The organism is Endobacter medicaginis (assembly GCF_014192375.1).
In the GTDB taxonomy this organism is placed as follows: Bacteria; Pseudomonadota; Alphaproteobacteria; order Acetobacterales; family Acetobacteraceae; genus Endobacter; species Endobacter medicaginis.
Genome location: NZ_JACHXV010000003.1, coordinates 110787 through 222382 on the forward strand (window position 1 = coordinate 110787; position 111596 = coordinate 222382).

The 111596-nt window shown below is 70.3% G+C and carries 103 protein-coding genes, 1 tRNA gene, 1 other RNA gene and 1 pseudogene (2 of these 106 cut by a window edge); 51 read left to right on the top strand and 55 right to left on the bottom strand.

The features are described 5' to 3' along the window. Positions 1-208 carry the end of a glucose/galactose MFS transporter gene (gluP, locus tag FHR90_RS04430; protein WP_183274824.1) on the top strand. The gene continues 1073 nt to the left of window position 1, outside the view, so the window shows 208 of its 1281 coding nt (coding positions 1074-1281); the start codon falls outside the window, past its left edge; its stop codon occupies positions 206-208. On the opposite strand, the gene FHR90_RS04435 is transcribed toward gluP, so the two are convergent. Genes FHR90_RS04435 through msrB form a run of 4 tightly spaced genes read right to left on the bottom strand, consistent with a single transcriptional unit; the run spans position 192 to position 2651 of the window. Then, positions 192-860: an NrsF family protein gene (locus FHR90_RS04435; RefSeq protein WP_183274825.1), complete on the bottom strand. Its 669-nt coding sequence runs from the start codon at positions 858-860 to the stop codon at positions 192-194. The two genes, gluP and FHR90_RS04435, sit on opposite strands and share 17 nt — an antisense overlap. Next, a complete protein-coding gene (locus FHR90_RS04440) occupies positions 850-1380 on the bottom strand; it encodes a sigma-70 family RNA polymerase sigma factor (RefSeq protein ID WP_218062182.1) in 531 nt (176 codons plus the stop codon). The genes FHR90_RS04435 and FHR90_RS04440 overlap by 11 nt, the downstream gene beginning before the upstream one ends. Before the next feature lie 18 nt (positions 1381-1398). Next, positions 1399-2133 (bottom strand): peptide-methionine (S)-S-oxide reductase MsrA, encoded by a 735-nt coding sequence (gene msrA / locus FHR90_RS04445; RefSeq protein WP_183274826.1) that lies wholly within the window; start codon positions 2131-2133, stop codon positions 1399-1401. 23 nt (positions 2134-2156) lie between these two features. Further along, positions 2157-2651, bottom strand: a complete 495-nt coding sequence (gene msrB, locus FHR90_RS04450) for a peptide-methionine (R)-S-oxide reductase MsrB (RefSeq protein WP_176625878.1) — start codon at positions 2649-2651, stop codon at positions 2157-2159. A 172-nt stretch (positions 2652-2823) separates the two neighbouring features. On the opposite strand from msrB, the gene FHR90_RS04455 reads away from it, so the two are divergent. Beyond that, the gene (locus FHR90_RS04455) at positions 2824-3216 is read left to right on the top strand and encodes a hypothetical protein (RefSeq protein WP_176625880.1); all 393 of its coding nucleotides are present in this window, start codon (positions 2824-2826) and stop codon (positions 3214-3216) included. A 71-nt stretch (positions 3217-3287) separates the two neighbouring features. Here the strand turns inward: FHR90_RS04455 and FHR90_RS04460 are convergent, their stop codons facing one another. Then, positions 3288-3959 (bottom strand): alpha/beta hydrolase, encoded by a 672-nt coding sequence (locus FHR90_RS04460; protein WP_176625882.1) that lies wholly within the window; start codon positions 3957-3959, stop codon positions 3288-3290. A 112-nt stretch (positions 3960-4071) separates the two neighbouring features. Beyond that, on the bottom strand, positions 4072-4194 hold the full coding sequence (locus FHR90_RS17600; RefSeq protein ID WP_256124393.1) for a hypothetical protein: 123 nt from the start codon (positions 4192-4194) through the stop codon (positions 4072-4074). Between the two features lie 217 nt (positions 4195-4411). On the opposite strand from FHR90_RS17600, the gene FHR90_RS04465 reads away from it, so the two are divergent. The 5 genes from FHR90_RS04465 (at position 4412) to mnmA (ending at position 9631) form a co-directional block, all read left to right on the top strand. Continuing rightward, positions 4412-5557: an aminotransferase class V-fold PLP-dependent enzyme gene (locus tag FHR90_RS04465; protein ID WP_266152661.1), complete on the top strand. Its 1146-nt coding sequence runs from the start codon at positions 4412-4414 to the stop codon at positions 5555-5557. A 3-nt stretch (positions 5558-5560) separates the two neighbouring features. Next, positions 5561-6766 carry a cysteine desulfurase family protein gene (locus FHR90_RS04470; RefSeq protein ID WP_183274827.1) on the top strand — a complete coding sequence of 402 codons (1206 nt, stop codon included), beginning with the start codon at positions 5561-5563 and terminating at the stop codon, positions 6764-6766. Between the two features lie 62 nt (positions 6767-6828). Further along, positions 6829-8064 (top strand): hypothetical protein, encoded by a 1236-nt coding sequence (locus FHR90_RS04475; protein WP_176625745.1) that lies wholly within the window; start codon positions 6829-6831, stop codon positions 8062-8064. A 143-nt stretch (positions 8065-8207) separates the two neighbouring features. After that, positions 8208-8522 (top strand): ferredoxin family 2Fe-2S iron-sulfur cluster binding protein, encoded by a 315-nt coding sequence (locus FHR90_RS04480; RefSeq protein WP_176625747.1) that lies wholly within the window; start codon positions 8208-8210, stop codon positions 8520-8522. A gap of 5 nt (positions 8523-8527) precedes the next feature. Then, the gene (gene mnmA, locus FHR90_RS04485; protein WP_183274828.1) at positions 8528-9631 is read left to right on the top strand and encodes a tRNA 2-thiouridine(34) synthase MnmA; all 1104 of its coding nucleotides are present in this window, start codon (positions 8528-8530) and stop codon (positions 9629-9631) included. Here mnmA and FHR90_RS04490 read toward each other — a convergent pair. Next, the gene (locus FHR90_RS04490) at positions 9553-10566 is read right to left on the bottom strand and encodes a glycosyltransferase family 2 protein (protein WP_218062155.1); all 1014 of its coding nucleotides are present in this window, start codon (positions 10564-10566) and stop codon (positions 9553-9555) included. The two genes, mnmA and FHR90_RS04490, sit on opposite strands and share 79 nt — an antisense overlap. Continuing rightward, the gene (locus FHR90_RS04495) at positions 10496-11320 is read right to left on the bottom strand and encodes a hypothetical protein (protein ID WP_176626032.1); all 825 of its coding nucleotides are present in this window, start codon (positions 11318-11320) and stop codon (positions 10496-10498) included. The genes FHR90_RS04490 and FHR90_RS04495 overlap by 71 nt, the downstream gene beginning before the upstream one ends. 117 nt (positions 11321-11437) lie before the next feature. Here FHR90_RS04495 and FHR90_RS04500 point away from each other — a divergent pair, with 117 nt between their 5' ends. From FHR90_RS04500 to FHR90_RS04520, 5 genes are read left to right on the top strand one after another with little or no spacing between them, the layout of a single operon-like run. After that, on the top strand, positions 11438-12097 hold the full coding sequence (locus FHR90_RS04500) for a glutathione S-transferase (protein WP_183274829.1): 660 nt from the start codon (positions 11438-11440) through the stop codon (positions 12095-12097). Positions 12098-12105: 8 nt separating this feature from the next. Then, complete coding sequence (locus FHR90_RS04505) at positions 12106-13245, top strand: glycosyltransferase (protein ID WP_266152660.1); 1140 nt, start codon at positions 12106-12108, stop codon at positions 13243-13245. 58 nt (positions 13246-13303) lie between these two features. Next, positions 13304-14701 (top strand): O-antigen ligase family protein, encoded by a 1398-nt coding sequence (locus tag FHR90_RS04510; protein ID WP_176625657.1) that lies wholly within the window; start codon positions 13304-13306, stop codon positions 14699-14701. Further along, positions 14701-15711 carry a CobW family GTP-binding protein gene (locus tag FHR90_RS04515; RefSeq protein WP_176625659.1) on the top strand — a complete coding sequence of 337 codons (1011 nt, stop codon included), beginning with the start codon at positions 14701-14703 and terminating at the stop codon, positions 15709-15711. Before FHR90_RS04510 ends, FHR90_RS04515 begins: the two co-directional genes overlap by 1 nt. Then, entirely contained in the window at positions 15708-16799 is a 1092-nt protein-coding gene (locus FHR90_RS04520; RefSeq protein ID WP_183274832.1) for a WD40 repeat domain-containing protein, read from the top strand. Before FHR90_RS04515 ends, FHR90_RS04520 begins: the two co-directional genes overlap by 4 nt. A 122-nt stretch (positions 16800-16921) precedes the next feature. Here FHR90_RS04520 and FHR90_RS04525 read toward each other — a convergent pair whose 3' ends face one another. Continuing rightward, positions 16922-18253: a DUF2252 domain-containing protein gene (locus FHR90_RS04525; protein ID WP_183274833.1), complete on the bottom strand. Its 1332-nt coding sequence runs from the start codon at positions 18251-18253 to the stop codon at positions 16922-16924. Positions 18254-18391: 138 nt separating this feature from the next. Here FHR90_RS04525 and FHR90_RS04530 point away from each other — a divergent pair, with 138 nt between their 5' ends. Beyond that, a complete protein-coding gene (locus FHR90_RS04530) occupies positions 18392-19381 on the top strand; it encodes an aspartyl protease family protein (RefSeq protein ID WP_183274834.1) in 990 nt (329 codons plus the stop codon). Here FHR90_RS04530 and FHR90_RS04535 read toward each other — a convergent pair. Next, positions 19299-20723, bottom strand: a complete 1425-nt coding sequence (locus FHR90_RS04535) for a chloride channel protein (protein WP_183274835.1) — start codon at positions 20721-20723, stop codon at positions 19299-19301. The genes FHR90_RS04530 and FHR90_RS04535 overlap by 83 nt on opposite strands. Before the next feature lie 181 nt (positions 20724-20904). Between FHR90_RS04535 and FHR90_RS04540 the strand changes: the two genes are divergently transcribed. The 4 genes from FHR90_RS04540 (at position 20905) to FHR90_RS04555 (ending at position 24254) form a co-directional block, all read left to right on the top strand. After that, entirely contained in the window at positions 20905-22008 is a 1104-nt protein-coding gene (locus tag FHR90_RS04540) for a PA0069 family radical SAM protein (RefSeq protein ID WP_183274899.1), read from the top strand. Between the two features lie 241 nt (positions 22009-22249). Beyond that, positions 22250-23641 carry an NAD-dependent succinate-semialdehyde dehydrogenase gene (locus FHR90_RS04545; protein ID WP_176625904.1) on the top strand — a complete coding sequence of 464 codons (1392 nt, stop codon included), beginning with the start codon at positions 22250-22252 and terminating at the stop codon, positions 23639-23641. Beyond that, a complete protein-coding gene (locus FHR90_RS04550) occupies positions 23628-23801 on the top strand; it encodes a hypothetical protein (RefSeq protein ID WP_176625906.1) in 174 nt (57 codons plus the stop codon). The genes FHR90_RS04545 and FHR90_RS04550 overlap by 14 nt, the downstream gene beginning before the upstream one ends. A 48-nt stretch (positions 23802-23849) precedes the next feature. Then, on the top strand, positions 23850-24254 hold the full coding sequence (locus FHR90_RS04555; RefSeq protein WP_176625908.1) for an MAPEG family protein: 405 nt from the start codon (positions 23850-23852) through the stop codon (positions 24252-24254). A gap of 6 nt (positions 24255-24260) precedes the next feature. Here FHR90_RS04555 and FHR90_RS04560 read toward each other — a convergent pair whose 3' ends face one another. From FHR90_RS04560 to FHR90_RS04585, 6 genes are read right to left on the bottom strand one after another with little or no spacing between them, the layout of a single operon-like run. After that, positions 24261-24833, bottom strand: a complete 573-nt coding sequence (locus tag FHR90_RS04560) for a DJ-1/PfpI family protein (protein ID WP_183274836.1) — start codon at positions 24831-24833, stop codon at positions 24261-24263. 15 nt (positions 24834-24848) lie between these two features. Further along, on the bottom strand, positions 24849-26297 hold the full coding sequence (locus FHR90_RS04565) for an efflux transporter outer membrane subunit (RefSeq protein ID WP_183274837.1): 1449 nt from the start codon (positions 26295-26297) through the stop codon (positions 24849-24851). After that, positions 26297-27433 (bottom strand): HlyD family secretion protein, encoded by a 1137-nt coding sequence (locus tag FHR90_RS04570; protein WP_183274838.1) that lies wholly within the window; start codon positions 27431-27433, stop codon positions 26297-26299. The genes FHR90_RS04565 and FHR90_RS04570 overlap by 1 nt, the downstream gene beginning before the upstream one ends. Before the next feature lie 12 nt (positions 27434-27445). Beyond that, the gene (locus FHR90_RS04575; RefSeq protein WP_266152657.1) at positions 27446-29005 is read right to left on the bottom strand and encodes an MFS transporter; all 1560 of its coding nucleotides are present in this window, start codon (positions 29003-29005) and stop codon (positions 27446-27448) included. Positions 29006-29064: 59 nt separating this feature from the next. After that, positions 29065-29970, bottom strand: a complete 906-nt coding sequence (locus FHR90_RS04580; protein WP_183274839.1) for a cation diffusion facilitator family transporter — start codon at positions 29968-29970, stop codon at positions 29065-29067. Continuing rightward, positions 29963-31030 (bottom strand): cation diffusion facilitator family transporter, encoded by a 1068-nt coding sequence (locus FHR90_RS04585; RefSeq protein ID WP_183274840.1) that lies wholly within the window; start codon positions 31028-31030, stop codon positions 29963-29965. Before FHR90_RS04585 ends, FHR90_RS04580 begins: the two co-directional genes overlap by 8 nt. A 111-nt stretch (positions 31031-31141) precedes the next feature. Between FHR90_RS04585 and FHR90_RS04590 the strand changes: the two genes are divergently transcribed. Next, on the top strand, positions 31142-32782 hold the full coding sequence (locus FHR90_RS04590; RefSeq protein WP_183274841.1) for an NAD(P)/FAD-dependent oxidoreductase: 1641 nt from the start codon (positions 31142-31144) through the stop codon (positions 32780-32782). A gap of 4 nt (positions 32783-32786) precedes the next feature. Here the strand turns inward: FHR90_RS04590 and FHR90_RS04595 are convergent, their stop codons facing one another. Together FHR90_RS04595 and FHR90_RS04600 are read right to left on the bottom strand one after the other, a co-directional pair. Next, the gene (locus FHR90_RS04595) at positions 32787-32936 is read right to left on the bottom strand and encodes a hypothetical protein (RefSeq protein WP_176626572.1); all 150 of its coding nucleotides are present in this window, start codon (positions 32934-32936) and stop codon (positions 32787-32789) included. 188 nt (positions 32937-33124) lie between these two features. Next, a complete protein-coding gene (locus tag FHR90_RS04600; RefSeq protein WP_176626574.1) occupies positions 33125-33337 on the bottom strand; it encodes a hypothetical protein in 213 nt (70 codons plus the stop codon). A 315-nt stretch (positions 33338-33652) separates the two neighbouring features. Between FHR90_RS04600 and FHR90_RS04605 the strand changes: the two genes are divergently transcribed. From FHR90_RS04605 to FHR90_RS04625, 5 genes are all read left to right on the top strand, one after another. Further along, complete coding sequence (locus FHR90_RS04605; RefSeq protein WP_183274842.1) at positions 33653-34840, top strand: efflux RND transporter periplasmic adaptor subunit; 1188 nt, start codon at positions 33653-33655, stop codon at positions 34838-34840. Next, entirely contained in the window at positions 34833-37928 is a 3096-nt protein-coding gene (locus tag FHR90_RS04610; RefSeq protein WP_183274843.1) for a CusA/CzcA family heavy metal efflux RND transporter, read from the top strand. Before FHR90_RS04605 ends, FHR90_RS04610 begins: the two co-directional genes overlap by 8 nt. Then, positions 37925-39418, top strand: a complete 1494-nt coding sequence (locus FHR90_RS04615; RefSeq protein ID WP_176626162.1) for an efflux transporter outer membrane subunit — start codon at positions 37925-37927, stop codon at positions 39416-39418. Before FHR90_RS04610 ends, FHR90_RS04615 begins: the two co-directional genes overlap by 4 nt. Positions 39419-39668: 250 nt before the next feature. Beyond that, positions 39669-40253 carry a hypothetical protein gene (locus FHR90_RS04620; protein ID WP_221188220.1) on the top strand — a complete coding sequence of 195 codons (585 nt, stop codon included), beginning with the start codon at positions 39669-39671 and terminating at the stop codon, positions 40251-40253. A 105-nt stretch (positions 40254-40358) separates the two neighbouring features. Next, the gene (locus tag FHR90_RS04625) at positions 40359-40571 is read left to right on the top strand and encodes a DUF3072 domain-containing protein (RefSeq protein WP_176626992.1); all 213 of its coding nucleotides are present in this window, start codon (positions 40359-40361) and stop codon (positions 40569-40571) included. Here the strand turns inward: FHR90_RS04625 and FHR90_RS04630 are convergent. Genes FHR90_RS04630 through FHR90_RS04640 form a run of 3 tightly spaced genes read right to left on the bottom strand, consistent with a single transcriptional unit; the run spans position 40549 to position 43923 of the window. After that, a complete protein-coding gene (locus tag FHR90_RS04630; RefSeq protein ID WP_183274845.1) occupies positions 40549-41805 on the bottom strand; it encodes a class I SAM-dependent methyltransferase in 1257 nt (418 codons plus the stop codon). The genes FHR90_RS04625 and FHR90_RS04630 overlap by 23 nt on opposite strands. A gap of 14 nt (positions 41806-41819) precedes the next feature. Then, the gene (purF, locus tag FHR90_RS04635) at positions 41820-43319 is read right to left on the bottom strand and encodes an amidophosphoribosyltransferase (RefSeq protein ID WP_176625772.1); all 1500 of its coding nucleotides are present in this window, start codon (positions 43317-43319) and stop codon (positions 41820-41822) included. Between the two features lie 46 nt (positions 43320-43365). Beyond that, positions 43366-43923 carry a CvpA family protein gene (locus tag FHR90_RS04640; RefSeq protein WP_183274846.1) on the bottom strand — a complete coding sequence of 186 codons (558 nt, stop codon included), beginning with the start codon at positions 43921-43923 and terminating at the stop codon, positions 43366-43368. A gap of 332 nt (positions 43924-44255) precedes the next feature. On the opposite strand from FHR90_RS04640, the gene FHR90_RS04645 reads away from it, so the two are divergent. The 6 genes from FHR90_RS04645 (at position 44256) to FHR90_RS04670 (ending at position 55572) form a co-directional block, all read left to right on the top strand. Next, positions 44256-46403 carry a peptidase domain-containing ABC transporter gene (locus tag FHR90_RS04645; RefSeq protein ID WP_246330052.1) on the top strand — a complete coding sequence of 716 codons (2148 nt, stop codon included), beginning with the start codon at positions 44256-44258 and terminating at the stop codon, positions 46401-46403. Continuing rightward, a complete protein-coding gene (locus FHR90_RS04650) occupies positions 46403-47824 on the top strand; it encodes an HlyD family type I secretion periplasmic adaptor subunit (RefSeq protein WP_176624827.1) in 1422 nt (473 codons plus the stop codon). The genes FHR90_RS04645 and FHR90_RS04650 overlap by 1 nt, the downstream gene beginning before the upstream one ends. A 29-nt stretch (positions 47825-47853) precedes the next feature. Beyond that, positions 47854-49794 (top strand): tetratricopeptide repeat protein, encoded by a 1941-nt coding sequence (locus FHR90_RS04655; protein WP_183274847.1) that lies wholly within the window; start codon positions 47854-47856, stop codon positions 49792-49794. A gap of 9 nt (positions 49795-49803) precedes the next feature. Next, complete coding sequence (locus tag FHR90_RS04660) at positions 49804-53139, top strand: glycosyltransferase (RefSeq protein ID WP_183274848.1); 3336 nt, start codon at positions 49804-49806, stop codon at positions 53137-53139. After that, on the top strand, positions 53139-54218 hold the full coding sequence (locus FHR90_RS04665; RefSeq protein WP_183274849.1) for a hypothetical protein: 1080 nt from the start codon (positions 53139-53141) through the stop codon (positions 54216-54218). The genes FHR90_RS04660 and FHR90_RS04665 overlap by 1 nt, the downstream gene beginning before the upstream one ends. A 61-nt stretch (positions 54219-54279) precedes the next feature. Continuing rightward, on the top strand, positions 54280-55572 hold the full coding sequence (locus tag FHR90_RS04670; RefSeq protein ID WP_183274850.1) for a glycosyltransferase: 1293 nt from the start codon (positions 54280-54282) through the stop codon (positions 55570-55572). 4 nt (positions 55573-55576) lie between these two features. Here the strand turns inward: FHR90_RS04670 and ppa are convergent, their stop codons facing one another. Next, positions 55577-56101, bottom strand: a complete 525-nt coding sequence (gene ppa / locus FHR90_RS04675; protein ID WP_176625607.1) for an inorganic diphosphatase — start codon at positions 56099-56101, stop codon at positions 55577-55579. A gap of 121 nt (positions 56102-56222) precedes the next feature. Between ppa and FHR90_RS04680 the strand changes: the two genes are divergently transcribed. The 3 genes from FHR90_RS04680 (at position 56223) to FHR90_RS04690 (ending at position 58653) form a co-directional block, all read left to right on the top strand. Beyond that, positions 56223-56296 (top strand) — tRNA-Ile (locus FHR90_RS04680). 44 nt (positions 56297-56340) lie between these two features. Beyond that, a complete protein-coding gene (gene ettA / locus FHR90_RS04685) occupies positions 56341-58020 on the top strand; it encodes an energy-dependent translational throttle protein EttA (RefSeq protein WP_176625609.1) in 1680 nt (559 codons plus the stop codon). 102 nt (positions 58021-58122) lie between these two features. Beyond that, positions 58123-58653 (top strand): GNAT family N-acetyltransferase, encoded by a 531-nt coding sequence (locus tag FHR90_RS04690; RefSeq protein WP_183274851.1) that lies wholly within the window; start codon positions 58123-58125, stop codon positions 58651-58653. Positions 58654-58717: 64 nt separating this feature from the next. Here the strand turns inward: FHR90_RS04690 and FHR90_RS04695 are convergent, their stop codons facing one another. Then, the gene (locus tag FHR90_RS04695; protein WP_221188208.1) at positions 58718-59509 is read right to left on the bottom strand and encodes a LytTR family DNA-binding domain-containing protein; all 792 of its coding nucleotides are present in this window, start codon (positions 59507-59509) and stop codon (positions 58718-58720) included. A 97-nt stretch (positions 59510-59606) separates the two neighbouring features. Between FHR90_RS04695 and FHR90_RS04700 the strand changes: the two genes are divergently transcribed. Then, on the top strand, positions 59607-60608 hold the full coding sequence (locus tag FHR90_RS04700) for an alpha/beta hydrolase family protein (RefSeq protein WP_218062134.1): 1002 nt from the start codon (positions 59607-59609) through the stop codon (positions 60606-60608). A gap of 137 nt (positions 60609-60745) precedes the next feature. Then, positions 60746-62269 (top strand): GGDEF domain-containing protein, encoded by a 1524-nt coding sequence (locus tag FHR90_RS04705; RefSeq protein WP_183274852.1) that lies wholly within the window; start codon positions 60746-60748, stop codon positions 62267-62269. Here FHR90_RS04705 and FHR90_RS17360 read toward each other — a convergent pair. After that, positions 62259-63674, bottom strand: a pseudogene (locus FHR90_RS17360) (SulP family inorganic anion transporter). The gene FHR90_RS04705 and the pseudogene FHR90_RS17360 overlap by 11 nt on opposite strands. Beyond that, complete coding sequence (locus FHR90_RS04720; protein ID WP_408871424.1) at positions 63671-63952, bottom strand: helix-turn-helix domain-containing protein; 282 nt, start codon at positions 63950-63952, stop codon at positions 63671-63673. The pseudogene FHR90_RS17360 and the gene FHR90_RS04720 overlap by 4 nt, the downstream one beginning before the upstream one ends. Positions 63953-64090: 138 nt before the next feature. Between FHR90_RS04720 and argS the strand changes: the two genes are divergently transcribed. The 3 genes from argS (at position 64091) to panC (ending at position 67559) form a co-directional block, all read left to right on the top strand. Then, positions 64091-65854 (top strand): arginine--tRNA ligase, encoded by a 1764-nt coding sequence (gene argS / locus FHR90_RS04725; RefSeq protein ID WP_183274853.1) that lies wholly within the window; start codon positions 64091-64093, stop codon positions 65852-65854. A gap of 107 nt (positions 65855-65961) precedes the next feature. Beyond that, positions 65962-66681: a 3-methyl-2-oxobutanoate hydroxymethyltransferase gene (gene panB, locus FHR90_RS04730; protein WP_246330053.1), complete on the top strand. Its 720-nt coding sequence runs from the start codon at positions 65962-65964 to the stop codon at positions 66679-66681. 8 nt (positions 66682-66689) lie between these two features. Next, positions 66690-67559, top strand: a complete 870-nt coding sequence (gene panC / locus FHR90_RS04735; protein WP_183274854.1) for a pantoate--beta-alanine ligase — start codon at positions 66690-66692, stop codon at positions 67557-67559. 132 nt (positions 67560-67691) lie between these two features. Here the strand turns inward: panC and FHR90_RS04740 are convergent, their stop codons facing one another. After that, on the bottom strand, positions 67692-67931 hold the full coding sequence (locus FHR90_RS04740; protein ID WP_176626156.1) for an antitoxin MazE-like protein: 240 nt from the start codon (positions 67929-67931) through the stop codon (positions 67692-67694). Between the two features lie 94 nt (positions 67932-68025). Further along, the gene (locus tag FHR90_RS04745; protein ID WP_176626158.1) at positions 68026-69090 is read right to left on the bottom strand and encodes a hypothetical protein; all 1065 of its coding nucleotides are present in this window, start codon (positions 69088-69090) and stop codon (positions 68026-68028) included. 97 nt (positions 69091-69187) lie between these two features. On the opposite strand from FHR90_RS04745, the gene FHR90_RS04750 reads away from it, so the two are divergent. Both FHR90_RS04750 and FHR90_RS17720 read left to right on the top strand, forming a co-directional pair. After that, positions 69188-71539 (top strand): penicillin acylase family protein, encoded by a 2352-nt coding sequence (locus FHR90_RS04750; RefSeq protein ID WP_183274855.1) that lies wholly within the window; start codon positions 69188-69190, stop codon positions 71537-71539. Positions 71540-71652: 113 nt separating this feature from the next. After that, entirely contained in the window at positions 71653-71985 is a 333-nt protein-coding gene (locus tag FHR90_RS17720; RefSeq protein ID WP_176626520.1) for a YegP family protein, read from the top strand. 22 nt (positions 71986-72007) lie between these two features. Here the strand turns inward: FHR90_RS17720 and FHR90_RS04760 are convergent, their stop codons facing one another. Further along, positions 72008-72643 (bottom strand): MlaC/ttg2D family ABC transporter substrate-binding protein, encoded by a 636-nt coding sequence (locus tag FHR90_RS04760; protein ID WP_183274856.1) that lies wholly within the window; start codon positions 72641-72643, stop codon positions 72008-72010. A gap of 36 nt (positions 72644-72679) precedes the next feature. Then, complete coding sequence (locus FHR90_RS04765) at positions 72680-73567, bottom strand: MlaA family lipoprotein (RefSeq protein ID WP_246330035.1); 888 nt, start codon at positions 73565-73567, stop codon at positions 72680-72682. A 238-nt stretch (positions 73568-73805) separates the two neighbouring features. Between FHR90_RS04765 and metF the strand changes: the two genes are divergently transcribed. The 4 genes from metF (at position 73806) to FHR90_RS04785 (ending at position 78758) form a co-directional block, all read left to right on the top strand. After that, on the top strand, positions 73806-74750 hold the full coding sequence (gene metF, locus FHR90_RS04770) for a methylenetetrahydrofolate reductase [NAD(P)H] (RefSeq protein WP_183274857.1): 945 nt from the start codon (positions 73806-73808) through the stop codon (positions 74748-74750). A gap of 62 nt (positions 74751-74812) precedes the next feature. Continuing rightward, complete coding sequence (locus tag FHR90_RS04775; protein ID WP_246330036.1) at positions 74813-75946, top strand: aromatic ring-hydroxylating oxygenase subunit alpha; 1134 nt, start codon at positions 74813-74815, stop codon at positions 75944-75946. Between the two features lie 20 nt (positions 75947-75966). Next, the gene (gene arfB, locus FHR90_RS04780) at positions 75967-76398 is read left to right on the top strand and encodes an alternative ribosome rescue aminoacyl-tRNA hydrolase ArfB (RefSeq protein WP_183274858.1); all 432 of its coding nucleotides are present in this window, start codon (positions 75967-75969) and stop codon (positions 76396-76398) included. A gap of 137 nt (positions 76399-76535) precedes the next feature. Continuing rightward, positions 76536-78758: a putative bifunctional diguanylate cyclase/phosphodiesterase gene (locus FHR90_RS04785; protein WP_176624011.1), complete on the top strand. Its 2223-nt coding sequence runs from the start codon at positions 76536-76538 to the stop codon at positions 78756-78758. Here the strand turns inward: FHR90_RS04785 and FHR90_RS04790 are convergent. The 17 genes from FHR90_RS04790 to ssrA form a co-directional block, all read right to left on the bottom strand. Continuing rightward, positions 78743-79579 carry an aldo/keto reductase gene (locus FHR90_RS04790; RefSeq protein ID WP_176624013.1) on the bottom strand — a complete coding sequence of 279 codons (837 nt, stop codon included), beginning with the start codon at positions 79577-79579 and terminating at the stop codon, positions 78743-78745. The two genes, FHR90_RS04785 and FHR90_RS04790, sit on opposite strands and share 16 nt — an antisense overlap. 34 nt (positions 79580-79613) lie before the next feature. Next, complete coding sequence (gene pqqE, locus FHR90_RS04795; RefSeq protein ID WP_176624015.1) at positions 79614-80729, bottom strand: pyrroloquinoline quinone biosynthesis protein PqqE; 1116 nt, start codon at positions 80727-80729, stop codon at positions 79614-79616. Further along, the gene (gene pqqD, locus FHR90_RS04800; RefSeq protein WP_176624017.1) at positions 80726-80992 is read right to left on the bottom strand and encodes a pyrroloquinoline quinone biosynthesis peptide chaperone PqqD; all 267 of its coding nucleotides are present in this window, start codon (positions 80990-80992) and stop codon (positions 80726-80728) included. Before pqqD ends, pqqE begins: the two co-directional genes overlap by 4 nt. Continuing rightward, the gene (gene pqqC / locus FHR90_RS04805; protein WP_176624019.1) at positions 80989-81717 is read right to left on the bottom strand and encodes a pyrroloquinoline-quinone synthase PqqC; all 729 of its coding nucleotides are present in this window, start codon (positions 81715-81717) and stop codon (positions 80989-80991) included. Before pqqC ends, pqqD begins: the two co-directional genes overlap by 4 nt. After that, positions 81714-82607 (bottom strand): pyrroloquinoline quinone biosynthesis protein PqqB, encoded by an 894-nt coding sequence (gene pqqB, locus FHR90_RS04810; RefSeq protein WP_183274859.1) that lies wholly within the window; start codon positions 82605-82607, stop codon positions 81714-81716. Before pqqB ends, pqqC begins: the two co-directional genes overlap by 4 nt. A 90-nt stretch (positions 82608-82697) precedes the next feature. Next, positions 82698-82808 (bottom strand): pyrroloquinoline quinone precursor peptide PqqA, encoded by a 111-nt coding sequence (gene pqqA / locus FHR90_RS04815; protein WP_218062117.1) that lies wholly within the window; start codon positions 82806-82808, stop codon positions 82698-82700. A 56-nt stretch (positions 82809-82864) separates the two neighbouring features. After that, positions 82865-85498, bottom strand: a complete 2634-nt coding sequence (locus FHR90_RS04820; protein ID WP_176625379.1) for an MGH1-like glycoside hydrolase domain-containing protein — start codon at positions 85496-85498, stop codon at positions 82865-82867. Between the two features lie 2 nt (positions 85499-85500). Further along, positions 85501-86319, bottom strand: a complete 819-nt coding sequence (locus FHR90_RS04825) for a TerB family tellurite resistance protein (protein ID WP_183274860.1) — start codon at positions 86317-86319, stop codon at positions 85501-85503. Positions 86320-86523: 204 nt separating this feature from the next. After that, a complete protein-coding gene (locus tag FHR90_RS04830) occupies positions 86524-86694 on the bottom strand; it encodes a hypothetical protein (RefSeq protein ID WP_176627291.1) in 171 nt (56 codons plus the stop codon). 114 nt (positions 86695-86808) lie between these two features. Beyond that, the gene (locus tag FHR90_RS04835) at positions 86809-87024 is read right to left on the bottom strand and encodes a hypothetical protein (RefSeq protein ID WP_176627293.1); all 216 of its coding nucleotides are present in this window, start codon (positions 87022-87024) and stop codon (positions 86809-86811) included. Further along, complete coding sequence (locus FHR90_RS04840) at positions 87021-87302, bottom strand: ribbon-helix-helix domain-containing protein (protein ID WP_338082145.1); 282 nt, start codon at positions 87300-87302, stop codon at positions 87021-87023. Before FHR90_RS04840 ends, FHR90_RS04835 begins: the two co-directional genes overlap by 4 nt. Beyond that, a complete protein-coding gene (tgt, locus tag FHR90_RS04845; protein ID WP_176623625.1) occupies positions 87266-88399 on the bottom strand; it encodes a tRNA guanosine(34) transglycosylase Tgt in 1134 nt (377 codons plus the stop codon). Before tgt ends, FHR90_RS04840 begins: the two co-directional genes overlap by 37 nt. Next, positions 88396-89442, bottom strand: coding sequence for a tRNA preQ1(34) S-adenosylmethionine ribosyltransferase-isomerase QueA (gene queA / locus FHR90_RS04850; protein ID WP_176623623.1), 1047 nt, complete (start codon positions 89440-89442; stop codon positions 88396-88398). The genes tgt and queA overlap by 4 nt, the downstream gene beginning before the upstream one ends. Positions 89443-89907: 465 nt before the next feature. Next, positions 89908-90300: a VOC family protein gene (locus FHR90_RS04855; protein WP_176623621.1), complete on the bottom strand. Its 393-nt coding sequence runs from the start codon at positions 90298-90300 to the stop codon at positions 89908-89910. A gap of 16 nt (positions 90301-90316) precedes the next feature. After that, positions 90317-91990, bottom strand: a complete 1674-nt coding sequence (locus FHR90_RS04860) for a fumarate hydratase (protein WP_176623619.1) — start codon at positions 91988-91990, stop codon at positions 90317-90319. A gap of 14 nt (positions 91991-92004) precedes the next feature. After that, positions 92005-92541, bottom strand: coding sequence for an SspB family protein (locus tag FHR90_RS04865; protein ID WP_176623617.1), 537 nt, complete (start codon positions 92539-92541; stop codon positions 92005-92007). A gap of 88 nt (positions 92542-92629) precedes the next feature. Further along, positions 92630-92950: a transfer-messenger RNA gene (gene ssrA, locus FHR90_RS04870) on the bottom strand. 23 nt (positions 92951-92973) lie between these two features. Here ssrA and thyX point away from each other — a divergent pair. From thyX to FHR90_RS04885, 3 genes are read left to right on the top strand one after another with little or no spacing between them, the layout of a single operon-like run. Next, positions 92974-93900: an FAD-dependent thymidylate synthase gene (thyX, locus tag FHR90_RS04875; RefSeq protein WP_176623615.1), complete on the top strand. Its 927-nt coding sequence runs from the start codon at positions 92974-92976 to the stop codon at positions 93898-93900. A gap of 2 nt (positions 93901-93902) precedes the next feature. Further along, positions 93903-94514 carry a flavin reductase gene (locus FHR90_RS04880; protein ID WP_266152838.1) on the top strand — a complete coding sequence of 204 codons (612 nt, stop codon included), beginning with the start codon at positions 93903-93905 and terminating at the stop codon, positions 94512-94514. Continuing rightward, a complete protein-coding gene (locus FHR90_RS04885; RefSeq protein WP_176626066.1) occupies positions 94511-94672 on the top strand; it encodes a hypothetical protein in 162 nt (53 codons plus the stop codon). Before FHR90_RS04880 ends, FHR90_RS04885 begins: the two co-directional genes overlap by 4 nt. Before the next feature lie 156 nt (positions 94673-94828). On the opposite strand, the gene FHR90_RS04890 is transcribed toward FHR90_RS04885, so the two are convergent. From FHR90_RS04890 to FHR90_RS04910, 5 genes are all read right to left on the bottom strand, one after another. Further along, positions 94829-96430 carry an alginate export family protein gene (locus FHR90_RS04890; protein ID WP_176626064.1) on the bottom strand — a complete coding sequence of 534 codons (1602 nt, stop codon included), beginning with the start codon at positions 96428-96430 and terminating at the stop codon, positions 94829-94831. Between the two features lie 85 nt (positions 96431-96515). Next, positions 96516-97955 carry an amidohydrolase family protein gene (locus tag FHR90_RS04895; RefSeq protein ID WP_183274862.1) on the bottom strand — a complete coding sequence of 480 codons (1440 nt, stop codon included), beginning with the start codon at positions 97953-97955 and terminating at the stop codon, positions 96516-96518. An 86-nt stretch (positions 97956-98041) separates the two neighbouring features. Further along, the gene (locus tag FHR90_RS04900; protein ID WP_176622501.1) at positions 98042-99502 is read right to left on the bottom strand and encodes a SulP family inorganic anion transporter; all 1461 of its coding nucleotides are present in this window, start codon (positions 99500-99502) and stop codon (positions 98042-98044) included. A gap of 179 nt (positions 99503-99681) precedes the next feature. Then, a complete protein-coding gene (locus FHR90_RS04905; RefSeq protein WP_176622497.1) occupies positions 99682-101622 on the bottom strand; it encodes a S53 family peptidase in 1941 nt (646 codons plus the stop codon). A gap of 106 nt (positions 101623-101728) precedes the next feature. Further along, complete coding sequence (locus tag FHR90_RS04910; RefSeq protein ID WP_176622495.1) at positions 101729-102274, bottom strand: lytic transglycosylase domain-containing protein; 546 nt, start codon at positions 102272-102274, stop codon at positions 101729-101731. 107 nt (positions 102275-102381) lie between these two features. Between FHR90_RS04910 and gspG the strand changes: the two genes are divergently transcribed. Both gspG and FHR90_RS04920 read left to right on the top strand, forming a co-directional pair. After that, a complete protein-coding gene (gene gspG, locus FHR90_RS04915) occupies positions 102382-102852 on the top strand; it encodes a type II secretion system major pseudopilin GspG (protein ID WP_176622493.1) in 471 nt (156 codons plus the stop codon). 163 nt (positions 102853-103015) lie between these two features. Next, positions 103016-105076: an NAD(+) synthase gene (locus FHR90_RS04920; RefSeq protein ID WP_176622491.1), complete on the top strand. Its 2061-nt coding sequence runs from the start codon at positions 103016-103018 to the stop codon at positions 105074-105076. Between the two features lie 108 nt (positions 105077-105184). Here FHR90_RS04920 and FHR90_RS04925 read toward each other — a convergent pair whose 3' ends face one another. Then, a complete protein-coding gene (locus FHR90_RS04925) occupies positions 105185-106210 on the bottom strand; it encodes an aspartate-semialdehyde dehydrogenase (protein WP_176622489.1) in 1026 nt (341 codons plus the stop codon). A 149-nt stretch (positions 106211-106359) separates the two neighbouring features. Between FHR90_RS04925 and zwf the strand changes: the two genes are divergently transcribed. After that, the gene (gene zwf / locus FHR90_RS04930; protein ID WP_183274863.1) at positions 106360-107949 is read left to right on the top strand and encodes a glucose-6-phosphate dehydrogenase; all 1590 of its coding nucleotides are present in this window, start codon (positions 106360-106362) and stop codon (positions 107947-107949) included. Positions 107950-107952: 3 nt separating this feature from the next. Here the strand turns inward: zwf and FHR90_RS04935 are convergent, their stop codons facing one another. Further along, a complete protein-coding gene (locus FHR90_RS04935; protein ID WP_176625677.1) occupies positions 107953-108381 on the bottom strand; it encodes a winged helix-turn-helix transcriptional regulator in 429 nt (142 codons plus the stop codon). Between the two features lie 110 nt (positions 108382-108491). On the opposite strand from FHR90_RS04935, the gene FHR90_RS04940 reads away from it, so the two are divergent. Then, entirely contained in the window at positions 108492-109247 is a 756-nt protein-coding gene (locus FHR90_RS04940) for an SDR family oxidoreductase (RefSeq protein WP_176625678.1), read from the top strand. Positions 109248-109249: 2 nt separating this feature from the next. Here FHR90_RS04940 and FHR90_RS04945 read toward each other — a convergent pair whose 3' ends face one another. Together FHR90_RS04945 and FHR90_RS04950 are read right to left on the bottom strand one after the other, a co-directional pair. Next, positions 109250-109885: a 2OG-Fe(II) oxygenase gene (locus FHR90_RS04945; RefSeq protein ID WP_176625679.1), complete on the bottom strand. Its 636-nt coding sequence runs from the start codon at positions 109883-109885 to the stop codon at positions 109250-109252. Between the two features lie 170 nt (positions 109886-110055). Continuing rightward, entirely contained in the window at positions 110056-110394 is a 339-nt protein-coding gene (locus FHR90_RS04950; RefSeq protein WP_183274864.1) for a hypothetical protein, read from the bottom strand. A 154-nt stretch (positions 110395-110548) separates the two neighbouring features. On the opposite strand from FHR90_RS04950, the gene zapE reads away from it, so the two are divergent. Next, positions 110549-111596, top strand: partial view of a cell division protein ZapE gene (gene zapE / locus FHR90_RS04955; RefSeq protein ID WP_183274865.1) — the 5' portion only. It continues 107 nt past the right edge of the window; only the first 1048 of its 1155 coding nucleotides appear in the window; its start codon is at positions 110549-110551; the stop codon falls past the right edge of the window.

The window sequence follows — 111596 nt, forward strand, 5'->3', positions numbered from 1 at the left end:
CATCAGCGGGCTCGGCGCGGCCACGGCGCGCGGGTCGGCGATCCTGGTGATGGGCATCTGCGGCGGCGCAATCATTCCGCAGGCCTTCGCCTGGGCGAAACAGACCCACGACATGCAGGTGGTGTTCGCCGCCCTGATGGTCCCGAGCTACCTCGTCATCCTCGCCTTCGCCCTGTTCGCCTCCCGGCGCCTCACCAGCGCAAGATGAGCGGCAGCAGCAGCCGGCTGCCGATTGTGACGATCCCGAACGCGACACCATACCAGACCGCCAGATAGAGCGGGTCGTCGAACGGGCAGGCGAAGGCGAAGGCGAGCGCCCCCCAGCCGGAGGCCGAGATCCCGGCCGCCCAGGCGCTGCCGGCCAGGTCCACGCTCGCGCCGCGGCGCATCAGCACCCCGAGCGCGATCGCCACCGGCACCGCCAGCTCGACGATGGTGCGCGTACAGCGCAGCCCGCTCTGCGGTGCCAGCCGCCGCCACAGCGTCTCGCCGCCCGTCAGCCACGCGGTCTGCGCCGCATCCACCCCCCAGCCGGCGACCAGTACCGCCAGCACCGTGAGCACGATCACCCGCAGCCCGAGCCGCGGCGAGCGCGTCGGGTCGAGCGACAGCAGCGCGGTCGTCGAGCTGATCGCGATGATCGCCGTCAGCCCGGCCAGCTTCCACCAGAAGCTCGGCATGCCCATCGCATGCGGCATGTCGATCCGCATGTGGCCGGCACCGAGCAGCAGCGCGAGCTCGACACCGAACAAGGCGCCCAGCACCGCCATCTCCAGCCACGGGCGGCGACGTCGCACCGGCCGCAGACTGCCGGCCAGACGTTCGATCAGGAGGTCGTCCGGCCGGATTTCACTCGACATCGGCCTGCTCCCTCACCATCCGTCCCAACCGGGCGAGGCCCCGGTGGATGTTCACCTTCACCAGCGATTCGCTCTGCCCGGTCCGCATCGCCGCCTCCTCGATGCTGAACCCCTGCAGCTTGACCAGGCGGATCGCCTCCGCCTGCGCCGGACGCAGATGCGCCAGCAGACGTTCGAGCGCGTGCGCCGAGGTGACCTGTTCCTCGTGCCCCTCGACCGCGACATCGTCGTCGAGGAGCTCGGTCGGCGCGCTGCGCAGATGGCGCAGCCGGTCGATCCACTTGTAGCGCGCGATCGCCGCCAGCCACGGCCCGAACGGCCGTTCGGGCGCATAGGTGTGGCGCTTGAGATGCACGGCGAGCAGCGTGTCCTGAACCGCGTCGTCGATCATCCCGGGCGGCAGGCGGCGGGCAAAGTAGCGCCGCAGCCAGGCCGACGCCTCCGACAGCACGCGCCGGTAGGCCTGCGCGTCGCCGGCCTGCGCGGCGGCCATCCAGATGCTCCAGTCGGCCTCGGTCATGCGGGCGGGTGCGGGCGTTCAGCCCCCCATCTGCTGCGCGAGCACCGGCCGCTCCCGGTAGAGCTGCGGATAGATCGTCCGCAGGGCGGCGAGGCGCGGGGCGTCATAGGTCTCGATATAGGCGTTGCCGGGGTGCAGGGCAGCGAAATTCTGGTGGTAGCCCTCGGCGGCGTAGAAGCCGTGATCGGGCGCGATCTGCGTCGCGATCGGCCGGGCGAAGACATGGGCGGCGTCGAGCTGGGCGATATAGGCCCGCGCCGTCTGCGCCTGGGCCGGGTCGCGGGTGAACAGTATCGAGCGATACTGCGATCCCTCGTCGGGAAACTGGCCGTCGGTCTGGGTCGGGTCGAGGGCCACCGAGAAGAACACCTGCAGCAGGCGCCCATAGCCGATCCTCGTCGGATCATAGACCACCTCGACCGATTCCGCGTGGCCGGTGGTGCCGGAGCCGACGGTCTCGTACTGCGCATCGGCCCGCGTGCCGCCATCGTAGCCGGCCGTGGTGGCGATCACCCCGTCGAGATGCTGGAAGATGCTCTGCACGCCCCAGAAGCACCCCCCCGCGAACACCGCCGAGGCGCGGTGCGTGCCGGTGGCCGCCGGCTCCATCAGCGCGGGGGCGGGCAGGTGCAGCGGATGGCCCGATGACTCGGACAGCGTCTCGGCGCGCACCACGGCGGCGGTTCCGGCGAGCAGGGCGAGCGCGATGGCGGTGCCGCGAGCAGCGCGCAGCAGGGGAGAGCGGTCGGTCATGGCGATGGCTCCGAAAAAGGGGTTCAGGCCGGGGTGAAACCGAGGGCGGCGCCGTTCATGCAGTAACGAAGCCCGGTGGGTCGGGGGCCGTCATCGAACAGATGGCCGAGATGACCGCCGCAATGCGCGCAGTGGATCTCGGTGCGCTGCATGCCGAACGTAGGGTCGTCGGCCTGCTGCACGGCCTGCGGCAGGGCCTCGAAGAAGCTCGGCCAGCCGGTGCCGCTGTCGTATTTTGCGTGGCTGTCGAACAGCGCCTGCGTGCAGCCGGCACAGGTGAAGCGGCCGCTGCGATGCTCGTCGAGCAGCGGCGAGGAGAACGGTGCCTCGGTGGCCGCGTCACGCAGCACCGCATATTGGCGCGGGGTCAGCCGGCGATGCCATTCGGCATCGCTCAGCGTCAGCGCGAAGGCCGGGGTCGCGGCGCGGGGCGTGTGCGGCAGGACACGGGCGACGAGGGCCGCTGCGGCGGCAACGAGGCCGGACCGGCAGAGCGTCCGGCGGGTGGCGGTGTGCATGGAGTTCGTCTCCGGCGGGCCTCATCGCCCGCTCTGGACAGTCATTCGCGCCGGGCGGAGCGGCGGTTACAGCCGCGCAGAACTTCCCGCCCCCGGGCGACGTTCGCCGTGTAACCCGCAAGGCAGGCGGGTCGAAGATCGTGATGTCAGCAACACGTGACGGAGAGATGAGATGTCCATTCGCAAGATGATGACGGCCGGGCTGTGTACCGCGCTGGTCGCCGCCGGTTCCGGCACCGCGCTCGCCCAGCAGGCGACGCCGACCCAGCCCGGCACCCCGTCGACGATGGCGCCCTCGACCATGGCACCCTCGACCATGGCACCGTCGACGACCACCCCCTCGACCATGGCGCCGACGAAGATGGCGCCCGGCACCTCAGGCACGATGGCGCCGCCCGCCACCGGCGATTCGATGTCGAAGGGCACGATGACGCCCGACAGCATGGGCAGCATGTCGAAGCATTCCGGCATGGGCATGAAACATCACGGCAAGATGAAGGGCAGCATGGCCAAGCCCGACACCACCATGTCGCCGTCCGGCACTGCGGCCTCGCCGCAGCAGTAAGCCGCGCCGGCAACAAAAAGCCCCGGTCGCTCGCGCGGCCGGGGCTTTTTTCGTCGGATGAAGTCTGCCGGTCAGTCGGCGGCGAGTGCGAGGGCGGCGGATTTCGCCGCCATCTTCTTGGTGACGTGGTCTTCGAGCGCCTCGGACACCGAATCGGCGTGATTGGCGAAGATGTGGTCCGCACCGGCGAACACCCGGTAGTCGACGGTGACGTTCTTCTGGGTGTTGAGCTTCTCGACCAGCTTGCGGATGGCGGGCTCGGCGGCCAGCTCGTCATTGTCGCCGGCCACCATCAGCCCACCGCACGGGCAGGGAGCGAGGAAGCCGAAGTCAAAATACCCGGCCGGCGGGGCGACCGAGATCCAGCCCGAGATCTCCGGCCGGCGCATCAGCAGCTGCATGCCGACGAAGGCGCCGAACGAATAGCCGGCGATCCACAGCCCGGAGCTGTTCGGATTGACCATCTGCATCCAGTCCAGCGCGCCGGCCGCGTCCGCGATCTCGCCGATGCCGCCGTCATACTTGCCCTGGCTGCGCCCCACCCCGCGGAAATTGAAGCGCATCACCGAGAAGCCGAGCTTCTCGAAGCTGCGATACATCGCATAGGTGATGCGGTTGTTCATCGTCCCGCCATGCAGCGGGTGCGGATGCAGGACCAGGGCGAGGGGAGCGTTGCTCTGCTTGGAGTGGTGATAACGACCTTCGAGCCGGCCATCGGGACCGGCGAACATCACCTCGGGCATGACTGGGAATTCTTTCGTTGTAGATTATTGCTGGGCCTGGATCACGACATGATCGGTGATCGGGCGGGGAGGGGCGATCCGGTAGCGGTGACCGGCGCGGTCGTGGCCGCCCTCAGGCGGTCGGCAGGCGGGTGACGAACAGCGCGCCGGCCTGCGGCACGAAAAGAGCCCTCGCCTGCGGCATGAAGAAGCCGGCAGCCCTGCCTCGAAGGCGATGCGCGCTGTAAATGAACATCGGTCGAACGATCTCCCGTCTCCCGCAGCAAACCGGGACTGTCGGGGCCGCTGATAGCCTGCGAGCCGGGACCGATCCACGCTGCGTCAGGGTTTTATAGGGATCGGCCTTCGGAATTTCCATTATATTCTCCCTCATCCGGCTCGGAACCGGGCCCTCGCGCCCCATATGCCGGTCATCGGAGCGGTGTCGAGGATGTCCGGGGGGCGAGAGGCGGGTGGTTGAGCGCGAGATCTATCTGGACGCCAATGCCACCGAGCCGCTGCGGCCGCAGGCGCGCGCCGCCCTGCTCGACACTCTCGATCTCGGGGTGGCGAATCCGGCCTCGGTACATGCAGCGGGACGGCGCGCGCGGGCCATGCTGGAGGCGGCGCGGGCGCGGGTCGCGGCCCGCTTCGGACTCGCGCTGGGCCGCGGCGGCGGGCAGGTGGTGTTCACCTCCGGCGGCACCGAGGCCGATACGCTCGCCCTGTCGGCGCGTCGCACGGGGATGGCGCCGCCGGCCCGCATCATCCTCGGCGCCACGGAGCATCCGGCGCTGCGGGCGGCCGCACCCAGGGCGGAGCTGTGCCCGGTCGGCAGGGACGGCCGCGCCGACCCGGAGGTGCTGGAGCGGATGCTGTCGGCAGGGCCGCCCGGCACCGCGCTGGTCGCGCTGATGGTGGCCAACAACGAGACCGGGGTGCTGCACCCGCTCGACGCGCTGTCGGCGGTGGCGCGTGCGCATGGCGCGCTGCTGCATCTTGATGCGGTGCAGGCGGCGGGCCGGCTGCCGCTCGATCACGTCTTCGGGCGATGGGGGGCCGCGAGCCTCGCCCTGTCGTCGCACAAGCTCGGCGCGCCGGCGGGGGCGGGTGCGCTGCTGCTCGGTCCGGGTGTCGACATCGTCCCGATGCAGCCCGGCGGCGGCCAGGAAGGCGGCCTGCGCGGCGGCACCCAGCCGCTGGCGTCGATCCTGGCGATGGATGCGGCCCTGGCGGCCTGCGATCCGGACCGCGCCGCCGCTCTCGGCGTGCTGCGCGACCGCATCGAGCAGGCGGCGCGTGCGGCGGGGGCGGTGATCTGCGGCGCCGGTGCGCCCCGCCTGTCCAACACCACCTGCATCGCCCTGCCGGGCCGGCCGGCGCAGACCCAGCTCATCGCTCTCGACATGGCCGGTTTCCGCGTCTCCGCCGGTGCCGCGTGCAGCTCCGGCAAGCTCGGCCCGAGTCCGGTGCTCGCCGCGATGGGGCTCGGCGCGCTCGCCTCCGAGGCGATCCGGGTCTCGCTGCCGTGGACTGTCACCGAAGCCGAGGTGGCGGCGTTCATTGACGCCTGGCAGGCGATGGCCGCGCGCCGGCCCGCACCGGTGCGGGCGGCCTGAACGATGCGCATCGGCGAGCTCATCTATCTCGACCACCAGGCGACCACGCCGTGCGATCCGCGGGTGGCCGAGGCGATGGCGCCGCTCTGGGGCGCGGACTTCGCCAATCCGCACAGCGCCGACCACGCGCCGGGCCGCGCCGCCGCCGCGCGGGTGGAGCAGGCGCGTGCCGAGATCGCGGCCCTGGTCGGCGCGCAGCCGCGCGAGATCGTGTTCACCTCCGGCGCCACCGAGGCCAACAACCTGGCCATCAAGGGGGTGGCGCGCCACGCCCTGCGCACCGGCGATCCGCGTCGGCGCATCATCACCTTCGCCACCGAGCATGCCTGCGTGCGCGAGAGCGTGCGCGATCTCGCGGCCGAGGGGTTCGAGCCGGTGATCCTCGGCGTCGGCGCCGACGGGCTGCCCGATCCCGAGGCGCTGCACTCTGCACTGGCGGTGCCGACGCTGCTGGTCAGCGTGATGGCGGTCAACAACGAGACCGGTGTGGTCGCCGACATCCCCGCTTTGGCCGCGCTGGCGGCACGGGCGGGGGCGGTGCTGCACTGCGACGCCGCACAGGCCGCCGGCCGGGTGGCGATCGACCTGAACGGCGCCTTCTCCGAGGTCGGGCTGCTGTCGCTGTCGGCGCACAAGATCCACGGCCCCAAGGGCATCGGCGCGCTGTTCGTGCGCCACCGGCCACGCGTGCGGCTCGCGCCGCTGCTGTCGGGCGGCGGCCAGGAGCGCCTGCTGCGCTCAGGCACGCTGCCGACGCCGCTGGTGGTGGGGTTCGGCGTGGCGGCAGCACTGGCACGCGCGGAAGGGGCGGCGGACGATGCGCGTGCCGGCGCGCTGTGCGCACGGCTGCTCGAAAGGCTGTCGGCACGGGTCGGGCCGGTGATCGTCAACGGCAGCCGCCACGCGCGGATCGGCGCCAATCTCAACATCAGGCTGCCCGGCCTGCCGGCGCGCGCGCTGCTGGCCGCGGCACCGGGGCTGTGCGCCTCGCGCGGTTCCGCCTGCGGCAGCGGCGAGGCGGGCGACGAGGCGGGCTCGCCGGTCCTCGCCGCGATGGGGCTCGACCGGCGCGCGCGCGCCGAGAGCCTGCGCCTGTCGCCGGGCCGGTTCACCACCGTCGAGGACATCGATGCCGCCGCGTCGTTGCTGGAAGCGGCCTGTACCCATAACGATCACGTCGCCGTGAGCACAGACCGGCCGCCTCGTTAACATTTCGTTCAGTTCGGGCGGCCTTTGCTCATCGCCGGTAACGTCCGGTGGGAGCGTGCGAGATGGTGGGATTCATGTCGGTCGGATCGGTGGCGATCACCGATCTGACCAAGGCGATGGTGACGGCGGCCGCGGAGCCCGCACCGGGTGTGGCGACCTTCGAGGCGGCGATCGCCTCGGTCAACGATCCGATCCACCCCCAGGCGGGCCTGCGCCTGCTGACGGATGCGTCGGGTCACGCACTCACCATCGCCACCGCCTCCGGGGTGACAGCCGCGGCCTTCATCGACGGCCACGACAACCTCATCGTCACCTACCAGGGCACCACTTCCGACGCGCAGATGGCGCTCGACGAGCAGATCGCCGCCGGCAACGGCAATGCCGCGGGACTGGCCGATGCGGTCAGCTTCTACAGACGCGCGGTGTCCGCGGCGCATGCGGCCGGGTTGTCCACCTTTCACGCCGCCTATGTCACCGGCCACTCGCTCGGCGGCTCTCTCGCCTCCTATGTCGCGGCCCAGACCGGGGCGGGCGGCATGGCCTTCGCCTCCACCGGGGTGATCGGCTACCATGCCGGCAGCACGCCGGCGGCCAATTTCACCACCTGGCTCGAGCGTGGTGACCCCTGGGCGCAGTTCGGCACCGACACCGCCGAGGCATCGGTGGTGGCGCGCAACGGTGTCGCGATGGACCATTACGGCACGGTGATCGAACTCGGCAGCACGGCCGACCAGTCGGGCATCAATGCCATCGTCTCTGCCGCCGGCTCGCTCTCGCCGGCGCAGATCCTCGGTGCGCTGGCGGGCGGCGGCACCGCCGCGCAGCAGGCCCAGGCCCAGGCGCTGATGAGCCGGTTCGACGACGCGCTCGGCCGGTACCACCCCCTCGGCGGCTATGAGGGAGCGATCGCGGCCCTGCCCGCCGCGACCGGCGCGTTCGCCGCCACCAGCCTGTCCGCGATCGCCACCTCCGCATTGTCCGCCCTGCCCAGGCTGGTAAACGAGCTGCCGGGGCTGCTGCATGCCGGCAGCGTCGCCTCGGCGGAAACCATGTTCGCCAGGGACTTCCCCGATCTCGCCGGCGAACTCGTGCGCCTCACCCATGCCGCCAGCCTCGGCGCGGCGGTCGATCTGATGGGCGCGCTGGTCTCCGCTCCGCTGCCCTATGCCGGCGCCGGAGCCAAGGTCGCCTATGTGGTGGAACAGATGGTGCAGGCCGGCCTGTCGGTCCACAGCGTGCCCACGGCGACCGCCAGCCTCGCCACCCAGCATATGATGGCCGCGCTGGTGCATGGCTGAAGATGGCGGGAAAACTTGCGCCCGCCGACGGGAGGCATTACCTGACGCGCCATCCAGCGAGACGCAAACCGATCCGTTGACCGGCATCTGGCGTGCCTGTCTCGTCACCGCCACCCCCAGCAGGACGGACAGCGATTTCCATTATGCCGAAGATGACCTTCATCGAGCGTGACGGCACCCCCCGCGAGGTCGACGCGCCTCTCGGCCTGTCGGTCCTGGAGATCGCGCATCGCAACGACATCGATCTCGAGGGCGCCTGCGAGGGCTCGCTCGCCTGCGCCACCTGCCATGTGGTGGTCGATCCCGCCTGGGCGCCGAAGCTCGCCGAGCCGACCGAGGACGAGGAAGACATGCTCGACCTCGCCTTCGGTCTGGAGAAGACCTCGCGCCTGGGTTGCCAGATCGTCATCACCGAGGCGCTCGATGGCCTGACCGTGCGCCTGCCGAAGGGCGGCTGAGCACCATGCGTGTCCTGGTCGCGATGTCGGGCGGGGTCGATTCGTCGGTCGTCGCCGGGCTGATGGCGCGGGCCGGGCACGAGGTCATCGGTGCCACGCTCCAGCTCTACGACCAGGGCCGCAGCCTTGCCCGTGGCCGCACCTGCTGTGCCGGCAGCGACATCGACGATGCCCGCCGCGCCGCCGCCACGCTCGGCATCGCGCATTACGTCATCGACGCCGAGGCGCGCTTCGCCGAGACGGTGATCGGCCGCTTCGCCGATGCCTATGCGCAGGGCGAGACCCCGGTCCCCTGCATCGCCTGCAACCAGGGGGTCAAGTTCACCGACCTGCTCGGCATGGCGCGCGAGCTCGGCTGCGATGCGATGGCCACCGGACATTACGTCCGCCGCGTCGACGGTCCTGGCGGCGCCGAGCTGCACCGCCCGCGCGATGCGGCGCGCGACCAGAGCTGGTTCCTCGCCGCCACCACCCGCGACCAGCTCGACTATCTGCGGTTTCCGCTCGGCGATTACCCCGACAAGGCGACGGTGCGCGCCGAGGCGGCCGGCCTCGGGCTCGACATTGCCGACAAGCCCGACAGCCAGGACATCTGCTTCGTCCCCGATGGGGACTATGCCGCCCTGGTCGGCCGCCATCGCCCCGAGGCGCTCGAGGGTGGCGAGATCGTCGATCGCGAGGGCCGCGTGCTCGGCCATCACGAGGGCATCGCCCGCTACACGATCGGCCAGGGCCGCCGGCTGGGGCCTGCGGCGATGGTGGCCGGCGAGCGTCAGGCGGTGATCGAGGTCGATGCGCCCCGCCGGCGCATCGTGGTCGGCCCGCGCGGACATGCCGGGCGCGACCGGCTCGCCCTGCGCGCGATGAACTGGCTGATCCCCGTACCGCCCGCGACCGGTCTGGAGGCGGAGGTGCAGTTGCGCGCCAACGAGACGCCACGCCCGGCGCGGATCGTGCCCGGCGATGGCGGCGCGGCGGAGGTCGAGCTCGCCGAGCCCGCCCTCGCCGCACCCGGCCAGGCCTGCGTGATCTATGCGGGCGGCAGGGTTCTGGGTGGCGGGTTCATCGCCGCCGCCCCGCCGGCCGGGCTGACCCGCTCGACCACATAGAGCGGCCGGCGCTTGGCCTCGTTGAAGATGCGGCCGAGATACTCGCCGATCACGCCCAGCGTGATGAGCTGCACCCCGCCGAGGAACAGCACCACGGCCATGATCGACGGATAGCCCGGCACCGGGTTGCCGTAGAGCAGGGTGCGCGCGATGAGCTGGCCGCCGAACAGCATCGCGAACAGCGCCACCGCGAGGCCGAGATAGGTGGCGAGCTTGAGCGGTGCCACGGAGAATCCGGTCACCCCCTCGAGAGCGAAGTTCCACAGCTTCCAGTAGTTGAAGCTGCTGGTGCCGCCGGCGCGCGGCGCGCGGTCATACAGCACCTCGCGGGTGGAAAAACCGACCCAGGCGAACAGCCCCTTCATGAACCGGTGATGCTCGCGCAGCGGCAGCAGCGCATCGAGCGCGCGCCGGCTGATGATACGGAAATCGCCGCTGTCGACGGGGATCTGCACCTTGTCAGTGAGTCGCGCCATCACCCGGTAGAAGGCCGCGGCGGTGGCGCGCTTGGCGAAGGATTCGCCCTGCCGCACCCGTCGGCGCGCATAGGCCATGTCCACACCGTCGCGCCAGGCCGCGACCAGCTCGGCGATCAGCTCCGGCGGGTCCTGGAGATCGGCATCGATGACGATCGCCGCCCCGCTGGCGCGCACCTGGTCGAGCCCGGCGGTGAGCGCGATCTCCTTGCCGAAATTGCGGCTGAGATTGACGTAGCCGACATGGGAATCGGCCGCTGCCAGCGCCTCGATCACGCCGAGTGTTGCGTCACGCGAGCCGTCATTGACGTAGATCACCTCCCAGGGCGCGCCGATCCGCGCCATCACCGCCGCGAGCCGGGCATGGAAGGCGTCCAGCACCGCGCTTTCATTGAAACACGGCACCACCACGCTGAGTTCGGGCCGCGCATCGGCAGCGATCGAGTCGGAGGCGGGCAAGCAGGTCGGTATCCGGTCGAAAGGGTGGGGTTGCGATAGCAGAGTCCGCCCTCGGGCGACAGAGCCTCAGCGCGCGCGCCCACAAGCAGGCGGCGAGACCCACGGCCAGCAGCAGCGGTATGAGGCTGAACAGGCCGATGATGACATGGCCGAGCGTGACGAGGGCCAGGATCGGGCCGATCCAGACCGACCAGCGTCCACGCACGATCAGCCGCAGGCACCAGGCGAACAGCCACGGCGTGAGTGACAGGGCGGCGAATTCGGAGACGGCGCTGCGGACGAGCCAGTCGGTCGTCGCGTAGTTGCAGGATACGACGAGCGCGCCCGCGGTGATCCCTGCCAGGAGATCCCGCTGTCCGGTGACTTCCCGCACGGCCCGATCGGCCCCGAGAAACGCGACGATCATGAACACGGCCAGGGCGGCACACATGGCTGCCTTGAGGCTGCCGGTCAGGGCCAGTCCCGCGGCGGCGACATAGTAGAACGACTTGTTGTAGAGGGCGGGGGCGGGCGAGCCGAATCCCCACTGCTCCGCCGTCGACCATGAGACCAGCGGATGGCCGAGCCGCCACTGGCCGAGAAAGGCCGGAATACGGGTGAAATCAAGCAGCCCGTTATGGTTGGACGGCCAGCCCGGGTGGATCGCGACGGGTGCCAGCAGAACGGCCGCACAGGTCACGGATGCGAGTGCCATCCACAGGTGATCGGTGCCTCTGCGGCGCGAGGCAGGGTGCGGCGTGGGGGGCAGGGTCATGCGGCGCGCACTATCTCCATCAGGCGGGGGGTGCTTTATCATCCCGCCACGCCATTGTCGCGGATCCGGCCGGCCTGCCGGGTTGATCTGGCCGTCCGCGGGGGGAGAAGAAGCACCATGAACAGGCTGGTGATCGGAACGCAGCGCTATTCCTCGTGGTCGCTGCGCGGCTGGCTGCCGGTGATGATGGCCGGGCTCGAGGTCGAGGTGCAGGTGATCCGGCTGGAGGCCGGGCCGAGTGCCGCGATCGCGCAGGAGACGCCATCGGGCACGGTGCCCTATCTCGAACATGATGGCGCGACGGTGTGGGACAGCCTCGCCATCGCCGAATACTGCGCCGAGCTCGCCCCCGGCCTGTGGCCCGAGGACCGCATCGCGCGCGCGGCGGCGCGCTCGGCGGCGGCCGAGATGCATGCCGGCTTCCGCGCCCTGCGCATCGCCCTGCCGATGAACACCGGCCGCGCCGAGGGGCCGCGCACCCCGATCGATGCGGCGGTGAGGGCCGATATCGGCCGTCTCGGCGCGCTCTGGGCCGGCTTGCGCGCGCGGTTCGTCGGCGCGGCGGCGGCCGGCCCCTACCTGTTCGGCGAATTCTCCCTCGCCGACGCAGCCTTCGCGCCGGTGGCCCTGCGCCTCGACCGCTACCAGGTCGCACTCGACGCCGATGCGGGCGCCTATGTCGCGGCGGTGCTGGCGCATCCGCTGATGCAGCGCTGGTGCGCCGAGGCGGCGGCCGAGCCGGAGAGCTGGCGGCTGGAGAAATACGAATCGATGTGAACGGCGCCGTGCCGGACACCATCGCGGCCATCGTGCTGCCGCAGCGCGAGCGCTACGAGAGCGCGGCGGCGGGCGCGATCGCGCTCCAGGTCAGCCGGCTGGCCGGCCCGCAGGACTGGGTGCTCGGCACGAAGGTCGACGGCGAGGCGCTGCCCGGCGGACGCTTCGTGCCGGTCACCCTGCGCGGCTTCGGGCTGACCCCGGCCGCGCGCTATGCGCATGCGGTGGCACGCACGCTGCGCCGGCTGCCGCGCCCACCGGCCTGCATCGAGGTGCACAACCGGCCCGAGATCGCGCTGCATCTCGCCCGCCTGCTGGGGCGGCAGTTCCCGGGCCGCCTGGCGCTGTTCCTGCACAACGACCCGCAATCGATGCGCCGGGCCGACACGCCGCGTGCGCGCGCGGCCCTGCTGCGGCGCATGGCGGTGGTGTGCGTGTCGGACTGGCTGCGCGGGCGCTTCGTCGAGGGGCTGGCGGCGGATGCGCCGGTCGCGGTGCTGCATAACGGGCTCGATCCCGCCGCCCTGCCCGCCTCGCTGCCGGTCGATGCGCGCGACCCCGTGCTGCTGTTCGTCGGGCGCACGGTGGCCGACAAGGGCGCGGACGTGTTCGTCGAGGCCTGCGCGCGCGCGCTGCCGGAGCTGCCGGGCTGGCGCGCGGCGATGCTGGGCGCCGACGGGTTCGGGGCCGGGGCGAAACAGACACCTTTCATGGCCTGGCTGCGCGACGCCGCCCCGCGCGCCGGCGTGGAACTGCTCGGCTACCGTCCGCACGACGCGACCCTGGCCGAGATCGCCCGTGCCGCGGTGGTGGCGGTGCCGAGCCGCTGGCCGGAACCGTTCGGACTGACCGCGCTCGAAGCACTGGCCTGCGGGGCGCCGCTGGTGGCGAGTGCCACCGGCGGCATGGCGGAGATCGTCGGCGGCGGCGAGGTGGACGGCGCGCTGCTGGTCGCGCCGGGCGATGCGGCCGCCCTCGCGGCTGCCCTGCTGCGGCTGGCCCGCGATCCGGATCTGCGCGCCCGGCTGCAGGTCGCAGGGCTGGCCCGCGCGCAACACTTCCACATCCGCCGCCACCGTGCGGCGCTGGTCAGGCTGCGCGACAGCCTGTATGGCTCGGCCAGATCCTGGTCGGTAGGAACATATTGAAATTGAAACAGAACCCGCACCGGCCCCGGTGGGGTTGCGTGGTGCGGCGGTGAACACCATGCCGATGGTCGGCGCAGCACGGTCTTTCCTGCCCAGGGTCGCCACACAGGCGCCGGGCCGTCTGGCGCGCCGGATCGCCCGCGGGCTGGACGCGATCAGCCTGCTCGCGCTGCTGGCGGTACCGCTGTTCCTGACCCATTTCCGCGGCATCGCCGAGGCGCTGATCGACGTGGTCGCGGTGGGGCTGCTGCTGCGCTCGGCGCTGCGGCGCGACTTCGCCTGGGCCGCCAGCACGACCTTCGCGCTGACGCTGCTGTGGTGGGCGTGGCTGGTGGTGTGCTCGATCCCTGTCGCCGGGCTTGGCCAGGGCGGCGGACATTCCTTCGTCCAGGCGCTGATGACGATTCGCTTCCCGGTCTTCGCCTTCGCCCTCCCGGGGCTGCTGCGCACGCGCCGGCGGCGGGCGTGGCTGGCCGGGATCGTCGCGGGATGCTGCCTGTACATGCTCGCGCAATGCGCGTTGCAGATGGTGACGGGCCACAACCTGTTCGGCACGGCGCGGTATCCGGATGGCTCGCTGACCGGACCCTACCGGCAGCCGCGGGTCGGGCCGGTGCTGTCGCGGCTGATCTTCCCGGTCATGCTGCCGGCGTCGGTGTGGCTGCTGGTGACGGCCGGGCGACGGCGGGGCGTCGCACGGGTGGGGTTGTCGGTGCTGGCGGCGGCATCGGTCGTGCTGCCGGTGCTGATGATGGTAATGGTCGGCCAGCGCATGCCTCTGCTGCTGACGGTGCTGGGGCTGCTGGTGGCCGGGCTGATGATCGCGCGGCTGCGGCTGGTGGTGCTGCTGGGCTGCCTGCTCGCCCCGGTGGGGGTGGCGGCGAGCGCGGTGATCGCGCCGCCGGCCTTCCATCACCTGGTGACGGTGTTCTGTGCGCAGATCGCGCATTTCCCGTCCTCCGCCTATGGCCGCATCGCCTGGCGCGCGGTGGTGATCGCGCACGAGAACCTGTTCACCGGTCGCGGTTTCGACGGGTTCCGCACCGGCTGCCCGATGCCGGTCTACTTCCAGGGCCTGTTCGGGGCCGATGGCGGTGGCGCGCGCATCTGCGTGCAGCACCCGCACAACCACTACCTCCAAGCCGCGACCGATGCCGGGCTGCCGGGGCTGGTGCTGTTCTGCGCGATGATCCTCGCATGGCTGATGGCGTGCGGTCGCGGGCTGGTCGGCCGTCCGGCCCGCGCCTTCCGGCGCCTGCACCCGATCTGGCAGGCCTGGCGGGTGGGCCTCTTCGTCGCCCTGTTCATCCATGAATGGCCGATCGCCTCGACCTCCGCCTTCACCAACATGCCGCTGGGCGGGTGGTTCTTCCTGCTGCTGGGGTTGGGATTGACCGGGCGGCAGGCCTATATGCAGGCGATCGGACAAACCAACAGGCCGGAGGCCGCTTTCTGATGTCCAGCAGCATCGAGACTTCCGAGACCGCGACGGCCGCGCCCGCGGCTTCGGACCTGGTGCCGGTCACGGTGCTGACCGGCTTCCTGGGTGCGGGCAAGACCACGCTGCTCAACCACATCCTGACCGCCCAGCACGGCCGCCGCTATGCGGTGGTGATCAACGAATACGGCGAGCTCGGCGTCGACGGCGACCTGGTCGTCGACGCGGATGAAGAAGTGTTCGAGATGAACAACGGCTGCATCTGCTGCACCGTGCGCGGCGACCTGATCCGCATCATCGGCGGGCTGATGAAGCGCCGCGGCCGCTTCGACGGCATCATCGTCGAGACCACCGGGCTCGCCGATCCCGCCCCCGTCGCCCAGACCTTCTTCGTCGATGACGGGGTGCGCGCCCGCACCCGGCTCGATGCGGTGGTCTGCGTCGCCGACGCACTCAACCTGCCCGCCACCCTCGACGACAGCCCCGAGGCCGAGAACCAGATCGCCTTCGCCGACGTGATCGTGCTCAACAAGACCGATCTGGTCGACGCCCCGACGCTGGAGGCGGTCGAGGCGCGCATCCGGCGGCTCAACCCGCTCGCCCGCCTGCACCGTGCCGAGCGCGGCCAGGTGGATGTGGCGGGCATTCTCGACCAGGGCGGCTTCGATCTCGGCCGTGCGCTGTCGATCGCGCCGGATTTCCTTGAAAACGACACCCACAGCCATGATTCCGACGTCCGCAGCATCAGCCTGACCGTCGACCAGCCACTCGACGAGGCGAGGTTCCAGGCCTGGATCGGCGCGATCCTCGCCGAGCAGGGCGGCGACATCCTGCGCGCCAAGGGCATCCTCGACATGAAGGGCCATGCCGAGCGCTTCGCCTTCCAGGCGGTGCACATGATGGCCGATGGCGGCTACATGGCGCCCTGGCGCGACGACGAGCCCCGCGTCAGCCGACTGGTGTTCATCGGCCGCAACCTCAACCGCCCGCAACTGCGCCGCGGCTTCGAATCGACCCGCGCGGCATGAGCGAGAGCGACGCCCTCGATCGCGCGCTCAACGACTCGAGCCTGCTCGCGATGCGCGGGCGCGCGTCGAGCGCCCAGGCGCCGATCACCGCCACCGCCTTCCTGCCTGACGGCTCCGCCTGCGCCTTCGCCGATGGCGACGGGGTGCTGCATCTGACCAAGCGGCAGGCCGGAACCTGGCCCGATCCCGCGTCGTGGCGCGCGGTCGCGGTGCATGACGGCCCGGTGCTGTCGCTCGCCGCCCTGCCGGAAGGCTTCGCCAGCGGCGGCGACGACCAGCGCCTGTGCCTGACCCCGCCTGCCGGCGAGCCGGTGCTGATCGACAAGGCGCGCGGCTGGGTCGGCCATCTCGCCGCCTGGCTGCCGGCGCGGGCGAAGGGGGCCGAGCGGCCGCTGCTGGCGGTGGCGCGTGGCAAATCCGTCGAGGTGCGCGACGACACCGGCCGGCTGCTCAAGACCTTCGCCCACGCCTCCACCGTCGAGGGCGTCGCCTTCGATCCGAAGGGCAAGCGGGTCTTCGCCGCCCATTACGGCGGGCTGTCGGTGTGGTTCATCCACGCCAAGTTCGATTCCGTGCGCCCGCTGCTGTGGAAGGGCAGCCATCTCGCGGTCGCCGTGCATCCGGCCGGCGAGGCGGTGGTCAGTGCGATGCAGGAAAACGCCCTGCATGGCTGGACCCTGCCGGCGGCCGGCAACCTGCGCATGGCGGGCTACCCGGCCAAGCCGCTGTCGATGGCGTTCTCGCGCTCCGGCCGCTGGCTGGCGAGCTCGGGCGCGGATGCGATCGTGCTGTGGCCGTTCTTCGGCGGCGGACCGGCCGGCAAGGCACCCAAGGAGCTCGCCCAGCTTCCCGGCCGGCTGGTCACGCGCGTCGCCTTCCACCCCGTCGACGACATCGTCGCCTGCGGCTACGACGACGGCACCGCCGTGCTGGCCGAGCTCGACGGCGAGCGCCTGCTGCCGATCTGCGGCCCCAAGGCCGGTCTCGGCCCGGTCTCGGCCCTGGCCTTCAGCCCCGACGGCACCGCACTCGCGATCGGCGGCGAGAGCGGGGCGATGGCGGTGATCGATCTGGCGGCGAAGGGATAGAGACCTTCTTTTTCTGAAGAAAAAGAAGCAAAAAGACTTCTATCCGTTGTCGTTGTGGTTCGCGATCTCTCGAATCACGACGGACCATCCAGAAAAATGCAGAAGTTTTTTGGTTCTTTTTTTCAAAAAAGAACCCCCTTGTCGAACGCTTCGCAGAACCGCGCGAAATCCGCCCGGTTCTGCCCCGCGTAAGCGACCGCGAACTCGCCGATCGCCTGCGCGAAGCTGCGTCCGCGACCCAGATAGCCGGCGATGGCGGCCGCGTTGCCGGCGCGGGCATGTGCACGGGCGAGGGTGTGCCCGCACAGGGAAGCGCGGAACGGCAGCGAGGCCTCGGTCATCTCGCCGACGCTGGCGAGACGGGAATCCTTCAGCCGCCTTATATAGACATCGCGCCCCGCCACCGGCCGCGGCGTCCAGCCGAGGAACACGTCGATCGCCGCCTGCAGCATGCGCTGGCCGGCGACGACCCGCTCGCCCTGGTTGGCATAGGGCGACGCGCCGGCGAACGGGGCGAGCACGGAAGCCTGGGCCTCCTTGAGCTGCAGCATCAGCGGCGCGTTGCCATCGGCGACGAACAGGCCGATGGCGCAGAACGTGCCGACGCTGCCGACGCCAACCACCTTCATCGCCACGTCGCGCAGCCGATAGGCGCCGAGCAGGTGGCGGCGTTCGGGGGTGAGGGTGGCGGTGTAGTCGGCGAAGGCCCCGCGCACGGCTTCGGCTTCGGCGTCATCGAGCCGGGTGGTGGTGGGCGGCTTGTCGACGATGCGGTGGGCGTCGTCGGACTGCTCGATCAGGCCGAAATGGTCCTCGCCGCTGGCGAGCGTCAGTCCGAGATGATGCTGGACGCGGCTGCGCAGTTTCGCGTCGTCGATGCCGGCGATGGCGGCGGCGAGGTCGATATGCGTGCTCCAGGCCTCGAGCGGCGGCAGGGCGGCGAGCCAGGCGATATGGTCGGCATAGGCGCGGGCGGCGCGCACCGCGAGGCGGGCGGCGCGGCGCTCCGACAGGCCCGCCACCTCGCCGGCGATCGCCACGCTGGCGGCAAGGCGCTTGATGTCCCACTCGAACGGGGCTTCCAGCGTCTCGTCGAAATCGTTGAGGTCGAACACCGGCAGGCCTTCGGGCGAGGCATAGGCGCCGAAATTGGCCAGGTGGCAGTCGCCGCTCGATTGCTGGCGGATACCGGCATTGGGCGTGGTGGCGAGATCGGCGGCCATCACCGCCGCCGCACCGCGAAAGAAGGCGAACGGGTCGGCGCGCATGCGCTGCCAGCGCAGCGGCAGCAGATGCTGGATGCGCGATGTCCCCTGGGCACGCAGCACCGCCACCGGATCGGCGCGGCCGGGGCCGGGCGAGAACTCGGCCTGCGCGCTGCGACGCACGAGGCGGCGGCGGTCGCGTCCTGCCTGCCAGGCAGCCAGTCTGTGAGGATGCGACAGGGTGTGCATCGCCGCAGCGTGTGATGAAAGCGTCACATCGCGCAAGACGAGGCGATGTCACGCAAGGTTACCGGACTTTCATCTCCGGTGCGGCGTCTTTATTCTGGCAGGAGATCGGTTCTGGAGACGGGAATGCGGCGTGGCCGGGTGTCGGGTGCAGCTCTGCTGGCGTGTGTCCTGCTGGCGGGATGCGAGGACAGCAATCCGTTTCCCAAGGACCACTGCACACTCGCCTCGATCGGCGACATGGAAGTCCTCACGCCGCGTGGCTCGCCGGTGATCCCGGTCACGCTCGACGGGCACAAGGTGGCGATGACGGTGGATACCGGGGCCGCGTTCTCGGCGCTGTCGGGGTCGATCGCCGAGAAGTTCGAGCTGCCGCAGACGATGTCGAACCACCTGGTCGGCGGCATCGACGGTACCGCCTTCGCGTCCCTGGCCACGATCGAGTCGCTGGGCGTGGGGATCGGTTCGATCCACAACATCGTGCTCACCGTGACGCCGGCGCAGATGAACCGCACCATCGCCGGGCTGCCGATGGCCGGGCTGTTCGGCGGCGATTTCCTCTACAACTACGATGTCTACTTCGATCTTCCGGACCGGCAGTTCTCGTTCTACCGGGAGTTCAACTGCCCGGCGGACAAGGACATCGATCTCGGCTGGCCGAACGGCTTCTACGTGCTGCCGTTCGAGGAGGGGCAGGCGGGACACTTCGGCGACCAGACCAAGATCGTCATCCCGGTGACGATCAACGGTCACAAGATCACTGCCGTGCTCGACAGCGGTGCCTACCGCACCATGATCAATCTCGACGATGCCCATTCGCTCGGCGTGACCGACGCGCAACTCGCCGCCGACCACAGGGTCGAAGTCGGCGGCATCATCGGCCAGGCGCAGGTCGCGCATGTGCACCGCTTCGCGTCGATCGATATCGGGCCCGAGCATTTCACCGACGTGCCGATGGTGGTGGCCGATACCCAGGCGCCGAGCCTGCTGGGCGCGGATTTCATCCGTACGCACCGGATGCTGATCTCCTATCGGCGCGACAGGATCTTCATCGAGCGTCATGCCCATCCGGCGCCGCCGTCGCCGGCTCTTGGTCAGCCGGCGGCAGCGGCGGGTCCGGCTCCACGCTGAGCAGGAAGCGTTCGGCCAGCGCGCCGTAGAGCGCGCGCGGGCACACCAGCCGCGACACCGCGAAGCCGAGAAACGACGTCGCCATCAGCGCCACCGTGACCTGCTGGTTGGCGGTCATCTCCATGACGATGATCGTCGCCGTCAGCGGCGCCTGCACCACCGCCGAGAAATAGCCGACCATGCCCAGCATCACCACCGCACCCGCCGAGGTGTGCGGCAGGAACTGCGCGACCCAGCCACCCAGGCCCGCGCCCACCGCCAGCGTGGGGGCGAAGATGCCGCCGGGGATGCCGGAACAGTAGGAAATGATGGTGGCGAGGAACTTGAGGATGAAGAAGCTCGCCGGATAGTGCGACCGGGCCTGCACGATGTCGCGGGCCTGCTCGTAGCCGGTGCCGTAGGTCATGCCGTGCGACACCAGCCCGATCACCGCCAGCGCCAGTCCGCAGGCGGCGGCGAACGCCACCGGCCGGCTGCCCGCGAAACGGCCGAGCGGCCCCGGCAGCCCGCGCGAGGCCCGCACCAGCAGTCCGCTGAACGCGCCGCCGGCGAGCCCGCCGACGATGCCGCAGGCCAGCACCGCGAACCAGGCCTCGCCGATCGGCAATTCGATGTGGGCGGTGCCGAAATAGGTGTAGTTGCCGACCAGCGCGATGGTGGTCACGCCGGCGAGGATCACCGCGGTGAGCACCGTGCCCGAGGTGCGCGCCTCGAAAGAATGGCTGAGCTCCTCGATGGCGAAAACGATCCCCGCCAGCGGGGTGTTGAACGCCGCGGCCACGCCGGCCGCGCCCCCCGCGAGGATCAGCGCGCGGCGCGCGGCGAGCTGCGGCAGGTGCAGGAGGTTGCCGAGCCCGTACATCACCGAGGCGCCCACCTGCACCGTCGGCCCCTCGCGGCCGATCGAGCCGCCCGACAGCAGGCCCAGCAGGGTCAGCGCGATCTTGCCGAACGCGACCCGCAGCGACAGCACCCGGTCGACGGTCTCGATCCGCGTCATCTGGAGTGCTGCGATGGTCTGCGGGATGCCGGAGCCCTGCGCGCCGCGGAACGCGGTGCGCGTCAGCCACACCGAAAGTGCGAGCCCCGCCGGCGCGATCGCCAGCATCGCATAGCGGTTCCACGCGACGATGTCGGCCCGCCACAGCGCCACCTGGTCGGCCCCGGCCGCAAAACCGAGCGCGATCAGCCCGACCAGCACCGCGCCGACCCAGTAGACCACCCGCCGCGCCCATTCGCGCGCCGAGAACAGCGGATTGCGCCGCATCACACGCAGCCTTGCGCGGGCCTGCGGCGACAGGCGGTAGCTGGCGGGGGCGATGCGGGGGCGTCGGCTGGGCATTTGCCTGCATCTACGCACGGCACGGGCAAGGTGTTGAGGGGCGGAGAAACGATGTCCACAATGTTCTCTAAATGTTCTTGTTTTCGAGGCGCCGATCGGGCAGGGTAAGCGTGTCGGAGCGCGAGGCCAGGAGGCGCGGATGCCGCAGACACAGAGCCGCAGGACCCCGTCGCCGGGGTCGATGGACAGCGGCCTGCCGCCGGTGATCCGGCGCGGGCGCGGCGTCGCGCAGAACGGCGCCAACCGGTTCGAGCGCCTCCATCGTACCGCCTGCGACGATGGCTGGGGCACCCTGGACGAGGAGGCGCTCGCGCCACCGCCGGTGCCGACGGTGCTGGTCCGCGACGCGTCCCGAAGCGCGATCACCTGGAACGACTCGGCCGATATCTGGTTCGACCGCTCGATCAACACCTATCGTGGCTGCGAGCATGGCTGCGTCTACTGCTTCGCACGGCCCTCGCATGCGTATCTGGGCTACTCGCCCGGGCTCGATTTCGAGACCAAGCTGGTCTTCAAGCCGGAGGTCGCCACCCTGCTGGAGGCCGAGCTGCGCCGCCCGGGCTACGAGGTGCGTCCGATCGCGCTCGGTACCAACACCGATCCCTACCAGCCGGTCGAGCGCACCCTGCGGCTGACGCGCGCGGTGCTGGAGGTGCTGGAGCGCTTCGGCCATCCGGTCAGCATCGTCACCAAATCGGCCAATGTGGTCGCCGATCTCGACATCCTCGCCCGGATGGCGGGCAAGGGCCTGGCACGCGTGTATCTGTCGGTCACCACGCTGGATGCGTCGCTGGCGCGGCGGATGGAACCGCGTGCCTCCACCCCGTCGCTGCGCCTCGCCGCGATCGCGCGGCTGGCATCGGCCGGCATCCCGACCGGCGTGCTGGCCGCGCCGATGATTCCGGGTCTGAACGATGCCGAGCTCGAACGCATCCTCGAGGCGGCGAGTCGCCACGGCGCCGGCGAGGCCGCCTTCACCCTGCTGCGCCTGCCGCTGGAGCTGCGCGAGATGATGCAGACCTGGCTCGAACAGCATTATCCGCAGCGCGCCCGCCACGTGCTCAACCTGATCCGCGAGACCCGCGGCGGCGCGCTCAACGATGCGCGCCCGCATGAGCGCTTCCGCGGCCAGGGTGCGTATGCCGAGCTGCTGGGCCGGCGCTTCCACCGCGCCGCGCGGCAGTACCGGCTGGAGGGCCGCGCCACGCTGGACTGCACGCGCTTCGCCGTGCCCGGCCGGCCGGCGCAGACGCTCGATGACGGACAGCTCAGCCTGTTCGGCTGAGATGGCGTCTGCGCCGAAGCGCCCTGCGCGGCGAATGCGCGCGAGGATTTTGCGCTGACCCCGGCGCGCAGGCGAAATCGACCGCGACTGTCTCGGTTTCAGAGCAGTTGCCCCTCTGCATCCGTCTCGTCAGGGTGACGTCCTTCCCGTTCGGGTCGTTAGTTCGCGGACGTAGCTGTCAAGGGCATGGCCGGCTGAGGCGTCCCGCCGCCGTGAACCCCAGCGCGAGGAGAGTTTCACAGTGCAGTTCGCAACCACCAATCCCTATACCGGCGAGGTCGTGGAGACCTTCACGCCGACGACACCGCAGGACGTGCTGGACGCGATCGGGCGGGCCGACACCGCGTTCAGGTCGTGGCGCACCACGTCGTTCGCGCAGCGCGCGGCGATCATGCAGAAGGCGGCCGACATCCTGCGCGCCGAGATCGACGATTTCGCACCCGTGCTGACCCTGGAGATGGGCAAGCTGCTCGGCGAGGCGAAGGCCGAGGTCGAGCTCTGCGCGGAGATCTTCGAATACTACGTCGAGAACGCCGAGACGCTGCTGGCGCCGCAGACGCTGCCCGTACGCCGTGCCTCAGAGGGCAAGGCGACGCTGCATTGCGAACCGCTGGGCGTGCTGCTGGCCATCGAGCCGTGGAATTTTCCCTATTATCAGATCGCGCGCATCATCGCGCCGCAACTGTCGGCGGGAAACGCCATCCTGCTGAAGCATTCCGAGAACGTGCCGCGCAGTGCGGCCAGGTTCGTCGATCTCATGCGGCGCGCCGGGCTGCCCGATGGCCTCTTCATCAATCTCTACATGCCGCATGACCAGGTCGAGCTGGTGCTGAACGATCCGCGCGTTCAGGGCGTCGCGCTGACCGGTTCCGAACGGGCCGGATCGATCGTGGCCGCGGCCGCGGGCAAGGCGCTGAAGAAATCGACCATGGAGCTCGGCGGCGCCGATGCCTTCGTCGTGCTCAGCGACGCCGATCTCGACAAGACGGTGAAGTGGGCGGTGTTCGGCCGGCACTGGAACGCCGGCCAGGTCTGCGTGTCGTCGAAACGGATGATCGTCGCCGACGAGATCTACGACGAATTCATGGACCGCTATCTCAAGGGCATCGCCGAACTTCGCATGGGCGATCCGCTCGATCCGGCGACGACGCTGGCGCCGCTGTCGTCGCAGCGTGCGGCGGACAATCTGCGCGCGCAGATCGACCAGGCCCGCGCGCATGGCGCGACCGTGACCGAGGTCGGCCCCGAGGCGCCGAACCAGGGCGCCTTCGTCCGCCCGACGGTGCTGACCGATCTGGCCGACGACAATCCGGCCCGGCACTGGGAGTTCTTCGGCCCGGTCTCGATGGTGTTTCGTGCCCGCACCGAGGAGGATGCCGTCAGGATCGCCAACGATACCCCGTTCGGTCTCGGCGGCTCGGTCTTCACCACGGATACGCAGCGCGGGATCGACCTCGCGAAGCGCATCACCACCGGCATGGTGTTCGTCAATCACCCGACGATGGTCAAGGCCGACCTGCCGTTCGGCGGTGTGGGACGCTCGGGCTATGGCCGCGAACTGCTCGATCTGGGGATCAAGGAATTCGTCAACCACAAGCTCGTCGATGTGGTGGACATCGATGCCCCGTTCTGACTGGCGTCACCCGCTCGCGGCGCTGCGTCCGGGAGGGCTGACCTCCTGGACGATGCCGATCGCCGAACTCCTCGCCAGCACGCTGCTGCCCAATGGCGGCTCGGTCGAGCTGCTGTGGCTGTTCGTGTGTGCGAGCGCACTCGATCGCCTGCGTCGGTGACGTCGTCGTGGCATTGCGGCCCGCCGGGGCCGATGTTACGGATTCGCGATGAGCTATCCCTCCGTCACCGCGTTCTATGCCTGCCTGTTCGGTCTCGTGCTCGCAGCACTCAGCATCAGGGTGATCGCAGGGCGCGTGCAGGGCGGCGTCATTCATGGCGATGGCGGCCAGGCCGTCCTGCAGCGCTGCATCCGGGCGCATGCGAATTTCGTGGAATATGTCCCGCTGGTGCTCGGGCTCGCCGCCCTGCTCGAGATGCACGGTGCGACGGCCGCGACGATGCATGCCCTGCTCGCGCCGCTGCTGGTGGCCCGGCTGGCGCATCCGTTCGGCATGCAGGCGCCGCTGAACTCGAAGCGGCAATACGGGCTGCGCGGTGGCAGCGTGATCGTCACGCTGCTGGTGCTGGTGGCGGTCTGCGTGCTGCTCGGCGTGCGGTTGCTCGGCGGCTGATCGCCGTCAGAGGCTGATCTTCGCGCCCAGCACGGCCAGGAACTGCGCCAGCCACGCGCCATGCGCGGGCCAGGCCGGGCCGGTGACCAGCAGCCCGTCGGTCAGCGCGGCATCGACGGGGATGTCGACGAAAGTGCCGCCGGCGAGCCCGACATCGGGCGCGCAGGCCGGATACGCGCTGACCCGGCGTCCGCGCAGCAGGTCGGCCGCCGCCAGCAGCTGCGCCGCGTGGCAGATCGCCGCGATGGGGCGGTCGGCGAAGGCGCGCACCAGCTCCAGCACTTTCGGATCGAGGCGCAGATATTCCGGCGCGCGGCCGCCGGGGATCACCAGCCCGGCATAATCGGCAGGATCGACGGTCGCGAAATCGGCGTTGATGCGGAAATTGTGGCCGCGCTTCTCGGAATAGGTCTGCGCGCCCTCGAAATCATGGATCGCGGTCGCCACCGTCTCGCCCGGCACCTTGCCCGGGCAGACCGCGTCGGTGACGTAGCCGACCGCCTGCAGCGCCTGGAACGGCACCATGATCTCGTAATCCTCGACGTAGTCGCCGACGATGAACAGGATCTTCTTGGACATCGCTGCGATTTCTCCTCAGCCTGGCGCGACGGGGGTGGGTCCGACGACATCCTGCCAGCCGCCGCCGAGGGCGCGATAGAGGCTGACGAGGTCGGTGGCGATGGTCGCATCGTCCTGCGCGAGCGTCGACTGCGACGACAGCACCCCGGCGCGGGCGGAAACGACGTTGAGATAGTCCACCTGGCCCTCGCGGAACTGCGCCTGTGCTGCGGCGAGGGCCTTCGCACTCTCGTCGACGACGCGGGCGTCGTCGGTGCGCTGCTTCTGCGCCTGCGCATAGGCGGTCAGCGCGTCGTCGACCTCGCGCCAGGCGGTCAGTACGGTCTTCTGGTAAGCGATGGCCGCCTCGCGCTGCTGGGATTTGCGCAGGGTGAGCTGGGCCGTCAGCCGCCCGCCCTGGAAGATCGGCAGGTCGATGTTCGGGCCGATATCGGCGGCACGGGCCGGCAGGTTGAAGGCGTCGGCGAAGCGGAGGCCCTGCATGCCGAAATCGCCCACCAGCGAGATGTCGGGATAGAACGAGGCGACCGCGACGCCGGTCTGTGCGGTGGCGGCGTGCAGCTTCGCCTCCGCCTCGACGATGTCGGGCCGGCGGCGGGCGAGTTCCGACGGCAGGCCGACCGGCACGCGCGGCGGCACCGGCGGCTGGGCCGCGGGCGCGCGCAGTTCGCGCTCCAGCGCGCGCGGCGGCTGCGCCAGTTCGAGACCGATCGCGTTGATCAGCGCGGCCTGCGTGGTCTCGAAGGCGGGCAGGGTCGCGGCGATGCGGGCCTCCTGGGCGCGGGCCTGGGCGACATCCAGCGTGGTGCCGACGCCCTGACCGAAGCGGGTGACGACGAGTTCGGTGTCCTGGTGGGCGAGGGCGAGGTTGGCGCGGGCGATCGCCTCGCGCGCCTGCACGCCGCGCAGGCTCAGATAGGACTGGCCGAGATCCGAGACCGCCGCCAGCGCCACCGCGCGGCGGGCGGCCTCGGCGGCCTCGGTATTCGCGCGCTCGGCCTCGACGGCCCGGCGGACCCGGCCGAACAGGTCGAGCTCCCAGGAGGCGGAGACCATGTTCTTGAACAGGTCGTATTCGAGCGGCGCGCCTGGGGCGGGTGTCACCAGCGAGATGAAGCCTTTCGGGCTCTGGCGGCTGTGGGTGTAGCTCGGCGTGTAGTCGATATGCGGCAGGCCCTGGCTGAGCGCGGCCTCGGTCTGCGCGCGGCCCTGGATGACGCGTTCGGCGGCCGTCCTGAGGTCGAGATTCTGCGTGGCCAGGCGGGCGACCAGCGAATCGAGTTCGGGATCGTGGAAGCCCCGCCACCAGGCCGCATCCATCGCGCCGCCATAGGTGGTGGAGGCGACGTCGCCCGGCTCGGCACCGTACTGCGCCGGCGCGGTGGTCTTCGGCGGGTGGAAATCCGGCCCGACCGTGCAGGCGGCGAGCGCCAGCAGGGCGGCCGCCAGGGCTGTGCCGCGCATCATGGGCGCGCGGTCACGTCGCGGTCGGAGCCGCGCTGGCGGCCGACGACGTCGGCGAGCCCGGTCTCGATGGTGGTCTCGACCGAGAAGCCGGCGCGCAGCAGCCGCGCCAGCGGCTGGCCCGGCGAGACCTCGATCTTCACCGGCAGGCGCTGGACGATCTTGGTGAAGTTGCCGGTGGCGTTGTTCGGCGGGATCGGCGAGTAGACCGCCCCCGACGAGGGCGGGATGCCCTGCACGATGCCGTCGAGATCGATGTCGTAGGCGTCGACATGGATCCTCACATGCTGCCCGGGCAGCACGTGGCGCAGCGCGACCTCGCGGTAGTTGGCGATGATGTAGATCCGGTCGAGCGGCACCACGGTCATCAGCGTGGTCCCGGGACCGACATAGTCGCCGACCTGCACGCTGCGCTGGGCGATGGTGCCGTCCACCGGGGCGGGGATGCGGGTGTAGGACAGGTTGAGCTGCGCCTGGTCGAGCTGGGCGTGGTCGGCGCGCAGCGTGGCCCGGGCCGCCTCGCTCTGCGCCTTGAGAACGTCGAGCTGATGGCGGGCGGCCTGGGCGGCGGCGCGGGCGCCGTCGAGTTCGGCCTGCAGCTCGGCGAGCTGCGAGTCCGCCTGCTGACGGTCCTGCTGGCTGCCGGCGCCGGTGGCGGCGAGGGTGGCGTAGCGGCGCTGGTTGGCGGTGGCGATGATCATCCGCGCCTTGATCGCGGCGATCTGGCTGTCCTGCTGCGCGATGATCGAGGGCTGGCGATCGACATTGGCCAGCCGGTCGGCGAGCTGCGCGGTGTCGCGGGCGAGCTGGGCCTCGGCGAGGTGCACGGCGGCGAGCTGGTCGCGGTCGTCGAGCTGCACCAGCTCGCGGCCCGCCGGCACGACGTCGTTGTCGTCGACGCCGATGGCGCTGATCTGGCCCGAGATGCGGGGCGCGATCGAGGCGTAGTGCACCTGGACATAGGCATCGTCGGTCCACACACGCGAGGTGGGGATGAAGATGATCGCCAGCACCACGACGATGAAGATCGCCAGCACGACGATGGCGGCCAGGATCGGCCAGCGCGGGCGCCGGTCGCGGTCGTCGGGCTTGCCGCCGGCCTTGTTGTCGTCTTTCTTGGCGTCGTCATCTGCCATCGGCGGGAGCCTCTATTTCTTGGCCAGCGCGATGCGCGGCGGATAGGTGCGTTCGGGCAGGATCATCACCAGCACGATCAGCCCGACGCAGATGCAGCCGAGCACGACGAACATGTCGGAGATCGTCAGCACCCGCACCTGGGCCTCCACCGCCCGGTAGAAGTCGTCGAGCGCATGCGGCGTGCGCGGCGTGCCGTCGCCCAGCAGCGGCGGCGGGCTGGTGCGCAGCACGCCGTGACCCTGGATGGTGCGGAAGCGGTCCTGGCCGATCTGGTCGGTGATGCGGTCGGAATGCAGCGCGCCGCGCCAGCGCTCGATCAGCTCGAGCAGCCACACCGAGGCGGTGGCGCTGACGGCGCGCGGCATGTTGACCATCGCCGAGGCGAACGGCGCCTCCTCGATCTTCACCACGTTGGTCGCCTTCATCAGCAGCGGCATGACGATCATCGCCTCGCCGACCGAGGCGAAGCCCTGCCACAGATAGAATTGCGGACGCTGCCACACGGCGGTCAGGAAACTGTCGCCGATGCAGGCGGCCAGCAGGCAGGCCATGCCGATGAAGCTGAGGATGCGGGCGTCGAGCCACTCGAAATCCAGCAGCCAGGCCATCAGCGGCAGCAGCAGCAGCTGTGAGGCGGCGATCTCGGCGGTGATCAGATAGGCCTGGGCGGGGCGATAGTGCTGCACGCTGGTGAGGTACATGTTCGGCACCGTCGAGGCCGCCTGGGTGACGATGAGGAACACGAACAGGGTGATCAGCGCATAGGCGAAATTGCGCCGCCCCAGCATCTGCAGGCGCAGCAGCGGCAGCTCGTGGAACCACTCGTTGATCCCGAAGGCGGGGATGCAGACCGCGGCGGTGAGTGCCAGCACGCAGATCGTGGGCGAATTGAACCAGTCATAGCGGTCGCCCTGCTGGAACATCACCGCCAGCGAGCCGAAGCCGAGCAGCACCAGCACCGCGCCGCGCCAGTCGAACCTGCGGAAGCGTTCGAGCTTCGGCGGGTCCTGGATCATCCCGTACCAGACCAGGGCGGCGGCGATCAGGCCGAGCGGCACGGACTGGAAGAACGCCCATTGCCAGCCGAGCGGGCTGTCGCCGGTGCCGGCCCAGAGTGCTGCGACGGCGAGGGCGAGGTTGGGAAAGAAGGTGGCGGTCAGCGAGTAGCAGGCGAGGCCGTAGAGCCGGATCGCCGGCGGCAGCGCGCGCAGCGCCGTGGTCATCAGCAGCGGGATGGTCAGTCCGCCGCACAGGCCCTGAACGGCGCGCAGCATGTAGAGCAGGGTGAGGTTGTCGGTGGCGGGCACCAGCACCGAGGACACGGTGGTGGTGACGATCACGCCCAGCGTCCAGCCCCGCAGCGACAGCGTGATGGCAAACCACGGCGAGATCGCCATGCCGAAGATCTCCGCGGTGTCGTAGACCGCGGTGAACCAGGTGGCGGGGTCGTGGCTCATGCCGGTGGAGCCACTGATATCGGACAGCAGGATCGAGGATACGGCCGAATTGAGCTCGGTGGACATCGCGGCGACGATGACGCCCGCGAGTGCGATGAGCATCTTGATGTCCACCCGGTGCTCCCGTCAGCCAGTCGGCTGTGTAGCCGCGCGGCGTCGGGGTGTCGAGCCGCTCAGGCCGCCCGCGCCGGCAGGATGGCGCCCTCCTTGGCCTTCTCGTCGGGCTCGACATGGATGTAGATGCTGGCCAGCCCCACGGTCCGGCGCACCGCGCTCTCGAGGCGGTCGCAGATGGCGTGCGCGGTGCTGACCGGCATGCCGCCATCGACCACCAGGTGGAACTCCACGAAGGTCATCGCCCCGGCGCGCCGGCAGCGCAGGTCGTGCGCCTCGATCGCGCCGTCGAGATGGGTGGCGATGGCGCATTCGACGCGGTCGCGCAGCGCGGGATCGACGATCTCGTCCATCAGCCCGCCGACCGAATCGCGCACGATCCGGTAGCCGGCATACAGGATGTTGATCGCCACCAGTGCGGCGATCACCGCATCGAGGCGGAAGATGCCGGTCGCCACCACCAGCGCGAAGCCGGCCAGGACCCCCGCCGAGGTCCACACATCGGTCAGCACGTGCCGGCCGGAGGCGGCCAGCGCGGGCGAGCGGGCGCGCGCGCCGATGCGCAGCAGCCGCAGCCCCCACACCAGATTGATCGCGCTGGCGGCGGCGTTGACCGCCATGCCGAGCCCCGCCCGGGAGGGCGGGTGCGGGTGCTGCCAGCCGGCCCAGGCCTCCCAGGCGATGGCGGCGGCGGTGGCGAAGACCAGCGTGCCCTCGACCACGGCGGACAGGTACTCGGCCTTGTGATGGCCATAGGGGTGGTTGTCGTCGGCGGGCTGGCCGGCGAACCACAGCGCGAACAGCGCAAGCGCTGCCGCGGCGACGTTGATGATGCATTCGAGCGCGTCGGAATACAGTGCGACGCTGCCGGTGGCGCGCCAGGCGGCGGTCTTGAGTGCGAGCACCACGCAGGCGACCCCGAGCGACGCCCAGGCGGTCGGCAGCGGACGTGCCGCCTCAGACATGCGAATCGATCAGCTCGCAGCGATGCACCGCACTGCCCGCCTCGACCTGGAGCGTGCTGTGGCCGATGCCGAAGCGGGTGCGCAGCATGGTGCAGGCCGAAACCAGCCAGGCGTCGTCGAGCCCCGCGCCGGGCCGCACCAGATGCGCGGTCAGCGCATGCTCGGTGGTGCTCATCGCCCAGATATGCAGGTCGTGCACGGTATCGACCCCCGGCAGCGCGGCGAGGGCCGCCTGCACCTCGACGGTGTCGATGCCGCGCGGCACCCCGTCCATCGCCAGGCCGAGGGACTCGCGCAGCAGCGACCAGGTGCCCGCCACGATCAGCGCGCTGACCACCAGGCTGACCACCGGATCGACCCAGACCCAGCCGGTCAGCGCGATGACGATGCCGGCGACCACCACCCCGGCGGCGACCAGCGCATCGGCGAGCATGTGCGCGAAGGCGCCGCGCACGTTGAGGTCGCCGTGCCGGCCGGAGGCGAACAGCAGCGCGGTGCCGCCATTGACCGCGATGCCGATCGCGGCGACGACGACGATCGTCCAGCCCGCGGCCGGGGCCGGATGCACCAGCCGCAGCACGGCTTCCCAGGCGATCGCGCCGGTGACCACCAGCAGCAGCGTGGCGTTGGCCAGCGCCGCGAGCACGCTCGAGCGCCTCAGGCCGTAGGTGAAGCGTGCGCTCGGGCGCCGCCTGCCGAGTGCTGCGGCCAGCCAGGCGGCGATCAGCCCGAGCGCGTCGCCGAGATTGTGGCCCGCATCGGCGAGCAGCGCGAGCGAATGGGCGAGCACGCCATAGATCGCCTCGCCGGCGACATAGGCGATGTTGAGCGCGAAGCCGATCGCGAAGGCGCGGCCGAAATCCGCCGGCGCGTGGGAATGGCCGCCGAGCCCGTGATGGTGATGGTGCCCCGCGTGGTCATGCCCCGCGTGGTTATGCCCTGCATGGTCGTGCCCGCCGTGCTCATGATCGTGCGCATGGTCATGATCATGGTCATGGTCGCAATGCGGATGATGCCCGTGGTCATGGCCATGCGGATGATCGTGCGATGCTCCGGCCACAGCCTGTCCCCCTCCGTTGCCCGCCTGAGTTCATCGCCTTAGCCGGATCGGCGCCACGATGCCAGTTCGGTGCGCGCGACAGGCGGGGGCCGGCGGGATAGACTGGCGGCGATGTTGCGCCTGACCGAACTGAAACTGCCGCTCGACCACCCGCCCGAGGCACTGGAGGCGGCGATCCGTGCCCGTCTGGGCCTCAAATCCGAAGCCAGGCTCGCGATACAGGTCGCGCGGCGCGGCTACGATGCGCGCCGCCGCGGGCGCATCGCGTTCGTCTATACCGTCGATCTCGACACCGACGACGAGGCCGGGCTGCTGGCCGCGCATGCCGGCGCGGCCGATCTCTCCATCGCCCCCGACACCACCTACCGCTTCGTCGCACCACCACCCGAACGGCCGCTCGACGAGCGTCCGGTGGTGGTCGGTGCCGGGCCCTGCGGGGTGATGGCCGCACTCATCCTCGCCCAGATGGGGCTGCGGCCGATCGTGCTCGAACGCGGCCGCGTGGTGCGGCAGCGCACCGTCGACACCTTCGCGCTGTGGCGGCGCGGCGAACTGACCCCCGAAAGCAACGTGCAGTTCGGCGAGGGCGGCGCCGGCACCTTCTCCGACGGCAAGCTCTACAGCCAGATCAAGGACCCCAACCATTACGGCCGCAAGGTGCTGGTCGAGTTCGTCGCCGCCGGCGCGCCGGAAGAGATCCTCACCGTCAGCAAGCCGCATATCGGCACCTTCCGGCTGGTCAGTATGGTCGAGCACATGCGCGGCGAGATCGAGCGCCTGGGCGGCGAGTACCGCTTCGGCACGCGGATGGACGACGTGGTGATCGAGGAGGGCCCCGACGGCCGGCGCCTGGCCGGGCTGGTGCTGTCGGACGGCAACACGCTCGCCACACGCCACGCGATCCTCGCGCTGGGCCACAGCGCGCGCGACAGCTTCGAGATGCTGCATGCGCGCGGGGTGGCGATGGTGGCCAAGCCGTTCTCGGTCGGCGTGCGCATCGAGCACCCGCAGGGCTGGATCGATCGTGCCCGCTTCGGCAGCCAGGCCGGCCATCCGGCGCTCGGGGCGGCCGACTACAAGCTGGTGCACCACGCCGCCAACGGACGCTCGGTCTACAGCTTCTGCATGTGCCCCGGCGGCACCGTGGTCGCCGCCACCTCCGAGCCGGAGCGGGTGGTGACCAACGGCATGAGCCAGTATTCGCGCGCCGAGCGCAACGCCAATGCCGGCATCGTGGTCGGCATCGACCCCGAGCGCGACTATCCGGGCGGCCCGCTGGCCGGAATCGCGTTCCAGCGCGCCCTCGAATCCGCCGCCTTCGCCGCCGGTGGCGGCGACTACCGTGCGCCGGCGCAGCGGGTCGGCGACTTCCTTGCCGGCCGTGCCTCGACGTCGCTCGGCGCGGTGCTGCCGTCCTACAAGCCGGGTGTAACGCCGGCCGATCTGGCGGCCTGCCTGCCGGACTTCGTCGTCGCGGCGATCCGCGAGGCACTGCCGGCATTCGGCCGGCAGCTCCCCGGTTTCGACCACGAGGATGCGGTGATGACCGGTGTCGAGACCCGCACCTCCTCGCCGCTCCGCCTGCCGCGCGGTGCGACCCTGCAGAGCGTCAACACGGCCGGGCTGTATCCGGCCGGCGAGGGGGCGGGCTACGCGGGCGGCATCCTGTCCGCCGGCGTGGACGGCATCCGCGTCGCCGAGGCGGTGGCCCGATCCCTGCTGACGGCGGAGTCGGCCCGCCCCGCGGCCTGAGGCTTCAGCCGACGAGCAGCAAACCGAGGACGATCGCCACCCAGACGCCGCCGACCAGCAGGGCGCCGATGCGCCCGGCGCGGCCGGTGAGATCGGGAAAGCTCGGTCGGACCGAGACGGGCGAGACATCGTCTCGCGTGTGAACAGTGCTCATGATGGTTCTCCTTGTCGCGACGGAAAATAAGACCGAACCACGTCTGGACAAGGCAAAGTAACCTGCGTCTCGGGCATTGTTGCCATGCTGAATCCGGTTGGCGTTTGTCGGATCAGGATTGTCCCATCGTTTTGTTAACGGGCGGTGAACACCCACGCCCGTCACCGGGCGATGAACACCCACGCCCGTCACCGGGCGATGAACATCCACGCCATCGCGGCGCTCGGCAGCAGGGCCAGGGCGAAGCCGGTCACACGCAGGGCGGCGTCGTCGAGACCGGGCGCGGTCAGCGGGGCCGGCATGCGGCGGCGGATCGCCCGCAGCGCGTCCCCTGCGCTGACGCGCTGGGCGAAGCGGAGGGCGGCGAGTTCATGGGCGGGGGCATAGGTCAGTGTGGCCATGGGTGGAACTCCTTCGAGCCGGGATGGGCTCATGCCCGGGCTGTTGCAGGAGCCGTGCCAGTTTCATAACGGTCTGATTTGCAAGGATTCCCGTGGACATGATGTCCAGGCGAACACGCCGCATTGTCATGCCGTCGCATTTTATGGCCTGTCCGGCCAGAAACCTGCCTGTCACGCCAATCGCAACTCCGGCTTTCATGATCTTGCCCCAATTCGCTTCCAAATTGTAACAAAACCCCCTCTGGCCAGCCGCACCCGGGCTGAGAGAGATTGCCGCCGCGCAAAACAGGGGATTTTTCAGGTGAGACAGAGCGGATGACGGTTGAACCCGCCGGCCGGAAGCCCGGCCTGCCCGCGCCGTGGCAGGATCGCCGGCTGCTCACCATCGTCCTGCTCTCCCTCTGTCTCGGTGTGCTGATCGCCTGGGGAGCGGGTGGCCTGCTGTCGTCGCATCGCCCCGCCGCGCTGCCGGCACCGGCCGCGGCCCTGCCGGCGCCGCAGGAGAAGGCCGGCGAGGTGATCGTGCCGGAGCACTCCGCCTGGCGCGACGCGCTCACCATCGCGCCGGTGACGGCCGATTTCGTCAGCGGCGTGCGCACCCTGCCGGCCGCGGTCGAATCCGACCCGTCCGAGGTGGTCAACGTGCTGCCGCCGCTGGGCGGGCGCGTGCTCGAGGTCGCGGTGCGGCTGGGCGACACGGTGACGGCCGGGCAGGTGCTGGTGCGCATCGAATCGGGCGACATGGCGCAGGCGCGCGCCGACGCGGCCAAGGCCGCCGCCCAGCTCGACCTCGCCCGCCATGCGCTGACCCGCGCCAACGGGCTGGCACAGATCGGCGGTGGTGCGGCCCGCGATACCGAATCCGCCCGCAACGACCTCGCCCAGGCGCAGGCGGAATACGACCGCACCCAGGCGCGGCTGCGCACGCTGGGGGCGATGAAGGTCGACGGGCGAGGGCTGACGATCATCGCGCCGATCTCCGGTGTGATCACCCAGCTCGCGACCGCCCCGGGCAGCTACATCAACGACACCACGCAGAGCCTGATGACCATCGACCAGACCCGGCACGTGCTGGTGACCGCGCTTGCCGCCGAGGACGATCTCGCCTATGTCGCCGCCGGCGACGAGGTGCGCATCACCCTGCCGGCCTATCCCGACGAGGTCCGCCACGGCACGGTCCAGTCGGTCGATGCGGTCACACAGCCCGACACGCGGCGCACGCGGGTGCGCATCGAGCTCGACAATCCGGGCGGGCGGCTGCGGGCGGGGATGTTCGCCTCGGTCAGCATCGACACCCCGCCGCGCCCGCGCATCATGGTGCCCGATTCCGCCCTGCTGATGAACAACGACGCCACCACCGTGTTCGTCGAGACGCGGCCCTACGTCTTCACGCGCCGCACCATACAGACCGGACAGGACCGCGACGGACGCACCGAGGTGCTGTCGGGCCTGTCGGCCGGCGAGCGCGTCGTGGTGCGCGGCGGGGTGCTGCTCGGTGATTGACCGTCTGCTGGAGGTCTGCATCCGCAGGCGCGGGCTGGTCGCGGTCCTGGCCGTGCTGCTGCTGGTGTTCGGCTGGTATTCGTGGAAGACGCTGCGCCTCGAGGCCTATCCCGAACTCGGCGGCGTCGAGGTCACGGTCACCACCCAGGTGCCGGGCCTCGCCGCCGAGGTCATCGAGCAGGAAATCACCACCCCGCTCGAGCGCCAGCTTTCCGGCACCCCGAACCTGACCTCGATGCGCTCGAGCAGCACCTTCGGCCTGTCGCTGATCAAGGTGATGTTCAGCGACGGCACCGATTTCTACTTCGCCCGCCAGCGCGTACTCGAACGCATCGCCGCCGCGAACCTTCCCTCGCAGTACCAGCCCTCGCTCGATCCGATGACCGGCCCCTCCGGCGAGGTCTATCGCTACACACTGCAGTCCGACCGGCAGAACCTCATGCAGCTGTCGGAGATCCAGCGCTGGGTGGTGGTGCCGGCGCTGGAAGCGGTGCACGGCATCGCCAATGTCGACACGTTCGGCGGCTTCACCAAGGAATTCCGCCTCGACCTCGATCCCGCGAAGCTGCAGAGCTACGGTCTGGCGCTGAACGACGTCACCGCCGCGATCAACGCCAACACCGCCGATGCCGGCGGCTCTCGGCTGACCCGCGGCGAGCAGGATTACGTCATCCGCGGCCAGGGGCTGGTGCACGATCTCGACGACATGGGCCGCATCACGGTGGCGACCCGCAACGGCGTCGGCATCACGGTCGCCGATCTCGGAACCCTGAGCTACAGCCACCAGGAACGCGAAGGCATCCTCGGGCGCAACAACAATCCCGACACGGTCGAGGGCGTCGTCCAGGCGCTGCGCGGCGAGAACGCCTCCGCCGTGCTGGTCGGCGTGCATCACGAAGTCGACGTGCTGAACGACAAACTCGGCAAGCAGGGCGTGCGGATCGTGCCCTATATCGACCGCGACCAGCTCGTGCAGTCCACCGTCAGCAAGGTGGCGCATACGGTCGCCGAGGGCATCGTGCTGGTGTTCATCGTGCTGATCGCCTTCCTCGGCTCGCCGCGCAGCGCGCTGGTGGTCGCGGTCACCATCCCGATGGCGCTGGTGGCGGTGTTCGGGCTGATGAACCTGTTCGGCATGCCGGCCAACCTGTTCTCGCTTGGCGCGATCGATTTCGGCGTCATCGTCGATGGCGCCATCGTGGTCACCGAATCGCTGCTGCGCCGGCGCGAGGAGCATCCCGAGGCGGAGCTGTCGGAAGACGACGTGCGCGTCTCGGCCGCCGCGGTGGCGCGGCCGATCTTCTTCGCCACCCTGATCATCATGACCGCCTATGCGCCGCTGCTGAGCTTCGAGCATGCGGAGGCGCGCCTGTTCGCGCCGATGGCGCTGACGGTCTGCTTCGCGCTCGCCGGTGCGCTGGTCTGCACACTGCTGCTGGTGCCGGGCCTGGGCTACTGGGCGTTCCGCCGCCCGAGCCGGCCGTTCCACAATCCGGTGCTCGAAGCGCTCGAATCCGGCTATCACCGCGCGCTCGCCGGGCTGCTGCGGGTGCCGATGCTCGCGGTCGGCGCCTCGCTCGCGGTTCTGGTCTGCGTCGTGGGGCTGGGGATGACCATCGGGCGCGAATTCCTGCCCGATCTCGACGAGGGCGCGCTGTGGCTGCAGGTGCAGATGCCCAGCGGCATCTCGCTCGACAAGGCGTCCGACATGGCGGCCGACCTGCGCCGCGCGATCCGCTCCTTCCCCGAGGTGTCCTTCGTCGTCACCCAGGTCGGCCGCAGCGATGACGGCACCGACCCGTGGACGCCATCGCATATCGAGGCGCCGGTGGGGCTGACGCCCTACTCGACCTGGCCGGACGGCGAGACGAAGGCGCAGTTCGTCGCCCGCCTCGCGGCGAAGCTGCACAACCTGCCCGGCTACGACATCGGCATCAGCCAGCCGATCGCCGACAATCTCAACGACGAGACCGGCGGCGCGCACTCGCCGCTGGCGATCCTGGTCTACGGCAACGACTTCCACCAGCTTCGCGACATCGCAGGCCAGATCGTCGATGTCCTGCATCAGACGAAAGGCACCTCCGAGGCCTCGATCTTCCAGGAGCCCCCGATCCCGCAACTCGTCATCCGCGTCGACCGCGCCGCGGCCGCACGCTACGGCATCAACGTCGCCGACATCATGACGCTGATCAACACCGGCATCGGCGGCGCGCCGCTCACCCAGGTCTATGTCGGCGACCGCCAGTACAACGTCACCGTGCGCTTCAACGCGAAGGCCCGCGCCACCGCGCAGTCGATCGGCGCGCTGACCCTCAATGCCCCCAACGGCGCACCGGTCAAGCTCGCCCAGCTCGCCAACATCTCGTTCGCGACCGGCGAAAGTACGATCTCGCATCAGAACGGCCAGCGCGACCTGATCGTGCGCGCCGACCTGCGCGGCCGCGATCTCGCCTCCTACCTCGACGAGATCCAGCACAGCATCGAGGCCAAGGTGCATTACGACCACGACAACTATCGCATCGCCTATGCCGGACAGTTCGAGAACCAGCGCCGTGCGCAGGCCCGCCTCACCATCGTGATGGGCATCATCATGGTGGTGATGCTCGGCCTGCTGTTCGTGGGCCTGGGCAATTTCCGCCATGCGCTGCTCACGCTCGGCATCGTGCCGCTGGCGACACTCGGCGGTCTGGTGGCGCTGCACGTGACGGGCGAGACGCTCAATGTCGCGACCGCCGTCGGCTTCATCGCGCTGTTCGGCGTCGCCGTGCAGAACGGCATCATCATGGTCAGCCATCTCAACGCCATGCGCGCCGAGGGCCTGTCCCTGCGCGAGGCGGTGCTGCGGGGTGCGGCCGACCGCTTCCGCCCCGTGCTGATGACCGCGACCGTCGCCTCGCTCGGCATGCTGCCCGCGGCCCTCGCCCATGGCGTCGGCACCGACGTGCAGCGCGGCCTCGCCACCGTGGTGGTCGGCGGGCTGGCGGTGGCGACGCTGCTGACGCTGTTCATCCTGCCGGCGCTCTACTTCCTGCTCGAACGCGGCGTCGAACGCCGACAGATGCGCCGTCGCCCCGCAGGTGCGGCATGATCGCCAGGGCGCGCGACCTGCTGGCGGCGTCGGTGGTACTGGCTGTCGCCGGCTGCGCCGTGGGACCGGATTTCCATCCCCCCGCGAAACCGACGCAGACCGGCTATCTGCCCGCTGGCGCGGATGTCGCGACCACTGACGCCGCACCCGGTGCGCTCGGCGCCGCACAGCGCCTCACGCCCGGGGCGGACATCGCCGGCGAGTGGTGGACATTGTTCCGCTCGCCCGCGCTCGACGCGCTGGTGCGACGTGCCCTGGCCCACAACCCGCAGCTCCCGGCCGCGCAGGCGGCGCTGCGGGCCGCGCACGAGAACACCGCCGCCCAGATCGGCAGCTATTACCCGCAGGTCGGCGCCGGGCTGACGGTGAGCCGCAACCTTACCCCGCTCGCCTCGCTCTCGCCGGTCGGTGCCAGCAACAATCCCTACTACTCGCTCACCACCGCCTCGGTGAGCGTCAGCTTCCTGCCCGACGTGTTCGGGCTGAACCAGCGCACCGTCGAGGGGCTGGCGGCCACTGCCGACACCCAGCGCTGGCAGGTCGAGGCGACCTATCTGACGCTGACCTCCAATGTCGTGGCGGCAGCCTTCACCGAGGCTTCGCTCGCGGCACAGATCGAGGAGACGGAGGAGATCGTCGGCATCGGCCAGAAGCTGACGTCGATCCTGCGGCAGGAATTCGCGCTCGGCCAGATCGCCCAGGCCGATGTGCGGACCCAGGAGGCGGCCCTCGCGCTGGCGCAGCAGTCCCTCGGCCCGCTGCAGAAGCAGCGCGCCCAGGCCCGCGACCAGCTCGCTGCCCTGGTGGGCGCGACACCCGACCAGAGCCTGCCCTCCTTCGCGCTGACCGATTTCACCCTGCCCACCGAGCTGCCGCTGAGCCTGCCGGCCGATCTGGTCGCCCAGCGTCCCGACCTCCAGGCCGCACTCGCCAACCTGCACGCCGCCAGCGCGCAGATCGGGGTGGCGATCGCGCAGCGTCTGCCGCAGTTTCCGCTCTCCGCCCAGGGCGGCCGCGAGCCCAACAACATCGCCGACCTGTTCGAGCCGCACACCGCGTTCTGGAGCCTGATCGGCTCGGCGACGCTGCCGATCTTCCAGGGTGGCACGCTGCTGCACCGCCAGCGCGCCGCGCAGGCCGGCTTCGACCAGGCCGCCGCCCAGTACGACCAGGCGGTGCTGGCAGCACTGCAGAACGTCGCCGACACGCTGGCCGCCCTGCATATCGACGCGACCACGCTCGGCTCCGCCCAGGCGGCACAGTCCGCGGCCGAGGACAGCCTGCGCATCGCGCGGGGGCAGCTGGCACTGGGCAGTGTGTCGACGCTGGTGCTGCTCAACGCGCAGGACGCGGCCCTGACCGCGCGTCTGGCGACCGTGCAGGCGCAGGCCGCGCGGCTGTCGGACACCGCGGCCCTGTTCCAGGCCCTGGGCGGCGGCTGGTGGCACCGCCACGACATCCCCGCGCCGCCGTCAAAAGCACCGTTCTGAGCCGGCGAATCGGATCGCTGCCGCAATTTCGACGTTTTGCGGTGGTCGCGTCATGATGGACCGGCGGGCGTGCCGGGTTTCGAGGAGAATTGGAATGTCCAGACATATCGACCGGGCGCGTCTGTTCGCCTCGGCCCTGATCGGCGGCGGCGCGGTCTGCGCGGCCGCCCTGTTCGCGCCGGTGCCGGCATCGGCGAAGAGCATGAAGGAATGCGGCGCCGAGTATCAGGCGGCGAAGACCGCCGGCACGCTGAACGGCGAGACCTGGCAGGCCTTCCGCAGCTCGCATTGTTCGGCCACGGCCACGACGCCGGCCGCCACCAGCGCCCCCGGGGCGACCGCGCCGGCTGCGGCTCCCGCCGCTGCCGCCCCAGCGACCACCGCCGCCACGCCGGTGAAGTCCGGCAAGACGATGAAGGAATGCGGTGCCGAGTACCAGGCCGCCAAGAAGGGCGGCACGCTGAACGGCGAGACCTGGCAGGCCTTCCGCGCCTCGCATTGCTCTGCCGGCGGCACCGCTGCTGCGGCGCCGGCTGTGCCCGCCACCAGTGCTGCGGCCCCGGCGCCCGCCACGACGGCACCTGCGGCGGCACCGGCCACCACGACTGCCGCTGCGCCGGCCGCGACGGCCACCACGGCCGCCGGCGCCGCCGCCGTGTTCCCGACCGCGGTCTCGAGCAAGTATTCCTCCCTCTCGGCCGGCAAGGCGCGGATGAACACCTGCCTCGATCAGTACAAGGCCAACAAGACCGGCAACGGCAATGGCGGCCTGAAATGGATCCAGAAGGGCGGCGGCTACTACAGCGAGTGCAACAAGCGCCTCAAGGGCGGCTGAGCGCCCGACCGCGACGACTGAGGAAAGGGGGCCTTCGGGCCCCTTTTTCATGCAACCCGCCGTTCCAGCCCGCGTAGGAACAAAACAGAAACAGGAGTGCCGCCCATGTCCCACGTCAAGACCGACGACCATCCCGGCTCGAATACGCAGAAGGACCCCGTCGACTGGGTCTCTGGCGACGAGCCGATCACCGGCGCGCAGGCGAGCTATCTGTCGACCCTGTCGGAGGAGGCGGGCGAGGCCCCGCCGCCCGAGGGGCTGACCAAGGCGGAAGCGTCGCAGCGTATTGACGCGCTCAGGCAGCGTCTGGGGAAATAGGCTTCCACAGCAGCCGGTTCGCCGCTTCGAGACGGCTGAAACCCTCCGGCCAGGCCGCCTCGAACCGCGCCCGGGTCAGCCCGCGCGCGATCGCTGCCTCGGCGATCGCCGCCACCGTGCGGGTGCCATCGACCAGCGGCAGGATCGCGCGCATCTCGCGCGGCAGCGGCAGCAGGATCTCGAGCTGGTTGAACGCAACCGGCAGGCTGCCATCCGGCGTCAGCCGCCGCGCGATCTCCTCGGCCGGCATCTCCCGCGCGACAGGGGTCGCGTCCGGATCGAGCGGGTCGGGCAGGGCAGGGCGTCCGCCGCGGCGGACGGCGTAGGCGATATGGACGTTCATGTTGCCGGCCAGCGCCTCGGCCAGGGCGGCGCGCTCGTCGCGGCCAAGGCCCGCGATGCGCGCGCGCAGCTTCGGGTCGGGCAGCAGCGGCGCGGGATCGTAGCGCAGCGGCTCCATCAGGGCGGCGGCCTCGAGTCCGGCGCGGTCGAGGAAGGCCAGCAGGCCGGGGACGTCATAGGCCACGTCGCGCGGATTGAGCAGCAGGTCGTAGAGCCCGGCATCGCCGCCGGTGAGGTGGTCGGAGAAGTTCTGGTTCGCGCGCAGCCAGGCGGTGGCGGGCAGATTCCGCATCACCCGACGCGCCGCATCGAGCCGTGTCGCCGGAGGTTCATCGGCCGGTGCCAGCAGGCGCAGCGCATCCTGAAGCATGTAGACGCCGGTGCGCCCATGCGGCGCATAGACCATCAGCCCCATGCCGCCGCCTTCCGCCAGCACCGATGTGAGCGCGCGCAGGCCGGTGTCCGGGTCGGGCAGGTGATGCAGCACGCCGCAGCAATCGATGTAGTCGAACGCGCCGAGCCCCGATTCGGGCAGGTCGAGCAGGGACAGGCACCTGAACGAGATGTTGGCCAGCCCGCGCGCCTCCGCCCGGGCACGGGCGATGGCGAGCGACGCTTCCGAGCGGTCGATGCAGGTGACGTGGCCGGGGCGGCCGGCGCGGGCGAGCTGGGTCGCCAGCATGATCGCTCCGTCGCCGGTGCCGCAGCCGGCGACCAGCGCGCGCAGCTCGAGGCTGGTCGGGCGGGCGGCGCCGAAGACGTGATGGTCGATCTCGCGCAGATGGCTCGGCGTGCCGATCAGCAGCCTTCGATGCTCGTCGCGCGGATCACGGGCCGGGTAGGGATAGGCCTCGTACTGCGCGGCGAGGCTGGTATCGGCGAGATCGGTCATGTCGCCGGCAGGGTTCAGCGGGTCACCGCGAGTTCGCCGACCCGTGGCGTGCTGGTGAGCGTGAAGTCGCACAGATCGACCGGATAGTCGCCGGTGAAACACGCATCGCAGTAGACCGGGGCGTCGGCGTCGCGCCCGTCATGGCCGAGCGCGCGGTACAGCCCGTCAATCGAGATGAAGGCGAGGCTGTCGGCACCGATCAGCCGCGCCATCTCGGCGACGTCGTGGTTGGCGGCCAGCAGCTTGCTTCGCTCGGGGGTGTCGATGCCGTAGAAGCACGACCAGGTGGTCGGCGGCGAGGAGATGCGCATGTGCACCTCGGCCGCACCGGCAGCGCGCACCATCTCGACGATCTTGCGGCTGGTGGTGCCGCGCACGATCGAGTCGTCGACCAGGATCACGCGCTTGCCCTCCAGCATTGCCCGGTTGGCCGAGTGCTTCAGCTTCACCCCGAGATGGCGGATCTGGTCGGTCGGCTCGATGAAGGTCCGCCCGACATAGTGGTTGCGGATGATGCCCAGCTCGAAGGGGATGCCGCTTTCGGCGGCGAATCCCATCGCCGAGGGCACGCCCGAATCGGGCACCGGCACCACCAGATCGGCATCCACCGGGCTCTCGCGGGCCAGTTCCGCGCCGATCCGCTTGCGGGTCTCGTAGACGGAATGGCCGTCCATCACCGAATCGGGGCGGGCGAAATAGACGTATTCGAAGATGCAGAACCGCCCGCGGCGCTGGCCGAACGGCTTGATCGAGTGCACGCCCTCGGCATCGATCACCACGATCTCGCCGGGCTCGACGTCGCGGACGAACTCGGCATTGACGATGTCGAGCGCACAGCTCTCCGACGCCAGCACCCAGCACGGCGCCGCCCCCGGCGAGGCGGCCTCGATCCGGCCCAGCACCAGCGGCCGCACGCCGAGCGGATCGCGCACCCCGATCAGCGCCTCGTCCGACAGGGCGACCAGTGAATACGCCCCCTGCACCTGCTTGATCGCATCGATCAGCCGGTCGGTGACGTTGGCGTATAGGCTGATGGCGATGAGATGGACGAACACCTCGCTGTCGGTCGAAGACTGGAACAGGCAGCCGCGGCGCACCAGCGCGCGGCGCAGCGTCCCGGCATTGGTGAGGTTGCCGTTATGGGCGACGGCGAAGCCGCCGAACTCGAAATCGGCGTACAGCGGCTGCACGTTGCGGATCACCGTGTCGCCGGTCGTGGCGTAGCGGTTGTGGCCGACCGCCGTGCGGCCCGGCAGGGTGGCCATCACCCGCGCATCGCCGAACACGTCGCCCACCAGGCCGAGCCCCTTGTGGGTGTGGAAATGGGTGCCGTCATAGGTGACGATGCCGGTGGCTTCCTGGCCGCGATGCTGCAGCGCATGCAGGCCGAGCGCGGTCAGCGCACCCGCATCCTGGGCGTTGAAGATGCCGAACACGCCGCACTCCTCGTGCAGCTTGTCATCCGCGCCGCGCAGATCCCCGGCTGCGTCGTCCCCGGCAGGCCGCGTCGTCATGTCTCATCTACTCCCGGGCGGCGCGCCGTCGGGCGGCGTCGCGTCATCACAGCTTCGAGCCGTCCGGCTCCGATGCGTCGGGAGCCGGGCTGGGCGTGGTCATAGAGCCTGGGACCTCCAGATGCACGCGGAATGCGTCCGGCAGCCAGGTTTGCGCCCGTTTGGCGGCCCCGTAGATATAGGGAAGGCTCTGTGATTTTTGCACCACATCCGGCCACACCCCGATCGGTGCCGCGACGGAGGCCAGCATGTAGGCGCCGACGAACGCCGCCACCGCGCGGGCCAGCCCGAACCCGAAGCCCGCCAGCCGGTCGAGCCCGCCGAGCGGCGAGGCGCTGACCGCGCGCGAGACCAGCGACGTCAGCAGCGAGAACGCCACCAGCGCGGCCACGAAGCCGATCGCCGCACCCCCGATCGCGGCGAGCTGGGCATTGTCGGTCACGTGCAGCCCCAGGGCGGTGAGCTGCGGCAGGAAGCGGATCGCCAGCCACACCGCCACGATCCACGCGCCGATGCCGAGCAGCTCGCGCAGCAGCCCGCGCCACAGCCCGGCCAGCGCCGAGATCGCGGTCAACGCCAGCAGGGCGATGTCGAAGCCGTTCACCGTTCAGCTCGTCCTCAATTCGCGCCCACAGCGTTCATATCGCCCCGCCGGGTGCAAGTCCCGATCCGGCGGTTGCGGCGCACGCGCCACAGCGCGCCGGCCGGGTGATCGTTGCGGGATGTGTCCGGCTGGCGCGACACAACCGACACGTTATGGTAGGCAGGTGTGAGTTGATGTCACCCACCGACGCCGTTTCCGGCGCTGAGGAGTGTTCTGTGGAGCCTGGTTTCGAAGCACAGGAAGCCGGCGGCGGCCATGGTGGCACCGCATTCACCCCGCAGGACGTGCGGCTGCGCGCCGTCATCCAGGCGGCGCAGTTCCACGGCGTCGAGATGGACGCCAAGGAATTTCGCGGCGAGAGCGACGAGGCCTCGCCCTCACCGGCGACACTGGTGCGCTGGCTGCGCGAGAACGGGCTGGTGGCGGTCGGCATGCGCCTGAAATGGCGCTACCTGGTGCGGCTGGGCAATGTGCCGCCGGTGGTGCTGATGTTCCGCGACGGCTCGGCCGGGCTGGTGGTGGCGACCGATCCCGGCTCGGGCGTGGTGTGGATGCGCGACCCGATGGGCGGTGCGAACGACCCGGCGGTCGCGGTCGACGAGCTTCGCCTGTCGCAGGTCTGGACCGGCGACGTGGTGATGGTGCGCCGCACCCGCAACGCCTCCGAGGACGAGCAGCCGTTCGACCTGCGCTGGTTCGTGCATCTGGTGCTGGGCGAGCGCAAGTCGCTGCGGGCGATCATGTATGCGTCGATGGTGCTGTCGGTGGTCACCATCATCCCGCCGCTGATCGTCATGCAGGTGCTCGACCGTGTGGTGGGCTACAACTCGCTCGCGACGCTGTTCTCGGTGGCGATGATCATCGTGGCGTTCAGCGCCTACGAGATCTTCCTGAGCTATGCGCGGCGCGAGCTGACGCTGGTGATGTCGGGCCGGATCGACGCGCGGCTGAGTCTGGCGATGTTCAACCGGCTGCTGGCGCTGCCGCTGGAGTTCTTCGAGCGCAACCAGGCCGGCGTGACCATCGGCCGCGTATTGGCGATCTACCGGGTGCGCGACTTCCTCACCGGCCGGCTCATGAGCACCTTCCTCGACATGTTCACCCTGGTCGTGGTGCTGCCGTTCCTGTTCGTGCTGGCGCCGGCGCTGGCCTGGATGGTGCTGGCCGCGGCGGGGCTGATCGCGCTGATCATCGTGTTGTTCCTGCCGCCGATCGCGCGGGCGATGGGGTTCGTCATCACCGCCGAGAACCGTCGCGGCAGCATCCTCTACGAAACCGTCGCCGGCATCCGCACCATCAAGACCCTCGCCCTCGAGCACACCCGCCGGATGATGTGGGACGACGTCACCGCGGAAGTCACCACCGCGCGGCTGAATGCCGGGCGGGTCGGCAACTACGCGCAGACCGCGACGATGCCGTTCGATCTGTTCATCAACCGCGGCATCATCCTTGTCGGCGCCTACATGGTCGTGCGCTACAATCTCTCCGGCGGCCAGTCGGGGCTCAATATCGGCATCGGCGCGCTGGTGGCCTTCATGATGCTCGGCGGCCGCGTCGCCTCGCCGCTGGTCAACATGGCGCGTCTGCTCGAGGACCTCACGGAGGTGCGCGGCAGCCTGAGCGAGGCCGGCGCGGTGCTCAACCAGCCGACCGAGACCAAGGCGCTGACCACCGGCATGCGCCCGCCGGTCGCCGGTGCGCTGAGCTTCAACGACGTCAACTTCACCTATCCGGGCGCACAGACCAAGGCGCTCAACGGCGTCACCTTCGAGGTGCCGGCCGGCACCATGCTGGGGCTGGTGGGCCGGTCGGGCTCGGGCAAGTCGACCATCACCCGCCTGCTGCAGGGCGTCAGCCGCTCCTATACCGGCTTCCTCAAGCTCGACGGCGTCGACCTGCGCGAGATCAACCTCAACTACCTGCGCCGCAGCTTCGGCGTCGTGCTCCAGGACAACTTCCTCTTCCGCGGCACCATCCGTGACAACATCACCGCCGGCCGCCCCGGCCTGTCGATCGACGACGTCGCCCGTGCCGCCCGCCTCGCCGGTGCCGAGGAATTCATCGAGCGCATGCCGCAGGGCTACGAGACCTTCATCGAGGAAGGCTCGACCAACATCTCCGGCGGCCAGCGCCAGCGCCTCGCCATCGCGCGCGCGCTGATCTCCGACCCCAAGCTGATGATCCTCGACGAGGCGACCAGCGCGCTCGACCCCGAGAGCGAGGCGCTGGTCAACGCCAACCTGCTGCGCATCGGCCGCGGCCGCACCATGGTCATCGTCTCCCACCGCCTCTCCTCGCTGGTCGACTGCGACCAGATCCTGGTGATGGATCGCGGCGCGGTGGTCGATATCGGGCCGCACAAGGTGCTGCTTGAACGCTGCACGATCTATCGCCAGCTCTGGCTCCAGCAGAACCGCCATCTCGACCCGCAGGGCGGCAAGTCATCGCCGTCGGCGATGCTGGCCGAAGGAGACCGCTGATGAGTGGCCGCAACAGCCTGATCCCGTCGAGGCGCGACATCGAGCCGGCCGAAGACCAGGAAGGCAATGACGACATGCCGCAGGCGCTGCTGGAGTTCCACTCGCCCAGCGCCGCCGTCCTCGCGATGCCGCCGCGCGCGTCGGCGCGCTTCATCACCTGGGTGATCGGCTCGATGGCGGTGGCGACCATCGTCGGCATGTGCGTGCTGCCGCTGGATCGCGTGGTCAGCGCCGACGGGCGCCTGATCTCGACGCGCTCCACCGTGCTGGTCGAGCCGATCGAGTCGGCGATCGTACGCCGCATCCTGGTCCACGAGGGGCAGGAGGTGAAGAAGGGCGAGGTGCTGGTCGAACTCGATCCGACCATCAGCGACGCCGACATCCTCAACCTGCGCCACCAGGTCGACAGCTATGCCGCGCAGGTCGCCCGGCTCACCGCGCAGGCCAAGGGCGAGGAATACGTCGTCGATCCGAACTCGCCCTCCTCGACCCAGCAGGCGGCGATCTTCCTGCGCCAGAGCCAGGAATACCGCGCCAAGCTCGAGAACTACGACCAGCAGATCGCCTCGCAGCGCAGCCAGCTCCAGGGCTATCTGGCCGACGCGGCCCTGTTCGCCGGCCGGGTCAAGGTGGCGCAGGACGTCCACGCCATGCGCCAGCAGCTCCTGCGCGACCAGGTCGGCAGCCGGCTGAACTCGCTCGCCTCGCAGGACCAGCTGATGGAGGTGCAGCGTTCGGAAGCGGAGGCGCGCGCCAACGCCATCGCCACCCAGAACAAGCTCGCCGCCCTCGAGGCCGAGCGCGACGGCTACGTGCAGAACACCAAGGCCACCACCTTCGAGAACCTGACCGACAGCCAGCGCCACCTGTTCGAGGCCCGCGACGATTTCGCCAAGGCCGACCTGCGCGCCCATCTGACCAACCTCACCGCGCCAGAAGATTCGGTGGTGCTGACCATCGCCAAGGTCGCCACCGGCTCCGTGCTCCAGGCCGGCTCGGAGGTGATGACGCTGGTGCCGACCGACGCGCCGCTCGAGGTCGAGGGCATCGCGACCGCCAAGGATTCCGGCTATCTGCGCCTCGGCGACAAGGCCAACATCAAGTTCGCGACCTTCCCCTCGATGCGCTATGGCGGCGCGCAGGGCACGCTGGTCAATGTCAGTGCCGACAGCTTCTCCGAGAAAACCAACCGTGAGGGCCTCCCCGAGAGTTCCGGGCTCAACCCGGTGCCGACGGGGGCGTCGTTCTACCGGCTGCGCATCCGCATCGACAAATACACGCTGCACGGAGTGCCGAACTATTTCCATCCGGTGCCGGGCATGCCGGTCACCGCCGACATCCTGGTCGGCAAGCGGACGATGATGGAGTTCCTGCTCGGCTCGGTCATGCCGGTCGCGACGGAAGGCATGCGGGAGCCCTGAGTGCGTAACCCGGCCGAGCAGGAGCAGCGATGAGCCTCGCGCAAAGACTGGCTGCGGTCCTGTCGCCGGCCGCGCGGCTGAAATACGGGCTCGAACTGGCCGCTGCCGGCGAGCACACGAAGGCCTTCGCGCAGTTCGCGAAAGCCGCCGCCGCCGGGGTGACCGAGGCGCAGTTCCGCGCCGGGCGCGCCTATCTCGACGGCCGCGGCGTGCCGGTCAGCCGCGACGAGGGCGCGCGCTGGATGCGGCGCGCGGCGGAGGGCGGCTGGGCCGAGGCGGCCTATGTGCTGTCCACCCTGTATCTCTATGGCCTGGTCGCCCCCGAGAACAGCAGTGCGAACTCCCTGTTCGCCACCGGCGTCTCGGCGCGCGGTGAAGGCGAGCCGGATTTCGACAATGCCAGGCTCTGGGCGCAGCGCGCTGCCGATGGCGGCTCCGCCGAGGGCCAGGCGATGCTCGGCTATGTGCTGACCTCCGGCCCGGAGGCGATGCGCGACCTGCCGCGTGCCGAGCGCCTCTACCGGCAGTCGGCCGATGCCGGCTGCCCGCAGGGCGCGCTCGGCCTTGGCCTCGCCGTGCTCGCCGCCGCACCTGCTGACGGCGAGACCGAGGCCGAAAAGCACGTGCGCGCCGCCGCCTGGCTGCGCCGCGCGGCCGAGGGCGGGCTCGGCACCGCCCATTACCTGCTCGGCGTGATGGCGGCGTCCGGCCAGGGGCTCGAACAGGACGAGGCCGTGGCGGTGCGTCACTACCGCGAGGCCGCCGCCGCCGGGGTAAGGGCCGGTCAGGCACGTTATGGCTATGCGCTGATCCAGGGCCGCGGCATCGAACGCAACATCAACGAGGGCGAATCCTGGCTGCGTCGCGCCGGCCTGTCCGGCGACATCGAGGCGCAGGCGATGATCGGCGATCTGTATGCCCGCGGCGGCGATCTGCCGCCGAACTACGCCGAGGCCGCGCTGTGGTATGCGCGCGCCGCCGATGGCGGCCATTCGGCGGCGGCCCGCGCGCTGGGGCTGCTGTTCCTGACCGGGGCCGGCGTGCAGCGCGACCCCGAGGAGGCGGCGCGCTGGTTCCGGATCTCCGCCGAGCGCGGCGACAGCCTCGCCCAGGCCGATCTCGGCAATCTGGTGATGAGCGGCGAGGCCGGGCCGGCCGCGCAGCAGGGCGCGCGCGAGATGTACGAGCGCGCTGCCGAGAACGGCGACCTCGTCGCCGCCTTCAATTTCGGCGTCTGCCTCGCCAAGGGCGTCGGCGTCGAGCGCAATGCGTCGGCGGCGGCGGAATGGATGCGCCGCGCCGCCGAGGGCGTGGTCAATGCGCAGTTCTGGTATGGCCGCATGCTGCTGGAGGGCAACGGGGTCGCCGCCGACCCGGTGGCGGCGCGCGACTGGATCGGCCGCGCGGCGGCGGCCGGCATGACCGACGCCGAAGCGCAGCTCGGCGAGATGCTGCTGACCGCGGCAGGCGGCGAGCGCGACGATCCCGCGGCCCTGGCGATGTTCGAGCGTGCCGCCGCCAAGGGCCATGTGCTGTCGATGTTCTCCGCCGGCGCGATGCTGGGCGGCGGTCATCAGGTGCCGGTCGACCGGGTGCGCGCGCAAGCCTATTTCGAACGCGCCGCCGAGAGCGGCCATGCCACCGCGCAGCTGATGCTGGGCCGCTATCTCGCCGACGGGCTGGCCGGCGAGCGCGACATCGCCAAGGCGCGTCACTGGCTGCAGACCGCCAAGGCGCGCGGGGTGTCGCATGCTGCGGTCGATCTCGCCCGGCTGCCGCCCGAGGGCGGCGCGGCCGACGCAACGCCGGCCGAGACCGGCCAGGCATCGCCGCTGATCGAGCAGGCCGCGCCACCCGCCGGTCAAGCCCCGAACGAGGCGGCGCCGCGTGTGCCCGACGCCGAGCGGCCACCGGCCCGCGATATCGTGCCGAGCATCTTTTCCGTGCCGCCGCGCGCCAGCGGCGGCTGAGCGGGCGCGTTGGCGAGGCGGGCCCGGCTCCCGGCGCAGACCGGCACCGCGGGTGCTCCGGTCACGCCCGCCGTGCCGGTCGAGCGCGTGTCGCTGGACCGCTATCCCGGCTATCGCCGGTCGGCGCCCGAACGCGCCGAGCCGGAGGCGCAGGCGGACGGGCCGGGCGGCCCGCCGCGTCGCCGCCGGGTCAGCGAGGCGGACCGCCGCGCCTGGCAGGAATGGCAGCAGGGCCGCATCGAGGATGCGTTCGCCGACGGGCAGCGTGCCCAGGCCGAGGGGCGCGCACTCGATGCGCTGAGCGCGTTCGAGCGCGCGCATCGGCTGTCGCCCGACGATCCGGTGCTGATGTTCGCCCTCGGCCTCGCGCGCTCGCTCTGCGACGACCATGCCGGCTGCCTCGCGCTGATGGAACGGCTCGGCGGGCGCGTCGACATGCGCGAGGCCTGGGTGACGGCGGCCTCCGCGGCGCTGGCGCTGGGCCTGAACCAGCGCGCCGGCCGCCATGTCGAGCGGCTGCTCTCGACGCATGGCTTCGACCCGTCGCTGAGCGACATTCTCGGCCGGGTGATGGAGGCCACGGGTCGGGTCGGCTGGTGCGCCCTGTCGGGTGGCGGCCCGGGCGGCGATCCGGGCGGCGGCGGGGCGGTGCTGAACGTGCTCTGCGCCGGACCGGTGCAGATGATCGCCGATGGCGTGGCGATCCCCCCCGGGCCGCCGCGACGGCGCGCGCTGTGGCGCTCGCACGTGCTGCCCGAGGGCTGGGAACGCTGGGAGGCGCTGGAGGTGCGCGACGGGGCGGGCACGCCGCTGCTCGGCTCGCCGATCGCCGCCTCGCGGATCGCGCGTCCGGCCGGCTTCGTCGAGGCGGCCGGCCCGCGGCACATCCGCGGCTGGGCCTGGCATCCGGCCGACCGCGACCGCACGCCGCAGATCCTGGTGCGGGTGGCGAGCGATCGCGGCGATGGCGAGCTTGTCGCCCGGCTGGAACTCGACGAGGCGGCCGATCCGCTGCCCGGCAACGCGCTGGCACGGCCGCGCCGGATCGATTTCGCGGTGCCGCGCCGCCTGCGCGGCGCCCGTCTCGACTTCACCGACGCCGCCGGACAGTCGCTGTTCGGCAGCCCGCTCGATCCGTTGCTGCTGTCAGATCTGCGCCCGGCCGATCGCGGGGCAGGGGGCGCCCTCCCTGCCGCCCTCCCTGCCGCCGCCACGGCCGGCGGCATCGACGTGGTGATCCCCGTCTACCGCCACTGCCGGCGCACGCTGGACTGCATCGACAGCGTGGTTGCGTCGCGGCAACGGTCGGGCGGTCGCGACGTGCGCATCGTGGTGGTCGAGGACAGCTCGCCCGATGCCGACCTGCGGGCCGCGCTCGACGCGCTGGCCGATGATGGCGTGATCGAGCTGCTGCGCACGCCGCGCAATCGCGGCTTCACCCATGCCGCCAATCTCGGTCTGCAACACGGCGCCGCGGCGGGACGCGACGTGCTGCTGCTCAACAGCGACACGCTGGTCGCCCCCGACTGGCTGGAGCGGATGCGCGAAGCCGCGGCCACGGCGGGCGATATCGGTTCCATCACGCCGCTGTCGAACGACGCCACCATCCTGAGCTACCCCGACCGCCGGCGCGCCAATCCGATGCCGGACGCGGACGCCCTCACCGCTCTGGCCGACCAGGCGGCGCGTGCGAACGGCGGCGAGCTGATCGGCATCCCGACCGGCATCGGCTTCTGCATGTACATGCGCCGCGCCTGCCTCGACCGGGTCGGGGGGTTCGACGAGGCGCTGTTCGCCCAGGGTTACGGCGAGGAGAACGACTGGTGCCTGCGCGCCGCCGCCCTCGGCTGGCGCCATGTCGCCGCCACCGGCATCGTGGTGGCCCATGAGGGCGGGGTGTCGTTCGGCGAGGCGCGGCAGTTCCTGATGGCGCGCAACGCGGCGATCGTCGAGCGTCTGCATCCCGGCTACGACGCCGCCGTCGCCGCCCATATCGACGCCGACCCGCTGGCGATGGCCCGGCGCCGGATCGACCGCCTCCGGCTGCTCGATTCTCTCGCCGCCGAGGCCGCCCCCGCCACGGTCGCACTGGTCACCCACGACCAGGGCGGCGGGGTGGAGCGCGTCGTGCGCAGCCGCATCGACGCCCTGCGTGCGGCCGGAAGGGCGGTGCTGGTGCTGCGGCCGTCCAGCGAGGGCGGGGTCTGCGTGGTCTCCGACGGTCCCGCCGACAGCCATCCCAACCTCGCCTGGCGGCTGCCCGACGAGACCGACGCGCTGTGCGACCTGTTGCGCGAGGCCGGGGTGACGGCGTTCGAATGGCACCACATGCTGGGCCACGAGCCCCCGATGCGCGAACTGCCCGCCCGGCTCGGCGTGCCGTTCACCATCACCGTGCACGACTATGCCGCGTTCTGCCCGCGGGTGACGCTGGTGTCCTACGGGCGGCGCTATTGCGGCGAGCCCGATCTGGCCGCCTGCGAGGTCTGTGTGGCGACGCTCGGCCGGCGCACCGACGAGGCGATCGGTGTTGCGCCCCTGCGCGCGCGTTCGGCACGCGAATTCGCCGCCGCCGCCCGGGTGGTGGTGCCCTCGCAGGATGTCGGTCGCCGGATCGAGCGACACTTCCCGCACGTGCGGCTGTCGGTCGAGCCCTGGGAGGAGGACCATCCCGAGCTCGATCTCGCCGCCTATGCGCGGCGGTTCGGCGCGGCGGTCGAGCGGGTGGGGGCGGTGCCCCGCGCCCCGGGCCGGATGCGGATCGCGCTGCTCGGCGGCATCGGGCCGGAGAAGGGCTATGACGTGCTGCTCGACTGCCTGCGCTGCGCGCGCGAGGAGGGACTGCCGCTCGAATTCGTCGTCGCCGGCTTCACGCCCGACGATGCGACGCTGCGCGAGGCCGGCTGCGGGCCGATCACCGGCGAGTACGAGGCCGGCGAGCTGCCGGCGCTGCTGGCCGGATTCGATGCCGATGTCGCCTTCCTGCCCTCGGTCTGCCCCGAGACCTGGAGCTTCACGCTCAGCGAGGCCTGGCGGGCGGGGCTGCCGACGGTGGTGTTCGACATCGGCACGCCTGCGGAACGTGTGCGTGCCACCGGGCGTGGGCTGGTGCTGCCGATCGCGCTGCCACCGGCGATGATCTGCCGGCAACTGATGGTGTGCGCGCAACGTTCGATACAGCAACGAGACTCGCTTGCGAAAACCGCGGTTCCGCCGCAATTTGGGCACCGCTCTGCCGCGACGGCGCACGATTCTCGCACCGCCGCGGAGGCGGCCAAACGACCCGCCGCGTCCGCGGCCGAACGAACCGCCGCAGATGCGGCCGAAACGACGGATGGATTTTGATGGCCAAGACCGAGCCCGCCTCGCCGCAGCCTTTGGTGACGGAGCTGAACGTGTCGGCCAACATTATGGCGATGCAGCCCGGTCTCTACTGCGTCTTCCATGCCGACAACGCCGAGATCGACACCGCCACCGGCCTGCCCGGGGTGCGCATCACGCCGCCGCCGGGCGGTGCCGATCCGCAGCTCGAGATCCGCACCTTCGGCGAGGGCGGCTGGCTCGGCGGTGCTGCAGCACTGGTGCATGCGCCCAACCATGCCAGCGTGCTGGTCACCGTCTACCGCGACGCGAATGTCGTCACCCAGGGCCCACAGCTTCAGGTTGTCCGGCTCGGTGACGCCCCGCGCGCGCTCCAGCCCGCCACCGGCGCTGCATCCTCCGCCCCGGCGCCCGTTGCCGCACCGCCGGCCGCACCCGGACCGGCGCCGGCCCCCGTTGCGGTGGCCCCGTCCAGCGCCCCGGTGCCGGCCGAGATCGCGCCGGCCGCCGCCACCAGCACCGTCTCGCGTGACGAGGCCGAGATCGCCGCCCATATCCAGCGCCGCGGCGACGTGCTCGCCCGGTTCGGCGAGTGGATGGGCACGCCCGGCAGCCAGCAGTGGATCGAGGGCTTCGCGCTCGCCCCGCGCGGCGAGATCGGCGTCAAGGACATCGAATACCAGGCCGTCCTCGGCCGGGGCTGGCTGTCGCCCTGGTCGGAGGGCGGCCAGTTCTGCGGCAGTCGCGGCATGGCGCTGCCGATCCTCGGCCTGCGTGCCCGTCTGAAGGGCAAGTTCGCCGAGTCGCACAGCATCAGTGTCGAGGCCAGCTTCACCGACGGCACCGAGATCGGGCCGACGCAGGAGGATGTGCCCGTCGAGGCGGCGTCGCTCGCACCGCTGGAGGCGTTCCGCATCATCGTCGCGCCGAAGGCCGGCGTTGCCGTGCCGGCAGCACCGGCCGCGCGTGGACGCAAGGCGGAGGCGAAGCCGGCCAAGGCCGCCGCCCCCGTCAAGGCCAAGCCCGCAGCCAAGGGAGGTGCCGCGCCACGCGCCGCGGCGATGAAGGCCGGCAAGGCCGCCGCACGGCGCGCGCGATCCTGAGCGCGCGGCGATCTGCCTCGCGAGTGGCTGGCGGCGGGATGCCGGCCAGTAAGGGTGCTGCGTGAAGTTCCTGTTCGTCCATCAGAACTACCCGGGCCAGTTCCTGCACATCGTGCGTCACCTGGCCGAGCAGGGCGGCCACGAGATCGTGTTCGCCAGCCAGATGAACGCCAACGTGATCCCCGGCGTGCGGCGGGTCCTGTACTCGCCGCCCCGCGGTCCGGTGCCCGACCTGCATCCGGCCACCCAGGAATTCGACATGGCGATGCTGCGTGCCATCGCGGTCGCCAACATGGCCTCGAACCTCAAGGAGCTGGGCTTCACCCCCGACATCGTCATCGGCCATCAGGGCTGGGGCGAGATGCTCGACCTGCAGGATGTCTGGCACGATACGCCGCGCCTCGGCTATCTCGAGTTCTACTACCATACCGACCGCTTCGATGTCGGCTTCGACCCCGAGTTTCCGCCGTCGCGCGCGCTGTATCCGGTGGTGCGGGCGAAGAACGCCATCAACCATCTCGCCCTGCACAGCAGCGCGGTGGGCTTCACCCCGACCGAATTCCAGAAATCCACCTACCCCGACTGGGCCCGATCCAGGATCGAGCTGCTGCGCGAGGGGGTGCATCTCGACATCTGCGCCCCCGACCCCAGGGCCAGGCAGCGCATCTTCCGCCTCGGCGGCATCGAGGTCGCGCCCTCCGAGAAGCTGGTGACCTACGTGGCGCGCGACCTGGAGCCCTATCGCGGCTTCCACATCCTGATGCGCGCCCTGCCGCGCATCCTCGCCGAGCGGTCGGATGTCCGTGTGGTGATCGTCGGCGGCGACGGAGCCAGCTACGGGTCGCGTCCGCTCAGCGGCACCTGGCGCGAGGTGATGCTGCGCGAACTCGGCGACCGGCTCGATCTCTCGCGGGTGCATTTCGCCGGCAAGCTGCACTACGAGGACTATTCAGGCCTGCTCAAGCGCTCGGACGCCCATGTCTACCTGACCTACCCGTTCGTCGCCTCGTGGTCGCTGCGCGAGGCGTTGGCCAGCGGCTGCGCGATCGTGGCCAGCGACACCGCCCCGGTGCGCGAGTTCGTCACGAACGACCGCACCGGGCTGCTGGTCGATTTCCACCAGCCCGACGCGCTGGCCGAACAGGTGCTGCGCCTGCTCGACGACCGCCGGCTGGCGGCGAGGCTGGGCGCGGCGGCGCGCCGCCATGCCGAGCAGACGCTCGACATGGACGACTACCTCAACGCTTACGTCGCGCTGATCGAGAAGCTGACCGGGCGTCGCATCGCCCCGGCACCCGCACCGGCCCCGCCGCCGCCGGCGCGTGTGCGCAGCCGGCGGCGGGTGGAGGCGTGAGGGCCTACTTGCCGGCGGCCTGAAGCGACTTGACGATGAAGCCCTCGGCCTCGGCGCGGTCGCCCCAGCCGGTCACCTTCACCCACTTGCCCTTCTCGAGATCCTTGTAGCGGGTGAAGAAGTGCTCGATCGCCGAGCGGGTGATCTCGGGCAGATCCTCGACCTGCTTGATGGCGCTGTACAGCGTGTGGATCTTGTCGTGCGGCACGCAGATGATCTTCTCGTCCTGGCCGCTCTCGTCCTCCATCTTCAGCACCCCGATCGGGCGCGCACGGATCACCGCGCCGGGCACCACCGGGGCGGGGGCCAGCACCAGCGCATCGGCCGGATCGCCGTCATCGGCGAGCGTGCCGGGAATGAAGCCATAGGCGGCCGGATAGGCCATCGGCGTGAACAGGAAGCGGTCGACGACCACCGCGCCGCTCTCCTTGTCGACCTCGTATTTCACCGCCGAGCCCTGCGGGATCTCGATGACGACGTTGATGTCGTGGGGGACATCCTTGCCGGGGCTGATCTTGCTGACGTCCATGATGCGCGCGTGGCTCCTCGAGCGGGGGGCGGTAAGACAATAAGGACCGGCGGGACCGTAATCGCCGCCCCGCCTCTTGCCAAGGCGGCGGCCTTGGGCGAAGGGAGGGGCCGGGCTTTGCGCGCCTGTAGCTCAACTGGTCAGAGCGGGCCGCTCATAACGGCTTGGTTGCGGGTTCAAGTCCTGCCGGGCGCAGGCCTTCATATCTGACGTCACCCGCCGACCGGAGCACCGCCGCCATGGCTGCCTATCAATATGCCTATGTGATGAAGGACCTCACCAAGGCCTATCCAGGCGGGCGCGAGGTGTTCAAGGGCATCACGCTGTCGTTCCTGCCCGGGGTCAAGATCGGCGTGCTCGGCGTCAACGGCGCGGGCAAGTCCACCTTGCTCAAGATCATGGCCGGCATCGAGACCGAATATGGCGGCGAGGCCTGGGCGGCCGAGGGCGTGCGGGTGGGCTATCTCGCCCAGGAGCCGAAGCTCGACGAGGACAAGACCGTCGGCGAGAACGTCGCCGAGGCGTTCGGCCCGCTCAAGCGCGCGCTCGCCCGCTTCAACGAGATCTCGGAAAAGTTCGCCGAGCCGATGAGCGACGACGAGATGAACGACCTGCTCGCCGAGCAGGCCACGCTGCAGGAACAGATCGACGCCGGCGACGGCTGGGATCTCGACCGCCGCATCGAGATCTCGCTCGACGCGCTCGGCTGCCCGCCGGCCGACAGCCCGGTCGGCAAGCTCTCGGGCGGCGAGCGCCGTCGCGTCGCCCTGTGCCGGCTGCTGCTGGAGAAGCCCGAACTGCTGCTGCTCGACGAGCCCACCAACCATCTCGACGCCGAATCCGTCGCCTGGCTGGAGCGCACGCTGCGCGACTACGAGGGCACGGTGATGGTCATCACCCATGACCGCTACTTCCTCGACAACGTCACCAACTGGATCCTGGAAATCGAGCGCGGCCGCGGCTACCCGTTCGAGGGCAACTACTCGTCCTGGCTGGCCCAGAAGCGCAAGCGCCTGCTGCAGGAGGAAAAGGAGGAGAGTGCCCGCTCGCGCGCGCTCGCCCAGGAGCAGGAGTGGATCCAGTCCTCCCCCCGCGCGCGCCAGACCAAGAACAAGGCCCGCATCCAGAAATACGAGGAGATGCTGGCCCAGAACCAGGAAAAGGCCACCGGGGTCGCCGAGATCGTCATCCCGCCGGGCCCGCGCCTGGGCGGCACCGTCATCGAGGCGGAGGGTCTGCGCAAGGGCTTCGGCAACCGCCTGCTGATCGACGGGCTCGACTTCAAGCTGCCGCCGGGCGGCATCGTCGGCGTGATCGGCGCCAACGGTGCGGGCAAGTCCACCCTGTTCAAGATGATCACCGGCGACGACACCCCCGATGCCGGCAGCCTGAGGATCGGCGAGACGGTCAAGCTCGGCTATGTCGACCAGTCGCGCAACTCGCTCGACGACAACAAGAACGTCTGGGAGGAGATCTCCGGCGGCACCGACGTGATCTATCTCGGCAAGCGTGCCGTGCCCTCGCGCGCCTATGTCGGCGCGTTCAACTTCAAGGGTGCGGACCAGCAGAAGAAGGTCGGCATCCTGTCGGGCGGCGAGCGCAACCGCGTGCATCTCGCCAAGATGCTCAAGCAGGAGAGCAACGTCATCCTGCTCGACGAGCCGACCAACGATCTCGACGTCGACACGCTGCGCGCGCTGGAGGATGCGCTGGCCGAGTTCGCCGGCTGCGCGGTGATCATCAGCCACGACCGCTGGTTCCTCGACCGGCTGGCGACCCATATCCTCGCCTTCGAGGGCGACAGCCATGTCGAGTGGTTCGAGGGCAATTTCCAGGCCTATGAAGAGGACAAGCGACGACGTCTCGGCGCCGACGCCACCGAGCCGCACCGCCTCAAATACAAGCCGCTTGCCCGCTGAACCCGGGCTGCGGCGCCGGCCCGCGCCCCGACCCGGTTTCCCGTTTCAGCATCGTGTCGCGGGGCGCCGGGTAGGGGCGCGGGCCGGCGCCGTCCTGCCCTCATGAGCGGCTCGTTCAACCCCCGCCGCCTGCGCACCGCACGGCTGGTCCTCGACCCGGTGCGCTGGACCGACCTTGCCGACATGGAGCGCCTCAAGGGCGACCCGCGCGCCTATGCGATGATGCTGGGCGGCGTGCTCGCCCCGGCCAGGGTCGCCGAGGAGATGGCCCGCGACGTGGCACTCTGGTCGCGCGAGGGGGTGGGCATCTTCACCATCCGCCGCGCCGATACGGGCGCGTTCTGCGGCATGACCGGGGTGCACGAGCGCCCCGACGGGCGCGGCCTCGGGCTGCGCTTCGCGCTGGTGCCGGCCGCCAAGGGCCAGGGCTTCGCCCGCGAGGCGGCCGCCGCCGCGCTGGCCTTCACCCATAACGAGGGCATCGAGCGCGTCGTCGCCGTCGCGCGCGAGAGCAACATCGCCTCGCGCGGCATCCTCGGCGGCATCGGCATGCGCGTCGCCGGACAGTTCGAGCGCGACGGCAATCCGATGCTGCTCTACGAGAGCATCCGCCAGCCACTGCTGCGGGTCTGAGTGCCCGTTTCGCGAAGCCCGGCGCCGGTGCCGGACCTTTCCCAACAGGCCCGAGAGCGCCGCGCTATGGCGTCGCCAGCCAACCGGCCTCGCGCAGCGTGCTGACCGCGCTGCGCGCCACCGGCACCGACAGCCCGGTGCCGAGCCTGACCCGCATCGCCCTCGGCGTGCCTTCGATCGCCTGCACCGACTGCCGCGCCACCCACCACGAGCGATGCACGCGCAGCCCCTCCGTCTGCCCCAGCGCCGCGATCGCCGCCGTCATCGACAGATGGATCAGGCTCGACCCGGTCGCGGTATGCACGCGCACGTAATGATCCTCCATCTGCAGGGCGACCGCACCCGCCGGCATCTGCCTTGCCGGTGCGCCCGCCTGCAGGGTGGCGGGCACAGTGGTCGCGTCCGCGGGCAGCGGTCGCCGTGACAGCAGCCATTCCGCAACGATCGCCGCCATCGCCCCGATCAGCAGGGTCTGTGCCAGCCACCCCCAGATGCCCGGTGCGTGCGCCCGCAGCGACGGCCACAGCGCGAACGCCGCCATGCGCGTCAGCACCGCCTCGGCGAGGCTTGCCGCGCCGACCGCCGCGCCCAGCAGCCAGCGCCGTCCGGCCGTCCCCCGCGGCGCGATCCGCCCGACCGCCGTGATCGCGCCTCCGTAAAGCGCGCATCCCGCCCAGGCGGCGCCGATCCAGTAGAGCGCGCGGCTGCCCGGGCCACCGTTGAGATAGGTGCCGAACGGACCCAGCAGCGCGAGCAGACCGCCCGACAACGTCGAGATGACGATCGCCCGCCGCCAGCGCGCGGCCGCCTGCCCGGCGCCGCCCCCCTGCACCGGCCCGCTCATGCGTCTGCCCATCCGCCCGTCCGCGTGCCCGTTCGCCCGTTGGCGAAAACCGGCGTGCGCACCGGCGCATCAGGCGTCAGATGGCGGGACAACCCTGCCGGATCCATCGATGTCCACACGCTCCCGCTTCGCCCGCCCGTCCTGCCTGCTGGTCCTCGCCCTGTGCCTGATGCAGGTGTCGATGTCGATGCGCCCCGCCCGCGCCGCCGCCGATGCCGTCGGCTTCATCGCGACGCACAGCCCCGACGGCACCGAGATCGGCATCTGGTATCCCGCCAGAGGCGAAATGCGCCACCTCGTCCTCGGTCCGTATGCACAGGATGTCGCACCCGGCGCGCCACCCGTCGCCGCGCCGGGCAGCCATGTCCTGCCCCTGGTGGTGATCTCGCACGGCCAGGGAGGCTCCTTCACCGGTCATCTCGATACCGCCATGGCGCTGGCCCGCGCCGGCTTCGTCGTCGCCGCCCTGACCCATCCGGGCGACAACTGGCGCGACAGTTCGCGGGCCACCGATCTCGCAGCCCGTCCCGCGGCGCTGTCGGCGCTGATCACCTGGATGCTGACCGCCTCGCCCTATGCGGGAATCATCGACGCCCGCCGCATCGGCGCGTTCGGCTTCTCCTCCGGCGGCTTCACCGTCCTCGCCGCGGCGGGCGGCAGGCCGGACCTCACGAAGGTCGGCCCGCACTGCGTCGCCCATCCGGGGTTCTACGACTGCGCCCTGCTCGCCGCCCACCCGCCGGTCGCGGGGGCGCGGACATTCAGCAGGGACGGGCGCATCCGTGCCATCGTCGTCGCGGCCCCTGCGCTCGGCTTCACCTTCGACCGTGCCGGCCTCGCCGGGATCACGGTCCCGGTGCAGCTCTGGCGCGCCGGCAACGACAAGGTCCTGCCCGCCCCGTTCTACGCCGATGCCGTGCATGCGGCCCTGCCCCCGGGCGTCGCGTTCCATGATGTGCCCGGTGCCGGGCATTTCGATTTCCTGGCGCCCTGCACGGCGGAAGCGGCGTCGCTGCCGATCTGCACCAGCGCGCCGGGCTTCGATCGCGCCGCCTTCCATCGCGATTTCGATGCCGCCGTGGTGGCGTTCTTCCGCCACACGCTCGACTGAACGCGAAACGGGCCGCGCGATCATTCCCATATCGTAAGCTCCCGCGCGTTTCTGCTACAGTGCAGGTGGCGGGCCGATCGTCGCCCCCCTCTTCCCCCTCCCGCCCCCCGCGCGTGCGCCCTTTCGATCTGTCACGGATGCCCAGCCCCACCCCCGACCCATCCGCCACCACCCGCCCGGCCCGTCCCGTACATCGCGCGCACTGGGCCCCGTGGCGGCGGGCGGAGGCGAGGCGAGGCGTCGGGACCATGGCGGTGCTGTTCACGCTGTACTGCGCGCTGGTGCTGGCCACCCGGCTGCTGTGCCGCGACGACGCGGGCTACGAATCGTTCTGGCCGGCCAATGCGGTGCTGCTGGTGGCCCTGCTGGTGCTGCGCCCGCGGCAGGCCTTCGGACTGCTCGCCATCTGCTTCGTCGCCGATGTGACGGTGCTGCGGTTCGGCGCCCCGATCGATGCCGAGGCGGTGCTCGCCAGCGTGCTCAATGTCGCCATCGCCCTGATCGCCGCACCGCTGACCCGCCGCTTCTGCGGTGCGACCACCGATCTCACCCATCCGCACCGCTTCGCGATGTTCGTGCCGATCGCGCTGGGCGCCGCCTCGATCGAGGCGCTGGTCGGCATTCTGGTCGAGACCTATGTGCTGGCCGACCCGGCCGACCCGTTCGCCGACTGGATGCAGTGGGTGATGTGCGATGCGCTGGGCCTGATCATCGCCACCCCGGCGGTCATCGCCCTCGTCCGACGCCGGATCGCCTCCGATGCCGCCGCCAGCCCGCGTGTGGTGGGCGCCCTGGTCGCCCTCAGCGTCGCGCTGGCGCTGGTGAGCTTCCTGCTGCCGGGCACGCCGCTGTTTCTGCTGCTGTTCCCCGCCCTGGTGCTGGTGGCGTTCTGCGCCTCGGCGGTCACCGGGCTGCTGGTGGTGCTGGTGGTCTCGGTGATCGTGTCCGCCTTCACCGCGCACGATCTCGGCCCGATCGCCAGGCTGTCGCCGGACGGCCACCTGATGCGCGTCGCCTTCATCCAGCCCTTCCTGTTCGCGCTGCTTCTGGTGGTGGTGCCGACCTCCAACGCGGTGGGGGCCAAGCGCCGCTACATGCGCCGGCTGTCCGGGCTTCAGGCCCGCATGGCCGAGACCGCCGCGCGCGACACGCTCACCCCGGCCGACAGCAGGCTGCATTTCGAGGCGTCGCTGCGCGCGCTGATCGCGCGCGGCGGCCACGGCGCCCTGCTGCTGATCGACATCGACCATTTCAAGCGCGTCAATGACGGGTTCGGCCACCAGACCGGCGATCTGGTGCTGGTCGAGTTCGCGCGGCGGCTGATCGAGGCGGCCGGAATGCACCAGGGGCGGGTCGGCCGACTCGGCGGCGACGAGTTCGCGCTCTGTCTCGCCGTGCGCCTGCCCCGCGACGCGCTCGACCTGTTCTGCCGCGGCGTGATCGCGCGCCTGCGCCAGCCCTACCGGATCGGCACCGAGGACCATGTCTTCACCGCCAGCATCGGCGCCACCCCGATCGAGGCCGGTCCGGCCCGGATGGAGGAGGTGATGCGCCGCGCCGACCATGCGCTCTATGCCGCCAAGGCGGCCGGGCGCGACGGCCATGCGATCGCCGACCGCATCGAGGCCGCCGAGCCCGCGTTGCTGTCAGTCAGCGCCTGAGCGCGCCTTCCTCGGCCACCGGGCGCCGCATCAGCGCGAGGATCGCCGCCAGCACGCAGCCTGCGACGATGCCCCAGGTCAGGTCGCGCACCACGGTGAGGCCGAACGTCGCCAGCAGGACCAGCCCGCCGCGCCCCTGCCGCATCAGCCGCAGGAACTCGGCCTTCTCGGCCATGTTCCAGCACACCACCAGCAGCACCCCGGCCAGGCAGGACAGCGGCACCCAGCGGGCGAGCGGCGCTGCCACCAGCATGAACAGGGCCACGAACACCGCATGCATCATGCCGGCGAGCGGGCTGCGCGCGCCGGCGCGGATATTGGTCGCGGTGCGGGCGATGGTGCCGGTCACGCTGATGCCGCCGAACAGGGCGGAGGCGATGTTGGCGATCCCCTGCGCGACCAGCTCCATGTTCGAGCGGTGCCTGCGCCCCGTCATGCTGTCGGCGACCTTGGCCGACAGCAGGCTCTCGATGCCGCCGAGCAGGGTGAACGCCGGCTTCAAAGCCTCCCACCTATCCTACACAGCATTTTCCTGATGCCACTGCAAAGCTGCAGTAAAGGTTCATAGGGTCTTTCCGTCTGACCGCGGGTACCCCGCATCTTCACGGGGAATTCAATACAGCGCCGAGGGCAGCAGCTGGATCATCAGCGCCGTCGAGGCGTGCGGCAGGCGCGGCGCCGGCAGATGCGCCGTCAGCCCCCCGAACCGGCTGCCGATGGTCTCCACCGGCAGATGCAGCGCCGCGGTGGCCGCCGAGGCCGCGATCACCGCGATCAGCATCCCCGGCCAGCCCGGACGGACGCGCCGCAGCCAGAAGATCAGCGCCGCCGAGCCGGCGCCGATCGCCAGCGCGTCGGGATCGAGGCTCGGTGCGGCCTGCCACAGTGCGGCGAGCCTGGGCAGCAGCGGCCCCGGCTCGGCCCCGGCCAGATGCAGGCCGAGGAAGTCGTGGATCTGGCTGGCGAAGATGGTGATCGCGATGCCGCAGGTGAAGCCGACCGTCACCGCATGCGGAATATGGCGGATCAGCGAGCCGAGCCGGCAGGCCCCGACCAGCGTGATCAGCACCCCCGACATCAGCACGCACACCAGCAGCCCGTTCAGCCCGAACCGTGCGGTGGTGGCGGCGACCAGCACGATGAACGCCCCGGCCGGACCGCCGATCTGGTGACGGCTGCCGCCCAGCGCCGAGACCAGGAAGCCGCCGATGATCGTGGTGATCAGCCCCCGTTCGGGTGAGACGCCCGAGGCGACGGCGATCGCCATCGACAGCGGCAGCGCGACCACCGCCACGGTGAGGGCCGCGAGCAGGTCATGGTGGAAATCGCCCGCGCCATAGCCCTCGCGCAGCACGGTGGCGAGCTTGGGCCGCAGCAGATGGGCCCTGGCGGTGCCGTCGGTCATGGTCGGTCCGGTGCGGCGGGCAGGGCGGGATCGCGCAGCCGTACCCCGCGTCCGCCGCCGTTGCTGATGGCGTTCTCGCCGAGCAGTTCGACGCCCGCGCGCTCCAGCGCGGTGACGACCCGGGTCAGCGTCTCGACCACGCCGCGCACATAGCCGTCGCTGGCCTCCATCCGCTGGATGGTCGGCAGCGACACGCCGGCCTGCCGCGCCAGCGTGCGCTGATCGATCCCCAGCAGGGCGCGGGCGGCACGGAGCTGTGCGGGCGTGAGCATCTTCATTCATGTATCAAACATGACTTCTAAGGTCCAGAACCTTGATATGGATGCACAGCTCCTTAGTCCGGGCGGGGCCTTGCGCGGCTCGGCGGATCGTGCGGTAACTCCCCCGCCCATGACCCGGACACGCCCCCGACACCGATGACAGCCCCTCTCGCCAGCACCACCCTGAGCGCGCGCATCGACGCGGTCCTCGCCGAGGCGTTCGCCACCGCCGGCCTGCCGGTCGAGGGTGCCCGCGCTGCCCGCGCCTCGCGCCCCGAACTCGCCGACCTGCAATGCAACGGAGCACTGCCGCTGGCCAAATCGCAGGGCCAAAACCCGCGCGAGATCGCCACCGCCATCGCCGCCGCCCTCGCCGGCCATCCCGCGCTCGACAGCGTGGAGGTCGCCGGGCCGGGCTTCATCAACCTGCGCCTGTCGGCCCGCTTCCTCGCCGACTGCGCCACCGCGCAAGGGTCGGACCCGATGATGGGTCTGCGCGAGGTGCCGCGCCGGATGGTGATCGATTTCGGCGGCCCGAACGTCGCCAAGCCCCTGCATGTCGGGCATCTGCGCTCCCTGGTGATCGGCGAGAGCCTCCGCCGCATCCTCGCCGGACTCGGCCATCACGTCGTCTCCGACGTGCATCTGGGCGACTGGGGCCTGCAGATGGGCATGCTGGTCGCCGAGATCCGCCGCCGCTGGCCCGAGCTGTCCTGCTTCGCCACCCCGCCGCGCCCGCCCGCCAGCCTGCCGTTCGACATGGCCGACCTCACCTTGCTCTATCCGGCCGCTGCCGCCGCCTGCAGGGAAGACCCCGATCGCATGGCCGAGGCCCGCGCCGACACCGCGGCCCTGCAGAGTGGCGAGCCCGGCCACCGCATGCTGTGGTCGGCGATGCGCGCGCTTTCTCTCGCTGCGCAGACACGCGATTTCGCCACCATCGGCGCGCATTTCGACCTGCTGCTCGGCGAGAGCGACGTGCAGCCACTGATCCCGGGCATGATCGAGGATCTGGTCGAGCGCGGCATCGCCATCCCGTCGGACGGCGCGCTGATCGTCGAGGTGGCGGCTGAGACCGACGCCAGGCCGATGCCGCCGCTGCTGCTGGCCAAATCCGACGGTGCGGCGCTGTACGCCACCACCGATCTGGCCACCATCCTCGAGCGCGTGCAGCGTTTCCCCGATCTCGCCGCCATCGTCTACGTGGTCGACCAGCGGCAGTCGCTGCATTTCGAGCAGGTGTTCCGCGCTGCCGCACGCGCCGGCTATGCGCCGGGGGTCACGCTCACCTTCGCCGGCTTCGGCACCGTCAATGGCCCCGACGGCAAACCCTACAAGACCCGCCAGGGCGGCGTCGCCCAGCTCGCCGACCTGCTCGACGAGGCGATCGGCAAGGCCGCCGAACGCCTCGCCCCGCGCGCCGATCTCGACGACGACGCCCGCGCGCGGCTCGCCCGCACCATCGGCATCGCCGCGGTGAAGTTCGCCGATCTCTCCTCCTACCGCACCTCCGGCTACGTGTTCGACCCCGAGCGGCTGGTCTCCTTCGAGGGCCGCACCGGCCCCTATGTGCAGTACGCCTGCGTGCGCATCGCCTCGATCCTCGAGCGCGCCGCCGCCGAGGGCCATGCGCCCGGCGCGATCGCGGTCATCGAGCCGGCCGAGCGCGCACTGGTGCTGGACGCCGCCCGTCTGCCCGACATCGTCGCGTCGGCCGCCGCCAATCTCGCGCCCAACGAGCTGGCCGATTTCGTCTTCGGTCTCGCCCAGTCCTTCAGCCGCTTCTATGCCGACTGCCCGGTACTGGCCGCCCCCGACCCCGACATCCGCGCCTCCCGCCTGGCACTCTGCGCGCTCACCCGCGCGGTGTTGGTGCACGGGCTCGACCTGCTCGGCATCGCCGTCCCGGACCGGATGTGAGCGCCCAGACCCCGACCCAGACCCTGGCCCGTGCACTCACCGCCCCCGGCCTGCGCGCCCGCAAGGGCGGCGAGAAGATCGTCTGCCTGACCGCCTACACCACGCCGATGGCGCGGATGGTCGACGCCGCCTGCGACGTCGTGCTGGTCGGCGACAGTGTGGGCATGGTGCTGCACGGGCTCGATTCCACCGTCCAAGTGACGATGGAGATGATGATCCTGCATGGCCGCGCCGTGCGACGGGGCATCCGGCGCGCGCTGATGGTGGTCGACATGCCGTTCGGCAGCTACGAGGCCTCCCCGGAGCGCGCCTTCGACAACGCCGCGCGGCTGATGGCCGAAACCGGCTGCGGTGCGGTCAAGCTCGAGGGCGGCGAGAGCATCGCGCCCACCATCGCCTTCCTGGTCGCCCGCGGCATCCCGGTGATGGCCCATATCGGGCTCACACCCCAGTCCGTGCACGGCTTCGGCGGCTATCACGTGCAGGGCAGGGGAGGGACGCGCTTCCAGCTCGGCCGCGACGCGCATGCGGTGCAGGAGGCCGGCGCGTTCGCGGTGGTGCTGGAGAAGGTGGTCGAGCCGGTCGCACGCCAGATCACCGGGCGGCTGGTGATCCCCACCATCGGCATCGGCGCCTCGCCCGCCTGCGACGGGCAGGTGCTGGTGCTCGACGACATGCTCGGCCTGTTCGCCGACTTCCAGCCGAAATTCGTCCGCCGTTTCGCCGAACTCGGCACGCAGGCCGAGGTCGCCATCGCCGCCTACGCGCAGGCGGTGCGCGACGGCAGCTTCCCCGGCCCCGGGCACGTGTTCGCCGACACGCCATGAGCCTCGCCATGACCCTGGCCATCCTGCGCGACGTCGCCTCCCTGCGCGCCCGCATCTCCGCCTGGCGCCGCGCCGCCCCCGCTTCCACCATTGCTCCCACGATCGCAGTCGTGCCGACCATGGGCGCCCTGCATGACGGCCACCTCGCTTTGGTGCGCTCCGCGCTGGCGCAGGCCGACCGCGTCGTCGTCACCCTGTTCGTCAACCCGCGCCAGTTCAACGATGCCGGCGATCTCGCCCGCTACCCGCGCACCGAGGCCAGCGACGCGGCGACGCTCGCCGCCTTGGGTGCTGCCGACCGTCTGGTGCTGTATGCGCCCGACGCCGCCACCATGTACCCGCCCGGCTTCGCCACCACGGTCTCGGTCGCCGGCGTCAGCGAGGGCCTGTGCGGCGCGCATCGCCCCGGCCATTTCGACGGTGTCGCCACCGTGGTCGCCAAGCTGTTCGTCCAGACCGGCGCCGATCTCGCGATCTTCGGCGAGAAGGATTTCCAGCAGCTCCAGGTGATCCGCCGCATGGCGCGCGACCTCGACCTGCCGGTCCGCATCCTCGGCCACCCCACGGTGCGCGAAGCGGACGGTCTGGCGATGTCCTCGCGCAATGCGCGCCTCTCGCCCGCCGCCCGCGCCATCGCCCCCGCGCTGGCCCGCGCCCTTGCCGACGCCGCCGCCCGGCTCCGGGCGGGCGCGCCCGCGCCCGCGACCCTCGCCGACGCGACCGAGGCGATCACCGCGTCCGGCTTCGAGCGCGTCGAATATCTCGAGTTGCGCAGTGCTGACGATCTCGCCCCTCTCGCCACCCCCGACCGCCCGTCCCGCCTGCTCGCCGCCGCCTGGCTCGACGGCGTGCGCCTGATCGATAATTTCGCGGTATAGCGCATCATCAATCGGGCGCGCGCACCCGTCACCCGATGCCGTGGAACACCGCCAGCCCGCGTGTGACCGACAGCATCGTCCCGGCATCGAGGCATCCGATCGTGGCGCTGGCAGCGTACGCGCAGGCGCCGTTCAGGGCGTGTTGACGCTGCCATCCATCCCGGTGTCGGCATCGAGATCGGCCAGGGCCGCGTCGAGGAACCCGTCCATCGTGTCCGCGGCCCGGTCGGCGGCGGCGGCGATCCGCGACTGGTGCCGGCACGCCTCGGCAAAGCCGGGCCGCCGTGTGTCCGGCACCCGGATCGGCCGCAGACCCGCGGCCCGCAGGCCATCGCGTCGCTTGCGGACGTGCTGGCTGACCGCAACAGGCATCGGCGGGCCTCCTGGGATGGGACATGCAACGTAGACCGGCTGGCCAAGGATGGCGACCGGCATCGGTCTGAGCAGAGGGCGCGCCGCGTCCAAGTCAGGTCTCGGGTGCAATGAGCCGTTGGCCCTCCCTGTCCCAGCGCCACAGATGGGCGTTGGTCAGATGCGTGCCGCCCCACCAGCGGTCAATCGGGTTATGGCGCGACCAGTCCTCGGTGCCGTCGAGCAGACGGCGGCCGAACGGTGTCAGGACGACGCGACTGTGCCGGAACCGGGCATGGCGTTCGGTATCGTCGTGCATGTCGAGGGTGAAATCCCGTTCGTCGATGCCGGCCAGCGCCGGAACGGGGGCCGCCGCCAGCCCGCAGAGCATCCGGCCGATGTCCCAGTAACCGACCGGCAGCTCCTCCCCGTGATGCAGGACACGCCCGATCACCTTCCCGACCAGGCGGTCGTCGTCGGTCTCGATGGGAAGCGAGGTCCGGCCATACCCGTCAAACCATCGGTGGGCGCTGGCCAGAAGAACGCGCCGCTCCGACTCGCCGAGCCCGTCCGGCCCGGGCAGCTCGGCCAGAAGCTGCCGCACGGCGCGCAGCACGCCCGGCATCGTCGTCGTCGCCGGATCGTCCAGCAGGGCTGCCCAAGCCCTCGGCGTCGGTTCGCGAAACGCCTTCCAGGCGCGCCGGGCCAGCGCGATCTCGCCCTCCGTCACCGCCACCGGGGGCAGCGCCAGCGTGCCCGGTCGCCGCTCGTCGCCAGGCGTTTCCAGTTGCCTCAGCCACAGGCGCGGCCGGATCTCCGGGTCGCGTCCGAGCCAGTCCAGCAACTGGATCAGCAGCAGTTGTGCATTCGCGTCCGGGTCGATCCACAGCACCACCCGATCGAAGCTCCGGCCGATCTGCGGCAGCCCGCGCCAGCGCCGTTTCGGCCGGCCGGTCCGGGGATCGGTCGCCTCGCCATCGAACCACCATCCCTCGCGCGCGACACCCGCCTGCGCGAACATCGCCCGGCGCGCATCGAGGAACTCCTCCGGGTCGTCGCCGGCCGGCACCGGCCCGAAGGCGAGGTCATGGAAGGGAAAGTTCAGGATCAGCTCGGCCGCCCGCTCCTGCTTCAGATGACCCATGGCAGGATCGGAATTGCACAGCATCAGGGTCGACATCAGCAGGCTCCGGGCTCGCAAGGACACACCCACTCTCGCCTGCGTGCCGCCCGGATGCGATCATCGTGATCTTTCGCAACGCAAGGGAGACGGGCGGATGTCCTGGCGGCGTTGGGTCCTGTGGGGCGCGGGCGGCATCGCCGGTCTGGCACTGCTGCTGGCCGCCGGCCTCGCGAGCTATGGCATCTACGTGCTGGAAGCCTCGCGGCCGCGAGAATCGGGCGCGCTGGCGCTGCCCGGGCTGTCGGCGCCGGTCACCATCACCCGCGACGCCGAGGGCGTCCCGACGATCCGTGCCGCCACCCGGCTCGATCTGGCGCGCGCGCTCGGCTTCCTGCACGGCCAGGAGCGCTTCTTCCAGATGGACCTGCTGCGCCGCTCGAGTGCCGGCGAACTCGCAGAGCTGGTCGGCCCGGCCGCGCTTCCGATCGACCGCGCCCGGCGGCTGCACCGCTTCCGCAGCCGCGCCGGACGCGCCCTGGCCGCGCAGTCGCCGCAGGCCCGCGCGCTGCTCGCCGCCTACACGGCCGGGGTGAATGCCGGACTCGCCGCCCTCGGCCATGCGCCGTTCGAATACAGCCTGCTGCGCGCCACCCCCGTGCCCTGGCGCGACGAGGATACCGGCCTCGTCGTCTATGCGATGTATCTCGACCTGCAGGACTCCGACGGTCGCGCACAGGCGCTGCACGACGCGCTGATCGACAGGCTCGGCCCGCAGATGGCCGCGCTGCTCGACCCCGACCGCACCCCGTTCGATGCTCCCGACGACGGCTCGGTCGCCCCGTCGCCGGTCCTCCCGGACCATGTCCCCGTGCCCGCCGCCTGTCCGCCGGCGGCGACGGTGCCGGCACGCGAGCACGGCTCCAACAGCTTCGCGGTGTCGGGCGCGCTCACCGGCACCGGGGCGGCGATGCTGGCCAATGACATGCATCTCGACCTCGGCGTGCCCAATCTGTGGTACCGCGCGCGGCAGGTGCTGGCCGATGGCAGCCTCGATCTGAACGGGGTGACGCTGCCCGGCACGCCGATGCAGGTGGTGGGCAGCAACGGCCACATCGCCTGGGGCTTCACCGACAGCTACATCGCGACCGGCGACCTGATCCGCCTCGACCTGCTGCCGCCCGCCATGCCGGGCGGGCCGCAGCGCTACGCCACCCCGGACGGCCCGCGCGACATCAAGACGGTGCATGAGCGCCTCTGCGCCCTGCGCGCCGGCTGCGAGGACCTGCCCGTCCGCCAGACCATCTGGGGACCGATCCAAGGCGCCGTGGCGGGCGCGCCGGCGGTGTGGCGCTGGATCGCCGAGGACGACGACGCGATCGGTTTCGACGGGATGGCGGCGCTGGAAGGCGCCGGCGGCGCGCGCGCCGCCCTCGATGCGGCCCATCGCACCGGCCTGCCGCAGCAGAACCTCCTCGTCGCCGATGCCGCCGGTCACATCGGCTGGACGGTGATCGGCCGCATCCCGCGCCGCATCGGGCTCGGCGACCGGCGCCCGCACTCCTGGGCCGACGGCACCCGGGGCTGGACCGGACGCCTCGCGCCGGACGACATTCCACAGATCGTCGACCCGCCTTCGGGCCGGCTGTGGACCGCGAACGGCCGCGTCGTCGGCGGCGCGGCCCTCGACCGACTCGGCGATGGCGGCTACGCGGACGGGCTGCGCGCCGGGCGCATCCGCGACGACCTGTTCGCGCGCGGCCGCTTCGCCCCCGCCGACCTGCTGGCGATCCAGACCGACGACCGCGCGGTCGCGCTCGACGACTGGCAGGCGATGCTGCTGGCCGCCCTCGACCGTGCGGGCCGGCCGCAGGATGCGGACCTGCGTGCGGCGGTGCGCGACTGGGGCGGCCATGCAGTGCCCGATTCGGTCGGCTACCGGGCCGTGCACGAATGGCGCGCCCTCGCCCTGTCGCGGATCTACGGCGCCTGGGCGGGCTGCGCCGCCCCGCCCGGTAGCCGCGCGCCCGCACGCGACGACTGGGCGATCGCGGCGATGCTGCGCGCGCGGCCGCCGGGGCTGGTGCCGCCCGGCTTCGCCGACTGGACCGCGCTCGAATCGACAGTGCTGGACGCGCTCAGGACGCGGATCGCGCAGGCGGGCGGCCTGGCCCGCTTCACCTGGGGCGCGGTCAACCATGTCGGCATCCATCACCCGCTGGCGCGCGCCGTGCCCGGCCTCTCCCGCCTGACCGATCCGTCCGACCTGCCCGAAGCGGGTGACACCATGGTCCCGCGCGTGCAGATCACCGGCTTCGGCGCGTCGGAACGGCTGGTGGTCAGCCCGGGATGGGAGGGCGAGGGGCTGCTGTCGATGCCGTCGACGCAGGGCGGCAACCCGCTCTCGGGCTACGGCGACGCCGCCCACGAGGCGTGGCGGCTCGGTCGTCCGTATCCGCTGCTGCCAGGCAGGCCGGTCGCGACCCTGGTGCTGCGCCCGCCCGGCTGAGCCGTCGCAAAAACATTGCATCGCCGCCCGGTTCTGCGACAGTTTTGGCAAAAGGACACAAGGGACGGATCCGACGGTCGCACCGCAGATGACACCATCAGCGGGAGGACGTCGTGGCTGGCAGGTTCGAGATCTACACCGATTCCGCGGGACAGCACCGCTTCCGGCTGCGGGCCGGCAATGGCGAGGTGGTGCTCGTCTCGGAGGGCTACAAGCGGCGGATCAACGCCCGCAAGGGCGTCGCCTCCGTGCAGCGCAACGTCCTGCGCGACGAGCGTTTCGAGCGCCGGACGACACGATCCGGCGCGCCGATGTTCAACCTGCGCGCCGCGAACGGCCAGGTGATCGGCACCTCCGAGGCTTATGCGAGCCTCGAGGCGCGCGAGGACGGCATCGACGCGGTCCGTCGCGCCGCTCCGTTGGCGACGGTGGCCGAACTGCCGTGACCGGGCGTGGCCGGCGACGCGATCAGCCGTGGTTGGCGACCTGCCTGTCGAGCGCGGCGAGCAGCGCGTCGACATTGCCGCCATGGCTGGACAGGAACGAGGCGTAGTCCTGACGCTGGGTGATGACCAGCGACACGCCCTCGACGACCACGTCCTCGATCTTCGGCTGGCCGGCCACCTCGTTGACCTTCCACAGCACGCTGGCCGGATTCTGGCCCGGACGTGTCAGCGTGGAGTGCACATAGGTGCCGTCGGCGCGCGCCTCGGAGGTGCCGATCGCCAGCGACAGCCCCTCATAGGCGCCCAGCTTGTCGGAGATGCTGTTGGCGAGAACCTTGTGGAACAGCGCGACGTAGCGCTGCTTCTGCGCCGGCGTGGCGGTGCGCCAGTAGCGGCCGAGGCAGGACTGCGCGATCTGGTCGACCGCCACGTCGCGATCGACCACCGCCAGCACCGCGGCGACCTTGGAGGCATGGCTGCCGGCGCCGTTCACCGTCGCCACCAGGCGCTGCGAGACGGTCTGCAGGAAGCTGGTATCGACGGTTTCCGCGACGGCCGCCGTCGCGGTGAGTGCCACCGGCAGGGCGGCCGCGACCGGCAGCGCGGCGAGCGCTGCGCTCAGCAGCAGGGAGCGGGACGAGGCAGGCAGCAGGCTCATGGATACTCTTTCGTCTGGCGTCGGTGCCGCGCGCGCTCAGGGGCGCACGCGCACCGGGATCGGCTTCGCCGGCGCGGCGACCGCCGGGGGGTGGGTCTGCCCCTGGTCGGAGGAGTCGCTGTACCAGTTCGGCACGGTGGCACGATGATCGTTCTCGAGCGCGTCGAGTTCCGCCTGGGTGTGCTGGCGGTAGAGGCTGCGGATCGTCGCATAGGGGTCGAGCGCGTCCTTGGTGATCGCGTCGAGCTGGTCGAGCACCTGGGCGCGGGCATCGACGATGTTGAGCCCGTAGAGCGACCAGTTCAGCGTCAGCAGCCCGTAGCCGCGCGGCACGTAGTTCAGCGGATTGACGCCGATGTCGATGCCGGTGCCCGCGACCCCGCGGAAGCTGGACGGCCCCACCAGCGGCACGAACAGATACGGCCCCTGCGGGATGCCCCAGCTTCCGAGCGTGAGGTTGCCCGAGGCGGTGTGCGCTGGCCAGCCCCAGCCGGTGGCGACGTCGAAGATGCCGGCCACGCCCACGGTGGAGTTGATGACGAAGCGCATGAAGGTGTCGCCGGCGCGGCGCGGCTTGGCCTCGGCGACGTCATTGAAGAACACCACCGGCGAATTGATGTTGCTCAGCAGGTTGTGCGCGCCCGTCCGCACCGGCGCCGGCACCGCCCACACATAGGCCTTGGCCACCGGCTTGAGCGTGTAGCGGTCGAGCGTGGTGCTGACGTTGTAGAAGGTCCGGTTGGTCGGCTCCAGCGGGTCGTTGGTCTGGTTGTATTCGGCGAGCGCGTCCGGATCGGTCGGCTTGGTCGCGCAACCGGCAAGGCTGACGGCGATGGCCAGCGAGAGGCTCGCGACAGCGCCCCCACGGTTGCCCCGGCGAATCTGCCGGGCGGGGCTTTGCGGGTCCTGGGGGCGCATCGGCATGAACGTCCTCGGCTTTGCGACTTGGCAGCCAAAATCATTAACACGGCGTCGGTTGACGACAAGATAACCGCGACGGTCGTTCTGACCGATCGGTCACCATGCACACAACTGGCCGGACAGAGCAACGATCGGTCGCAACGCCGCGTTCCCCCCAGCGTCCAAGACACGCCGCGATGGTGGCATTGCCGCCACACCCGCCGATACCACAGCCGGCCGAACGCGGTTATATGGGCCGGCCATGAACGACCTCGCCCCTGCCCAAGGCTCCGCCTCGCCTCTCGAACGCTGGCTCACCGGTCCGCGCTTCGCCGGCCTGCCCGCGCCCGGCGCGGTGGGCGTGCCGCGCCTGTCGTTCGAGTTCTTCCCGCCGCGCACCGCGCCGGTCGAGGCGCAGGCCTGGGCGGCGATCCAGCGCCTCGCGCCGCTGGCACCGCATTTCGTCTCCGTCACCTACGGCGCCGGCGGCTCCGTGCAGGACCGCACCCACCGCATGGTCGCCCGCATCCTGCGCGAGACCACGCTCACCCCTGCGGCCCACCTGACCTGCGTGGGTGCCAGCCGGGGCGCGGTGGACGACATCGCGCGTCGCTACTGGGATGCCGGCGTGCGCCACATCGTCGCCCTGCGCGGCGACCCGCCGCCGGGCGAGCGCTTCTCGGTCCATCCCGACGGCTATCGCGACGCCGCCGACCTGGTCGCCGGCCTCCGGCGCATCGCCTCGTTCGAGATCTCGGTCGCCGCCTATCCGGAGGTGCACCCCGAGGCCGCGAGCCCGGATGCCGATCTCGACAACCTGCGCCGCAAGCTCGATGCCGGGGCCAGCCGCGCCATCACCCAGCTCTTCTTCGACACCGACATCTATCTGCGCTTCATCGACCGCTGCCATGCCAAGGGCATCACCGCGCCGGTGGTGCCCGGCATCATGCCGATCTCCAATTTCGCCAAGGCGCGGCGCTTCGTCGCCAGCTGCGGGGCGAGCGTGCCGCGCTGGCTGGACGGGCTGTTCGAGGGGCTCGACACCGACGAGGGCTCGCAGCACCTGGTCGGCGCCGTGGTCGCCGCCGAGCAGGTGCGGCTGCTCCAGGCCAACGGCGTCGACGAGTTCCACTTCTACACCCTCAACCGCGCGGAGATGAGCTACGCCATCGCCCATCTGCTCGGAGCCCGCCCGCGCAGCGGCTGATCCCTTGACACGGCCCCGCCAGTAGCTTCCGCTCGGACGACGACAACCGGGGCGGGCGCCACATGGATCAGATGATGACGGGCGCGATCGAGGCGGACAGCCCGCGCGGCTGCACGGGGTGCGGTACAAGGCCGGCGGTCTCGCACGGTGCTGCGGCCCGCGCCGAGGGCGCCGACCTGCGCCGCGTGCGCATCCACCCCGATCACTGGTATCCGCTCGCCTGGTCGCGCGAGCTCAAGCCCGGCCGCACGCTGGCGGTCAGCTTCGCCGGCGAGCCGATCGTGCTGGTCCGCCCGAAGGACGGCCGTGTGTTCGCCCTCGAGGACCGCTGCGCCCACCGCCAGGTCAAGCTCAGCGCCGGCGTGGTGAAGGGCTGCACCGTGCAGTGCGGCTATCACGGCTGGGCCTACGATGCGTCGGGCAAGTGCACCGACGTCCCCTATCTGGGCAAGGGCAAGCTGCCCAACGGCGTGCGCGCCTACCCCTGCCGCGAGGCCAGCGGCATGATCCTGGTCTTCCCCGGCGACCCCGAACTCGCCGCCCGCACCCCGCTGCCCGGGCTGGGGGCCAGTGCCGATCCCGCCTACAAGACCCGCCGCCTCGGCCGCGCCGTCGACTGCCACTACAGCTTCATGCACGAGAACCTGATGGACATGAACCATCAGTTCCTGCACCGCAGGCAGATGGGCCAGATCCGGCCGCGCTTCCTTGGCCAGCGCGCCACCGATGACATGGTCGAGGCGCGCTACAGCTTCGCGCGCACCGGCGGCAAGCAGCCGCTGGGCGAGGCGGCGATCTTCGGCAAGCGCCGCGGCGAGCAGGAGGCGCTCGCCGAGACCGACGTGATGACCATCCGCACCGAATACCCGTACCAGACGCTGACCATCCGTACCAACGGCGCGAAACCGGTGATGGAGCTGTGGATCGTCTACGTCCCGCTCGACGCCGAGCAGCGCCGCCACCGTACCTTCGGCCTGCTGTCGATCCAGCGCCCGCCGGTCCCGCTGCTGCTCGATGCCGCCTGGCCGGTGCTGGTGCTGTTCACCGAACGCATCTTCAAGGAGGACCGCGACATCGTCGAGATGGAGCAAGCCGCCCATGACGCGCAGGGGGCGGACTGGAACCAGGAGGTGTTTCCGGTGATCCGCGCCCTGCGCCACCTGCTGCGCACGCGCGGCCTCGCCCCCGCCGCCTGAATGCGCCGTCCCCCCTCCCGATGGTGCTGATCCCCGTCACCCGCGCGATCGCGATCGACGAGAACGAGATCGAGGAAAGCTTCGTGCGCGCCTCCGGCGCCGGCGGGCAGAACATCCAGCGCGTCTCCTCCGCGGTGCGGCTGCGCTTCGACATCCTCGGCAGTCCCAACCTGCCCGAACCGGTGCGCCGGCGCCTGCTGCGTCTGGGAGGGTCAAGGGTCAGCCGCGACGGCGTGCTGGTGATCGCGGCCCAGGAACACCGCACCCAGGCCCGCAACCGGCAGGCCGCGCTGGAGCGGCTGCTCGAGCTGCTGCGCCAGGCGGCCGCACCCCCGCCGCCGGTGCGCCGCCCGACCCGCCCCACGCTCGGATCGCAGACCCGCCGGCTGGACGCCAAGGCCGGCCGCGCCGCCATCAAGGCCGGTCGCGGCCGTATCGCCCCCGAGGGCTGAGTGCCTGTCCGGGAATGCGCCGTGCGGCGCATTCCCGGGCCCCGGCCCCGGCCCGCCGCGCCGTTAACCGAACGTCAACGCTTGGCAGCCTATCCTCGTCCCGCCGGGACATGCCGGAGACCAGAGGATCCATGGCCATGGCCGACGGCATCGCAACCACCACCCTGGCGTCGTCGCCCGTCAGCGACCGGCCGACCGATACTTGGGGATGCGGCCCGGCCCCCGGCGGCCCTCATGACGAGCTGCTGCACGCCAAGATGGCCGCCATCGAGCGCTCGCACACCCTGCTCGGCTTCAGGCTCGACGGCACCATCCTCTACCTCAACGAGCGCATGGTCGACGTGCTCGGCTACCCGCGCGAGGTGCTCGTCGGGCGCGGGACGGACATGCTCCTGCCGCCGGAGACCATCGATTCGGCGGCGTATCGCGAGAGATGGGCAGCCATGCGCGCCGGCCAGTATTTCGAGCGCGAGATCAGCCTGATCCGCGTCGACGGCACGGCGATCTGGCTACGCAGCACCTATCACCCGGTGCTCGATGCCGAGGGTCGGGTGGATCACGTCATCGCCTGCGGCAGCGTGATCACCGAGGAGGTGCTGCTGCGTCGCGACCGCGAGGCCCAGATCGAGGCGATCGACAAGTCGCAATGCGTCGCCTCCTTCGCGTTCGACGGCACCATCCTGTCCGCCAATGACCGCTTCTGTGCCCTGTTCGGCTACGAGCCCGACGAGCTGATCGGCCGCAACCATGCCATGTTGCGCGACGCCGGCCAGGTCGGCACGCTGGACTATGCCCGGCATTGGGAAACCCTGCGCAACGGCCAGTCATGTGCCGGTCTGTTCCGTTGCCTGGGCAAGGCCGGGCAGGAGATATGGCTCCAGGCGACCTACTGCCCGCTGATCGATGCCGCCGGAACGCCGACCCGGATCGTCAAATACGCGACCGACGTCACCTCGAACGTCACCCTCGCCTCGGCATTCGAGGATGCGCAGCGCCGCTCGCAGCACGACACGGCGACCGGCCTGCCCAACCGCGCCAGGCTGATCTCGTTCATGGAGGCGGTGGCGGAGAAGGGCTGCGGCATGGTCGTGCTGTATCTCGATCTCGACCGCTTCAAGCCGATCAATGACAGCCTCGGCCACCATGCCGGCGATCACGTCCTCGCCGTGATTGCCGACCGGCTGCGCAGGCTGCTCTCCTACGACCAGCTCGCCGCGCGGATCGGGGGCGACGAGTTCGTCATCGTCGCCCCCGACATGAGCGCCGATGCCGTCGAGGCGGCCTGTCAGCGGGTCATCGACGAGGTCAGGGAGCCCATCCGTTTCGAGGGCGTCGAGATCGGCGTCGGTGTCTCGATCGGCATCGCCATGTCGCCGGGCGACGCGAGCACGCCTGACGAGCTGCTGCGCTGCGCCGATATCGCCCTGTACCGGGCCAAGCAGGCCAGGGGTCAGCGTTTCGTCTTCTATTCGAATGCCACCAACGACCGCCTGCTGAGCTACCAGGAACAGGTCGACGCCCTGCGCGCGGGCCTGGTGGGGCAGCAGTTCGTGCTCGAGTTCCAGCCGCGCTATGGCGCGGCGTCGCGGACCATCCACAGCGTCGAGGCGCTGGTGCGCTGGAACCATCCCTCGCGCGGCCGTGTCCCGCCGGGCGACTTCATCCCGATTGCCGAGCGCAGCGGCCTGATCGTGCCGCTCGGCGAGTGGGTGCTGCGCGAGGCCTGCCGGCACGTGATCGGCTGGCCCGGCATCGGCGTCTCGGTCAACCTCTCGCCGGTCCAGATCCGCGACAGCGACGTGATCGCGCTGGTGCGCGACGTCCTCGATCAGACCGGCCTCGATCCGACGCGGCTGGAGCTCGAGATCACCGAGGGCACGCTGTTTTCCGATGCCGCCCGCGCCCGCGAGACGCTCCTGGGCCTCAAGGCCCTCGGCGTGCGCATCGCCATGGACGATTTCGGCGTCGGGTATTCGTCGCTCGGATCGCTGCGCAGCTTTCCCTTCGACGTGCTCAAGATCGACAAGCAGTTCATCGATGCGATCGACATCGGCAGCGCCGGCCGCGAGATCGTGCGGGCCATTCTCACCATCGCCCGCGCGCTCGACCTGTCGGTCACGGCCGAGGGCGTCGAGACCAACAATCAGCTCTCCCTGCTGGTCGATGACGGCTGCGCCGAGGTGCAGGGTTTCCTGCTCTCCCGCCCGGTGCCGCCCGGGCGCATCTCGGCGATGCTCGAACGGCAGGTCAAGCGCTGGCGCGCGTCGGGCGGTGCAGGTGCGGGGATCGCCGCGCATGCCCCGCGCCTGACGGCGCATGCCGCCGTCGGCATGGGCTGCGCCGCTCAGAACTCCTCGTAGCGCGCCGGATCCTGATCCTTGATGCGCCCGTCGGGCCGGGCGAGGCCGGCGATCGCCGCCATGTCGTCGTCGGTGAGTTCGAACCCGGACAGGTCAAGATTGTCGGCCTGTCGCTCGGGCGAGCTGGCCTTGGGCAGCGGCTGCACACCGAGCTGCACGTGCCAGCGCAGGATCACCTGCGGAATGCTGCGCCCGAGCCGCCGTGCGATCGTCTCCAGCACCGGGTCGTGCAGCACCGTACTCGCACGTCCCAGCGGGCTCCAGGCCTGGGTGACGATGCCGCGGGCGCGGTCGGCGGCGCGCTGCGCGTCCTGCGGGAAATAGGGGTGCAGCTCGATCTGGTTGACCGCCGGCGTCACCCCGGTCGCCTCGACCAGCCGGTCGAGATGCGCGGGCAGGAAGTTGCACACTCCAATCGAGCGCACCAGGCCACGCCGCCGCGCCTCGATCAGCGCCTGCCAAGCCTCGACGAACAGGCCCTGGCGCGGATTGGGCCAGTGGATCAGGTAGAGATCGAGGTGATCGAGACCGGTACGGAACAGCGATTCCTCCACCGTCGCCAGCGCCGCATCATAGGCATGGTGCCGCCCCGGCAGTTTCGAGGCGACCAGCACCTCGTCCCGCGGCACGCCGGCGCGACGGATGGCAGCACCGACCGTGCCCTCGTTCTCGTAGTTGAAGGCCGAGTCCAGCAGGCGGTAGCCGGTGATGATCGCCCGCGCGATGGTGTCGGCGCCCTCGCCGCCCTTGAGACGATAGGTGCCAAAGCCGATGGCCGGCAGGACGACGCCGTCATTGAGCGTGAGCGTGGCAAGCGACATCGGGTGCTTCTCCGGACAGGGACAGGTCTGCCCTTCAACGCGCCGTCGTGGGGTCCGGCTTCGCGCTGCGATACTGCCATGCGACCGGCACGGTGGCGCTTGCGTCGTTGCCGGCGGCCGCGGCGAGTGCCGCCACCATGGCATGATCGGGCGACTTGACGCAGACCGGGTCGGTGCGCTCGGCGTGACCGGTCAAGGCCAGCGCCTGGCACCGGCAGCCGCCCCAGTCGATCTCGCGCCGTTCGCACGACCGGCAGGGTTCGGGCATCCAGCCGGTGCCGCGGAAGCGCTCGAACGGCGCCGAACGCCACGCGGCACCCAGCGAGGTCTCGCGCAGACGCGGCCAGTCCATGCCGGGGATGCCATGCGCCGCATGGCACGGCATCGCCCGTCCGGTCGGGTCGACGAGGAGGGTGTTGCGCGCCCAGCCGCCCATGCAGGCCTTGGGGTATTCAGCGAAATAATCCGGCACCACATAGTCGATGCGCAGCCGCGCGGCGAGCCGCGCACGGGCCTGCGTGACGGTGGCGTTGGCCGCGTCGAGCTGCGCTGCGGTCGGCAGCAGGGCCGCGCGGTTGCGCATCGCCCAGCCATGATACTGGGTGTGCGCGATCTCCATGCGCTGTGCGCCGAGCTGCTCGGCCAGCGCGATCATCTGTTCCAACCGCTCGAGATTGGCGCGGTGGACGACGAAGTTGAGCGTCAGCGCGATGTCGCTGTCGGCGATCAGCCGCGCGGCTGCGAGCTTGCGGGCATGGCCGCCCCGCAGGCCGCCGATATGGTCGCCGCCCTCTGCCTCCGCATCCTGGAAACTGAGCTGGATATGGTCGAGCCCGGCCTCCCGCAGCAGCGCGAGACGGCCGGCATCGAGGGTGACACCGGCGGTGATCAGGTTGATGTAGAGCCCGCGCGCATGGGCATGGGCGATGATGTCATTGAGGTCGCGCCGCGCCATCGGCTCGCCGCCGGTCAGGTGCAGATGCAGCACGCCGAGTGCCGCCGCCTCGTCGATCAGCCGCAGCCAGGTCGCGGTGTCGAGTTCCGTCGATGCGGAAGCCAGCTCAAGCGGATTGGAGCAATAGGGGCAGGCGAGCGGGCAGCGATGCGTCAGCTCCGCGATCAGCGCCAGCGGCGGGGCGGGGCTGCTCACGCGCGCAGCACCCCGTCGGCGATCAGCCCGTCGATCAGCGTCGCGACATCGCCGGCGATCAGCGCCCGCGGCGCGTCGTAATGTTCGGCGAGCCGGTCGACGATCACCGCCTCGTCACGCACGCCGTCGATCTCGTGCAGCACCGCGCAGGCGATCTCGTCGGGCAGCAGCAGCCGCTCCGGCGCCAGCAGCACCCAGGCATCCCGCGTGGCATCGTGGCGGAACCTCACCCCGGGGGCGAGACGGGGAATGCGCGCGCTCATCCGGCCGGCACGAACGCGCCCGGCGGAACATGTCCGGGGCTGACATAGGCATAGTCCAGCGCATCCAGCATCGACCACAGCACGCCGCACTTGAACCTCAGCGCCGCCAGCACCGCGGCCTGCGTCTCCTCGGTGGTGGCATGGGCGCGGACATAGTCGAGTGCGAAGGCGGAGTCCTTCGGTGCCTGTTCGAGGCGCGGCGTGAAATAGGCGAGCGTGTCGCGATCGACGAAATCATAATGCGCCAGCATCCCGCTCACCCGTTCGGCGATGATGGTCGGCGAGAACAGCTCGGTCAGCGACGAGGCGATGGCCTCGAGGATGCTGCGCCCGGCGACGAAATGCACATACGCATCGACCGCGAAACGCGTCCCCGGCAGCAGCCCGTCGAGCGATTCGACATAATCCGGATCGAGCCCGACACCGCTCGCCAGCCGCAGCCAGCGCGCCACCCCGCCGGTGCCGGGCGCGTCGCCGTCATGGTCGATCAGCCGCGAACGCCACGCGCGGCGAAGCTCCGCGGTCGGCAGCCGCGCGATCAGGGTGGCGTCCTTGGCCGGAATCCGGCTCTGGTAATAGAACCGGTTCAGCGCCCAGGCCTGCACCTGCCCGCGATCGAGCCGGCCCTCGTGCAGGGCGCGGTGGAACGGATGTCGGTTGTGGTAGCGCTCGGCGCCGATGGCGCGCAGCGCGTCTTCCAGGTCGTCAGGTGACAGCACGCTCACAGATTGAACTCCAGCCCGTCATGCGCGACCCGCCAGCCCAGCCGCAGCACGCGGGCGCGCTGGAGGCTCTTGGCCAGCAGCACCGGGTTGGTGTTGTTGATATGGATCAGCACCTTGTGCTCGATCCGGCAGCCGGCCAGCCGGTCGAGCACGCCATTCTCGCCGCTGATCGAGACATGGCCCATGCGCTGCCCCGTCTTCGCGCTGTAGCCGCCGGCCACCATCTCGTCGTCGCGCCACAGGGTCGCGTCGATGAACAGCAGATCCGCCCCGTCGATGCGCTCGACCATCGCCTCGGTGATCGCCGCACAGCCCGGGATGAAGATCATCCGCCGCCCGCCATCGACGATCTCCACGCCGACCGTGTCGTCGGTCTCGGCGATCTCGTGCCCCGCCGCTTCGGCATGCAGCGGCCGTTTGCCCGGCACGCGGAACAGCGTCGCGGTCAGCCCACCGAGCGGGAAGGGCTGGTCGGGCAGGGTCATCAGCCGCGGCACGCGATCCGCCGGCAGCGCCTGGAAGATCGGGTTGGCGGCGAGCGTCGCGCAGACCGTGGCAGTGGCGCGGATGCCGAACGCATGCCCCTCGCGCAGGGTCAGCAGCCCGGCAATGGCGTCGATCTCGCCACCCGTCAGCACCACGCCGGCGATCGGCGAGCCGCGCAGCACGCCTTCGGGCGGGTGCAGGGCAGGCTGGGCGGCAAGCTGCTGGCGCAGATCGGGGCTGGTATTGAGCAGGAACCAGTGCGTGCCGTCGCTCACGGCGAGCCCGGTCTGGGTGCGCGGCGGCGAGGTCGGATCGCCGGCGCGGGCAAGGCGACAGGCGGGCGCACCGGAATTCCATTGCGGCACGCCGCCACCGGCGCCGCTGCCCAGAACGATCACGCGCATCTGTCAGTCACTGGCAGTCACTGGTCCCCGGACAAGAAAAGACCGCTGCCGGAGCCTCCGGCAGCGGTCCGGGTAGGCGAGCAGCGTCGTTCAGCCGCGCAGGGTGGCCGACACGTAGCTGTTGATCTCGGCGCCGAGGCAGATCTCGACGATACGGGGGGTCTTCCAGGTCATCGCAACGCTCCTGCGGGTTGTCTCCATCGATCATAACCGATCGGCCACGGGTTTGGTTGCAAAATTGCCGCCTGTCGGCCGGATCAGCGTCCACCGAGCTGGTGGATCAGCAGCGCGATCAGCCCCGTCCAGCCGGTCTGGTGCGATGCGCCGACGCCCCGGCCGGTATCGCCGTGGAAATACTCGTAGAACAGCACCAGATCGCGGAATTGCGGATCGGTCTGCGCGCGCAGGTCGGTGCCGTGCACCGGCCGCCTTCCGTCCGGGCCGCGGGTGAAGATCGAGGTCAGCCGGCCGGCCAGTTCGAGGGCGACCTCGCCGAGGCTCAGCCTGCGATCGCTGCCGGTCGGGAACGCGATCGTGAAGCTGTCGCCATAGAACTCGCCCAGCCGCCGCATCGAATCGATCAGGAGGTAGTTCAGCGGCATCCAGACCGGCCCGCGCCAATTCGAGTTGCCGCCGAACAGCCGGTTTTCCGATTCGCCCGGCCAGTAGGGCAGCTCGTAGGTCTTGCCCGCCCATTCGAACCGGTAGGGATGGTCGAGATGCGTGCGCGATACCGAGCGGATGCCGTAATCGGAGAGAAATTCCCGCTCGTCGAGCATGCGCTCGAGCACGCGGGTCAGGCGGTGCTCGCGCAGCAGCGACAGCTTCATCCGCTCGCCGGTGCCGAGCTGCTCCCAGTGCGACACCAGGGTGGCGAGATCGGGGCGGTGGCTGAGGAACCACGACAGGTTGGCGCGGAACGTCGGCAGCTTCTCGATCTGCTCGAACGGCAGCACCGCCACTGCCAGCAGCGGGATCAGCCCCACCATCGTGCGGGCGCGCAGCGGGATGCGCTGGCCGTCCGGCGTGGCCAGCACGTCGTAGAAGAACCCGTCCTCCTCGTCCCACAGCGCATTGCCGTCCGCGGCGGCAATGGCGAGGAAATGCTCGAAGAACTTCGACGCCATTTCCTCGTAGGCCGCATCTTCCTGCGCGAGTTCGATCGCCAGATGCATCAGCGAGATCGCGCAGACCGCCATCCAGGCGGTGCCGTCGGACTGGCTCAGCGATCCGCCGGTGGGCAGCGGCGAGGAGCGGTCGAAGATCGAGATGTTGTCGAGCCCCAGGAAGCCGCCCTCGAACAGGTTGCGCCCCTGGGCGTCCTTGCGGTTCAGCCACCAGGTGAAATTGAGGATCAGCTTGTTGAACGCGCGCTTGACGAAATCGAGATCGCCGCGCCCGGTGAGCATCCGGTCGATCTCGAACACCCGCCAGGTGGCCCAGGCGAAGACCGGCGGATTGGCGTCCGAGAACGACCACTCATAGGCCGGCAGCGCGCCGTCGGGATGCATGTACCAGTCGCGGGTCAGCAGCAGGAGCTGCTGCTTGGCAAACTCCGGGTCCACACTGGCCAGCACCGGACATTGCAAGGCCAGATCCCACGACGCGAACCACGGATATTCCCATTTGTCGGGCATCGAGATGATGTCGGCGGCGCGCACATGCGTCCATGCACCGTTGCGGATCTCGCCACGCCCGGCGGGCGGAGGCGGTTCGGTCGGATCTCCCGACAGCCACAGTCGGACATCGTAGCAGTAGAACTGCTTCGACCACAGCATGCCGGCCAGCGCCTGTCGCTGCACCGCACGCCGGTCGGCATCGGCGACGTCACGGCCGATGGTGGCGTAGAAGGCATCCGCCTCGGCGATGCGGCGGTCGAACACGGCGTCGAAATCGGCGAACGGATCGCGAAGGCGGGGCGATTGCGGATGCAGCCGCAGCCGCAGCACGATCGGCACGCCGGGGGCGCATTCGAGCACATGCCAGGCGGCCGCCTTGGTGCCGGTGCGCGCCGGATTGACCGCATCGGCGACACCTTCGACGACGTGACGGTTGATGCCGTCCTTGAACCAGCCGGCCTGTGTCTCGCCATAGAGCAGGTTGACGTTGGTATCGTTGTCGCAGAACAGCAGCTGCGCTTCCTGGCCGATATCGAGGCGCATCGGCGCCAGCAGCCTGCTGTGCACGGTGATCGCATGGGCATCCGCCGCCAGCACGGGCCGTTCGACACCGTCCTTCCACGACCAGATGTTGCGCGCCCAGAGTTGCGGCAGCACATGCAGCCGCGCCGGCTCGGCGCCGCGATGGGTGATCGTCACCCGCATCAGGATGTCGTCCGGCGCGGCCTTGGCGTATTCGATCTCGACGTCGAAATAACGGTCCTCGTCGAAGATGCCGGTATCGAGCAGCTCGTATTCGGGCGCGCCCGCGCCACGGCGGGCGTTCTCGTCGATCAGGTCGCGATAGGGAAACGCGCGGGCCGGATATTTGTAGAGCATCCGGTTGTAGGAGTGCGTCGGCGTCGCATCGAGGTAGTAGTAGAGTTCCTTGACGTCCTCGCCGTGATTGCCCTGCGCGTTGGTCAGACCGAACAGCCGCTCCTTGAGGTGCGGATCCTGCCCGTTCCACAGGGCCACGCCCAGATTGAGATGCAGGCGCTGCTGGCCGAAGCCGCCGATCGCGTCCTCGCCCCAGCGATAGGCGCGCGAGCGGGCCTGGTCATAGGGCAGGTAATCCCAGGCATCGCCGTCGGCGCTGTAATCCTCGCGCACGGTGCCCCATTGCCGGTCGGACAGATAGGGCCCCCAGCGTCGCCATTCGCCACTGTCGCGATCCGCGGCGAGGCGGCGGCCTTCCTCGGTGTCGAACAGGGCGGGAGGCTCGCGCTCCATGCTCAGCGCAGCCCGCGTTCGCGCTTGATACGGTCCCAGGCGGCATTGATGCGTCCCACCCGCTCGGCGGCGCGGGCGAGCTGCTGGGGGTCGGCGCCGCTGGCGGCCAGACGGTCGGGGTGATTTTGCTGCATGAGCTGGCGCCACACCTTTCTGATGTCCTCGTTGCTCGCCCCGGCCCGGATGCCGAGGATCGCATAGGCATCCGGCTCGTTCGAGGCGGGGGCGGAGGCGCGGCCCGAACGGGCGCGCTCCCAGGCCTGCGGCGCGAGGCCGAAGGCCACGTGCACGCGGCGCAGGAACGCCTCCTCCCGCGCATTGACCGGCCCGTCGGCGCGGGCAATGGCGAACAGTGCGGCGAGCAGATCCTCCAGCGCGCTGCGCCGGTCGGCAAACGCGCGGCCGAGCTCGCGCGCGAACGGCTCGAAATCGTCGCTGCGATGGCGGGCCTGGTCGAACAGCCGGCCGACATCGCGCGCGGACTCCGCAGGGATGCGGAAGGCGGTCTTGAAGGCGTCGATCTCGGTGCGGTTCACCGCCCCGTCGCATTTGGCGAGCTTGGCGGCCAGCATCACCGTCACCATCGCCAGCACCTGGTCGTGCCGGCCGGTCACGGCGGCGATGCGCACCGCGATCCGCGCCGCCGCCCCGCCCGGATCCGGACCGGCGAAACCCGGTCCGCCCCCCATGCGCGGCGTGCCGTTGTCGAACAGCGCGTTGCGGTCCGCGGCATGGCCGAGCGCGGCACCGAGCAGACCGCCCACCGGTCCGCCCATCACCATGCCGGCCGCGCCGCCCAAGACCTTGCCCCAGATGCTCATCGACAGATGTTCTCGCGCCGTGCCCCGATCACGGGGCCGGCCGGGGCCCCGCCTGTATAACGGCTGCGAACGGCGTCGAGTTCAAGGGCCGTGGTGCCGGGCCGCGGCAGGGGCGCGGCAAGGCGCCGATCCGGGCCCGGCAGGTTGTGCGGCCGGCGCCTCGTCCCGACCGTCGCCGGCGCGGCGCCGTGGCTCGTGCGGCCCTCAGTTTGGCTTGCCGGCGGGAACGTTGCCGCAGACATCGAGCGCGAGACGCACCAGCGAGCGCGCCTGGCGGCGCATGCCGGCACGATCGGCGGCCTGCGCCATGGTGAGGAGCTGGTCGGTCAGCATCAGCGGGCTGATGACGGGCAATGGCGCGCTGGTCTCAAGCATGGGGTGCTCCATTCTGGATCGACCCTGGCGACGGCGGTGAAGATGCAGAAGCCGTAACCGCGGGTGCTTCGTTTTGTCCTGTCTCAACCCTGCCTGTCATTTGTTACGACACCGTTAACTGAGATTCTTTTTTTCGCTCTCTCCGGACGTCCAGGCGGCGAGCGCGCGGGCGGTGGCGGCGTCCTCGGCCAGCCACTCCTCGGCGCGCTGTCGCGACACCTGGCCCGCACCGTCGCACAGCGGGCAGTCGTCGAATTCCTCATACATGTCGGCCTCGCCGCCGCGTCCGGCGCAGGCGGGGCAGGTGATGCGGTCGGCTGGTGGCGTCATGGCGTCTCTCCGGGCAGGTCGCGATCATGCAGCGCATGCGCGAGGGCGGCCAGACGCAGGCTCGAGGTCAGCGGGGCCGCGCCGCGGCCGGCATCGATCACCGCCACCAGTGCGGCGAGGCTGGTCCGGCGCGAGGCCGCCATGCGGTCCAGCACGGCCCAGAACGGCGCTTCGAGGGCGATCGAGGTGGCGTGGCCGGCGACCGTCAGGCTGCGTTTGACCAGATGTGCGGCCGGCATGGTCAGGCCGGTGCGGGGGCGGGCGGTCCCGACTGCCACCCCGCGCGCAGCGCGGCCGCATGCGCATCGAGCCGGCCCTCGACGATCGCCGAGCGCAGCCCGCGCATCAGCCGCTGGTAATAGGCGATGTTGTGCCAGGTCAGCAGCATCGGGCCGAGCATCTCGCCGGCGCGGAACAGATGGTGCAGATAGGCGCGGCTGTGGCGCGTGCAGGCCAGACAGTCGCAATCCTGCTCGAGCGGGGCTGCATCGTCGGCGAACCGCGCATTGCGCAGGTTCATCTGCCCCTGCGCGGTGTAGGCGCGCGCGGTGCGTCCGGCGCGCGTCGGCATCACGCAGTCGAACATGTCGATGCCGCGCTGCACGCCGCCGACCAGATCGTCCGGCGTGCCGACACCCATCAGATAGCGCGGCCGGTCGGCGGGCAGCAGCGGCACCGTCGCCTCCAGCGTGCTGAACATCAGCGCCTGCCCCTCGCCGACCGCGAGCCCGCCGATCGCGTAGCCCTCGAAACCGATCCCGCGCAGGGCCGCGACACTCTCGGCGCGCAACTGGGTCGAAGTGCCCCCCTGCACGATCCCGAACTGCGCATAGCCCTGGCGGGCGACGAACGCCTCGCGCGAGCGCGCCGCCCAGGCCATCGACAGACGCATCGACTTCGCGATCACCTCGTCCTCGGCCGGCAGGGCAGGGCACTCGTCGAAACACATGGTGATCGTCGCATCGAGAAGATGCTGGATCCGCGTGGAGCTTTCCGGCGTGAGCCGGTGCTTGCTGCCGTCGATATGCGACCGGAATGTCACCCCGTCGGCATCGAGCTTGCGCAAGGCACCGAGCGACATCACCTGGAACCCGCCGGAATCGGTCAGGATCGGACCCGGCCAGTCCATGAACCGGTGCAGCCCGCCCAGGGCGGCGACGCGCTCGGCCCCCGGACGCAGCATGAGATGATAGGTATTGCCGAGCACGATGCCCGCCCCCGTGCTGCGCACCGCATCCATCGTCATCGCCTTGACGGTGCCGACGGTGCCGACCGGCATGAAGGTCGGGGTCGAGACGTCGCCATGGGCGGTGTGCAGGGTGCCGGCGCGCGCCGCACCATCGGTGCCCTGCTGCTGCCAATGAAACGCGCTCATGCGGCGGCACTCCGATGCAGCAGGCAGGCATCGCCGTAGGAATAGAAACGATACTTTGCGCCGATGGCGTGTGCATAGGCCACGCGCATCGCGTCCTCGCCGGCGAACGCGCAGGTCAGCATGAACAGCGTCGAGCGCGGCAGGTGAAAATTCGTCATCAGCAGATCGGCGACATGGAAGCGGTGGCCAGGAAGGATGAACAGCGACGTCTCGCCCGAGAACGCCCGCAGCGTGCCGTCCGCGGCAGCACTTTCCAGCAGCCGCAGCGTGGTGGTGCCGACCGCGACCACACGACCGCCGGCCGCCTTCGTGCGCGCGATCGTCTCGACGGTTTCGGCATCGATGCTGCCGCGCTCGGCATGGATGCGATGCGCCGAGACGTCATCGTCGCGCATCGGCAGGAACGTGCCCGCGCCCACATGCAGCGTCACCGTCGCATGGCCGACGCCGCGATCGGCCAGGGCGGCCAGCAGACCGGGCGTGAAATGCAGCCCCGCCGTGGGTGCCGCGACTGCACCGTCATGGGCGGCGAACATCGTCTGGTAATCGGCCTGATCGGCCTCGGTCGGGCCGGACGGGCGCGCGATGTAGGGCGGCAGCGCCAGCGCGCCGACGCGGCGCAGCGCGGCATCGAACGCCTCGCCCTCCTGGTCGAAGCGCAGCCTGATCGCCCCCGCCTCATCGAGCGCGGTCACGCTCGCACCCAGCATGTCATCCGCAAAGCTCAGCCGGTCGCCGACCCGCAGCCGACGCGCGGTGCGTGCCAGCGCATGCCAGCTTCCATCCGCCGCCGGACGATCGAGCGTGATGCCGATCCTCGCCGCACCGCGCATCGCCGAAAGCTGTGCGGGGATCACGGAGGTGTCGTTGGCAACCAGCAGATCGCCCTCGCGCAGCAGCGCGGGCAGATCGCGCACGACGCGATCGTGCAGGGCCGCACCGGCAACCTCGAGCAGCCGCGCCGAATCCCGCGGCCGCGCCGGCGCATGCGCAATCCGATCCTCGGGAAGCTCGAAATCGTAGTCGGAGGCGAGCAGGCTCATGCGGGGCCCTGCCCCGCACCCCGCCAGACGCTGTGCGTCTGGACCCCGATATTTTTTCGGGCTGTCGTAAATCGGCAGAGATCAGCGGTCATCATTTGAACGTCGAAACAAGGGAGAACGGGTTATGGTGAGTCGGAGGCGCCCTTCGGGCGCCGCCCGGCGGTGATCGGCGCGCATCGGAGTGGAGCGGCCTTGATGGCCGTGAGCACCGAAGCACAGCCGATCGCCGTCGGGAAGCCGGGAGCGCCGGAGTTTGTCCGCTAATCATCTTCACGTCGAAACAAGGGAGATAATCATCTTCACGTCGAAACAAGGGAGAACGGGTTATGGTGAGTCAGAGGCGCCCTTCGGGCGCCGCCCGGCGGTGATCGGCGCGCATCGGAGCGGAGCGGCCTTGATGGCCGTGAGCACCGAAGCACAGCCGATCGCCGTCGGATGGCCACCAGAACCCGTTCTCCAAAACACTCAGAAAGCGTAGGAGCCGATCTCGATGAGATTGCCATCCGGGTCGCGGCAGTACACCGAACGCATCGGGCCCAGCGCGCCGATTCGCTCGACCGGGCCTTCGATGATCGCAACGCCGCACTGATTGAGATGCTCGATGACGTCGGCGGGCGCGAGCGCTGCGATGAAGCACAGATCCTGCACCCCGGTCATCTCGACATCGGACGTGCCCCAGCCCTCCGCGCCATACGGACGGACATTGATCTTCTGGCCGCCGAAGCGCAGCGCGCCGCGATTGTTGCGCCCGTATTCCTCGCGCTCCATGCCGAGCACGCGCTGGTACCACGAGGAGGTGACCTCGACGTCACGGCAGGTGATGACGATATGGTCGAGACGATCGACGGTGAAGCGCATCTGTGCTCGCAGTCCCTCAGGTCAGTCCGTCGTAGAAATCATTGCCCTTGTCGTCGATGACGATGAAGGCAGGGAAATTCTCGACCTCGATCTTCCATACCGCCTCCATGCCGAGCTCGGGATATTCGAGCACGGAGACCTCGCGGATGCAGTCCTGGGCGAGGCGCGCGGCCGGGCCGCCGACCGAGCCGAGATAGAAGCCGCCATAGGTCTTGCACGCATCCTTCACCGCGCGCGCGCGGTTGCCCTTGGCGAGCATCACGAACGAGCCGCCATGGGCCTGCAGCTCGGCGACATAGGAGTCCATCCGCCCCGCCGTGGTGGGGCCGAAACTCCCGGTCGGCATGCCTTCGGGGGTCTTCGCGGGGCCGGCGTAATAGACCGGATGATTGCGCAGATAGTCCGGCACACCCTCGCCCGCGTCGAGCCGCTGCTTGAACCTGGCATGCGCGATGTCGCGCGCGACCACCATGGTGCCGGTCAGCGCCAGCCGGGTGCCGACGCCATATTGCGAGAGCTGGGCGCGGATTTCGTCCATCGGCCGGTTGAGATCGACGGCGATCGTCTGCCCGCCGAGGCTCTCGTCGAAGGTCTCCGGCAGGAAGCGGGCCGGATCGTGTTCGAGCTCCTCGAGAAAGACGCCCTCGGGGGTGATCTTCGCCTTGATCTGCCGGTCCGCGCTGCACGACACGCCCAGCCCCACGGGCAGGCTCGCGCCATGGCGCGGCAGACGCACGATGCGCACGTCGTGGCAGAAATACTTGCCGCCGAATTGGGCGCCGATGCCGAGATTCTGCGTCAGCCTGTGGACCTTGGCCTCGAGATCGACGTCGCGGAACGCGTGGCCGGTGGGCGAGCCCTGGGTCGGCAGGCTGTCGAGCCAGCGCGTGGAGGCGAGCTTGACCGTCTTGAGCGTGGTCTCGGCCGAGGTGCCGCCGATGACGATGGCCAGGTGATAGGGCGGGCAGGCGGAGGTGCCGAGCGTGCGGATCTTGCCCGCCAGCCAGTCGAGCAGCTTCTCCTCCGAGGCGAGCAGCGCGCGGGTTTCCTGATACAGGAAGGTCTTGTTGGCCGAACCGCCGCCCTTGGCGACGAACATCAGCTTGAACTCGTCGGCATGCCCGTCATCGCCGGGGCTGGCCATGATGTCGAACTGCACCGGCAGGTTGGTGCCGGTATTGACCTCGTCGAACATGTTCAGCGGCGCCATCTGCGAGTAGCGCAGATTGGTCTCGGTGTAGGTGCGATACACCCCGTAGGACAGCGCCTCCTCCTCGTCGCCCTCGACCCAGACCCGCTGGCCCTTCTTGCCGAACACGATCGCGGTCCCGGTGTCCTGGCACATCGGCAGCTTGCCGCCGGCGGCGATGCAGGCGTTCTTGAGCAGATCCAGTGCGACGAAGCGGTCGTTCGAGCTCGCCTCCGGGTCCTCGAGGATGCGGCGGAGCTGGGCGAGATGACCCGGCCGCAGCAGATGGGCGACGTCATGGAATGCCTGCGCCGCCAGCTCGCTCAGCGCCTCCGGCCGGATGCTCAGCACCGTCCGGCCCTCGACCTCGATGGTGCGGATACCGTCGATCGCGAGCTTGCGCCAGGGCGTGTCGTCCTCGCCGAGCGGCAGCAGCGGACTGTAGACGAACGGCTTCGGCGCAGGCGAGGCGGCCGGGGCGGGGCGGGTGAGGACGTTCATCGCGGGCACGCTCCTTACTGGTCGCGGCGCCGGAAGGCGTCGAGACTGATGACCTGCGGGGTGGTGTCCGGCGCATCCGGCGTCTCGGCCGGGGCCTCGGGCGCGGCAGGCTCCGCCACGGGCTCGGGTGCCGCATCGGCCGCGGGCTCGATGCGCAGTCCGAACTGCACCTCGGGATCGGCAAACGCGGTGATGGCGGCGAACGGGATCACCAGCGTGGTCGGCACGCCACCGAACGACAGCCCCACGCTGACCAGCCTCGCCTCGCGGTCGACGGACAGGTCCCAGAACTGGTGCTGGAGCACGATCGTCATCTCGGCGGGGTATTGCGCCCGCAGCCGCTGCGGCATCGCCACGCCGGGGTGATCGGTGCGGAACGTCAGATAGAAATGGTGCCCGCCCGGCAGCCCGCCAGTGGCGGCATGTTCGAGCGCGCGCAGCATGATCTCCCGATTGGCGACGCGATACGCGTCCTCGATCCACCCGCCATAGGGCAGCAGGGAGTTGGCGAACGTCCCCTGGGCCTCGTTGTGCGGCGTGTCGTCTTCCATCGGTCCTCCGGCCTGCGTGCCCCCGATCGTCTCCGTCCCGGCGGCGATCATCATCGGGCGGAACGGCGGCGAACGGAAGGGGCGTCAAAGTGGGGGGCTTCTGTTGCCCGGTGCCCCCCGAACCGCGCTTGCCTAAGTCAATTAGGCAGCGAGCGCCATAGCGTTGTTGTCGTTGGCACTTGTGATTTGACCCGATGACGGCGGTATCATGCCGGGCAAAAGGCAGGTCTTTACCACGCGTGTCGAAACTGTTTCGCCCCCATCGCCCGGTCAACTCCGGGAGAAATGGTGGAGGCGCCGGGCACTGCCCCCGGGTCCACAACGCTTATTCCAACTGCCGCTTATCACCATAGTCTCGGTTGCCCTCGACCCTTTCCATATAGGCTTTCGCGGGGCTGACGCCAAGCGGTGCCGGTGCTAGTGGCTCAAGACATGACGTTGAGCCCCGAACAGACCGCCGAGATCGAGTCGCTGCGCGCCGAGAGCCGGCCCACCCTGCGCGCCACCGTGCCGGCTCTCGAGGCGATGCTGCACACCGCCCTGCCGGTGCTCGATCACGGTTTCGTGCGGGTGATCGACTACATGGGCGACGACGCCGCCATCGTGCAGGCGGCGCGGGTCTCCTACGGGCGCGGCACCCGCAAGGTGAGCGAGGATACCGGGCTGATCCGCTACCTGATGCGGCACCGGCACTCCACGCCGTTCGAGATGTGCGAGATCAAGTATCACATCAAGCTGCCGATCTTCGTCGCCCGCCAGTGGATCCGCCACCGCACCGCCAACGTCAACGAATACTCCGCCCGCTACTCGATCCTCGACCGCGAGTTCTACCTGCCTGCCCCCCAGCACCTCGCCGCGCAGTCGAGCTCCAACCGGCAGGGGCGGGGCGAGGTGCTGGAGGGCGACCAGGCCGAGGCCGTGCTCGACCTGCTGCGCCAGGACGCGGTGCGCTGCTACGACCACTACGCCGAGATGATCAACGAGGGCGAGGGCGCCGACCCCTCCCGTCCGGGTCTGGCGCGCGAGCTGGCGCGGATGAACCTCACGCTCAACACCTACACCCAGTGGTACTGGAAGGCGGACCTGCACAACCTGCTGCACTTCCTCGCCCTGCGCATCGATCCGCACGCCCAGTACGAGATCCGCGTCTACGCCGAGGCGATGCTTCAGACCGTGCGCGCCTGGGTGCCGGCGGCCTGCGCGGCCTTCGAGGACTACCGCGTCGGCGCCTTCACCCTGTCGGCGACGATGCTGTCGGTGGTGCGCCGGATGCTGGCCGGCGAGACCGTCGAGCAGGCGGCGAGCGGGCTGTCGAAGCGCGAGTTCGCCGAACTGATGACCACGCTGGGCTGGGCCTGACCGTGTACAGCTACGACCCCGGCGCCGGCCACGGGCTGGCGCATGACCCGCTCAAGACCATCATCGGGCCGCGGCCGATCGGCTGGATCGGCACGCGCTCGGCCCAGGGCGTGCGCAATCTCGCCCCCTACAGCTTCTTCAACGTGGTCAACGACACCCCGCCGGTGCTGATGTTCTGCTCGTCGGGCTACAAGGACAGCGTCGCCAATATCGAGGCGACCGGCTGTTTCACCTGGAGCCTCGTCACCCGCGATCTCGCCGTGGCGATGAACGCCACCTCCGCACCCGTGCCGGCCGCGATCGACGAGTTCGAGCTCGCCGGCCTCGCGGCCCGCCCCGGCGAGGTGGTGGCGGCGGATTGCGTGGCGGACGCCGCGGTGGCGATGGAATGCCGCATGATCTCGGTGCAGCGCCTGCACGACGCGAGCGGCCGCCCGCTCGACGGCTGGCTGACGCTGGGCGAGGTGGTGCGGGTGCATATCGACCCGGCCTGCTTGGTCGAGGGCGGCTTCGTGCTGCCGCCGGGCCGCGAACCGGTGCTGCGCGGCGGCGGCCCGGCCGCCTACTACGCGCCCGACGCGCGCGTGCGCTTCGAGATGACGCGGCCGCAATGAGCCGCGCGCCGCGCCCGCCCGGTCACCAGCCGAGCCTGATCCCGTGGCTGTGGGTCTGCGCGGGGCTCGTCGTGGTGCTGGTGGTGGTGCAGTACGTGCTGCCGCATCACGCCGCCGGCAACATCGCCTGCCAGCTCGGCGACCACAGCCGCTGCTGACGTCCGTGACAGCCTCGGAGCCTGTCTCGGACTGTGTCCGGAATGGTCAGATGGCGTGCGTCTGCGAGCATCGCAGCGGAGCGGCCGTTTGGGCCGTGAGCAGCGAAGCACAGCAAACGCGCGTCAGATGGCCGTTCCGGGCGCAGTCCGCAGCGCTCAGAAGCGCAGCCCCAGCGTGGACTGATAATAGAACCCGTCCTGAGCGCCGGCGCGGCGCAATGAGCTCGACAGCAGCACGCCGGCGATGTCGTGCGTCCAGGTCAGATGCCGTGAGAAGCGGATGGCGAAGTTGGCCTGCGGGATGGTGCCGACATAGCCGCCGCTGAACGGGCGCGGGAAGCTGTAGACCCGGCCCGGGCCATAGACCGCGTCGTCGGTCGAGGCGCGCCAGAAGAACGGCAGCCGCAGCCGCAGCAGCGTGTTCGACAGCGGTGTGACCTCGAAGGTGGGCGTGACGTCGACCAGGTTCTGCGGTGCGAGATAGGTGGTGGTATCGAGATAGTTGGTCTGCGGGTTGTAGGGCGCGAGATAGGTGCCGGTGGAGCCATACCGGTCATGCGCGTTGCCGCCGGAATAGAGGTCGGACTGCACGCCCAGCAGCGGCCGTCCATAGATGCCGGCGAAGCGGTAGCCGACGAAGCCGTTGGCGGCATAGGCATGCACCCGGCGCGAGATCGACGAGGCCGGGATGTTGATCTGCCCGCCCTGGAACAGCCCGCCGAGCGAGAACTCGACCAGCCCGGCGCGGCCCCACAGCCGCCCGCCGAGATTGTCGCGATGGGTGGTGTTGGTGCGCGTGCCCGACGCACTCGCCACCGTGGCATTCGCCCCGCCCACCACATAGCCGAGCCAGAAACTGTCGAAAAACACCTGCCCCGGCGCACCGAGAAACCTGAATTTCGGGAGCGCATAGGAGGTGACCGCGCCGAACAGCCGGTTGGTCCAGTTCTCGGTGTCGTGGAACATCGCCGGCGGGTTGATGTTGGTCTGCACGAAATCGAACCCGTCGATGCGGAACCGCGGCCAGATCGCGTAGGCCCGCACGCCGTTCCACGACAGCGGCACGTTCGGCGTCTCGCGGGCGAACAGGACATAGTTCGGCGCATCGAGAAACTGCTGGCGGCCGACCATCAGCCCGGTCCGCGCCCCGGCCAGCCTCGCACGGAACTCGGCAAACAGCTGCTGCACGTCGAGGCGGGTGCGATACGTCGCATTATAGCCGTAATAGTTCCAGCCGAACGCATCGCCGTTGATCAGCTCGCCGTAGACCCGCAGATGCTCCCCGAGATGCAGATCCGCACCCAACAGGTTGCGCAGCGCCATCCGGCCGGAGTGATGCGGCGCCTGGCGGCCGAGGAACGGTCGGCTCTCGTACCAGTTGCGCAGCCGGCTCTCGCCGTTCAGCGTCAGATAGATGTCGCCGTCGCGGTCCAGCGGGATGAATTTCAGCGCATCGAGCGGATCGTCGCGCCGCCTGCGATCGCGCAGCGCCGACCAGTCTTCCGCCCAGCGCGAGGTGCCCCAGCGCGAGACCGGCCCGAACCCGGCCGGCGAGCCGTCGAGCTGGTCGAACACCCCCCAAGGCCCGGCATGGTTCGACAGCACCGGTTTCTGCGGCGTGGTGCGGGTCTGCGGCAGGGCCGAGAACGGGCCGAGGGTCTGCAAGGTCGGCGAGGCACGCTGGGCGCGGGCCTGCGGGCCGGCGGCCAGCGCGACGAGACCGGCAAGAACGAGCGCGGAGCGTTGGTGGAAAAACAATTCAACACCCCGGAGTGTGTATTAACAGAAACTCCACCTATCCGGGATTATTTTCATCGTCAATCGTAACGCGACCGGATTTTTCTCACCTGCCCCCGACCACGCGGCAGCTCGGCTCGTCGCGCGGCACCCCGTTGAACGCCAGCGGGTAGAGCCCCGCCTCCTGCGCGAAGGCGACCAGCGCTGCCGGCGGCTCGGCGCCGGGCTCGCTGCACAGCGCCTTGTCCGCGCCCGCCACCGGCACGGCGGCGCAGCCCGTCCGCATCTGCCGCAGCAACGCCGCATCGCCATAAAGCGGCCGCCCGCCGCGCAGCACCAGCAGCGTCGAGCGGGGTGTCGACAGCACCGCCGCGGTGACCGCCGCCTGGCCCGCCGGCCGGTCGAACAGCACCAGATCGGCGAGATGGCCGGGAGCGATGCTGCCGAGCCAGGCCTCGGTCCGCGTCGCGCGGGCCGCATTGCGCGTCGCCATCAGCCACAGCATCCGGTCGGAGATCTGCCCGCCGAGCTGCGCGCGGCTGTAGCTGCGCGCACAGGCCAGCTCCCGGTTCATGTCCATCGAGCCGGTCGGCAGCCAGTCGGCGCCGAGGGCCACGTTGATACCCAGCCGCAGGGCGGTGGCGATGTCGATCGTCGCGCCATACAGCGCGAGATTGCTGCGCGGCGACCACACCAGCGAGGCGTGCCGCTCTGCCACCAGCGCGAGGTCCGCCGGGCTGAGGCCGACCGCATGGATCAGCGTCGCCTGTGGCAGCAGCCAGTCCTGGCTCGGGCCGCCGCCATCGGGATGGCGGACGGGGTCGAAGCGCGTCGAGCTTTCGCAGCGGAACTCGTTCTCCGCCGCCGCATCGCGCCCCTCGGCGACATGGGCGAGGAAGGCGCTGCTCGCGGCGACCTCGGCGCGCGAGGTCGGGTGCGGCCCGTAATCGCAGTCGCCGACCCGCTCGATGCCGCCCAGATCGTCGAGCGGAAAGATCGTGTAGGTGACGGGCCGGATCGGCAGCCCCTCGAGCCCGTCGGCGAAGTCCAGATTGCGCGTCAGCCCCGGCGCCATCGCACCACCCACGATCGCGGTGGTGCCACCGGCGAGGAAGCGCAGCTCCCCCCAGCCGACGACGCGCGGATCGTGCGTGGGGCCGAACGTCTCCAGCCGCGTGTGCCCGTGCGTCCCGAAACGCCACTCATGCCGGTGCGCGTAGCGCTCGCCGCGATCGGGCAGGGGCGGGACATGGGCATAGGCGATATGGTCGTGCGGGTTGATGAAGCCCGGCGAGAGCACGGCGCCGTCGCAGTCCAGCACCGCCGCCCCCGGTGCGCGGCAATGCCCGACGCAGGTGATCGTCCCGCCCGCATCGACGCGCACCTCGCCGTGCTCCAGGACCTTGTCGGGCGCCAGCACCGTCGCGCGCACCAGCAGCCCGGCCTCGGGCGCTCCGGGACGGTAGCGGCAGGATGCGGCTGCGGCCTCGCCGTCCGCGACCAGGAGTCCTGCCAGCCCCAGCAGCAGTCTGATCCAGCCACGCACCGCAAATACCTCCCCGGCCACCGTGATGACAGCGTGAGGTCGAAACGCTCCCGGATCAATATCCGATGTGACGCAGACGGGCGTGCTCAGCCGCCGACGGTCTGCCGGACCAGCGCGCCGGAGGGTTCGTTGAGATTGCGCAGTTCCACCGCGACGCCATGCCGGCGCAGCCGCTCGATCACCGAATTCAGCGTGCCGGCGGCGGTGATGTCCCAGACATGGGCGTCGGTGAGGTCGATGATCACCCGCCCGCCCGCGCGTTCGAGTGCTGCGGCGCGGAACTTCTCGGCGAACAGGTCCGACGAGGCGAACAGGACCGGCCCGTGCACGGCGAACACGCGCGCATCGCCTTCGTCGCGTTCCTCCACCCGCATCAGCCGCGCGGCGCGGAAGGCGAAATTCAGCCCGCTGAGCAGCACGCCGACCCCCACCCCGATCGCGAGATCGGACGTCGCCACCACCACCGCGACGGTGGCCAGCATCACGAAACTGGAGAGCTGCGGATGGCGGGTGAGGTCGCGCAGGCTGCTCCACTGGAAGGTGGAGACCGACACCATCAGCATGATTGCCACCAGGGCAGCGACCGGCACGCGGGCCACCCATGGCCGCAGCACCACCATGCAGATCAGCAGGAACACGCCGGCGGTCAGGGTGGAGACGCGCGAGCGCCCGCCATAGCGCAGGTTGCCCACCGTCTGGCCGATCATGCCGCAGCCGGCGATGCCCCCGAACGCGCCGGCGGCGAGATTGGCCAGTCCCAGCCCGGCGGTCTCGCGGCGCTTGTCGGAATCGGTGTCTGTCTCGTCGTCGACCACCCCGGCCGTCATCAGCGATTCCAGCATGCCGACCGTGGCCATCGCCAGCGCATAGGGAAACACGATGCCGAGCGTTGCCAGATCGAACGGCACGGCGGGGATGTGCAGCGCGGGCAGGCTGTCGGGCAGCCGGCCGAGATCGCCCACGGTGTGCAGCGGCATCGGCACCACCGCGGCGATTGCGCCGAGCACCACGATGGCGATCAGCGGCGAGGGGATCGCGCGCGTCAGCCGCGGCAGCAGATACACGATGACCAGCCCGAGCCCGATCATCAGGTCGTTGGCCAGCCCGAACTGCGGGCCATGGCCGAGGATCTGCGGCAGCTGCGCCGAGAAGATCAGGATGGCGAGCGCGTTGACGAAGCCGGTCCGCACCGAGCGCGACACGAAGCGCATCAGCACGTCCAGATGCAGCAGCCCGAACAGCACCTGCAGCAGACCGCACAGCAGCGTCGCGGCGAGCAGGTACTCGATGCCGTGCGCGCGTACCAGCGGAGCGGCGACGAGGGCCACCGAGCCGGCCGCGCCAGAGATCATCGCCGGCCGCCCGCCGGCGAACGCGATCACCAGCCCGATCAGGAACGACGCATACAGCCCCACCGCCGGGTCCACCCCGGCGACATAGGAAAACGCGATCACCTCGGGGATCAGCGCGAACGTGCCGACCATGCCGGCGAGAATGTCGCGACGGAGTCCGGACAGGTCGGTGAACCACTCATCGCGCGCGAACATGCGCAAGCGGGGGGTGAGGGACGGCATCTCAAGCTCCCGGAACCAGCAGATGTTGCAGCGCAACACGGCCGCACAGACATAGAGCATTGAGCCCGCCCCGCAACCCGTCCGCCGCATGTGAAACGGGGCGGCACCCGGATGGATGCCGCCCCGCCTGTCTCAGCCTGTCCCGCCCGGAGTTACGGATTGGTCGCGGTGCGCGGCGTGCCGGCTACCTGCGCGTTGGGCACGCCCACCAGGCGGTAGACGATCGGGGTGCCGATCCCGGTGGTGTGATTGTAGCCCACCGAGTAGCTGCTGTTCGCCTCCACGCCGTTATAGCCCTGGATCCCATGATGCAGGAACGCCACCGCCGCGCTCTCGCCGCCCGGCGTGTACTGCTGCATGGCGCTGAAGGTGTAGAGCCAGGCGTTGATGTTGCCCAGGCGGCCGTAATGCTCGATGCCCAGGGCGATCGCCGACGCGCCTTCCGGCGAGGCGACGGAGGTGCCGATCAGGCCGTAGAACTTGCCGCCGATCGCCACCGCGACGGCGCTGCGCTGCGTGTTGCCATTGCCGTTGATCGGCTGGTTGCCGCCATTGCACGGCGTCACCGAGATGCTGCCCGGGCAGCCGCCGACCATCATGCCGATATCCGGCACGGCGCGGAAGGTCTCGCTGCCGGAGTAGGCCACGGTCTGGTAGACAGGGCGCGGAAAGATGGTGCTGACGCCGCCGCCTGCGCCCCAGTAGCCGCCCGACACGGTCGCGCCGAGGCCATACACGTCATACGGCTTGAGCGGATCGCTCCAGGCGTTCTCGCCGACATAGGTGCTGTCGTACGACCCCTTGGTGTAGGAGGTCACCAGGTTGGTGCCGCCCACCGCGGTCACGTTCGGATCGGCGGCCGGGACCGACACGCCGGCCTGGAAGGTGCCGGCCTGGCCGTTGAGCACATAGCTCTTGGACGGGCATTCGAGCCCGGCATTGTCGCCCGACGAGGCCATGAAGGTCTGGCCCTGGGCATTGCCCTGCATGTACAGCTCGTCCTCGATCTGCAGCAGGTAGGTGTAGTCGGTGCCGGAATTGTAATCGGCGGTATAATACAGCTCGCAGCCGCCGAAGGACGAGCTGATCACGTCGGCCTCGTTGTCGTCGACGATCTGCTGGTAGCCGGCGATGATGCTGTCATCCGACAGGTCGGGGATGTTGTACAGCTCGACATGCGCGCCCGGCGCGCCGGTGATCGCCATCTGCACGTCGAGCGAGGATTCGTCGAACGCGCCACAGGCCTGCGGCGCGCCGGTCACCGCACAGCCGCCATTGACGGCGATGTGCTTGTAGAGCGTCGGGTTCGGCTTGCCGGTCACGGTCGACCAGCCCTCGTGGTTGAACATCGCCGCGACGTCGGAATCGAGCGCATCGCTCGACATCAGCAGCGCGATGGTGGTGCCGGTGCCGTCGAGAAGCTGGGTCGCGCCGCTGGGCGTGGTGACCGTGGTGCCATAGGCCGGATACTGGTACGCCTGCTTGAGGTCGTTGTACCAATAGGTGCCGGTGGCGCTGTTGCGGTTGGTCGGGTCGATCTCGCCGACATTGCGCGCCATGGTGTGCGCTTCATGCGGATGCTGGCTGAACGAGACCACCATGCCGCCGGCGGCGGTGATCGAGGCGGGCAGGGTGATGGCGCGGGCGGCGACGGTGTGACGCATGCCGCTCGGCAGCTGCGCGGTGACCAGCTTGGTCGCCAGCACCTTGTTGACGTCGGCGGCCGAGCCGCTGACATGCAGCGCGCGGGTGTGCAGGTCGACGCTCAGGCCGCGGGCGCGCAGTTCCGTCGCGATGCGCAGCATCTGGAGCTTGCTCGGGCCGAAGCGTTCGGCGAACTGCGCCGGGGTCAGCCATTTGTGGAACTGCGGCGAGCCGGGATTCTGCTGGGCGGCGAGCAGCGCGCTCAGATCGGCCTTGTTGCGCAGCGGCAGGAACACGTCGAACGACACCTTCGAGGTGTCGGCCACCGCCGGCGCCATGTTGGCGGCGAGCTGGGCCTTGATGGTCGGGATGGCATGGGCGGGGGCGGCGGCAAGCGCCGCGACGCCGATGGCAGCGAGGGCCGTGGTGACGAGACAACCTTTACGCATGCTCTAACTCCGTCTTGGGACACGCTCCTCGTGCCTCAGGCGCGGGAGTTTGTCTCAAGACCGGAATGAGTAAAATCCCGAAACGGGTGTCCGGATGAAAAAAAACTCATCCGTCGCGCCCTGCGGACGAATCGGAGCCCGTGGAGACCGCAGGTTGCCTCGAATGTCGGCGGACCACATCCCCGGGCACGGCACGTGCGCCTGTTTTCGCGGCAATCCGCTGCGTCGGCGTCATCTGTCGCGCACCCGCCCCGGCCGCGCGCGGCCGCGCCGCCCCGGGATTGAACATCACCATCGCCGCGTTGAGCACCAGCAGCCGGTACGAGCTGTTCAGCCACGGCGTATGGGAATGATAGTTCCCGATCGCGCGCATCAGGTCGCCGCTGGTCTCGTCGAGATAGGTACGCATGATCAGCCCCGAGGCGGCGATGTTGAAGCACGCATCGTCGCGCAGGCGCCGATAGGTCTCCGCTTCGCTCATCGCCGTGCGCCGCGCGATCGGCTGCACCCAGCGGGTGTTGATCTGCATCACGCCGAGATCGCGCGTGCCGTCCGGGTCGGCGATCGCATCGCCCACCGCGCCGCCCTCGACGCTGTGGATCGCCGGCAGCACACGCGGCGGCAGGCGGTAGAACGCGGCCGTGCGCACCATGCACTCCATATAAGGTATGGTCGGCGGCACCGGCACGCGAACGCTCTCCTCCAAGCCTGCATCGCCGGGCGCTCGACAAGCCCGGCGGGGCTGTCTACCACATCGCCATGACGCTGCGCCAATCGCCCGCCCCGCCTCGCACGCCCCCCGACACCCCGCTTCACCGCGACGAGCGCGGCTTCACCCTGCTCGAGCTGCTGGTGGTGATCGCCATTCTCGGCCTGCTGGTCGCCCTCGTCGCCCCCGCCGCCCTGCGCCAGCTCGGCGGCGCGCGGGTGTCGGTGGCGAAACAGTCGGTGGCCCAGCTCGGCACCGTGCTCGACCTCTACAAGCTCGATGTCGGCTCCTACCCCTCGAGCGAGGACGGTCTGAAGGCGCTGGTCGAGAAGCCCGGCGACGCCGAAGGCTGGGCCGGCCCCTACACCAAGGACAGCCGCGTCCCGCTCGATCCGTGGAATCACCCCTATCTCTACGCCAACCCCTCCACGCGCCCCAACCACGAGTACGACCTGTGCTCCGGCGGCCCGAAGAACATCCAGGGCAGCCCCGGCCAGGACGGCATGATCTGCAACCCGTGACGGTCCATCGCGGAATGCACGTGGAACGGCCATCTGGCGCGCGTCCACTGCGCTTCGCTGCTCACGACCCGTCAGGTCGCTCCGCTGCGATGCTCGCGGACACACGTCATCTGACCCTCCCACGCACATTCCGCGACGGACCGCGAAGCGGGGCGGCGTCACCGTGACACCCGTGCCCGACCCGACCCGCTTCCACGACCTCTACGCGCAGGGCTTCCTGCGCGTCGCCGCCTGCACCGCGCCGGTCGTGCTCGCCGATCCGCACGCCAACGCCCGCGCGGTGATCGAACAGGCCACCGAGTGTGCCGCCGACGGGGTGGGCCTCGCGGTGTTCCCCGAACTCGGCCTGGTCGGCTACACCATTTCCGACCTGCTGCTGCAGCAGAGCCTGCTCGACACCACCGAGCAGGCGCTGGCCGATCTCGCCGCCGCCAGCGCCTCGCTGCTGCCGGTGCTCGTGGTCGGCGCCCCGCTGCGTCAGGGCGGCGCGCTCTACAACTGCGCGGTGGTGATCCATCGCGGCCGCATCCTCGGCGCGGTGCCGAAATCCTACCGGCCGAACTACCGCGAGTTCTACGAGGCCCGGACCTCCGCCTCAGGCATCGGCCTCGCCGGCCAGACCATCGCCATTGCCGGCGACACCGTGCCGTTCGGCACCGACCTGCTATTCGCCGCCACCGACCTGCGCGACTTCGTCCTGCATGTGGAGATCTGCGAGGATCTGTGGGTGGCACAGCCGCCCTCGGGTGCCGGCGCGCTCGCCGGCGCGACGGTGCTGGCCAACCCCTCCGCCAGCCCGATCACCATCGGCCGCGCCGACACCCGCACCCTGCTGTGCCGCGCGCAGTCCTCGCGCTGCCTCGCGGCCTATGTCTACGCCGCCGCCGGCGAGGGCGAATCCACCACCGACCTCGCCTGGGACGGGCAGGTCGGCATCTACGAGGCCGGCGACATCCTCGCCGAGAGCGGGCGCTTCCCCACCGGCCCCTCGCGCGCCACCGCCGATATCGACCTGATGCGCCTGGCCCAGGAACGCTTGCGCATGACCACCTTCATCGAGAACGCGCGCGCCACCCCGCCGGCCGCCCCCTTCCGGCGCATCGGCTTCACCCTCGACCCGCCGATCGCCGATCTCGGCCTGCGCCGCCCGCTCGAGCGCTTCCCATTCGTGCCGTCCGACCCCGCACGCCTCGCGTCCGACTGCTACGAGGCCTACGCCATCCAGGTCAGCGGCCTGGTGCAGCGCCTGCGTGCGACGGCCACGAAACGGGTGGTGATCGGCATCTCCGGCGGCCTTGATTCCACCCAGGCGCTGATCGTCGCCGCCCGCGCCTTCGACCGGCTCGGCCTGCCGCGCTCGGACATCCTCGCCTGGACCATGCCCGGCTTCGCCACCTCGGGCGAGACGAAGGCCAATGCCTGGGCGCTGATGGACGCCCTCGGCGTGCGCGCGGCCGAGCTCGACATCCGCCCGAGTGCCGAGCTGATGCTGCGCATGATCGACCACCCGGCCGGCAGCGGTGCCCCGGTCTACGACACCACCTTCGAGAACGTGCAGGCCGGCCTGCGCACCGACTACCTGTTCCGCCTCGCCAACCACCACCAGGCGCTGGTGCTCGGCACCGGCGACCTCTCCGAGATCGCGCTCGGCTGGTCCACCTACGGCGTCGGCGACCACATGTCGCACTACAACGTCAATTCCGGCGTGCCCAAGACACTCATCCAGCATCTGATCCGCTGGGTGGCGGAGGGCGACCTCTACAGCCCGGAGGTGGGCGACATCCTGCGCCGGATCCTCGCCACCGAGATCAGCCCCGAGCTGGTGCCGGCCGGCGCGGACGGTGCCGTGCAGAGCACCGAGGCGAAGATCGGCCCCTACGCCTTGCAGGACTTCACCCTGTTCCACGTGCTGCGCCACGGCTTCGGCCCGGCGCGCATCGCCTTCCTCGCCGAACACGCCTGGTCCGACCCCGCGGCCGGACGCTGGCCACAGGGCATCGCGCCCGACGCGCGGCGCGGCTACGACCTCGCCGAGATCCGCCACTGGCTGGGCGTGTTCGTCGAGCGCTATTTCGGTTTCAGCCAGTTCAAGCGCTCGGCGATGCCCAACGGCCCCAAGGTGAGCCATGGCGGGTCGCTCTCGCCCCGCGGCGACTGGCGCGCCCCCTCCGACGGCAACGCCGCGCTGTGGCGGGCGGAGCTGGCGGCGATCCCCGAGTCCTGACATCCGGCATCGGCCCGCACTCCCACCCGGCCACCCATTTCAGCAGACTGTCGTGGGGGGCCGGGTGGGGGTGCGGGCCGGTGCCGGATGTCTCACACAGCCGCCGCCTCAGGCGGCGGCGAGCAGCTTGCGCGCCACCAGCGTCTCGGCGATCTGCACCGCGTTGAGTGCCGCCCCCTTGCGCAGATTGTCCGACACGCACCAGAACGCCAGCCCGTTCGGCACGGTGGGATCGATGCGCAGCCGAGACACGAAGCTCGCATCCTCGCCCACGCAGTCGATATTGGTGATGTAGCCGCCATCCTCGCGGCTGTCGTGCAGCACCACGCCCGGCGCCGAACGCAGCCGCTTGCGCGCCGTCTCCAGATCCACCTCGCGCTCGAACTCCGCCACCACCGCCTCCGCATGGCCCACGAACACCGGCACCCGCACGCAGGTGGCGATCACCGCCACATCGGGGTCGAGGATCTTGCGGGTCTCCACCGCCATCTTCCACTCCTCCTTGGTCGCGCCGTCGTTCATGAACATGTCGATATGCGGGATGCAGTTGAAGGCGATCGGCTTGGTGAACTGCTGCGGCGTCACCGGATCGTTGACGAAGCTCGCCTTGGTCTGGGCATAGAGCTCGTCCATGCCCTCCTTGCCCGCGCCCGACGTCGCCTGATAGGTCGACACCACCACGCGCTTGAGCCCGAACGCCTCGTGCAGCGGCTTGAGGGCCACCACCATCTGGATCGTCGAGCAGTTCGGGTTGGCGATGATCCGCCTCCGGCCGATCTTGCCCAGCGCGCCCGGATTGACCTCCGGCACCACCAGCGGCACGTCGGGGTCCATGCGGAACTGCGAGGTATTGTCGATCACGATCGCGCCCGCCGCCCCCGCGCGCGGCGCATGGACCGCCGAGACCGACGCCCCGGGGCTGAACAGCGCGATGTCGGTGCCGGCGAAGTCGAACGTCTCGAGGTTGCGCACCTTGAGCACCCGCTCGCCGAAACTCACCTCCTGGCCGGCCGAGCGCGGCGAGGCCAGCGCGGTGATCTCGCGGATGGGAAAGTCGCGCTGCACCAGCGTGCGCAGCATCTCGCGCCCGACCGCCCCGGTCGCACCCACCACAGCCACGTTGTAACCCGTCATCGATCCTGATCCCGAAAGCTGATCCCCGCCGCAGGGGAACAAAGTTGCTAATCCATGCTGCCCCGCCCGACAAGCGGACACGCTCGCCAATCCCGCAGGGGAGTCATGCGTTCTCTCACGCGACAGAAATGAGCAGGGAGTTCTCCTTCATGGCCGACGACGTCAAACCGGCTGCCACCAGCGACGGCGCGGTCGCGACCCAGGACCATGGGCAGCATACCGCCCAGCCGGCCGGCAAGACGCCCGCGCCCCCCGGCACGCTGGTCATCTTCGGCGCCCATGGCGACCTCACCAAGCGCCTGCTCACCCCCTCGCTTTACAACCTGACCGGCGCCGGCCTGCTCGATCCTGATTTCAAGGTGATCGGCGTCGACCGCGTCGACGCCGACGACGCTGCATGGCGCAAGGAATTGTCCGACACCATGCAGGAGTTCACCAAGGACCCGCATGCCGAGTTCTACACCCCGAAGATCAACGAGGAGTGGTGGGGCTCGCTGTCCAACCGGATGAGCTATTTCAAGGCCGATTTCACCGATGTCGAGCAGCTCAAGGCACTGGGCGAAAAGATCGGTGACGGCAACGCGGTGTTCTATCTCGCCGTCGCCGCCCGCTTCTTCGCCACCGTGGCCGAGAATCTCTCCAAGGCCGGCCTGACCAGGGCGCCCGAGGGCAAGTACCGCCGCCTCGTGGTCGAGAAGCCCTTCGGCGCCGATCTCGACAGCTCCAAGAAGCTCAACGCCCAGTTGCTGAGCGTGCTCGACGAGAGCCAGATCTACCGGATCGACCATTTCCTCGGCAAGGAAACGGTGCAGAACATCCTCGCATCGCGCTTCTCCAACATCACCGTCGAGCCGCTGTGGAACCGCTTCTACATCGACCATGTCGAGATCACCGCCGCCGAGACGGTCGGTGTCGAACAGCGTGGCGCCTTCTACGAGCCCACCGGCGCGCTACGCGACATGGTGCCCAACCATCTGTTCCAGCTGCTGGCGATGGTGGCGATGGAACCACCGAGCTCGTTCTCGGCCGAAGCGGTGCGTTCCGCCAAGGAAGCGCTCTACGAATCCATCCGCCCCTGCACCAAGGACGACGCGGTGCGCGGCCAGTACACGGCCGGCCGTGTGCATGACAGGGACGTCACCGGCTATCGCCAGTCCAACGGCGTCGCCCCCACCTCCAACACCGAGACCTATGTCGCGCTGCGCCTGCACATCGACAACTGGCGCTGGTCGGGGGTGCCGTTCTACCTGCGCACCGGCAAGTGCATGACCGACCGCCTCACCGAGGTGGTGGTGCAGTTCAAGCGCGCCCCGATCTCGATCTTCCGCGACGAGCCGGTCGACGAGCTGCCGCCCAACCAGCTCATCCTCAACATCCAGCCCGAACAGGGCATGACGATGCGGCTGAACGCCAAGATCCCCGGTGCGGCGATGGACCTCGCCCCCGTCGAGATGAAGTTCCGCTACGAGGACGCCTTCAACCTCACCCCCAATGTCGGCTACGAGACGCTGATCTACGACTGCCTGATCGGCGACGCGACGCTGTTCCAGCGCGCCGACAACATCGACGCCGCCTGGGCGGTGGTCGACCCGGTGCTCAAGGCCTGGGAAGCCGACCCCTCCGGCCCCGAACTCTACGAGGCCGGCTCCGCCGGCCCCGCCGGCGCCGACCGCCTGCTCGCGGCCGACGGCCGCGCCTGGGCGCCGCTCGTCAACCGCACCCCCGACAAGGTCGGCTGAGCCTCAGGCGCGGGCGCGAGCATCATACGCCGCCCGCGCCGCCTCCACCCGGGCGAGATTGTCCTCGACCCAGATCCACACCCCGCAGAACGCCGCCCCCAGCCCGTGCCCCAGCGCGGTCAGCCGATATTCCACCTTCGGCGGCACCACCGCATGGACGGTGCGCTCCAGCATCCCGTCGCGCTCCATCTGCCGCAGCGTCTGGGTGAGCATCTTCTGGCTGATCCCCGGCACTGCCCGTGCGAGCTGCGTGAAGCGCAGCACCTCGTGCGCGTCGAGCGCCTCCAGCACCAGCATCGTCCACTTGTCCGCCACCCGGCCGATCAGCTCGTTGACCATCGCCTCGACCCTCGGGTCGGCATCCTTCGCCGACGACGCGCGCACATGGCGCCTCGCCCGCTCGAGATCGGCCTCGCTCATCCTGATGACCATCGTCGGCTCCACACTCTCCCGCGGGTAAGTATAAATCTTTCCGGTGCCTTCTTTCGAGCTGGATGCGACGGCGTATCTCCACGCCAGGACCAACCCTTCGAGGATCACCCATGCGACCCGACGGCAACACCATCCTGATCACCGGCGGCGGCTCCGGCATCGGCGCCGCCCTCGCGCAGGCCTTCGCCGACGCCGGCAACCACGTCATCGTCGCCGGCCGCCGGCAGGCCGCGCTGGATGCGGTCATCGAGGGCCGGCCGAACATGTCGGCCATCGCCTTCGACATCGACGACCCGGCCTCCATCCGCGCCTTCGCCGCCCGCGTGACCGCCGAGCATCCCACCCTCAACGTGCTGGTCAACAATGCCGGCATTATGCGCAGCGAGGCGATCGACCGCCCGCGCGATCTCTCCGACGCGGAAGCCACCATCACCACCAACCTGCTCGGCCCGATCCGTCTGACCGACGTCCTGATCGGCCATCTGGCCACCCGGCCCGACGCCGCCATCGTCAACGTCACTTCCGGCCTCGCCTTCGTGCCGTTCCCCACCGCACCCACCTACAGCGCCACCAAGGCGGCGCTGCATTCCTACACGGTGGTGCTGCGCGAACAGCTCCGCGGCCGCGTCGAGGTGATCGAGCTCGCGCCCCCCGGCGTGCAGACCGACCTCACCCCCGGCCAGTCCACCCGTGCAGGCTACATGCCACTGCCCGACTTCATCTCCGAGACGATCGCCCTGTTCGCCCAGACCCCGACGCCCGCCGAGATCCTGGTCGAACGCGTCAGGCCCCTGCGCTTCGCCGAGGCGAACGGCTCCTTCGATGACGTGTTCGCGATGCTGGGGAAGGTGGCGGGGAGGGGGTGAGTTCAGGCCGCCGAGACGAACTTCTTGACGAACGCCGACAGGTGATGCCGCCGCATCTCGTGGCGTGCCTTCGCACTGTCGGCCATGTAGTTGAGCTGGATCGTGTAGCGCTGGCCGACGAACTGGCGGTGTCCATGCCAGGTGTCCGGCCCGTTCGGGAAGATCAGCAGCGTGCCGTTCACCGGCGGCACCTCGACGGCGTAGTCCTCCAGATCGTCAGGGCCGCGCAGCAGCCGCAGACAGCCCTCCTGCCGGCTCCACGCCTCCGTCAGCGGGTTCAGATACAGCAGGATCGTCACCAGCTTGGCCACCGAATCGGTGTGGATCTTGCCGTCCTGCTCGCGCGTGCGGCCGCGCAGCGTCAGCATGGTCGGCGCGTCGCCCAGATCGAGGCCGAACTTCTCCGACACGATCGCCTTCAGCCGCGGACCCTGCAGCGCCTCGACCAGCGCCTTCGCGCTCGGCCCGAGACGCAGCGATCCGGGCGGAAACGATCCACCCGACGACATCGGCGGCAGATCCCGCGTCACCTCCGGCAGTGATTCGGGGGCGACGAAGCGCTCGATCACCACATGGCGGAACGGTTCGCTGGCGACGGGGGCTGCTTCCAGCGCGGCATAATCGAGAACCGGGGGCATGCGGCAATGGCCTTCACAAACGATGCGGATTGCGATCTAGGCCCCCGCCGTCACGCTCCGCAAGCCCGCTCTCCGCATGGCCGATCCGCCACCCGAGCTGGTCAAAACCCCAATGATCGGAATGGTTTGCGCTGGATCAATCGCGCCAGACCGCTGCCTATGACAGCGGCTCAGCCCCGCCAGACGTGATGCGGCTTGACCAGGCTCATCGTCGACAGGAAATGCGGGCACGCACTCACCGCGGCCATCCCGAGCCGATCGCGCTGCGGATTGGCCCGATCCGGCGCCCAGGCAGCCTTGAGCTGCTGCGGCATCGCCGAACAGTGCCGGCTGTCGAACAGCGCATGGTGCCCGGTCCCGTCAGCCCTGGCTTCCGGCTCGGCCTGCACCGGAGCCGTCTGTCCGCCCGTCTGTCCGATCGTCGCGCCGGCAGCCACCCTCGGCGCCACCTCGAGCGCGAGCGTGCCCACGCCGGCCAGCAAGGCGGCCTGCAGGATTATGACGATCATGTGGCGAAAATGAGCCATCATGTCCTGCGAACGAATGACGGACGGCAAAGGCTGCACGCTCGCAAATGGTTGATCGCCGCCGCCCGCCGGCCCTCGCCGGGCGCCACATCTTGCGGTGTTGCCGTGCCGCGCCGGCACCGGTAGTGCTCAGCACGTGTCCCAGCCCGATCTCTCCCCGCTCGCGGTCTATCAGGCCCGTGTCGCCTCCGGCGCGCTCAGCCCCGATGACGGACAGCTCGCCGCCATCACCCGGCTCGACCGGCTCTGGCACGAGCTTGCCGCCCATGCCGTCGCCGCCCGCGCCGGCCGGCTCAGCCGCCTTCTGCGCCGCGCCCCGCCACCGCCGAAGGGCGTCTACCTGGTCGGCGAGGTCGGACGCGGCAAGTCGATGCTGATGGACCTGTTCTTCGAGCACGCCCCCGTCGCACCCCGCCAACGCCTGCATTTCCACGCCTTCATGCAGGACATGCACGCCCGCCTGCACGCCGCCAAGCGCGCGAACCCCGACCTCGCCGACCCGATCCCCCCGCTCGCCGACCACGTCGCCGGACAGGCCCGGCTGCTGTGCTTCGACGAGTTCCAGATCAACGATATCGCCGACGCGATGCTGCTCGGCCGGCTGTTCGAGGCCCTGTTCGCCCGCGGCGTGGTGATGGTCGCCACTTCCAACACCCGCCCCGAGAATCTCTTCCAGGACCAGCCCGGCGGCGAGGCGTTCCGCCCCTTCATCGCCATCATTCGCGCCCATGCCGACACCATCACCCTCGGCGGCGCCATCGACTACCGGCGCGCCTTCGCCCGCACCGCGAAGGTCTGGCTCACCCCCGACGACGCTCAGGCCACCGCCGCCCTCGACGCCGCCTTCGCCCGGCTGACCGGCGGTGCCGCCCCCCATCCCGACAGCCTGAGCGTCAACGGCCGCGCGCTGCCGATCCCCGCCGCCGCGGGCCGCACCGCCCGCTTCGACTTCAAGGCCCTGTGTGCCGCCAATCTCGGCCCCGGCGACTACCTCGCCATCGCGCGCGCTTACGACAGCGTGCTGATCGACCACATCCCCCCGCTCGATGCCGACAGCCACGACGTCGCGCGCCGCTTCATCACCCTGATCGACGCGCTCTACGAGGCCAGGACCATGCTCGTCGCCTCCGCCTCCGCCGAGCCGGACCGGCTGTTCGTCGCGGGACGCGGTGCCAAGGCCTTCG

What these genes read in the sequence shown, in the direction of transcription:
- FHR90_RS04480 (WP_176625747.1), top strand. Translation starts at nt 8,208, where the DNA reads ATGCCGAAGATGACCTTCATCGAGCGTGACGGCACCCCCCGCGAGGTC.
- FHR90_RS04665 (WP_183274849.1), top strand. Translation starts at nt 53,139, where the DNA reads ATGGCCAAGACCGAGCCCGCCTCGCCGCAGCCTTTGGTGACGGAGCTG.
- FHR90_RS04750 (WP_183274855.1), top strand. Translation starts at nt 69,188, where the DNA reads ATGTCCTGGCGGCGTTGGGTCCTGTGGGGCGCGGGCGGCATCGCCGGT.
- ettA (WP_176625609.1), top strand. Translation starts at nt 56,341, where the DNA reads ATGGCTGCCTATCAATATGCCTATGTGATGAAGGACCTCACCAAGGCC.
- FHR90_RS04605 (WP_183274842.1), top strand. Translation starts at nt 33,653, where the DNA reads ATGACGGTTGAACCCGCCGGCCGGAAGCCCGGCCTGCCCGCGCCGTGG.
- FHR90_RS04570 (WP_183274838.1), bottom strand. Translation starts at nt 27,433, where the DNA reads ATGGCAGATGACGACGCCAAGAAAGACGACAACAAGGCCGGCGGCAAG.
- FHR90_RS04835 (WP_176627293.1), bottom strand. Translation starts at nt 87,024, where the DNA reads ATGACGCCACCAGCCGACCGCATCACCTGCCCCGCCTGCGCCGGACGC.
- pqqB (WP_183274859.1), bottom strand. Translation starts at nt 82,607, where the DNA reads ATGCGCGTGATCGTTCTGGGCAGCGGCGCCGGTGGCGGCGTGCCGCAA.
- FHR90_RS04865 (WP_176623617.1), bottom strand. Translation starts at nt 92,541, where the DNA reads ATGGAAGACGACACGCCGCACAACGAGGCCCAGGGGACGTTCGCCAAC.
- FHR90_RS04510 (WP_176625657.1), top strand. Translation starts at nt 13,304, where the DNA reads ATGCCGATGGTCGGCGCAGCACGGTCTTTCCTGCCCAGGGTCGCCACA.
- FHR90_RS04495 (WP_176626032.1), bottom strand. Translation starts at nt 11,320, where the DNA reads ATGACCCTGCCCCCCACGCCGCACCCTGCCTCGCGCCGCAGAGGCACC.
- FHR90_RS04590 (WP_183274841.1), top strand. Translation starts at nt 31,142, where the DNA reads ATGTTGCGCCTGACCGAACTGAAACTGCCGCTCGACCACCCGCCCGAG.
- FHR90_RS04790 (WP_176624013.1), bottom strand. Translation starts at nt 79,579, where the DNA reads ATGTCGCTTGCCACGCTCACGCTCAATGACGGCGTCGTCCTGCCGGCC.
- FHR90_RS04775 (WP_246330036.1), top strand. Translation starts at nt 74,813, where the DNA reads ATGGATCAGATGATGACGGGCGCGATCGAGGCGGACAGCCCGCGCGGC.
- FHR90_RS04515 (WP_176625659.1), top strand. Translation starts at nt 14,701, where the DNA reads ATGTCCAGCAGCATCGAGACTTCCGAGACCGCGACGGCCGCGCCCGCG.
- queA (WP_176623623.1), bottom strand. Translation starts at nt 89,442, where the DNA reads ATGAGCCTGCTCGCCTCCGACTACGATTTCGAGCTTCCCGAGGATCGG.
- panB (WP_246330053.1), top strand. Translation starts at nt 65,962, where the DNA reads ATGGCGCGGATGGTCGACGCCGCCTGCGACGTCGTGCTGGTCGGCGAC.
- FHR90_RS04565 (WP_183274837.1), bottom strand. Translation starts at nt 26,297, where the DNA reads ATGCGCGGCACAGCCCTGGCGGCCGCCCTGCTGGCGCTCGCCGCCTGC.
- panC (WP_183274854.1), top strand. Translation starts at nt 66,690, where the DNA reads ATGACCCTGGCCATCCTGCGCGACGTCGCCTCCCTGCGCGCCCGCATC.
- FHR90_RS04655 (WP_183274847.1), top strand. Translation starts at nt 47,854, where the DNA reads ATGAGCCTCGCGCAAAGACTGGCTGCGGTCCTGTCGCCGGCCGCGCGG.
- FHR90_RS04560 (WP_183274836.1), bottom strand. Translation starts at nt 24,833, where the DNA reads ATGTCCAAGAAGATCCTGTTCATCGTCGGCGACTACGTCGAGGATTAC.
- FHR90_RS04535 (WP_183274835.1), bottom strand. Translation starts at nt 20,723, where the DNA reads ATGCCCAGCCGACGCCCCCGCATCGCCCCCGCCAGCTACCGCCTGTCG.
- FHR90_RS04695 (WP_221188208.1), bottom strand. Translation starts at nt 59,509, where the DNA reads ATGGGCAGACGCATGAGCGGGCCGGTGCAGGGGGGCGGCGCCGGGCAG.
- FHR90_RS04645 (WP_246330052.1), top strand. Translation starts at nt 44,256, where the DNA reads ATGGACGCCAAGGAATTTCGCGGCGAGAGCGACGAGGCCTCGCCCTCA.
- msrA (WP_183274826.1), bottom strand. Translation starts at nt 2,133, where the DNA reads ATGACCGACCGCTCTCCCCTGCTGCGCGCTGCTCGCGGCACCGCCATC.
- FHR90_RS04690 (WP_183274851.1), top strand. Translation starts at nt 58,123, where the DNA reads ATGAGCGGCTCGTTCAACCCCCGCCGCCTGCGCACCGCACGGCTGGTC.
- FHR90_RS04830 (WP_176627291.1), bottom strand. Translation starts at nt 86,694, where the DNA reads ATGCTTGAGACCAGCGCGCCATTGCCCGTCATCAGCCCGCTGATGCTG.
- FHR90_RS04940 (WP_176625678.1), top strand. Translation starts at nt 108,492, where the DNA reads ATGCGACCCGACGGCAACACCATCCTGATCACCGGCGGCGGCTCCGGC.
- FHR90_RS04440 (WP_218062182.1), bottom strand. Translation starts at nt 1,380, where the DNA reads ATGACCGAGGCCGACTGGAGCATCTGGATGGCCGCCGCGCAGGCCGGC.
- argS (WP_183274853.1), top strand. Translation starts at nt 64,091, where the DNA reads ATGACAGCCCCTCTCGCCAGCACCACCCTGAGCGCGCGCATCGACGCG.
- FHR90_RS04885 (WP_176626066.1), top strand. Translation starts at nt 94,511, where the DNA reads ATGAGCCGCGCGCCGCGCCCGCCCGGTCACCAGCCGAGCCTGATCCCG.
- FHR90_RS04860 (WP_176623619.1), bottom strand. Translation starts at nt 91,990, where the DNA reads ATGAACGTCCTCACCCGCCCCGCCCCGGCCGCCTCGCCTGCGCCGAAG.
- FHR90_RS04720 (WP_408871424.1), bottom strand. Translation starts at nt 63,952, where the DNA reads ATGAAGATGCTCACGCCCGCACAGCTCCGTGCCGCCCGCGCCCTGCTG.
- mnmA (WP_183274828.1), top strand. Translation starts at nt 8,528, where the DNA reads ATGCGTGTCCTGGTCGCGATGTCGGGCGGGGTCGATTCGTCGGTCGTC.
- FHR90_RS04600 (WP_176626574.1), bottom strand. Translation starts at nt 33,337, where the DNA reads ATGGCCACACTGACCTATGCCCCCGCCCATGAACTCGCCGCCCTCCGC.
- FHR90_RS04765 (WP_246330035.1), bottom strand. Translation starts at nt 73,567, where the DNA reads ATGCCGATGCGCCCCCAGGACCCGCAAAGCCCCGCCCGGCAGATTCGC.
- arfB (WP_183274858.1), top strand. Translation starts at nt 75,967, where the DNA reads ATGGTGCTGATCCCCGTCACCCGCGCGATCGCGATCGACGAGAACGAG.
- FHR90_RS17600 (WP_256124393.1), bottom strand. Translation starts at nt 4,194, where the DNA reads ATGTTCATTTACAGCGCGCATCGCCTTCGAGGCAGGGCTGCCGGCTTC.
- FHR90_RS04820 (WP_176625379.1), bottom strand. Translation starts at nt 85,498, where the DNA reads ATGGAGCGCGAGCCTCCCGCCCTGTTCGACACCGAGGAAGGCCGCCGC.
- FHR90_RS04520 (WP_183274832.1), top strand. Translation starts at nt 15,708, where the DNA reads ATGAGCGAGAGCGACGCCCTCGATCGCGCGCTCAACGACTCGAGCCTG.
- FHR90_RS04950 (WP_183274864.1), bottom strand. Translation starts at nt 110,394, where the DNA reads ATGATCGTCATAATCCTGCAGGCCGCCTTGCTGGCCGGCGTGGGCACG.
- FHR90_RS04900 (WP_176622501.1), bottom strand. Translation starts at nt 99,502, where the DNA reads ATGTTCGCGCGCGATGAGTGGTTCACCGACCTGTCCGGACTCCGTCGC.
- FHR90_RS04700 (WP_218062134.1), top strand. Translation starts at nt 59,607, where the DNA reads ATGTCCACACGCTCCCGCTTCGCCCGCCCGTCCTGCCTGCTGGTCCTC.
- gspG (WP_176622493.1), top strand. Translation starts at nt 102,382, where the DNA reads ATGACGCTGCGCCAATCGCCCGCCCCGCCTCGCACGCCCCCCGACACC.
- ppa (WP_176625607.1), bottom strand. Translation starts at nt 56,101, where the DNA reads ATGGACGTCAGCAAGATCAGCCCCGGCAAGGATGTCCCCCACGACATC.
- FHR90_RS04760 (WP_183274856.1), bottom strand. Translation starts at nt 72,643, where the DNA reads ATGAGCCTGCTGCCTGCCTCGTCCCGCTCCCTGCTGCTGAGCGCAGCG.
- FHR90_RS04435 (WP_183274825.1), bottom strand. Translation starts at nt 860, where the DNA reads ATGTCGAGTGAAATCCGGCCGGACGACCTCCTGATCGAACGTCTGGCC.
- FHR90_RS04925 (WP_176622489.1), bottom strand. Translation starts at nt 106,210, where the DNA reads ATGACGGGTTACAACGTGGCTGTGGTGGGTGCGACCGGGGCGGTCGGG.
- thyX (WP_176623615.1), top strand. Translation starts at nt 92,974, where the DNA reads ATGACGTTGAGCCCCGAACAGACCGCCGAGATCGAGTCGCTGCGCGCC.
- FHR90_RS04580 (WP_183274839.1), bottom strand. Translation starts at nt 29,970, where the DNA reads ATGTCTGAGGCGGCACGTCCGCTGCCGACCGCCTGGGCGTCGCTCGGG.
- FHR90_RS04550 (WP_176625906.1), top strand. Translation starts at nt 23,628, where the DNA reads ATGCCCCGTTCTGACTGGCGTCACCCGCTCGCGGCGCTGCGTCCGGGA.
- FHR90_RS04555 (WP_176625908.1), top strand. Translation starts at nt 23,850, where the DNA reads ATGAGCTATCCCTCCGTCACCGCGTTCTATGCCTGCCTGTTCGGTCTC.
- FHR90_RS04525 (WP_183274833.1), bottom strand. Translation starts at nt 18,253, where the DNA reads ATGCACACCCTGTCGCATCCTCACAGACTGGCTGCCTGGCAGGCAGGA.
- FHR90_RS04705 (WP_183274852.1), top strand. Translation starts at nt 60,746, where the DNA reads ATGCCCAGCCCCACCCCCGACCCATCCGCCACCACCCGCCCGGCCCGT.
- FHR90_RS04740 (WP_176626156.1), bottom strand. Translation starts at nt 67,931, where the DNA reads ATGCCTGTTGCGGTCAGCCAGCACGTCCGCAAGCGACGCGATGGCCTG.
- FHR90_RS04500 (WP_183274829.1), top strand. Translation starts at nt 11,438, where the DNA reads ATGAACAGGCTGGTGATCGGAACGCAGCGCTATTCCTCGTGGTCGCTG.
- FHR90_RS04615 (WP_176626162.1), top strand. Translation starts at nt 37,925, where the DNA reads ATGATCGCCAGGGCGCGCGACCTGCTGGCGGCGTCGGTGGTACTGGCT.
- metF (WP_183274857.1), top strand. Translation starts at nt 73,806, where the DNA reads ATGAACGACCTCGCCCCTGCCCAAGGCTCCGCCTCGCCTCTCGAACGC.
- FHR90_RS04455 (WP_176625880.1), top strand. Translation starts at nt 2,824, where the DNA reads ATGTCCATTCGCAAGATGATGACGGCCGGGCTGTGTACCGCGCTGGTC.
- pqqA (WP_218062117.1), bottom strand. Translation starts at nt 82,808, where the DNA reads ATGGAGACAACCCGCAGGAGCGTTGCGATGACCTGGAAGACCCCCCGT.
- msrB (WP_176625878.1), bottom strand. Translation starts at nt 2,651, where the DNA reads ATGCACACCGCCACCCGCCGGACGCTCTGCCGGTCCGGCCTCGTTGCC.
- purF (WP_176625772.1), bottom strand. Translation starts at nt 43,319, where the DNA reads ATGACGACGCGGCCTGCCGGGGACGACGCAGCCGGGGATCTGCGCGGC.
- FHR90_RS04745 (WP_176626158.1), bottom strand. Translation starts at nt 69,090, where the DNA reads ATGTCGACCCTGATGCTGTGCAATTCCGATCCTGCCATGGGTCATCTG.
- FHR90_RS04625 (WP_176626992.1), top strand. Translation starts at nt 40,359, where the DNA reads ATGTCCCACGTCAAGACCGACGACCATCCCGGCTCGAATACGCAGAAG.
- zwf (WP_183274863.1), top strand. Translation starts at nt 106,360, where the DNA reads ATGGCCGACGACGTCAAACCGGCTGCCACCAGCGACGGCGCGGTCGCG.
- FHR90_RS04785 (WP_176624011.1), top strand. Translation starts at nt 76,536, where the DNA reads ATGGCCGACGGCATCGCAACCACCACCCTGGCGTCGTCGCCCGTCAGC.
- pqqD (WP_176624017.1), bottom strand. Translation starts at nt 80,992, where the DNA reads ATGAGCGCGCGCATTCCCCGTCTCGCCCCCGGGGTGAGGTTCCGCCAC.
- FHR90_RS04595 (WP_176626572.1), bottom strand. Translation starts at nt 32,936, where the DNA reads ATGAGCACTGTTCACACGCGAGACGATGTCTCGCCCGTCTCGGTCCGA.
- FHR90_RS04460 (WP_176625882.1), bottom strand. Translation starts at nt 3,959, where the DNA reads ATGCCCGAGGTGATGTTCGCCGGTCCCGATGGCCGGCTCGAAGGTCGT.
- FHR90_RS04825 (WP_183274860.1), bottom strand. Translation starts at nt 86,319, where the DNA reads ATGAGCATCTGGGGCAAGGTCTTGGGCGGCGCGGCCGGCATGGTGATG.
- FHR90_RS04855 (WP_176623621.1), bottom strand. Translation starts at nt 90,300, where the DNA reads ATGCGCTTCACCGTCGATCGTCTCGACCATATCGTCATCACCTGCCGT.
- FHR90_RS04470 (WP_183274827.1), top strand. Translation starts at nt 5,561, where the DNA reads ATGCGCATCGGCGAGCTCATCTATCTCGACCACCAGGCGACCACGCCG.
- tgt (WP_176623625.1), bottom strand. Translation starts at nt 88,399, where the DNA reads ATGAGCGCGTTTCATTGGCAGCAGCAGGGCACCGATGGTGCGGCGCGC.
- FHR90_RS04905 (WP_176622497.1), bottom strand. Translation starts at nt 101,622, where the DNA reads ATGCGTAAAGGTTGTCTCGTCACCACGGCCCTCGCTGCCATCGGCGTC.
- FHR90_RS04475 (WP_176625745.1), top strand. Translation starts at nt 6,829, where the DNA reads ATGGTGGGATTCATGTCGGTCGGATCGGTGGCGATCACCGATCTGACC.
- FHR90_RS04650 (WP_176624827.1), top strand. Translation starts at nt 46,403, where the DNA reads ATGAGTGGCCGCAACAGCCTGATCCCGTCGAGGCGCGACATCGAGCCG.
- FHR90_RS04910 (WP_176622495.1), bottom strand. Translation starts at nt 102,274, where the DNA reads ATGGTGCGCACGGCCGCGTTCTACCGCCTGCCGCCGCGTGTGCTGCCG.
- FHR90_RS04935 (WP_176625677.1), bottom strand. Translation starts at nt 108,381, where the DNA reads ATGGTCATCAGGATGAGCGAGGCCGATCTCGAGCGGGCGAGGCGCCAT.
- FHR90_RS04945 (WP_176625679.1), bottom strand. Translation starts at nt 109,885, where the DNA reads ATGCCCCCGGTTCTCGATTATGCCGCGCTGGAAGCAGCCCCCGTCGCC.
- FHR90_RS04540 (WP_183274899.1), top strand. Translation starts at nt 20,905, where the DNA reads ATGGACAGCGGCCTGCCGCCGGTGATCCGGCGCGGGCGCGGCGTCGCG.
- FHR90_RS04630 (WP_183274845.1), bottom strand. Translation starts at nt 41,805, where the DNA reads ATGACCGATCTCGCCGATACCAGCCTCGCCGCGCAGTACGAGGCCTAT.